Source organism: Novosphingobium soli, assembly GCF_042432915.1.
Classification (GTDB): domain Bacteria; phylum Pseudomonadota; class Alphaproteobacteria; order Sphingomonadales; family Sphingomonadaceae; genus Novosphingobium; species Novosphingobium soli.
Window position 1 is genome coordinate 1 of record NZ_JBHLWK010000015.1, and the last position, 115343, is coordinate 115343.

95 protein-coding genes and 4 pseudogenes (1 of these 99 running past the window's edge) are annotated in these 115343 nt (G+C 67.4%); 59 read left to right on the forward strand and 40 right to left on the reverse strand.

Translation table 11 applies throughout. The annotated features are described in order from the left end of the window. The 3 genes from ACFFJC_RS12285 to ACFFJC_RS12295 all read left to right on the forward strand — a co-directional run. Positions 1 to 822 (forward strand): Tn3 family transposase (locus ACFFJC_RS12285; protein ID WP_379487796.1); only part of this gene is annotated, 822 nt, incomplete at its 5' end. A 142-nt stretch (positions 823 to 964) separates the two neighbouring features. Further along, entirely contained in the window at positions 965 to 1759 is a 795-nt protein-coding gene (locus ACFFJC_RS12290) for a hypothetical protein (protein ID WP_080727004.1), read from the forward strand. Continuing rightward, entirely contained in the window at positions 1756 to 2466 is a 711-nt protein-coding gene (locus tag ACFFJC_RS12295; RefSeq protein WP_240700498.1) for a recombinase family protein, read from the forward strand. Before ACFFJC_RS12290 ends, ACFFJC_RS12295 begins: the two co-directional genes overlap by 4 nt. Before the next feature lie 38 nt (positions 2467 to 2504). Here the strand turns inward: ACFFJC_RS12295 and ACFFJC_RS12300 are convergent, their stop codons facing one another. The 10 genes from ACFFJC_RS12300 to ACFFJC_RS12345 form a co-directional block, all read right to left on the reverse strand. Beyond that, positions 2505 to 2936, reverse strand: a complete 432-nt coding sequence (locus ACFFJC_RS12300) for a BphX family protein (RefSeq protein ID WP_025551201.1) — start codon at positions 2934 to 2936, stop codon at positions 2505 to 2507. Positions 2937 to 2962: 26 nt separating this feature from the next. After that, positions 2963 to 3250: a DUF1330 domain-containing protein gene (locus tag ACFFJC_RS12305; protein WP_013834075.1), complete on the reverse strand. Its 288-nt coding sequence runs from the start codon at positions 3248 to 3250 to the stop codon at positions 2963 to 2965. 54 nt (positions 3251 to 3304) lie between these two features. Further along, a complete protein-coding gene (locus tag ACFFJC_RS12310) occupies positions 3305 to 4669 on the reverse strand; it encodes an LLM class flavin-dependent oxidoreductase (protein ID WP_379487797.1) in 1365 nt (454 codons plus the stop codon). Further along, positions 4666 to 5733 carry a tartrate dehydrogenase gene (locus ACFFJC_RS12315; protein ID WP_037508594.1) on the reverse strand — a complete coding sequence of 356 codons (1068 nt, stop codon included), beginning with the start codon at positions 5731 to 5733 and terminating at the stop codon, positions 4666 to 4668. The genes ACFFJC_RS12310 and ACFFJC_RS12315 overlap by 4 nt, the downstream gene beginning before the upstream one ends. A 22-nt stretch (positions 5734 to 5755) precedes the next feature. Beyond that, positions 5756 to 6763, reverse strand: a complete 1008-nt coding sequence (locus ACFFJC_RS12320) for a ketopantoate reductase family protein (protein WP_037508591.1) — start codon at positions 6761 to 6763, stop codon at positions 5756 to 5758. A 20-nt stretch (positions 6764 to 6783) separates the two neighbouring features. After that, positions 6784 to 7746, reverse strand: coding sequence for a dihydrodipicolinate synthase family protein (locus ACFFJC_RS12325; protein WP_037508588.1), 963 nt, complete (start codon positions 7744 to 7746; stop codon positions 6784 to 6786). 51 nt (positions 7747 to 7797) lie between these two features. Continuing rightward, the gene (gene ppdK / locus ACFFJC_RS12330; protein ID WP_037508587.1) at positions 7798 to 10464 is read right to left on the reverse strand and encodes a pyruvate, phosphate dikinase; all 2667 of its coding nucleotides are present in this window, start codon (positions 10462 to 10464) and stop codon (positions 7798 to 7800) included. A 106-nt stretch (positions 10465 to 10570) separates the two neighbouring features. Then, positions 10571 to 11668 (reverse strand): NAD(P)-dependent alcohol dehydrogenase, encoded by a 1098-nt coding sequence (locus ACFFJC_RS12335; RefSeq protein WP_037508586.1) that lies wholly within the window; start codon positions 11666 to 11668, stop codon positions 10571 to 10573. A gap of 35 nt (positions 11669 to 11703) precedes the next feature. Further along, positions 11704 to 12228, reverse strand: a complete 525-nt coding sequence (locus ACFFJC_RS12340; RefSeq protein WP_283406669.1) for an aromatic-ring-hydroxylating dioxygenase subunit beta — start codon at positions 12226 to 12228, stop codon at positions 11704 to 11706. A gap of 44 nt (positions 12229 to 12272) precedes the next feature. Beyond that, positions 12273 to 13637: an aromatic ring-hydroxylating oxygenase subunit alpha gene (locus ACFFJC_RS12345; protein WP_037508582.1), complete on the reverse strand. Its 1365-nt coding sequence runs from the start codon at positions 13635 to 13637 to the stop codon at positions 12273 to 12275. A 195-nt stretch (positions 13638 to 13832) separates the two neighbouring features. Here ACFFJC_RS12345 and ACFFJC_RS12350 point away from each other — a divergent pair, with 195 nt between their 5' ends. The 4 genes and pseudogenes from ACFFJC_RS12350 (at position 13833) to ACFFJC_RS12365 (ending at position 19106) form a co-directional block, all read left to right on the forward strand. Further along, the gene (locus tag ACFFJC_RS12350) at positions 13833 to 14726 is read left to right on the forward strand and encodes a DMT family transporter (protein ID WP_230588528.1); all 894 of its coding nucleotides are present in this window, start codon (positions 13833 to 13835) and stop codon (positions 14724 to 14726) included. After that, positions 14723 to 16654, forward strand: a complete 1932-nt coding sequence (locus tag ACFFJC_RS12355) for an AMP-binding protein (protein ID WP_052076586.1) — start codon at positions 14723 to 14725, stop codon at positions 16652 to 16654. The genes ACFFJC_RS12350 and ACFFJC_RS12355 overlap by 4 nt, the downstream gene beginning before the upstream one ends. Positions 16655 to 16872: 218 nt before the next feature. Further along, positions 16873 to 17982, forward strand: a pseudogene (locus tag ACFFJC_RS12360) (IS110 family RNA-guided transposase). A gap of 128 nt (positions 17983 to 18110) precedes the next feature. Continuing rightward, a complete protein-coding gene (locus tag ACFFJC_RS12365; RefSeq protein WP_188083124.1) occupies positions 18111 to 19106 on the forward strand; it encodes an IS481 family transposase in 996 nt (331 codons plus the stop codon). A 252-nt stretch (positions 19107 to 19358) separates the two neighbouring features. On the opposite strand, the gene ACFFJC_RS12370 is transcribed toward ACFFJC_RS12365, so the two are convergent. The 3 genes and pseudogenes from ACFFJC_RS12370 to ACFFJC_RS12380 form a co-directional block, all read right to left on the reverse strand. Then, on the reverse strand, positions 19359 to 20366 hold the full coding sequence (locus tag ACFFJC_RS12370; protein ID WP_037508579.1) for an IS110 family RNA-guided transposase: 1008 nt from the start codon (positions 20364 to 20366) through the stop codon (positions 19359 to 19361). Positions 20367 to 20462: 96 nt separating this feature from the next. After that, positions 20463 to 21184: pseudogene (locus tag ACFFJC_RS12375) on the reverse strand (IS5 family transposase); the annotation flags it as partial. After that, a complete protein-coding gene (locus ACFFJC_RS12380; protein ID WP_206046359.1) occupies positions 21181 to 21411 on the reverse strand; it encodes a hypothetical protein in 231 nt (76 codons plus the stop codon). The pseudogene ACFFJC_RS12375 and the gene ACFFJC_RS12380, both read right to left, overlap by 4 nt. Before the next feature lie 840 nt (positions 21412 to 22251). Here ACFFJC_RS12380 and ACFFJC_RS12385 point away from each other — a divergent pair. Then, positions 22252 to 22467 (forward strand): annotated as a pseudogene (locus ACFFJC_RS12385) (transposase); the annotation flags it as partial. A 58-nt stretch (positions 22468 to 22525) separates the two neighbouring features. Here ACFFJC_RS12385 and ACFFJC_RS12390 read toward each other — a convergent pair. Beyond that, positions 22526 to 22828, reverse strand: a pseudogene (locus ACFFJC_RS12390) (transposase); the annotation flags it as partial. Positions 22829 to 22993: 165 nt separating this feature from the next. Here ACFFJC_RS12390 and ACFFJC_RS12395 point away from each other — a divergent pair. The 6 genes from ACFFJC_RS12395 to ACFFJC_RS12420 all read left to right on the forward strand — a co-directional run bounded on the left by ACFFJC_RS12395 (position 22994) and on the right by ACFFJC_RS12420 (position 30295). Then, positions 22994 to 23443, forward strand: coding sequence for an IS110 family transposase (locus ACFFJC_RS12395; protein ID WP_052076585.1), 450 nt, complete (start codon positions 22994 to 22996; stop codon positions 23441 to 23443). Positions 23444 to 23792: 349 nt separating this feature from the next. Continuing rightward, complete coding sequence (locus ACFFJC_RS12400; RefSeq protein ID WP_223178292.1) at positions 23793 to 24131, forward strand: CopG family transcriptional regulator; 339 nt, start codon at positions 23793 to 23795, stop codon at positions 24129 to 24131. Then, positions 24128 to 26221, forward strand: coding sequence for a type IV secretion system DNA-binding domain-containing protein (locus ACFFJC_RS12405; protein WP_037508573.1), 2094 nt, complete (start codon positions 24128 to 24130; stop codon positions 26219 to 26221). Before ACFFJC_RS12400 ends, ACFFJC_RS12405 begins: the two co-directional genes overlap by 4 nt. Beyond that, positions 26218 to 29172, forward strand: a complete 2955-nt coding sequence (mobF, locus tag ACFFJC_RS12410; protein WP_379487798.1) for a MobF family relaxase — start codon at positions 26218 to 26220, stop codon at positions 29170 to 29172. The genes ACFFJC_RS12405 and mobF overlap by 4 nt, the downstream gene beginning before the upstream one ends. An 11-nt stretch (positions 29173 to 29183) precedes the next feature. Further along, positions 29184 to 29771: a restriction endonuclease gene (locus tag ACFFJC_RS12415; RefSeq protein ID WP_052076584.1), complete on the forward strand. Its 588-nt coding sequence runs from the start codon at positions 29184 to 29186 to the stop codon at positions 29769 to 29771. Between the two features lie 68 nt (positions 29772 to 29839). Further along, positions 29840 to 30295, forward strand: coding sequence for a lytic transglycosylase domain-containing protein (locus tag ACFFJC_RS12420; RefSeq protein ID WP_230588527.1), 456 nt, complete (start codon positions 29840 to 29842; stop codon positions 30293 to 30295). Between the two features lie 19 nt (positions 30296 to 30314). On the opposite strand, the gene ACFFJC_RS12425 is transcribed toward ACFFJC_RS12420, so the two are convergent. Together ACFFJC_RS12425 and ACFFJC_RS12430 are read right to left on the reverse strand one after the other, a co-directional pair. Then, entirely contained in the window at positions 30315 to 30629 is a 315-nt protein-coding gene (locus tag ACFFJC_RS12425; protein WP_080726995.1) for a DUF4198 domain-containing protein, read from the reverse strand. A gap of 345 nt (positions 30630 to 30974) precedes the next feature. Beyond that, positions 30975 to 31901 carry a M48 family metalloprotease gene (locus tag ACFFJC_RS12430; protein WP_379487799.1) on the reverse strand — a complete coding sequence of 309 codons (927 nt, stop codon included), beginning with the start codon at positions 31899 to 31901 and terminating at the stop codon, positions 30975 to 30977. 110 nt (positions 31902 to 32011) lie between these two features. Between ACFFJC_RS12430 and ACFFJC_RS12435 the strand changes: the two genes are divergently transcribed. The 4 genes from ACFFJC_RS12435 to ACFFJC_RS12450 all read left to right on the forward strand — a co-directional run bounded on the left by ACFFJC_RS12435 (position 32012) and on the right by ACFFJC_RS12450 (position 39166). Further along, a complete protein-coding gene (locus ACFFJC_RS12435; protein ID WP_379487800.1) occupies positions 32012 to 34690 on the forward strand; it encodes an O-antigen ligase family protein in 2679 nt (892 codons plus the stop codon). A 120-nt stretch (positions 34691 to 34810) separates the two neighbouring features. Then, positions 34811 to 35500 (forward strand): polysaccharide biosynthesis/export family protein, encoded by a 690-nt coding sequence (locus tag ACFFJC_RS12440; RefSeq protein WP_379487801.1) that lies wholly within the window; start codon positions 34811 to 34813, stop codon positions 35498 to 35500. A 14-nt stretch (positions 35501 to 35514) separates the two neighbouring features. After that, entirely contained in the window at positions 35515 to 37710 is a 2196-nt protein-coding gene (locus tag ACFFJC_RS12445; RefSeq protein ID WP_379487802.1) for a GumC family protein, read from the forward strand. A 340-nt stretch (positions 37711 to 38050) separates the two neighbouring features. After that, on the forward strand, positions 38051 to 39166 hold the full coding sequence (locus tag ACFFJC_RS12450) for an acyltransferase family protein (RefSeq protein ID WP_379487803.1): 1116 nt from the start codon (positions 38051 to 38053) through the stop codon (positions 39164 to 39166). A 51-nt stretch (positions 39167 to 39217) separates the two neighbouring features. Here ACFFJC_RS12450 and ACFFJC_RS12455 read toward each other — a convergent pair whose 3' ends face one another. Both ACFFJC_RS12455 and ACFFJC_RS12460 read right to left on the reverse strand, forming a co-directional pair. Then, the gene (locus ACFFJC_RS12455) at positions 39218 to 39499 is read right to left on the reverse strand and encodes a hypothetical protein (RefSeq protein ID WP_379487804.1); all 282 of its coding nucleotides are present in this window, start codon (positions 39497 to 39499) and stop codon (positions 39218 to 39220) included. A 62-nt stretch (positions 39500 to 39561) separates the two neighbouring features. Further along, complete coding sequence (locus tag ACFFJC_RS12460) at positions 39562 to 40611, reverse strand: cell wall hydrolase (protein ID WP_379487805.1); 1050 nt, start codon at positions 40609 to 40611, stop codon at positions 39562 to 39564. 118 nt (positions 40612 to 40729) lie between these two features. On the opposite strand from ACFFJC_RS12460, the gene ACFFJC_RS12465 reads away from it, so the two are divergent. From ACFFJC_RS12465 to ACFFJC_RS12475, 3 genes are all read left to right on the forward strand, one after another. After that, positions 40730 to 41200 carry a Rap1a/Tai family immunity protein gene (locus ACFFJC_RS12465; protein WP_379487806.1) on the forward strand — a complete coding sequence of 157 codons (471 nt, stop codon included), beginning with the start codon at positions 40730 to 40732 and terminating at the stop codon, positions 41198 to 41200. 124 nt (positions 41201 to 41324) lie between these two features. Continuing rightward, positions 41325 to 42446: an acyltransferase family protein gene (locus tag ACFFJC_RS12470; RefSeq protein WP_379487807.1), complete on the forward strand. Its 1122-nt coding sequence runs from the start codon at positions 41325 to 41327 to the stop codon at positions 42444 to 42446. 107 nt (positions 42447 to 42553) lie between these two features. Further along, a complete protein-coding gene (locus tag ACFFJC_RS12475) occupies positions 42554 to 43741 on the forward strand; it encodes an acyltransferase family protein (protein ID WP_379487808.1) in 1188 nt (395 codons plus the stop codon). A 21-nt stretch (positions 43742 to 43762) separates the two neighbouring features. Here ACFFJC_RS12475 and ACFFJC_RS12480 read toward each other — a convergent pair whose 3' ends face one another. From ACFFJC_RS12480 to ACFFJC_RS12490, 3 genes are all read right to left on the reverse strand, one after another. Continuing rightward, a complete protein-coding gene (locus tag ACFFJC_RS12480; protein ID WP_379487809.1) occupies positions 43763 to 44866 on the reverse strand; it encodes an acyltransferase family protein in 1104 nt (367 codons plus the stop codon). Positions 44867 to 45017: 151 nt separating this feature from the next. Beyond that, positions 45018 to 45290: a hypothetical protein gene (locus tag ACFFJC_RS12485; protein WP_379487810.1), complete on the reverse strand. Its 273-nt coding sequence runs from the start codon at positions 45288 to 45290 to the stop codon at positions 45018 to 45020. Positions 45291 to 45396: 106 nt separating this feature from the next. Beyond that, positions 45397 to 46158 (reverse strand): metallophosphoesterase family protein, encoded by a 762-nt coding sequence (locus ACFFJC_RS12490; RefSeq protein WP_379487811.1) that lies wholly within the window; start codon positions 46156 to 46158, stop codon positions 45397 to 45399. A gap of 275 nt (positions 46159 to 46433) precedes the next feature. Between ACFFJC_RS12490 and ACFFJC_RS12495 the strand changes: the two genes are divergently transcribed. From ACFFJC_RS12495 to ACFFJC_RS12505, 3 genes are read left to right on the forward strand one after another with little or no spacing between them, the layout of a single operon-like run. Continuing rightward, on the forward strand, positions 46434 to 46937 hold the full coding sequence (locus tag ACFFJC_RS12495; protein WP_379487812.1) for a glucuronosyltransferase: 504 nt from the start codon (positions 46434 to 46436) through the stop codon (positions 46935 to 46937). Beyond that, positions 46934 to 47476, forward strand: a complete 543-nt coding sequence (locus ACFFJC_RS12500) for a glycosyltransferase (protein ID WP_379487813.1) — start codon at positions 46934 to 46936, stop codon at positions 47474 to 47476. Before ACFFJC_RS12495 ends, ACFFJC_RS12500 begins: the two co-directional genes overlap by 4 nt. Positions 47477 to 47525: 49 nt before the next feature. Continuing rightward, positions 47526 to 49124 carry a hypothetical protein gene (locus ACFFJC_RS12505; RefSeq protein ID WP_379487814.1) on the forward strand — a complete coding sequence of 533 codons (1599 nt, stop codon included), beginning with the start codon at positions 47526 to 47528 and terminating at the stop codon, positions 49122 to 49124. Positions 49125 to 49127: 3 nt separating this feature from the next. Here ACFFJC_RS12505 and ACFFJC_RS12510 read toward each other — a convergent pair whose 3' ends face one another. Next, positions 49128 to 50612 carry a flippase gene (locus ACFFJC_RS12510; RefSeq protein ID WP_379487815.1) on the reverse strand — a complete coding sequence of 495 codons (1485 nt, stop codon included), beginning with the start codon at positions 50610 to 50612 and terminating at the stop codon, positions 49128 to 49130. A gap of 155 nt (positions 50613 to 50767) precedes the next feature. Here ACFFJC_RS12510 and ACFFJC_RS12515 point away from each other — a divergent pair, with 155 nt between their 5' ends. Then, entirely contained in the window at positions 50768 to 52075 is a 1308-nt protein-coding gene (locus tag ACFFJC_RS12515; protein WP_379487816.1) for an O-antigen ligase family protein, read from the forward strand. Here the strand turns inward: ACFFJC_RS12515 and ACFFJC_RS12520 are convergent. Next, the gene (locus tag ACFFJC_RS12520; protein WP_379487817.1) at positions 52072 to 53997 is read right to left on the reverse strand and encodes an acyltransferase family protein; all 1926 of its coding nucleotides are present in this window, start codon (positions 53995 to 53997) and stop codon (positions 52072 to 52074) included. The genes ACFFJC_RS12515 and ACFFJC_RS12520 overlap by 4 nt on opposite strands. Positions 53998 to 54261: 264 nt before the next feature. On the opposite strand from ACFFJC_RS12520, the gene ACFFJC_RS12525 reads away from it, so the two are divergent. The 10 genes from ACFFJC_RS12525 (at position 54262) to ACFFJC_RS12570 (ending at position 68433) form a co-directional block, all read left to right on the forward strand. Next, positions 54262 to 55398 carry a glycosyltransferase family 4 protein gene (locus ACFFJC_RS12525; RefSeq protein WP_379487818.1) on the forward strand — a complete coding sequence of 379 codons (1137 nt, stop codon included), beginning with the start codon at positions 54262 to 54264 and terminating at the stop codon, positions 55396 to 55398. After that, positions 55395 to 56411, forward strand: a complete 1017-nt coding sequence (locus ACFFJC_RS12530; protein ID WP_379487819.1) for a glycosyltransferase family 2 protein — start codon at positions 55395 to 55397, stop codon at positions 56409 to 56411. The genes ACFFJC_RS12525 and ACFFJC_RS12530 overlap by 4 nt, the downstream gene beginning before the upstream one ends. After that, the gene (locus ACFFJC_RS12535; protein ID WP_379487820.1) at positions 56408 to 57580 is read left to right on the forward strand and encodes a glycosyltransferase family 4 protein; all 1173 of its coding nucleotides are present in this window, start codon (positions 56408 to 56410) and stop codon (positions 57578 to 57580) included. The genes ACFFJC_RS12530 and ACFFJC_RS12535 overlap by 4 nt, the downstream gene beginning before the upstream one ends. A gap of 5 nt (positions 57581 to 57585) precedes the next feature. Further along, the gene (locus tag ACFFJC_RS12540; protein WP_379488034.1) at positions 57586 to 58740 is read left to right on the forward strand and encodes a glycosyltransferase; all 1155 of its coding nucleotides are present in this window, start codon (positions 57586 to 57588) and stop codon (positions 58738 to 58740) included. A 109-nt stretch (positions 58741 to 58849) separates the two neighbouring features. Continuing rightward, positions 58850 to 60187, forward strand: a complete 1338-nt coding sequence (locus tag ACFFJC_RS12545; RefSeq protein WP_379487821.1) for an O-antigen ligase family protein — start codon at positions 58850 to 58852, stop codon at positions 60185 to 60187. 238 nt (positions 60188 to 60425) lie between these two features. Beyond that, positions 60426 to 61220 carry a WecB/TagA/CpsF family glycosyltransferase gene (locus ACFFJC_RS12550; protein ID WP_379487822.1) on the forward strand — a complete coding sequence of 265 codons (795 nt, stop codon included), beginning with the start codon at positions 60426 to 60428 and terminating at the stop codon, positions 61218 to 61220. A gap of 69 nt (positions 61221 to 61289) precedes the next feature. Next, the gene (locus tag ACFFJC_RS12555; RefSeq protein ID WP_379487823.1) at positions 61290 to 63716 is read left to right on the forward strand and encodes a WD40/YVTN/BNR-like repeat-containing protein; all 2427 of its coding nucleotides are present in this window, start codon (positions 61290 to 61292) and stop codon (positions 63714 to 63716) included. 564 nt (positions 63717 to 64280) lie between these two features. Continuing rightward, positions 64281 to 64781, forward strand: coding sequence for a polysaccharide biosynthesis/export family protein (locus tag ACFFJC_RS12560; protein ID WP_379488035.1), 501 nt, complete (start codon positions 64281 to 64283; stop codon positions 64779 to 64781). A 115-nt stretch (positions 64782 to 64896) separates the two neighbouring features. After that, a complete protein-coding gene (locus ACFFJC_RS12565) occupies positions 64897 to 66213 on the forward strand; it encodes an outer membrane beta-barrel protein (RefSeq protein WP_379487824.1) in 1317 nt (438 codons plus the stop codon). 90 nt (positions 66214 to 66303) lie between these two features. Beyond that, entirely contained in the window at positions 66304 to 68433 is a 2130-nt protein-coding gene (locus ACFFJC_RS12570) for a GumC family protein (RefSeq protein ID WP_379487825.1), read from the forward strand. 546 nt (positions 68434 to 68979) lie between these two features. Here the strand turns inward: ACFFJC_RS12570 and ACFFJC_RS12575 are convergent. The 5 genes from ACFFJC_RS12575 to ACFFJC_RS12595 all read right to left on the reverse strand — a co-directional run bounded on the left by ACFFJC_RS12575 (position 68980) and on the right by ACFFJC_RS12595 (position 74576). After that, positions 68980 to 69840: an IclR family transcriptional regulator domain-containing protein gene (locus ACFFJC_RS12575; RefSeq protein ID WP_379487826.1), complete on the reverse strand. Its 861-nt coding sequence runs from the start codon at positions 69838 to 69840 to the stop codon at positions 68980 to 68982. 158 nt (positions 69841 to 69998) lie between these two features. Then, positions 69999 to 71372: an FAD-dependent oxidoreductase gene (locus ACFFJC_RS12580; RefSeq protein ID WP_379487827.1), complete on the reverse strand. Its 1374-nt coding sequence runs from the start codon at positions 71370 to 71372 to the stop codon at positions 69999 to 70001. Further along, positions 71369 to 71983, reverse strand: coding sequence for a 3-isopropylmalate dehydratase small subunit (gene leuD, locus ACFFJC_RS12585; RefSeq protein ID WP_379487828.1), 615 nt, complete (start codon positions 71981 to 71983; stop codon positions 71369 to 71371). Before leuD ends, ACFFJC_RS12580 begins: the two co-directional genes overlap by 4 nt. Next, entirely contained in the window at positions 71983 to 73401 is a 1419-nt protein-coding gene (locus tag ACFFJC_RS12590; RefSeq protein WP_379487829.1) for a 3-isopropylmalate dehydratase large subunit, read from the reverse strand. The genes leuD and ACFFJC_RS12590 overlap by 1 nt, the downstream gene beginning before the upstream one ends. A gap of 5 nt (positions 73402 to 73406) precedes the next feature. Beyond that, positions 73407 to 74576, reverse strand: a complete 1170-nt coding sequence (locus ACFFJC_RS12595; protein ID WP_379487830.1) for a CaiB/BaiF CoA transferase family protein — start codon at positions 74574 to 74576, stop codon at positions 73407 to 73409. A 211-nt stretch (positions 74577 to 74787) separates the two neighbouring features. Here ACFFJC_RS12595 and ACFFJC_RS12600 point away from each other — a divergent pair, with 211 nt between their 5' ends. From ACFFJC_RS12600 to ACFFJC_RS12625, 6 genes are all read left to right on the forward strand, one after another. Next, the gene (locus ACFFJC_RS12600) at positions 74788 to 75591 is read left to right on the forward strand and encodes a GntR family transcriptional regulator (RefSeq protein ID WP_379487831.1); all 804 of its coding nucleotides are present in this window, start codon (positions 74788 to 74790) and stop codon (positions 75589 to 75591) included. A gap of 136 nt (positions 75592 to 75727) precedes the next feature. Continuing rightward, positions 75728 to 76681 (forward strand): hydroxymethylglutaryl-CoA lyase, encoded by a 954-nt coding sequence (locus ACFFJC_RS12605; RefSeq protein ID WP_379487832.1) that lies wholly within the window; start codon positions 75728 to 75730, stop codon positions 76679 to 76681. After that, a complete protein-coding gene (locus ACFFJC_RS12610; RefSeq protein ID WP_379487833.1) occupies positions 76678 to 77376 on the forward strand; it encodes an isochorismatase family protein in 699 nt (232 codons plus the stop codon). The genes ACFFJC_RS12605 and ACFFJC_RS12610 overlap by 4 nt, the downstream gene beginning before the upstream one ends. After that, positions 77373 to 78326, forward strand: coding sequence for a polysaccharide deacetylase family protein (locus ACFFJC_RS12615; RefSeq protein WP_379487834.1), 954 nt, complete (start codon positions 77373 to 77375; stop codon positions 78324 to 78326). The genes ACFFJC_RS12610 and ACFFJC_RS12615 overlap by 4 nt, the downstream gene beginning before the upstream one ends. Continuing rightward, complete coding sequence (locus ACFFJC_RS12620; protein ID WP_379487835.1) at positions 78323 to 79252, forward strand: polysaccharide deacetylase family protein; 930 nt, start codon at positions 78323 to 78325, stop codon at positions 79250 to 79252. Before ACFFJC_RS12615 ends, ACFFJC_RS12620 begins: the two co-directional genes overlap by 4 nt. Continuing rightward, positions 79249 to 79731, forward strand: a complete 483-nt coding sequence (locus ACFFJC_RS12625; protein WP_379487836.1) for a nuclear transport factor 2 family protein — start codon at positions 79249 to 79251, stop codon at positions 79729 to 79731. The genes ACFFJC_RS12620 and ACFFJC_RS12625 overlap by 4 nt, the downstream gene beginning before the upstream one ends. A gap of 140 nt (positions 79732 to 79871) precedes the next feature. On the opposite strand, the gene ACFFJC_RS12630 is transcribed toward ACFFJC_RS12625, so the two are convergent. Beyond that, positions 79872 to 81083, reverse strand: coding sequence for an MFS transporter (locus tag ACFFJC_RS12630; RefSeq protein WP_379487837.1), 1212 nt, complete (start codon positions 81081 to 81083; stop codon positions 79872 to 79874). A 134-nt stretch (positions 81084 to 81217) separates the two neighbouring features. Here ACFFJC_RS12630 and ACFFJC_RS12635 point away from each other — a divergent pair, with 134 nt between their 5' ends. The 8 genes from ACFFJC_RS12635 to ACFFJC_RS12670 all read left to right on the forward strand — a co-directional run bounded on the left by ACFFJC_RS12635 (position 81218) and on the right by ACFFJC_RS12670 (position 91037). Beyond that, entirely contained in the window at positions 81218 to 81976 is a 759-nt protein-coding gene (locus ACFFJC_RS12635; protein ID WP_379487838.1) for an SDR family NAD(P)-dependent oxidoreductase, read from the forward strand. 60 nt (positions 81977 to 82036) lie between these two features. Next, positions 82037 to 83398, forward strand: coding sequence for a RidA family protein (locus tag ACFFJC_RS12640; RefSeq protein WP_379487839.1), 1362 nt, complete (start codon positions 82037 to 82039; stop codon positions 83396 to 83398). 181 nt (positions 83399 to 83579) lie between these two features. Then, positions 83580 to 85829, forward strand: coding sequence for a TonB-dependent receptor (locus ACFFJC_RS12645; RefSeq protein ID WP_379487840.1), 2250 nt, complete (start codon positions 83580 to 83582; stop codon positions 85827 to 85829). A 26-nt stretch (positions 85830 to 85855) separates the two neighbouring features. Next, complete coding sequence (locus ACFFJC_RS12650) at positions 85856 to 87028, forward strand: class I SAM-dependent methyltransferase (protein ID WP_379487841.1); 1173 nt, start codon at positions 85856 to 85858, stop codon at positions 87026 to 87028. Continuing rightward, positions 87025 to 87357, forward strand: coding sequence for a hypothetical protein (locus ACFFJC_RS12655; RefSeq protein ID WP_379487842.1), 333 nt, complete (start codon positions 87025 to 87027; stop codon positions 87355 to 87357). The genes ACFFJC_RS12650 and ACFFJC_RS12655 overlap by 4 nt, the downstream gene beginning before the upstream one ends. A 16-nt stretch (positions 87358 to 87373) precedes the next feature. Next, positions 87374 to 88771: an MFS transporter gene (locus ACFFJC_RS12660; protein WP_379487843.1), complete on the forward strand. Its 1398-nt coding sequence runs from the start codon at positions 87374 to 87376 to the stop codon at positions 88769 to 88771. After that, positions 88768 to 90240: an amidohydrolase family protein gene (locus tag ACFFJC_RS12665; protein ID WP_379487844.1), complete on the forward strand. Its 1473-nt coding sequence runs from the start codon at positions 88768 to 88770 to the stop codon at positions 90238 to 90240. Before ACFFJC_RS12660 ends, ACFFJC_RS12665 begins: the two co-directional genes overlap by 4 nt. 23 nt (positions 90241 to 90263) lie before the next feature. Continuing rightward, positions 90264 to 91037: an SDR family NAD(P)-dependent oxidoreductase gene (locus ACFFJC_RS12670; protein ID WP_379487845.1), complete on the forward strand. Its 774-nt coding sequence runs from the start codon at positions 90264 to 90266 to the stop codon at positions 91035 to 91037. A 30-nt stretch (positions 91038 to 91067) separates the two neighbouring features. Here the strand turns inward: ACFFJC_RS12670 and ACFFJC_RS12675 are convergent, their stop codons facing one another. Then, positions 91068 to 92372: a dicarboxylate/amino acid:cation symporter gene (locus ACFFJC_RS12675; protein ID WP_379487846.1), complete on the reverse strand. Its 1305-nt coding sequence runs from the start codon at positions 92370 to 92372 to the stop codon at positions 91068 to 91070. A gap of 103 nt (positions 92373 to 92475) precedes the next feature. Here ACFFJC_RS12675 and glmM point away from each other — a divergent pair, with 103 nt between their 5' ends. From glmM to thiD, 3 genes are read left to right on the forward strand one after another with little or no spacing between them, the layout of a single operon-like run. After that, positions 92476 to 93816 (forward strand): phosphoglucosamine mutase, encoded by a 1341-nt coding sequence (gene glmM / locus ACFFJC_RS12680; protein WP_379487847.1) that lies wholly within the window; start codon positions 92476 to 92478, stop codon positions 93814 to 93816. Between the two features lie 29 nt (positions 93817 to 93845). Beyond that, complete coding sequence (locus tag ACFFJC_RS12685; protein WP_379487848.1) at positions 93846 to 94070, forward strand: DUF1272 domain-containing protein; 225 nt, start codon at positions 93846 to 93848, stop codon at positions 94068 to 94070. A gap of 55 nt (positions 94071 to 94125) precedes the next feature. Then, entirely contained in the window at positions 94126 to 94875 is a 750-nt protein-coding gene (gene thiD / locus ACFFJC_RS12690) for a bifunctional hydroxymethylpyrimidine kinase/phosphomethylpyrimidine kinase (RefSeq protein ID WP_379487849.1), read from the forward strand. Between the two features lie 51 nt (positions 94876 to 94926). On the opposite strand, the gene ACFFJC_RS12695 is transcribed toward thiD, so the two are convergent. The 3 genes from ACFFJC_RS12695 to ACFFJC_RS12705 all read right to left on the reverse strand — a co-directional run bounded on the left by ACFFJC_RS12695 (position 94927) and on the right by ACFFJC_RS12705 (position 96523). After that, on the reverse strand, positions 94927 to 95094 hold the full coding sequence (locus ACFFJC_RS12695; RefSeq protein WP_379487850.1) for a hypothetical protein: 168 nt from the start codon (positions 95092 to 95094) through the stop codon (positions 94927 to 94929). 113 nt (positions 95095 to 95207) lie between these two features. Next, on the reverse strand, positions 95208 to 95618 hold the full coding sequence (locus ACFFJC_RS12700; protein WP_379487851.1) for a barstar family protein: 411 nt from the start codon (positions 95616 to 95618) through the stop codon (positions 95208 to 95210). Between the two features lie 23 nt (positions 95619 to 95641). Continuing rightward, on the reverse strand, positions 95642 to 96523 hold the full coding sequence (locus ACFFJC_RS12705; RefSeq protein WP_379487852.1) for an LOG family protein: 882 nt from the start codon (positions 96521 to 96523) through the stop codon (positions 95642 to 95644). Positions 96524 to 96611: 88 nt separating this feature from the next. Between ACFFJC_RS12705 and ACFFJC_RS12710 the strand changes: the two genes are divergently transcribed. After that, positions 96612 to 97691, forward strand: coding sequence for a S66 peptidase family protein (locus ACFFJC_RS12710; protein ID WP_379487853.1), 1080 nt, complete (start codon positions 96612 to 96614; stop codon positions 97689 to 97691). A 3-nt stretch (positions 97692 to 97694) separates the two neighbouring features. Here the strand turns inward: ACFFJC_RS12710 and ACFFJC_RS12715 are convergent, their stop codons facing one another. Next, complete coding sequence (locus ACFFJC_RS12715; protein WP_379487854.1) at positions 97695 to 98060, reverse strand: hypothetical protein; 366 nt, start codon at positions 98058 to 98060, stop codon at positions 97695 to 97697. Positions 98061 to 98380: 320 nt separating this feature from the next. Between ACFFJC_RS12715 and ACFFJC_RS12720 the strand changes: the two genes are divergently transcribed. From ACFFJC_RS12720 to ACFFJC_RS12745, 6 genes are read left to right on the forward strand one after another with little or no spacing between them, the layout of a single operon-like run. Next, positions 98381 to 98719 (forward strand): hypothetical protein, encoded by a 339-nt coding sequence (locus ACFFJC_RS12720; protein ID WP_379487855.1) that lies wholly within the window; start codon positions 98381 to 98383, stop codon positions 98717 to 98719. Then, positions 98719 to 99471, forward strand: a complete 753-nt coding sequence (locus ACFFJC_RS12725; RefSeq protein WP_379487856.1) for a cellulose synthase operon protein YhjQ/BcsQ — start codon at positions 98719 to 98721, stop codon at positions 99469 to 99471. The genes ACFFJC_RS12720 and ACFFJC_RS12725 overlap by 1 nt, the downstream gene beginning before the upstream one ends. Continuing rightward, positions 99468 to 103940, forward strand: a complete 4473-nt coding sequence (gene bcsA / locus ACFFJC_RS12730) for a UDP-forming cellulose synthase catalytic subunit (RefSeq protein WP_379487857.1) — start codon at positions 99468 to 99470, stop codon at positions 103938 to 103940. The genes ACFFJC_RS12725 and bcsA overlap by 4 nt, the downstream gene beginning before the upstream one ends. After that, on the forward strand, positions 103937 to 107554 hold the full coding sequence (locus ACFFJC_RS12735; RefSeq protein ID WP_379487858.1) for a cellulose biosynthesis protein BcsC: 3618 nt from the start codon (positions 103937 to 103939) through the stop codon (positions 107552 to 107554). The genes bcsA and ACFFJC_RS12735 overlap by 4 nt, the downstream gene beginning before the upstream one ends. Then, the gene (gene bcsD / locus ACFFJC_RS12740; protein WP_379487859.1) at positions 107555 to 108016 is read left to right on the forward strand and encodes a cellulose biosynthesis protein BcsD; all 462 of its coding nucleotides are present in this window, start codon (positions 107555 to 107557) and stop codon (positions 108014 to 108016) included. Further along, positions 108006 to 109037, forward strand: coding sequence for a family 8 glycosyl hydrolase (locus ACFFJC_RS12745; RefSeq protein WP_379487860.1), 1032 nt, complete (start codon positions 108006 to 108008; stop codon positions 109035 to 109037). Before bcsD ends, ACFFJC_RS12745 begins: the two co-directional genes overlap by 11 nt. 7 nt (positions 109038 to 109044) lie before the next feature. On the opposite strand, the gene ACFFJC_RS12750 is transcribed toward ACFFJC_RS12745, so the two are convergent. From ACFFJC_RS12750 to thrS, 6 genes are all read right to left on the reverse strand, one after another. After that, on the reverse strand, positions 109045 to 110295 hold the full coding sequence (locus tag ACFFJC_RS12750; RefSeq protein WP_379487861.1) for an MFS transporter: 1251 nt from the start codon (positions 110293 to 110295) through the stop codon (positions 109045 to 109047). Positions 110296 to 110435: 140 nt separating this feature from the next. Further along, the gene (locus ACFFJC_RS12755) at positions 110436 to 112406 is read right to left on the reverse strand and encodes a TonB-dependent receptor domain-containing protein (protein ID WP_379488036.1); all 1971 of its coding nucleotides are present in this window, start codon (positions 112404 to 112406) and stop codon (positions 110436 to 110438) included. Positions 112407 to 112515: 109 nt separating this feature from the next. Continuing rightward, positions 112516 to 113421, reverse strand: a complete 906-nt coding sequence (locus ACFFJC_RS12760) for a LysR family transcriptional regulator (RefSeq protein WP_379487862.1) — start codon at positions 113419 to 113421, stop codon at positions 112516 to 112518. Positions 113422 to 113556: 135 nt separating this feature from the next. Then, positions 113557 to 114228 (reverse strand): spermine/spermidine synthase domain-containing protein, encoded by a 672-nt coding sequence (locus ACFFJC_RS12765; RefSeq protein WP_379487863.1) that lies wholly within the window; start codon positions 114226 to 114228, stop codon positions 113557 to 113559. Continuing rightward, positions 114225 to 114662, reverse strand: coding sequence for an acetyltransferase (locus ACFFJC_RS12770; protein ID WP_379487864.1), 438 nt, complete (start codon positions 114660 to 114662; stop codon positions 114225 to 114227). Before ACFFJC_RS12770 ends, ACFFJC_RS12765 begins: the two co-directional genes overlap by 4 nt. Next, positions 114659 to 115343: the 3' portion of a threonine--tRNA ligase gene (thrS, locus tag ACFFJC_RS12775; protein WP_379487865.1), read on the reverse strand. It continues 1322 nt past the right edge of the window; the window shows 685 of its 2007 coding nt (coding positions 1323-2007); its start codon lies beyond the right edge, outside the window — the gene reads right to left on this strand; its stop codon occupies positions 114659 to 114661. The genes ACFFJC_RS12770 and thrS overlap by 4 nt, the downstream gene beginning before the upstream one ends.

Sequence of the window (115343 nt, forward strand, 5' to 3'; positions counted from 1 at the left end):
CACATGGAGCGCCAGGCGACCTGCATCTACTCGCAGCTCAAACGCTGTTCTTCCTCCGAGGTCAGCGCGATGATCGAAGGCGTGCTGCGCCATTGCACCGACCAGGAGATCCAGCGTCATTATGTCGACAGTCATGGCCAGAGCGAGGTGGGGTTCGCCTTTTGCCACCTGCTCGGGTTCGAGCTGGCGCCGCGCCTGAAGGCGATCGCCCGCCAGAAGCTTTATGTGCCGGAAACCGCGATGCGCGAAACGCTCGGCAATCTCACGCCGATCCTGGCGCGTGAGATCAACTGGCCACTGATCGAGCGGCAGTATGACGAGATGATCAAATATACCGCGGCGCTCAAACACCGCACCGCCGACCCCGAGGCGATTCTGCGCCGCTTTGCCAGCGCGGCTGTCCAGCACCCGACCTATGCGGCGCTTGCCGAACTCGGCAAGGTCATCAAGACGATCTTCCTGTGCGGCTATATCGGTTCGGAGGATCTGCGCCGCGACATCCATGCCGGGCTCAACGTCGTCGAAAACTGGAACGGCGCGCACAGCTTCATCTTCTTCGGCAAGGGCGGTGAGATTGCCGCCAATCGCCTGGAGGATCAGGAACTGGCGGTGCTGGCGCTCCATCTGTTACAGAACTGCCTGGTCTACGTGAACACGCGGATGCTGCAGCGGGTTCTGACCGAGCCCGCCTGGATGAAGCGGATGACCGCCGAAGACCATCGCGGTCTGACGCCGGCCATCCACGCCCATATCAATCCTTATGGCCGTTTCGAGGCCAATCTGGATCGGCGCATCGACTTCGATCTGCCGCTGACAGCATAATTCGCAAAGGCCTCTGCGATGAAAAAAAGCATCTCCACCTCCCCGGCGTCCAAAGACCAGGAAGACACGGAACAGGCCCATATCGACCCCGGCCAAGCGAGCTTCCGAAGTGTTCCCCGACCGCCGTGCCATGGAAGGTTTCATGGCCGGGCTGTTCGGCCGCGTGGAGGCCGATACGAACGGCGCCGTCGATGATGCGCAGGAAATGATGTACGATGCGTGGGAAGCGAGCGGTGCCGCGCGTGTCGCTCTCGCCAGGGCCGCACTCGACATCTCTCCGCTATGCGCGGACGCCTATGTCCTGCTTGCGGAGGAAGACGCGCGATCCCAACCGGACGCACTAGCCCTTTACCGTCAAGGCGTGGAGGCAGGCGAGCGCGCGCTCGGCAATGAATTCGAGGAACTGTCTGGCCACTTCTGGGGGTTCCTGCAGACCAGACCCTATATGCGGGCGCGAGCAGGACTGGCGATGACATTATGGCGCACGGGCGAGCAGCAGGCGGCGATCGACCATTATCGCGCGATGCTGATCCTCAATCCCAATGACAATCAGGGCATCCGCTACCTGCTGGCAAGCGCCTTGCTCCAGCGCGACGATCTCGCTGGGCTGAAGGTGCTACTGCGCCAGTATGAAGGAGATGGAAGTGCCGCCTGGGCCTACACGCTGGCGCTGATAGCCTATCGCGAACAGGACCCGCGCGGTCCGGCGATTGTCCGGGAAGCCTGGGAGAGCAACTCGCATGTGCCTGCCATGTTGGCCGGCCTCAAACGCCTCGTTCCTTCTCGCGACGGCTACATCAGTATGGGCGGAGAGGATGAGGCGACCGCTTATGTCGAGGAAAACGGCGCCGCCTGGCGTGCCATCCCGGGCGCCATCGACTGGCTGGCCGAAAGAAGCACGGGGCTGAAGCCGCGACATCGCGGATGCCAGTCATGAGGAACGAACGCGCGCAAACGGTCGTTTGCGCAGCATCCAGACCGGTCCAGCAAAAACAACGCGCTATTCGTCGCACAAAGCTGTTGCCAAACGACATGCAAAAGCAACAGATAAATGCAGCATCACCCAAGCTGCTCGGCTATGCTCGCGTGTCCAAGGCCGAAGACCAGGATACCGCCCCGCAGATCGAAGCACTCGAAGCCGCGGGCTGCACCCGGTTCTACGAAGAACATGCCTCGGGCGGCCGCTGGGATCGACCGGAACTCCACCGACTGCTCGACCGTCTCGAGCCCGGTGATGTTCTCGCAGCCTGGAAACTTGACCGGCTGTCGCGGTCGCTGAAAGATCTGCTGCTTATCCTCGACCGCGTCGAAAAGGCCGGCGCCGGATTCCGCTCGCTGACCGAAAATATCGACAGCACAACGGCATCCGGTCGCATGATGATGCAAATGCTGGGCTCGTTCGCCGAGTTCGAGCGCGCCATGGTGCGCGAACGAACGCAGGCTGGCCTGCGCTCGGCGCGTGCCCAGGGGCGCAGTGGCGGCCGACAACCCAAGCTCTCGCCCCACCAACAGACCGAGGTCATCACCATGCTCACCGCTGGCAGATCGACAGCCGATATCGCCCGCCTCTTCCGCGTCCATCGCGCCACCATCAGTCGCATCGTCAACAACTTCGCCGTCAAAGACGCCGCGCGAACTCCATAACGTTCCGCGTCCGTTCTTCGCCTTGGCCGTTTTTCAATCTATGAGGTCACTGCGCCTTGTTGCGCCTTTTCCCGGTGCGCCGCAGTCCAGGTGTACCAGGCTCCGAGTACGATCACAGCATGAGCCGCCAGCGTTGTGAAGACGACCCATTCCGCCTCGCCGCTGCACAACAGGCTGTAGATGTCCCATGCCGCGCCGACCGCTTCGGTTAGCACGATCACCGGGACCAGCGCGATGTATTTCCACGGCTGCCGCGCGCCCCACAGGGCGACGATACCGATCGCGGCCAGCTGTATCCCGACGATCAGCCAGGCATCGAGCAGCAGATCGAACACCGGCTGGCCCTGGCCCAGATCGATTCCCGGATAGATCAGGGACAGGGCCCCTGCATAGACCGGCGGCCAGAGCAGGACCAGATTGCACAGGTACCAGATTCCGCTGGCGATGAAGAAGATGCGCAGGCTTTGCATGGTTCGATCTCCAAAGGCTGCGCCGGTCAGTCGGCGACCGCGAAAATGTCGGACGTTGCGCCGGCGATCCGTGCAACCTTGAACGGCGCATAGTCGGGGCAGGCCATGAACGCTTGGACATCCGCCATCGCAGGGAAGCGGATGATCACCGTATAGTGCGGCGCCGCGCCTTCGCCTTCGAAGCGTTCGAACTGGTTGGAGCGGCAGATCAGTTCGCCGCCGAACCGCGCAACCATCGGCGGAACATTGGCTTGGTAGTCCGCAACCCAGCCATCGTCGTGCGAGGTGACGGAAGCGATGAAATAGGCGGCCATGGTTGTTCCCTCCGTGTCGTTAGCGGTCTGGTCTGCGGCTTTCGGTTCGCCGCGTCAAAAGAATCGATTGCCGGGGCGCGGCAACCCGAAATGATCGCGCAGGGTCGTGCCTTGGTAGTCCTTGCGGAAAATGCCCCGGCGCTGCAATTCGGGCACGACCCGATCGACGAAATCGTCGAGCCCCTCCGGCAGATAGGGGAACATCACGACGAACCCGTCCGAACCGCGCTCCTCCAGCCATTGCTCCATCTCGTCGGCGATCGAAGCCGGAGTGCCGACGAAGGCGAGCCCGGCATAGCTGCCGGCTTTCGCGGCGAGCTGGCGGATGGTGAGGTTGTACTGTCGGGCTTGCGTGACCAGCATTTCACGAGAGGTCTTGCTGGCGTTGGTATCGGGTATTTCGGGGAGGGGGCCATCGGGGTCGAACCCCGAAACATCATGATCGAGCATGCCGCACAGCGAGTGAATCCCGCTTTCATAGTGAACCAGGCTGTCCAGGTGAGCGCGCTTGGCCTTGGCCTGCTCGACCGTGTCACCGACAACGACGAGCGCGGCGGGCAGGATCTTGAGATGATCGGGATTGCGTCCGATCGGGATCATCCGCCCTTTCACATCAGAATAAAAGCTCTTGGCGGCGGCAAGATTCGATCCAGCGGCAAAGACGACTTCGGCGGTTTCGGCGGCAAGCTGGCGTCCAGGGTCCGAGGCCCCCGCCTGGAAGATGACCGGCCAGCCCTGCGGGGGGCGGGCGATGTTGAGCGGCCCGAGGACCGAGAAATGCAGCCCTCTGTGATCGAGGACGTGCATCCGCGCGGGATTGAAATAGATGCCGCTTTCCGCATCGCAGACGAAGGCGTCTTCCGCGAAGCTGTCCCACAGGCCAGTCACGACGTCGTAGAATTCGCGGGCGCGCCCGTAGCGGCCGGAATGATCGGGCTGCACCTCGAACCCGAAATTCTTGGCGCTCTCGGGGTTGGACGTGGTGACGACGTTCCAGCCGGCCCGCCCGCCGCTGAGGTGATCGAGCGAGGCAAAGCGGCGCGCGACGTGAAAGGGTTCGTCGAAGGTGGTGGAGGCAGTGGCGACCAGCCCGATCCGTTCGGTGGCGCCAGCCAGCGCCGACAGCAGGGTGAAGGGTTCGAACGAGGTGACGGTGTGGCTGCGCCGCAGCGCCTCGACCGGCATGTTCAGGACCCCGAGATGATCAGCCATGAAAAAGGCGTCGAACTTGCCTGCTTCCAGCTTGCGCGCGAATTGCCGGATCGCGGCGAAGTTGAAATTCGCATCCGGGATTGCCCCGGGGTAGCGCCAGGCGCCGGTATGGATGCTGACCGGCCGCATGAACGCGCCGAGGTGAAGCTGACGTTGCAGGCTCATGCGTTTCGTTCCTTCAGGCTCGCGAAGACTGCCGGGGATCACCTTCCCTGCAGCTTTTCCAATATTTGGCGGGTCAGGACCGCTGTACTGCCGTTGCCGCCCAGATCGGGGGTCAGGACTGCTTGCGGATCGCGCAGGACCGCTTCGATCGCGGCCAGCACCATCGCTGCGGCTTCCGCTTCTCCCAGATGGTCGAGCATCATCGCCCCCGACCAGATCTGTCCGATCGGATTGGCAATGCCCTGGCCGGCAATGTCCGGAGCCGATCCGTGCACCGGTTCGAACATCGACGGATAGCGCCGCGACGGATTGAGATTGGCCGACGGCGCGACCGCTATCGTCCCGGTTACGCCGGGACCGAGATCGGACAGGATGTCGCCGAACAGATTGGATCCGACCACCACGTCGAACCGTTCGGGTGACATCACGAAGCGGGCGGCCAGAATGTCGATATGGTACTGGTCGGTGGCGATCCCGGGATATTCCGCGCCGATCGCCGCGAAACGCTCGTCCCAGAACGGCATCGAATGGTAGAGCCCGTTCGACTTGGTGGCCGAGGTGACATGCGGCCGGCCAAGCTTGCGCGCGAAATCGAAGGCGTAACGCAGGATCCGGTCGGTGCCGCGGCGGGTGAATACTGCCTGCTGGATGACGATTTCATCCTCGCCGGTGCCGGTGCGGCCGCCGATCTGGGAATATTCGCCTTCCGAATTTTCCCGCACCACCCAGAAGTCGATATCGCCGGTGCTCTTTTCGCGCAGCGGCGAGCGAATGCCGGGCAGCAACCGCACCGGCCGGAGATTGACATATTGATCGAATTCGCGCCGGATCGGCAGCAGCAGGCCCCACAGCGAGACGTGATCGGGCACCCCCGGGTAACCGACCGCGCCAAGGAAGATTGCGTCATGATCGGCAAGCCGGGTGAGCCCGTCATCGGGCATCATTTTCCCGGTGGCGAGATAGGTTTCGCAGCTCCAGTCGAAGTCGCGAAACTCGAGCGCAAAGCCACATCGCTGCGCTACCGCCGACAAGACCTGCACCCCGGCGGGCAGAACCTCGCGGCCGGTGCCGTCGCCGGGAATATTGGCTATGGTATAGCGGTTCAAAAGGGTTTCCCGTGCCGAAAGGTCAAAGGTAGGTGTTCAGGGTCTTGAGGATCCGGTAAGCCCCCAGGAATGTCGGTGCATCGACGCCGAGGCGTTCGGCGGCCTCGGCGAGCGGTCCCAGTATTTCGTCAACCTCCATGCGCCGTCCTGCCACCAGGTCATCGTGCATCGAGGTCCGGACCGGGCGATTCTCCGGCTTGAACCGGCCGACCATGGCCATCACCCCGGCGAGCGCGAAGCTTTCTCCGTTGATCTCGACGAGCCGTGAGACGGGCGCGAAGAAATTTTGCGGTTCGTACCCCAGCGCCTTGTAGATCGCCAGCAGGTCCTTGACGATCAGGATATACTGGGCCGCGCCTTCGCGTACCGCCACACCGTCGATGAAATCGAGCTCTTTGATGCCGCCCAGGGTGCTGGCGCTCCACGATGAAGCACTTCCGACCTGGACCAGTTTTTCCCAATGGACATGGGTGATGTCGGCAGTCGAGCGGGACCCCATCCCGGCTGAGTCCAGCGCCTCGGCCATGGTCCGGGTGCGATCGCTTTCTCCGCCTCCTAGTTCGCCGAAATAGGCGGTTACCGGGACGGCCATGTGGTTGAGCGCCCGGCCGGGTTCGAGCAGGGTTGCGCCGTCCATGATCGACCCGCCAATCACCTCGTCCTTGCCGAACGCGGCCTGCAGCCGGCCTTCCTTGCCAACCCCGTTCTGCAAGGTGAGGGCGCAGGCTGTCCGGTCAACCAGCACCGCCGCATCGGCCAGCGCCTGATCGGTGCCCTTCGCCTTGGTCAGCAGGATGTAATAGTCGATCGCGCCCTCGACCTCGGCCGGGGTCTCGACCGCGAACAGGTTGGCGCGCTGCACGAACTGCGCCCGCACCCCTTCGATTTGCAGACCACCCTGGCGGATGGCCTCGACATGGGGTTTGCGCGCAATCAGCGTTACCTTGTGTCCGCCGCGGGCCAGGAAGCCGCCGATAACGGAACCAAGTCCGCCTGCGCCGTGGATGCAGAAGTGCAGTTGCCTGGTCATTGCCGATGTCCCGCGTCCGATCAGGCGATGCCGAGCTCGATGAGCTTGGCCCTGATCTCTTCCTTCTTCTGCGGGGTCACGTCCGCGACCGGCGGCAGGATCGGGCCGGCCTTGAGGCCGATCGCCTCATACCACGCCTTGATGTTCGCCAGCGCCGAAGCATAGGTCGCGGTGCGCGCGATATCCCAGACAAACTGGTCATGGTAATATTCGCGGACGTCGTGCAGGCCTTCCCACTTGGTGCGGGCCTCTTCCCATTTGCCCTGGTGGGCGAGGTTGATGTAGTCGCGCGCGAGGTGGCGCTTCTTGCCATAGAGCATGAACGACAGTTCGCCCCAGCACACCGTCCCGCCCAGCCGGAGGTCTTCGAGGAAGAAATACTCAAACGGCTCCATGGTGTTGAAGCCTTCGGGCATCAGGCTGCGGATCTTGATCGTCTCGGCGCGATTGAGCGCACCCTGCTTGACCCCGATCACGGTCTCGAGATCGGCCAGGCGGCGCATCAGGTTCCAGCTCAGCACCGTGCCCGAAACCGGCGTGCGGTAGAGGCAGACCGCCATGTTGCTGCGATCGGTCAGATACTTGAACCAGGCGAAAATCTCGTCGTCGGTGCGAAGCTGGACGACGGGATTGATGACCTCGGCGCCGTTGAAACCCAGCTCCTCGACGAACTGCATCTTTTCGAGCGCGAGGTGGACCGACGGGTCGAGGATGATCGTCCAAAGATCGAGCCGCCCGGCGTTGGCCTCGGCGACGATCTCGTGATAGCGCATCCATTCGGACGGAGTGACGTTCCAGCATTCGGCAATGAAGCCGCCGACAACCAGGCCATCAAGGCCCATTTCGACATATTTGTCGATGTTGTAGCGGATCCCGTCGATGTCGAACTTGTGGTCCGCGGTCATCGGGGTGATCGGACACTGGTAAAACCCCCGGACTGTCTCGGTGGCCCATTTCTTGGCGTCCTTGCGATCATAGTCCATGGTTCTTCTCCTCCACCCTTTGACTTGTTAAGCTCTTGGCCGGGTTCCGCGCTAGGTAGCGGCCAGTGCCGATTGGGCAGCGGCGAGGCGCGCTATGGGAACTCGGAACGGGGAAGCGCTGACATAATCGAGGCCGACCCTGTCGCAGAACGCGATCGAGGCCGGATCGCCGCCGTGTTCGCCGCAGATCCCCAGCTTGATGTCGGGGCGGGCCTCGCGGCCCAGACGGGCGGCCATCGCAATCAGCTTGCCGACCCCTTCTACATCGATGCTGACGAATGGGTCGGTGGCAAAGATGCCCTTGTCTATGTAGCTGCCAAGAAACCGTCCGGCATCGTCCCGGCTGATGCCCAGCGTGGTCTGGGTAAGATCGTTGGTGCCGAACGAGAAGAACTCGCCAACCTTGGCGATCTCGTCCGCCACCAGCGCGGCGCGGGGCAATTCGATCATGGTCCCGACGGTGAATTCAACCGTCAATCCCTGCTCCGCGAAGACCGCTTCCGACACCCCGATCACAATCCGCTTGAGCATGTCGAGTTCGCGGGCCGTGCCGACGAGGGGGATCATGATTTCCGGCACGACCGGTTGGCCGGTCTCCCGGCTCACCGCGCAGGCCGCTTCGAAGATTGCGCGGGCCTGCATCTCGTAGATTTCCGGATAGACCACGCCCAGGCGGCAGCCGCGGTGGCCGAGCATCGGATTGGACTCGGCTAATTCCTCGGCCCGGCGTCTGAGCTGATCCACGCCGATGCCGACGGCGGCGGACAGCTCGGTGAATTCCGATTCGGAATGGGGAAGAAACTCATGGAGTGGGGGATCGAGCAGCCGCACCGTGACGGGAAGCCCCTGCATGATCTCGAAAATCCGGGCGAAATCGCTACGCTGTTCGGGCAACAACCGATCGAGCGCGACGAGCCGCTCAGCCACATTCGCGGCCAGGATCATCTGGCGCATGAAGTTGATGCGTTCGCCGTCGAAAAACATGTGTTCGGTGCGGCACAGACCGATGCCTTCCGCTCCGAACTGGCGGGCGACTTCGCAATCGGCCGGGGTTTCGGCATTGGTGCGCACATTCATGCGGCGATGCCGATCGGCCCAGGCCATCACCGTCGCAAATTCGCGGTCAAGCTCAGGCATCACGGTTGGCAGGGCGCCCTGGAAAATCTCGCCGGTGCTGCCATCGATAGTGATCAGGTCACCTTCGGCGATGTGCACGCCACCAATCTCCGCTGATCGCGCCTGGTAATCGATCGACAGGCTGGACGCCCCCGAGACGCAAGGGCGCCCCATGCCCCGCGCGACGACCGCCGCATGGCTGGTCATGCCGCCCTTGGCAGTCAGAATTCCGCGAGCGACATGCATGCCATGGATGTCGTCCGGCGAAGTTTCCTGCCGGACCAGGATGACGTTTTCCCCCAGTTCGGCGCGCACCGCAGCCGTATCGGCGTCGAACACGACCGCGCCCGATGCAGCCCCCGGCGAAGCCGGAAGCCCCGATCCCAGCAGGGTCCGTGGCGCGTCGGGATCGAGCGTGGGATGCAGAAGCTGATCGAGCGAGGCCGGATCGATCCGCCTGATCGCCGCTTCCTCGGCGATCAGGCCTTCCTCGACCATATCGACGGCGATCTTCAGCGCGGCTTTGGCCGTGCGCTTTCCGGAGCGGGTCTGCAGGATATAGAGCTTGCCGCGCTCGACCGTGAATTCGATGTCCTGCATGTCCTGATAGTGCAGCTCGAGCAGCTCGAACAGGCGGGCGAGCTCCGTGAAGACCGCGGGCAGCGCCTCTTCCATCGACGGCAGCTTGGCGCCGGCGGCCGTGCGGGCTGCGAGCGTCAGATATTGCGGCGTCCGGATCCCGGCGACCACATCCTCGCCCTGGGCGTTGACCAGCCATTCTCCGTAATAGGCCTTGTCCCCGGTTGCCGGATTGCGGGTGAAGGCGACGCCCGTCGCGCTGGTTTCGCCGAGATTGCCGAATACCATCGCCTGGACGTTGACCGCCGTTCCCCATTCGCCAGGGATGCCGTTGAGGCGGCGATAGACCTTGGCGCGATCGGATTCCCAGGATTCGAATACAGCAGCGATTGCGGAAGCAAGCTGCTCGTCGACGTCCTGCGGAAAGGGAGCGCCGCGTTCGGCCTCGACGATGCCGAAGAACTCGCCGATCAAGTCACGAAGATCGGTGGCGCTCAGGTCCACGTCCTGCGAGACGCCGCGATCTTCCTTGGCCTTTTCCAGCGCGTCCTCGAACCGCGCGTGATCGATCCCGAGCACAACGCTTGCGTACATCTGGACGAAGCGGCGATAGCTGTCCCAGGCAAACCGCTCGTCGCCAGACGAAGCAGCCAAGCCACGCACCGTTTGGTCGTTGAGGCCCAGGTTGAGGATCGTGTCCATCATGCCCGGCATCGAGACCCGGGCGCCGGAACGAACCGATACCAGCAAGGGATCGTGCCGATCGCCGAACCTCTTGCCCACCGTGCGCTCGATATGGGTCAGCGCCGACCTGACTTCGCCATCGAGGCGCGCGGACTGGCTGTGGCGATCGCGCAGGAAATGAAGGCATTCTTCGGTTGTGATGGTGAAGCCGGGTGGGACAGGCAACCCGATCCGCGCCATCTCGCCGAGATTGGCGCCTTTGCCGCCCACTACCGCCTTGTCGCGGGCGCGCGAGTCATCATGGGCAATGCCGGGGCCGAACGTGTAGACGGTTTTCATTTGCTGCTAGTTTCCCCGGGGAATGTGCCGCTCTTGCCAAACATGTCCCCGGGCATGCCGCGCCTTGCCGCCACACGGGCGGCAAGGCGGCTGGCGAACACGGTCCTTACATCCGGAGGATGGCCTTGATCGCGCTGCCAGTTTTTTCGGTGTCTTCGACAGCCTGGTTGATCTGATCGAAATCGTAGAACGAGCAGAGCTTCTCGAATGGGAACAGGCCGGCCTTCTGCATCGCGATCAGCTGCGGGATGAACACCTGCGGCGTGCTGGAGCCTTCCACTACCCCGCGCAGCTTGCGACCGAACAGGATGTTGTTCATATCAAGCGAAAATTCGGTGCCCAGCTTGGCGCCGCCCACGACTGCGGTTTCCCCCATGTTGTGGGTGCTTTCGACCGCTGAACGCAGCACCTGCGGGATCGCGGTCGTGTCCATCGCAAAATCGGTACCGCCGCCGGTCATCGCGACAATCGCTTCCTGGGCATTGGTGGTCGACGCGTCGATCACATCGGTTGCACCAAGTTCGCGCGCGACTTCGAGCCGAGCCGGGTTGCGATCGACCGCAATGATCTTGAGACAGCCCGATGACTTGGCGGCCATCACTGCGCTGAGACCGACCGAGCCGACGCCGAAGATCGCAATCGAGGCACCTGGAGCCGGCCGCAGCGAATTGAGGATTGCGCCCGCGCCTGTCTGGATACCGCAGCCCAGCGGGCCGAGCAATTCGATCTCGGCATCGTCAGCAACCTTGACGCAATTGTTCTCGCTCGCAATCGAATAGGTCGCGAATGAGGACTGACCGAAGAAGCAGGCGTTCACGTCCTCGCCGTTGCGGGTGATCGGGGTCGATCCGTCGAGCCGGCGGCCCATGAAATTGAGCGGGAAAAGGCTGGGGCAATAGGCCTGATGCCCCTTGAGGCAAGCCGGACAGGTGCCGCAATAGCTGAACGACAGAACCACCTTATCGCCCGGCTTGACAGTGGAAACCCCACGGCCGACCTTTTCGACGACGCCGGAACCTTCATGGCCGAGCACGGCCGGCAGCGGGGTCGGGTAATACTGGTCGCGGACGGTCAGGTCGGTGTGGCATATGCCCGCCGCCGCAACCTTGACGAGCACCTCACCATCGCGGGGGTCTTCGATCGATACGTTATCGAGGACGAATTCTCCGCCTTGGCGTTCAATGATCGCGGCGTAGGCTTCCATGCATATTCTCCCGGGTTTTTGGCAATCGCGCGTTATTAGCAAAAGAAATACAGGTTCTTGTCTTGCGTGACTCTCGCATCGAGGATGAGCTTACGCCGGAAGACCTTGAAGCCGTTACCATCCCGACGCAGCTTGTCCTCGCGCCCCAACGTATGCACCGTCACTTCCGTCTGGCGGCGGTTGCGGTACACAAGGATGTTCGACAGAACGTCCAATTCGCCGTTACCGGCCTCGAATGCTTCAACATTCGAAACGAAGTACCGTATCTTAGACGGCGGATCCTCCATCCATACCTGGCCTGAATAAAGCCGCTCGACGCGCTGCTTGAGCTCTCCGAAATCGTCGTTGTAGATTGCCGCATCGTCAGGCGTCGGGTCGGGGCGCCGGTCCCTGGTGAGCCGTTGTTCATAGATTGGCATCCAGTAATGGATGTCTTCGGCGACCATTCCCTGGAGCCATTCCCGGTACTGCCCGGTTTGAAACATTCTGACCTCAGCGCGATAGTGCGCTTCGATATCATAGTGAACGGCCGGCGTCACCGGAACTTGTTCAGACGACATATTCTCTCCTTATTCTATGATTTTCGAACCACCGCTTGGGGCGCTCATTCGGCCGCGTTAAGCTTCTCGTTCCAGAAATTGCGGTTCGGGAAAACCGAATCCCAAGTGTCGTCATTTGCTTTCACGCTAGCCCAATCGGGTGCATCGATCATTTCCTTCCAGAACCGGTAAAAGCCCCGGTAAGAGGTTTCGCCGATGAAGCTGATCCCGACGATGCCTGGATAGACTGGATGCGGCCCTTCGTAGCCGACCCCCATCGTGGAGTTCATTCTGCCATTGCGCGTGATCACGCCTCGGTTGATGTAGGTTGCCGAAGACATGTTTTCGCCATCGTCGCTTTCCAGCGTCCCGGCGGTGCCGAAGGTGCGGATCGCTTCGCGCTGGATCATGCTCTTGGTAGCTGGATCGGCATCGCGCGGAACTATGGTATAGGTCCACACCTCGATTTCATGCGGTCCGCGTGGATGCCAGATCTTGAAGGTGTTGGTCCCGTAGAGGAACGAGCAGTTTGGGAAGATCGAGCAGTTCCAGTGCCCCAGATAGAGCCGTTCGCGCTCCGGGCCGAACTTGCGGCGCACCTCACCCCTCGTGTCCTCGAGAAATTTGGTCCAGCCCTCCCGCTTGATGTGGAGTCCGGCCGCGGCATTGTCGATCACCCCGAAGCCGTGACCGTGCCGGGTCGTGAACTGCAGGCCGAGATCGTCGAAGGGAATGTCGGCGCGATTGCCCGCCAGGCCAGCCAACTCGCCGCCGATCTGGCTGAGCGCGGCGGCATGGGTCCAGCCGACGTGATAACCATCGCCGATGAAATTCTCGGCCGGTACCTTCCAGTTGCACTGGAGCAGGCTCTTCATCGGGGGGCCAAGCAATTCCATTCCGCCGCCGGCACCCTCCCAGATGGTATCGAGGTAATAGCGGAACTCACCCAGATAGTCCTCCAGGCTGGGCGCTTCGGGATCGTGGCAACCGAAAATGAAACCCTTGTAGGTTTCAACCCGAACGGACTTCGCCGCCAATTTCTGCTTGTCGAGGCTGTTATGATAGCAGCGCGACTCGAGCGGGACATCGACCAGCGATCCATCCTGGCCGAACACCCAGCCATGGTAATTGCAGACGAACGCCTTGGCATTTCCGCTGTCGGCGTGGCAGATCTGGTTGCCGCGATGGCTGCAGGAGTTGATGAAGGCGCGGAATGTCCCGTCGCTTTGGTGCGAGAGGATGACCTTGTCTTCGGCCATATAGGTGGTGATGAAATCGCCCGGCTTGGGCACAAGCGATTCGTGACCGAGCATCAGCCAAGCGCGTGAAAAAATCCTCTCTATTTCAAGAGCGTAAACATCTTCATCCCAAAACACCTGACGGGATTGGCTGGCATTCACGGTGTCTACGAGTGTGGCGTCGCTGCTCATGGCTCTCTCCGGTTTTCACGAACTGCGGTTGTCGTCTGCAGATTCGTACACTAAGGGCAATGCGATGTACGATATGCAAAAAGCCGATGCCACGCAAGTGGGATTGAGAGTGACGGACCGTTCGTTCTGATGGGTACTGGCAATGGTTCTTCTGGATGGCGGCAGGCCCTTCGTTACGTATGGAGCTCACCAGTCTTGTTGCTTTCTCTCGCTTCGCTATTCTGGGCGCTGAACCCCATCGTGGGCCGGGCGGCGCGCGACTTGCTTTCTCCTCTGGCGCTGGCCTTTTGGCGTTGGGTGGTCGCGTTGCTATTCGTTCTGCCCTTTGCCTGGCGGCACGTCGTGGCCGATCGTCGGGTCCTGCGCGATTCCTGGCGCCTGCTGGCGGTGCTGGGCGTGTTCGGCGTGGGGGTGTTCGCCTTCATCGTTTACTGGAGCCTGCAACTCACCACAGCCACCAACAGCCTGCTGCTGCAATCGACCATGCCGATCATGACCTTGGTCATGCCGAGCATTCTGTTCGGGGAGCGGATCAGACCGCTGCTGGTTTCCAGTGCGGCGCTGTCTCTTACCGGAGTCGTCTGGATCGTGACCAGAGGGCAGCCTTTCGCGTTGCATCTTGGCGGACTCAACCATGGCGACTTGCTCGCCCTGACCGGGGTCTTCCTGTACTCGGCCTACGCGACGTTCTTGCGCAAGGTGCCCGCCATACACCACATCACTCTGCTCGCTGTGCTGTTCGCGGTCGGCATGGGAACGCTGGCTGTACCTTACCTGGTGAGCCTGGCCGATGGCGGGGTCGCCAAGCCACAAATTGAAGTGATTGGCGCGGTGCTCTATGTAGGCATCTTTCCTTCGCTGATTGCCTATGCCTTCTTCAACCGTGCGGTAATCCTGATCGGTTCAGTAAGAGTCGGCGTCTACATGAATCTCCCCACGGTGTTCGGTGTTTTCTTGGCGGTGCTGCTGTTGGGAGAGAGACTTGAAACCTATCACATGGTCGGAGCGGCCATTGTCTTGGCCGCGATATTCGTATCGCGCCGAGCAGCAGCAGGCCAGACGGAAAACAGGGGAGAGCGGAAACCATGAGTGATGAGACCGGGGCGATGGCCTACGATGGCGCAGTGCGGTGGGCTGCAAACCGCCCTGACCAATTCTGGCTCGAGGCCGCAAAGGCGATCGACTGGGTCGAAAATCCGCCGCGCGCCCACGACCAAAGCATGGGCTGGTTTCCCGAAGGCATCCTGAACACATGCCACAATTGCCTCGACCGGCATGTCCAGGCCGGACGCGGCGATGCGCTGGCGCTTGCCTATGACAGCCCGGTAACCGGAACCATCCGCCATTACACCTACCGCGAACTGCTGCATGAAACCGAACGTACGGCGGCGATGCTGGCGAGCCTCGGCGCGAAAAAAGGGGATCGGGTAATCCTCTACATGCCGATGATCCCCGAGACGGTTTTCGCGATGCTGGCTTGCGCGCGGCTCGGTGTGATCCATTCCGTTGTGTTCGGCGGGTTCGCCCCACCCGAACTGGCCAAGCGGATCGACGATGCCACCCCCAAACTGGTGCTCACCGCTTCGTGCGGAATCGAGGGCAGCCGCACCATTGCCTACAAGCCGTTGGTCGACGAAGCGCTGGTCCTTGCCGCCCACTCGGTCGAGCATGTCGTCCTGGTCCAGCGCGAACAGCTAACCGCGGACTTGATGCCCGTCCGAGACATTGACTGGCACGATCTGCGGCGGAGGACCGCCGATATGCCGGTGCCTCCATGCGTTCCTCTCGCCTCCGGCGATCCGCTCTACATCCTCTACACTTCGGGCACCACAGGAACTCCCAAGGGTGTGGTGCGCGACAATGGCGGACATGCCGTGGCCCTGTCGTGGTCGATGGCCAACATCTATGGCATCGGGGCAGGGGACACGTTCTGGGCTGCCTCGGACGTCGGTTGGGTGGTGGGGCATAGCTACATCGTCTATGCCCCGCTGCTGGTTGGGGCCACGACCGTCCTGTTCGAAGGCAAGCCTGTCGGCACACCCGATCCCGGCACGTTCTGGCGGACCATAGCGCGCCATAATGTCAAGAGTTTCTTCACTGCGCCGACCGCCATCCGGGCGATCCGCAAGGAAGATCCCGATGCCCGGTTCCTGAAGGAGATTGGCACCGGAGCGTGCCGCGCGGTGTTTCTGGCCGGAGAACGCGCGGACCCGGAAACGATCGCGTGGCTGGAGCGGTTAAGCGGTTTGCCGGTGATCGATCACTGGTGGCAGACCGAGCTTGGCTGGCCGGCCATCGCTTCATGCTTCGCGATGGGGGACCTGCGCCGCAAGCCTGGCAGCGCTGGCTTTCCGGTGCCCGGTTACCAGTTCGCCATCCTCGATGACGATGGACTTGCTCTGCCCGACGGGGCAAGCGGCAATGTCGTTATCGAAACCCCGCTGCCGCCCGGCACCTTCCGTTCGCTGTGGAACAACAACGCCACGTTTGTCCGAAATTTCGAGACGTTCCCTGGGTACTACGAAACCGGTGATGCAGGCTTTCGCGACAGTGAGGGCTTCATGCACATCATGGGACGAACCGACGACATCATCAACATCGCCGGTCATCGGCTGTCGACCGGACAGATGGAAGAGATCGTGTCGCGGCAACCAGGTGTCGCTGAATGCGCCGTCGTCGGTGCGGACGATAACCTCAAAGGTATGGTACCGATTGCTTTCGTCACCCCGCAAGCCGGCTATGCGACGGACAAGAGCCTTGTCGAGCGCTCAGTCCTTTCCGTGCGCAGCGAACTGGGGGCTATCGCGGCGCTGAAGGCAGTTCTGGTCGTTGAGCAATTGCCCAAGACCCGTTCTGGCAAGATCTTGCGTAGCCTGCTCCGTAAGATCGTGAACCGCGAACCCTTCGATATCCCCGCGACAATTGACGAGCCGGAAACGCCAGCCAAGCTTGCGGCGGTTTTTGCGGAAGAAGCGGGACTTAACGACCCTCATTCGCTGAAGCGGGTAAGTGATTGATCCGCATCATGAGCGTTTTGACCGATTAGAGGCAGCGTCAGAACGCTCTCGTAATGGTGTACGATCGGGTTTTGTTATGATCGTAGCCATCCGGTGAGGCTTGCGATTACCCATAAGTATTTGAGACGCTATGTTCGCGGTTGGTAGCTCGTCCCCGGCATGCAGTATCGAGGGTTGACCAAAGATCAGGTCCTATCCTCATGCATGGGAGACGAGCCATGGAATATTCTACGACATATGTAGCGATGGACACGCACAAAAAGACGATAGCGGTATCGGTCGCGGAGGCAGGTCGGCGCGGGGAGGTCCGCTACATCGGTGAGATATCCAGTGATCCTACAGCAGTGGCGAAGATGGTTGCCAAGCTGGCGGCACGTCATGCCCGTTTGTCATTCTGCTACGAGGCGGGGCCGTGCGGCTACGGCCTTCATCGCCAGATCACGCAGCTCGGCCACGAGTGCGTTGTCGTTGCTCCTTCACTCATTCCGACACGTCCCGGCGATCGGGTAAAGACCGATCGTCGCGACGCCACCGCTATTGCCGCGCTGTTTCGTTCCGCCGAACTGACCGCAGTGTAGGTGCTGGACGAAGCTCATGAGGCCATGCGGGACTTGTGCCGGGCCCGCCAGATGGCGATGCAGGGATTGCGCCGGACCCGCCAGCAGGTGCTGGGCTTTTTGCTGCGCCAAAGCCGGATATACAGCGCCGGCAATCACTGGACCGGAAAGCATCGCCGATGGCTGGCAGCCCAAGGCTTCGAACATCCTGCCCGCCAGATTGCTTTCGAGGAGATGGTCCAGGTCGTTGATGAAGCCGAGGCCCGCCGGGATCGGCTTGCCCGGCAGATGGAGGCATTGGTGCCGTCGTGGTCATTGGCGCCGGTCGTGACTGTTATCCAGGCCTTGCGTGGGATTGCCCTGATCGCGGCGATCACCATCGTGGCCGAGATTGGCGATTTCCACCGTTTCGCCAACCCCCGCCAGTTGATGGCCTACCTCGGCCTGGTGCCTTGCGAGCATTCTTCCGGCGCCAAAACCGCGCGTGGAAACATCACCAAGGCCGGGAATACTCGTGCGCGACGCATGCTGGTCGAGAGTGCCTGGACTTACAGACTCCCGGCGCGGATCGGAGAGACCATACTCAAACGCAATCAGGGGCTCGACCAGTCGATCCGCGATATCGCCTGGAAGGCGCAGGTCAGGCTCTGTGCTCGTCATCGCCGTATGACCCGCGCCGGCAAATCGGCAAACGTCGTCAACGTCGCCATCGCCCGCGAACTGGCCGCCTTCGTATGGGCCATAGCGACTAGCCTCAAACAACCAGTCTAATTAACCCGCAGCAGCAAAAGGAGCATCTGCACTAGCTGTCTGGTTGCGACACATCATTGGGACATGGTAAGTAGCGCCATCGCGGATCACGCGTGGCGCTTTGCCGCTTTTGCTGATGAGGTTTCGTGATGGTGCAAATACATCCACAAGCCCGGACCACTCCTGCTGTGAGGGCGGAAATTGCCCGTTCCACCGAGCGGACCAGTGTCGTGGCCAAGCGCTATGGCATCAGCGACGAGACGGTCCGCAAGTGGCGCAGACGCGGCGAGCAGGCGGTCCAGGATCGCTCAAGCCGTCCCACGCGCCTGGCTTGGCGCATGAACGAGGAAGAGCGTGCCATTATCTGCGCTGTGCGCAAGGCGACAGGCTTCGCCCTAGATGATCTCACCTTCGTGCTCCGGCACTTCCTGCCACACCTCAACCGCAACAGCATCTATCGGGTGCTCAAGGCCGAGGGGCTTAATCGACGACCGCCCAAGCCCGCGGCGCAGCCACGCAAAGGGCAAGGCCGCTTCCAGGATTATGACCTGGGCTTTGTCCACATCGACGTGAAACATCTGCCAAAGCTGCGCACTGCGGACGGCGAGATCCGCAAGCGCTTCCTTTATGTGGCCATCGATCGCTGCTCGCGGTTCGTCCATCTCGACGTCTACGACGCCGAAAATGCCGCCAACGCCATCACCTTCCTCAAGGCCGCCAGGAGAGCGTTCCCGTTCCGCATCACCCATGTCCTGACCGACCGGGGATCTTGCTTCACCGCTGACGATTTTGAACAAGCCTGCGCGAAGATGAGGATCAATCATCGCACGACGCGGCCCTATACACCCCAGACCAACGGCATGGTCGAACGCTTCAATGGCCGCATCGCCAGCGAGGTGCTCGGCATCAACGTCGCCGGCCATGCCGATCTCGAAATCCTGCTAACCGGCTTCAACCGTGCCTACAACCGGCGACGACAGCGCGTGCTCCAAGGCAGTTCACCACGCCAGATGGTAGAGAAACGCATCGGCTTGATGCCCTCGCTAGCCAATCCTCTTTACAACCCTAAGGCGCCGGACGATCTTATGGCTAAGGTCGACGACATCTTGTATTATGCCAATGATGTGTCGCAACCAGACAGCTAGGCCGTAGATCTGTAATTGCAGAGCGAGGCGGTGTGATCCCTTGAGGGTTTCATGGATCTGTCCGCACTAACCGGGCCGAGGCCTGGCCGTGCTGTATCGGGTCTCACAGAGCCGAACGTTGCATTGACTCGATGCGGGCTTGTTTACCCACTACGCAGCTTCGCAGATCGCTCGTCCCTGCGTTCCCTCGCGGAACACCGCCCTCGGATCAACTTTGACGCTTCACCGCTGGCAAACAGGTTCTACTCTACCTCATGCTTGGAACAAAGTGCCATCACGCAGCATGGCATGCATGATTACCGCGAGCCGGCGAGCAAGCGCGACACGGGCCTTCTTCAGGCCGCGGCGCTTGGCGATATTCAGAGCCCATGTTTTCAAGGCAAAGGTCTCGCGGCTGCGGGTGAGGATCGAGTTGGCCGCCTCGTAGAGCAGCTTGCGGACGGTCCCGTCGCCTTGCTTGGTGATCCGGCCTGTCCAGTCGAGTTCTCCCGATTGGTGGCGTCTGGGCACCAGGCCGAAGTAGGCGCCGGCATTGCGCGATTGTCGGAAGCGACCCGCTTCATCCACCGCGGCCGCGAATGCGGCGGATGTCTGCACGCCGACGCCGGGGATAGTCATGAGGATCTCGCAGGCCTGTGACTGGCTGGCGATAACACGCAGGCGACGGTCCATTTCCTTGATCTGCTCGACCAGTTCGGCGCGCACCGACAGCAAAGAGGCGATGGCATCGCCAAGGCCGGGGATATGCGCGGCCTGCTTGATCCGTTGGAGGAATGCCTTTCCCTGGCCAGCGCCGGGGCGATAGCCGAACGTGGCGCAAAGACCGCGGATCATGTTATCGAGACGGACACGGGCCTCGACCAGGTGGCCACGCGCGGAAATCACACTGCGGACGCCATGCGCTGCAGGAGATTTGACGTGCACCTCCTTGTAGAACCCCGTTCGAGCCAGTTGCGCGAGCCCGGCGGCATCGTGCGGGTCGGTCTTGTTCGCCTTCATTGCCTTCAGGCTCTGGTGCGCCTGCCGGGCGTCGATGCACACCACCAGGACGCCGAGTTCGCGCAGTCCAAGGCAGATCGCCGGCGACATGCGGCCGGTCTCGATCACCGCGCGTTCGATCGGGCCATTGCGTTCGAGCATCTCAGCCAGGGCCTCTGGCGAACTCTCGACCTTCTCCGACACGAGCTTCCGACCATTTTCATCAACGATGCAGACCTGCGTGGTTTCCATCGACAGGTCCAATCCGGCATAGTGCTTCATGGCTGCTTCCTTCCTTCAGGATTCGACAACCAGAAGTGTGCGCCTCCACCGGGGTCCGAGGAAGCAGCCGCAATTACACGATGACTCATAAGCACGGAGCCAGAGGCGCATTGAAGCGAGTTGCACCATGGCGAGGAAGTTGTCGGCGAGTTTATCATAGCGGGTTGCGACGCGACGGAAGTGCTTCAGCTTCGAGAAGAACCGTTCGATCAGGTTGCGCTCGCGGTAGAGGCGCTTGCTGAAGCAGGGTTTCCATTTTCGATTGGATTTGGCCGGAATATTAGGCGTAGCTCCTTGCTCTTCGATCAGTGCGCGAATGCGGTCGGCATCGTAGGCTTTATCAGCGAGCACGATGGTGCGCGGCCCGAGATGGTCGAGCAGCGTGTCCGCGACCTGCCCGTCATGCGCCTGTCCCGCCGTTAGGCCAAGCCGGATCGGGAGCCCTTGCGCATCGACGACCGCGTGGATTTTGGTCGTAAGCCCGCCTCGGGAGCGACCGAGGCAATGATCTCGATCCCCCTTTTTGCCGTCGCGGCCTGCTGGTGGGCCCGAACAGAGGTGCTGTCGTGCGCAGCGGTGATGGCATCCATCATCCGGTCCCAGACGCCAGCCTTTCGCCATCGCACGAAGCGGTTATAGCAGATGGTGCGCCGCCCATAGCGCTCGGGAAGATCGCGCCACGGAGCACCGGATCGCAGCACCCAGAAAATGCCGTTCAGGACGCGTCGGTCGTCAACACGCGGAACGCCTCTGGGCTTGTTGGGCAGCAGCGGCTCGATCACGCGCCACTCAAAATCGGTTAGGTCATATCGGCTCATGCCGCCGCTGAATCACAAGTCGAAGCGAGACAAAACCCATTATGTGCTATCCGGCGTGTATCCAGGTCAAAGGCAGTGTTGAAATGAGCGAGTGGCGAGATGTTCACGTTGGCTTTGAGGGCGACGGTGTGAAAATCAGCGGCATTGCAGTCTGGCAGCAAAATTGGCGACGCACTGGGGAAGAAGCCATTCAACTCCCTCATCCAAGCTACCAGCATCAGCGCCATCGGTTCGATATTTACGAGGTCGGGCCTACAGATAGCCTAATCCGCTTCGCGGCTGGCGAACTCTCCAACGGTGTATGGGGCTTCTACATCCCAGCCTGAATCGCGTTTATGGGTTCACGACCTAACACACACTCTGCGCTGCTCATCAATGGAAGCGGCGGCACGGTAGGGCATTCCTCGATGTGATTCTGTGGCCGGTCAAAACCGACGCCCGACTTGAGACAGAGGCAGGCCCGAGACGAATACGCGGTCTTGCGGTATCCAACCCGCGCATCACAGTCTGATCAACCGTCGTCCAACGCCGCCGCTTCCTACCATGCGCAGCGCTACAAACCCTCGCCGCCATTGCGAGCGGAAATCGTGTCCCGAGGGGTTCTCTAATCGCCAAGGTCAAGTGTTGATTTCTCAGCGATCCATCCTGCGTGCCGGGCTCTTGGGTTCTCTCCGCGGTCACCGCGTCGGGTGCCGCATGTTTGCGTTCCAGTTCGGGGGATCGAAGTGGTGTGCGCGGTCATTGCCGCTAACCCGGGAGCGATCTCACCCTCGCCGCGCGTCCCGGCTGGACGCATTCCGTTGTGCTGATGAGCAGTGTCGTTTCGGTTGCGATCTATGCCATCGCTGGCTCCCGGAAGGGCGTGTTAGTGCGCCACATCGCATGCAATGTTACAGCAAGTTTCCGCGCCAGAGCCACCTTGGCTTTTCGGGTTCCTGTCCTTTCGGCGATAGCTTTGGACCAGTTGCGTAAGCGTGGGCCACCAAGGTCCCGACAGACGATCGCGTTCGCCGCCTCAAATAGGCATTTCCGCGTGAACCTATCTCCGCGTTTCGAGATGCGACCGTTCCGGCTACACCCACCGTGTCGCTATCGCGAACAGCCGTCTCGTCAGCATGGTCGATGCTACCGTCACCTTCCGTTGGCGCGACTATCGGCATGGCAATGCCCAAAAGCATATGGCTTTGACCGCAGACGAGTTTATCCGCCGGTTCCTGCTCCACACTCTGCCCGACCGCTTCCATCGCATCCGTCATTACGGTTTTCTTGCCAACGGATGTCGTCGTACCCTATAGCGCGACGATCTGGATGAGAGGCCTCTCATCCTGTTTGTCGCGCGGCAACTGCCGCCAAGGCCTTCTCGGCGGTGCGGCGTGGCTCCAGGAGGCTTGGGAAGTAACTGCCTTTTCGAAGCTTCGGGATCGCCAGATCAATCCGGCCAGCTCGCGTATCCCAACCGCGCTCGCGGTAGCCGTTGCGGTGGTTCAGCCGTTCCGGGCTGCGTGATCCGCAAGGCACGCCCGTCTTAGCCTCGATCTCCAGATCCATCATGCGCTCTGCGGCGAATGCCAGCATCTCACCCACCAAATCGCTATCAGCCCCTTGCTCAATCAGCTCGACAAGGGCCATTCTGTCATCGGTCATCGTCTTCTCCAGGTTCGAGTTCGCATCCGAACCCTACCAGAAGATCGACGGTGGCCACCCTCTCAGGGAAACCTTCCTACACCACTTAACGTAATCGCCACACTCGACCTCCGCTTCGTTGCGGTAGGAGGACATTGCCGCTTCGGCGCTCGGCCGGAGTCGAACGTGGAGGACATTGCCGCTCTCGATGGCAAAATTCAGGCCGTAGCCAAACAGCATGGTACGGTACGTCTTTTGATGACAGCACCGGGAGTCGGACCGATCACCGCGATGGCGGTAACTGCAGCGTTCGACGACGCCGAACGCTTCAACCGATCTTCCAGCGCGGGCGCTTATCTCGGTCTGACGCCAAGGCGCTACGAATCTGGCGAAATCAGCCGGAACGGGCGCATCTCGAAAAGCGGTGACAGGTTCGCTCGGAAATGCCTGTACGAAGCGGCGAATGCGATCTTGTCTCGAAAGCTTGGCGGCCCTCGCCTGCGTGAGTGGGCACAGGCGATCGCCGGCCGAACCGGGCCTCGCAAAGCGAAAGTCGCGCTGGCCAGGAAGCTGGCGGTAACATTGCACGCAATGTGGTGTACCAATACGGCCTTCCGGGAGGCCGCTATGGCCTGACCTAAATCCGAAACAATACGCTGAACTCAAGCGCGACAGAACGCGTCCTCCTGGGACGCTTAGCGAGGGTGAAATCGTTCCCGCGAGTGCGGCACGGACCGCGCACACCACTTAGATTCACCCTACTTTGAACGCTAACATGCGGCGTCCAGCGCGACGACCGCGGAGAGAACCCTGGAGCCCACCACGCGCGTGACGAACCGCATAAGAGATCAGCTGTTGACAGTGGCGATTAGGGAACCTCGCGGGACACGACCCACCCTAATCAACGAATAACCACATGATTATGAGTAATGGATACTGGGACGGTTGCGCCTGAGCGAACGTTTTGATAAATCATCAGGGCTTCATGACATCTGCGAAGGTTTCCCGTTGGGAGATTTATCGCGTGCCCAAGGTTAACTTTCGCCTCGACGAGTCGCTGCACTCAACATTGATGCGACGCGCGCGTGGCGCGAACCTCTCTCTGTCAGGATTTATCCGTCAGGCGCTGGAACAGGCGGTCGACGAGCGCAAGCGCTACGTCTTCTCCTCGCAAGATGAAATCCTCGCCACCTCCATCCAGATACTCTCGATCCTGGCGACCTCCGTGGGCCAGCAGTCGCCGAAGGCCCTCGAACAAGGCATGGCCCAGGCGCGATCCATACTTCTGGAGCGCGGCCTCCTCGGGGAGGCGGATCGCCCATGAGCATTTTCCGGAACGATACGCTGGGATCGTGGACGCGGGGCGGGCAAGCGATCGTCCACAATGTCCGCATGACCACTCAGGTCTTCTACCAGACCATGCTGGCCGGGTTGATCATCTGGATCATCGGCACGCTTTGGTATGCCTTCGAAAAATCGACGGAATATGAGCGCTTCGTGCTGGTCAAGCTCGCGGAGGCGATGATCAAGGTCGACGCAGCGGGCGGCCCCAACGATCCGGTCCAGTTTCGCACGCCGACAGGCCAATCCTACTGGACGTCCGCGGACTGGTTGGCCGCTTCGACCCTGGCAAAGAAGACGCTGCACCAGTTCGAGATCTATCTTCTGCACGGCGCTCTTCTATCCGGGCTCTTCACCCTCGCCATGCTCGGATGGGCCTGGTTCTACTTCACGCGGACGGGCAGGGGCCTTGGCTCCAACGAATATCTGCGCGGCGCCCGCTTCGGTACCATCAGGCAAGTGAAGCGCGCACTCTGGCGGCAAGGCAAGGGACCGTTGATCGTAGGCAATGTCCCGGTCCCGGAAGCCTTCGAACCCGAACATATCCTTCTGTGCGGGGCGCCGGGGACAGGCAAGACCAACCTCATCAACGGCATGCTCGATGGCATTCGCAAGTCGGGAAGGCGAGCGATCGTCTATGACACGGCGGGTACTTTCGTCGAGAAATTCTATCGCCAAGGCACGGACATGCTGCTCAATCCGCTCGACCAGCGCACGGCGCGCTGGTCGCCCTGGGTCGATGTGCCGCGCGACTATCATTATGATCAGATCGCCGAGTCGACGATCCCCGACAAGCATGGCGATCCATTCTGGGCCAAGGCCGCGCGAGGCACCCTAGTCGCGGTCATGCGCAAGGTCGCGCGGCAGAAGCACACCTATGTCTCGGTGCTGCTCGACCGGCTGCTACGCTCCAAACTCAAGGATCTCGCCGCTTTCGTGTCCGGGACGGATGCAGCAGCCTTTATCAGCACCGAAGGTGAAAGGACGTCGGCAGGCATTCAAGCGGAACTCGCGTCGGTCATGCGCAGCTTCGGGTATCTCGACGATACCGAAGATGGCTTTTCGATCCGCGACTGGGTGGAGAAGGGGCAGGAAGGGAGCTGGCTCTTCATCACCGTCAAGGCAGATCAGTTGCCGTCGTTGCGGCCCCTGATCACCGTCTGGCTCGATATCGCGATCAGCGCGATCATGAGCCTCACGCCCGACCGCGATCGCCGCCTCTATTGCGTGATCGACGAGCTGCCGACGCTCCAGAAGCTGCCGTCACTGTCCGACTTCCTTGCCCGGGCCCGCAAATATGGCGGCTGCGGCATATTGGGGTTCCAGTCCTATCCCCAGCTTGAAGCCACTTACGGCATTCAGGATGCCGCTGCCATCACCGGCTACTGTTCCACATGGGTAGCGTTACGGGCCAACGATACCGCGACGGCCAAACATGTGTCGGAGAATCTGGGTCAGGTCGAGCAGGTCGAGGCCAATGAGGGCATGTCCTATGGCGTCAACGACATGCGTGATGGCGTCAACCTCTCGCGGATGCAGGTGACGCGGCCGCTGGTGATGCCGACCGAAGTCACCAACCTGCCCAACCTGGTCGGATTTCTGCGCTTCGGCCGCAATCTGCCGGTTGTCCGCTTCGACAGCCGTTTCAACGAAATTCCTTCACTCGGCCCCGCCTTTCTCGAGCGTACGGAGTCCCCCATTCAGATCGATAAGGCGAAGAAGCTCGTCCGGATCGCTCACGCCGAAGCGCGCGTCCGAGAGGTGATCGAGCGGGAAGCGGCGCAAACACCGCCGCCGCCCGCGAAACCGCCGGCCAGTTCCCCAGACGAGCCGCCGAGCGGTGAACAACCGCCGCAATCTCCGCCGCAGCAACGGGACCTGTTCCAGCCGCCTGAGCCGCACGTCGATGCGCAGCGGGTTGAAGACATCCTGTTGAACGAGGAGGACGCTGACCTTCCGGTTCCGCCCCGGCTCGCCTGGACGATCCTGGCGGGCAAGCAGGGCGAAATCCGCTCCGACCTGGTGCAACATGAGCGGGACGATGGTCCGCGCGAACCGTCGCGACCGGCATGATCCAGCCGCAACGTCTCCACGGCAAGCCCGCCAATATCGCCCGATATTATACGGTTGGCGACTATTATACCAAGGGCGGCAACGAGCCGTCCGAATGGGGTGGCAAACTTGCTGCCGACCTCGGCCTTTCCGGTCCCGTCGACGCCAGGCAGTTTCGTGACCTGCTTGCCGGCAAAGTCGGCGATCAGCAACTGGGGCGACACCGCACTGACGGGCAAATTCAGCATCATCCCGGCTGGGACTTTGCCGTCAATGCCCCGAAATCCGTATCCATCATGGCGCTGGTGGCAGGGGATGAGCGAGTGCTCGCCGCGCATGAACATGCTGTCACAGCTGCCATCACCTATCTGGAGGAACAGGCACAACTTCGCCGCCGCGAGGAAGGCAAGATCGTTCATGAGACCACGGGGCGCATTCTCGTCACGCGCTTCACCGAGCATGGCAGCCGGGAACTCGACCCGCACCTCCATACCCATCTGGTCGTTCTCAACATGACCAATCGCCAGGATGGCGACCCGATGGCGAGCCTGGAAAGTCGCGTCATGTATGGTGAGCAGCGCGTCGCCGGGCAGATCTATCGCAATGCGCTCGCCTTCAGCCTCCGCGAGGCTGGTTATGAGGTCGAGTTCGATCCTCGCACTGGCTTATTCGAGATACGGGGCGTGCCCAAGGAGCTCATCGAGCGCTTCTCGCAGCGCGCAGAGGCGATCGAGGAGCATGCCCGGGAACATGGCCTGGTCGGCCAAAAGGCCCAGCGCGCCTCCTTCTATGCCACCCGCAAGGCCAAGGTGAAGATCGGCGCGCAAGAACTTACTGTACAATGGCATGAACGGACTGGCGACCAACTCGACACGCTTGATAAAATCGCTGCCGTTGCACGCGAACGGGAGGGGCAACATTCTCCCCCTACCGAACGCACGGCTTCACGCGCTGCCCTTTTCGGCCTGCGGCAACTCGAAACCGCCGAAGCCGTCAACAATCTCGGCGATATCCTGCGCACGGGGCTCGCAGCCCATGTCGGGGAAATGCGGCTGGAGGATCTGCGTCCTCGGGTCGCGATGCATGAACTCATGCGAAAACTGCTGCCGACCCACGAGCAAACGGGCGACAGGGTACTCACGCATGGACGCACCACCCGCAAGTCATGGCGGCTGGAACTGGCGCTTACCCAACATATTGCACTTGGCCTCGACGACGCCCGGCCGATCGCGTCGGGCGACCGGCTCTTGGCCGTGCTGGAAAAGACGACACTCAATGCGGAGCAGCAGCGGGCCCTGGTCGAGACCGCTATGTCACGGGATCGCGTCACCGGAATCCACGGCGTTGCCGGTTCGGGCAAATCGACACTGGTGCGGGTATTGGGCGAAGCGGCGGAACCAGGAACGACGCTGATAGCATTGGCGCCCACATCATCGGCGGCTGCGGAACTGGGGCAAAAGGCCAGTATCGAGGCGCACACGGTCGCCAGCTTTGTAGCGCGTGGCGGCCATGGCATAACGGATCGCCATGTGCTCGTGCTCGACGAGGCCGGTCAGCTTGGCAACCGTCAGGCTAGAAGGCTGCTCGAGATCAGCCGGATAACCGGAGCAAGGCTCCTGTTCCTTGGTGACGAGAAGCAGACCGGCGCCATCGAACAAGGCAAGCCCTTCTGGCTGATGCGCCGGCTGGGATTGCCGGTGGTGGAACTGACCGAGGCGGTTCGCCAGGAAACCCGTACGATCAAAGAAGCGGTCGCTCAGGCGAGGGCCGGCAATTTCGAGCAGTCGCTCAAGAATCTCGACAGCGTGACGACCGTCACCGACAATGAGGCCATGGCCGCGATGGTGGTCAACGCCTGGGTGAGGCTCAAGCCCGACTCCCGTGCGGGCACCAACATCCTCGTGCTCGACAACGCCACGCGCCTCATCGTCAACAGCAAGATCCGCGAAGCGCTCAGGAACGAGAATGGGTTGGCAGCCGAAGACAGCAGGCTCTCGATCCTTGCCCCGGCAGGCTTCACCGATATCGAAAAACATATGGGCCGCTTCTACGGAGCAGGGCAGGTGGTGCGCTTCGACCGCGACATCGCTGGTCTCGGCGTTGCCCGGCACACGGACTATCGCGTCGTAGGGCTCGGACGGGAGCCCAACGGCCGGCAGGTCGTGCGCCTTGTCGATGAACAGGGTCGCATCATCCGCTGGGATCCGCAGACGACACGGGCCCGGCACATCAATGTCTTCAACCCCGAAGAGCGTGATCTGGCCGAGGGGGATCGTATCCAGTGGCGACTGGTCAATCGCGATCTCGATCTGCGCAACGCCGAGCGCGGCACGGTCGAAAAGCTGGACGGCGACCTCGCCACCATACGATGGGACCGGGACGGCCGTGTACAGCAGGTCAACCTGACAGAGCACAAGACCTGGGACCATGGCTATGCCGAGACGGTATATTCCTCCCAGTCGAAGACCTATCCGCGGGTCTTCCTGCTGGCGCCCGTGGACTCGCCGCTGGTTAGTGCCCAGAACTTCTACACTGCCATTACGCGCGCCAAGTACGGCGTCAGGCTCTGGACGAACAACGTCAAGGAACTTGTCGCCAAGCTGGAGCGACAGTCGGGTGAGAAGACCTCCTCCACCGAGGGCCTTGGACGCATGGACCAGGACCGCGTCGGCCCGTTCACGAACCGGCAGCGCGCGCGCCTGGCAACGCTGAAGGCCGAACAGGAAAAGGACCGGGCGTCGCGTGGAGATCGCGCCCTTGAAAGGCAATTGTCTCACCGGGATCGCGGACCGCAAGGGACAGCAGAGTATATCGCGGAAGGCGCCCGAAGCGTCGCGCAGGTCCTCTACCGGTTTCTCGAGGGTATTCTCGATCGTGCTCGCACCCGGATCGAGCCCCCGGCGACGCATGCTGAACGGCAGTCGCCATCCCCCGCACCTCAACCCGAACCCTCCCACGGTCCCGAACGATAGAGGCTCGTCCCATGCTCCTCATCCTGCTCGCTGTCGCGTTGATGCTCCTGGCCCTTGTCCTGCACCGCTTTCACGTGCCCTTGCGGCATCGCTGGCGTCGCAGGCAGGCAAGGTTCATGGTGCAGCAACTGCGCCGCCGTGATCGCCTGCAACCGCCCCAGCTCCTCTACGCCCGGCTAAGAAGCATGGATCCGCTCGCCTTTGAGGAATTGCTGCTCGAAAGTTTGGAGCGTCGTGGTTTCAGGGTCATCAGAAACCATCGCTACACTGGCGATGGCGGCATTGATGGAAAGGTGATGATCGACGGCGCTCTGTGGCTCATCCAGGCCAAGCGCTATGCAACGGCCATCCGGCCCGAACATGTCAGCGCCTTCAATGCGCTGTGCCGGGCCAGCAACTGTCGCGGCCTTTTCATCCATACCGGCCGAACAGGGCCGCAGAGCCGAGAATCCATCGGTAACAGCAGCCACGTCGAGATCCTATCCGGGCGGAGGCTGCTTGCCCTGGTGACAGGCGGCCCGATAGCAGTGGCTGAAGTACCAGGCCGTGCCGTGCTTCCCGCGAAATCTCATCGAGCCACGCCGTGGCGGGCACGGTGATGTGGCGCCTTCTCTCGAGCACGACATGGGCAGTCACTGCCTTGCTGGCAGCATCGCCGGAACGGGCCATGGCCGCGCCCGAAAAAGTGCAGGAGGAACAGCGTATAGCTACCTGCATCCGTCACGCGTCGATGGGTCATGCGTGGCTGGAGAAGACGCTTTGGGGCCTGCGAGACCAGGAAGCAGGCTGGATCGGAGCTGAAGTCCGCAATAGCAATGGCTCGCATGATCTTGGCCCCTTGCAGATCAACAGCTGGTGGGTGCCGCGCATCGCCGCGCAAGTCGGGCACTCCGAATTGCAGGTACGACATTGGCTGCGCTTCGATCCCTGCTTCAACGCCGAAGCTGCGCGATGGATCTTTCTCTCCGGCCTACGAGCGGCGAAAGATTACTGGGCGGCAATTGGCCTTTATCACAGTCCGACTACTTGGCGGCAGCGCAGATATTCAGGTTCGGTCGCACGTCGGATGAAAATTCGCTTTGGCGAGAGCGTCTTTCACGAGCCGATGCGGACACATAATTAACGCTGGAAACATTGGCCAGCTACATCGCTGCGAGCGTGAAGGAATAGCTATAGTAGTGGGCTGCGGCGCCCGAGGGTGCCATGTCGCGGTGGCGCACGAGCAGAAGATAGCGACCGGCATCCGGCGAGGTAACGGTGAACTTGCCCGACGCATTGGTGTGGAGGTCGGCCGCCACTTTCTTTCCATCATAGAACCCGGCTTCCTGGAACAACCTCACGTCGGCGTTGGCCAGCCCCTTGCCGCTGTACAGGACCTTAATCGTGAAGGGCTGCGCTGTAGTGATCGATGTCGCGTTGCAAAGCGGATCGAATTTTGAACGCTGTGCCCCGCATATTTTAAGGCAGCAGCGCCGGCATCCTCCAGCCGTTCACCCTAGCGCCATGGCCCACTCCGGTTGCGAGGCACAAACAAGGACGGTTAAGCGGACTTCTACAATTTATTCAGATTGCGACTTCTAGAGAATGGCGACGTCGGCAGTTGTAGTTCCCCGCAAACACCGCTGCCGACATTGGAGACGAACTCGAGTATCGGTCCCGGTTTAATCCCTCCCCCGCAACCATACACAAACACACACACACACCAACAGGCCCCGATACCCCGCGGCGGGCCTCTCGCCGCTTGGGGGAGGGTCACCGTTCCGTCTGCGGCGCGACGTCGCGCCGGTCTGCGCGAACGGACTTCAGAGTCCCGTTGGCAACGCCGGTTCGGAAGTGGGGGCGGGGGCTGACAGGCGCGCGATCTCCTCGGTCACGATGGCGATGCGCGCGCGGATCGAAGGGTGCGTCAGGCCGAACCGCAGCATGCCGCCGCGGCGCAGGACCTCGAAGAGTCGCAGGCTCCCGGCCGGATCGTAGCCGGCATCGTGGGCGAGGCCGATCGCAAGCCGGTCCGCATCGGCTTCCTCTCGGCGCGCCGGTCCCGCACCGAAGCCGAACGCGGCGAAAGGGCGCTCGGGCCCGCTCGTATGTCCCAGCACCAGGTGCGCGAGCTCGTGCGCCATGGCGAAGGCGAGGGCATCGTCGTCGGCGCGCTGCGCCAGCGCCTCCGTTACCGCGAGGTAGCGGCCATCGGTCCAGGCGTCGAGCGAGCGCCCCGCCACGAGCGTGAACCCCACGGCGCAGCCCGGCCTCCGTTCTACGATGACGTCGCTCTCGTGGTTCGCCCGCAGGACGCGCAACTGCGCCGGCCGATCCTGAAGCGTCGCCGCGAGCAATGCCGTGAACGCCTCGGTCCTGGCGAAGGTGCCGTCGCCCGTCACGAGGCCCCGGCGGTAGGCGCGCATGTCCTGACCCTCGAGCGCGACGATCTCGTCTCCCGGCCGCAAACCAGCCGCGTCCGCCGGGCTGCCGGCAACGCGGTCGCGCAACCCGAAGCCCCAGCCCAGCCCGCCCAATTCGCCGCGCATGCGCTCGTCGTAAGCGGCGCGGTCGTGCAAGACGAGGCCCGTGAGCATCGTGCGCTCGGGGCAGCGATCGGCGGCGGCGAGCGCGAGGCGGTAGCCGATGGTCGCCACCCGCAGAGTCGCCGACGCCGGCTCCGCCGCGGCCATGGATCGGGGCGTGGGTGCAGCCGGCGAGGCCGGGGTGCCCGACGCACCGGTCGCCACCAAGGCCAGCGCCAGAGCCGCGCCGGCGCGGGCAGCGCGGCCGACGGTGGAAGGTCGCCTTTGCGCAACCCCTTGAAGATCAATCATCGCATGCGGTCTCGCTGCCAGTTGTGGCGCCCGGACTACTTGGCTACGTCGATCCGGACATGGCGGATTTCAGACAAAAGACGGGACGGGGCAAGTCGGCAAAAGGGACGGGTTCGCAGATCCTGGCCCGGTGGACGCGCGGTGACCGGCCGGCGCTGATCTTCGTCGGCGCATCCTTGCTGCTGGGCGGGGCGGGCACGGCCTATCCGCTGCTGTCCTGGATACTCTTCCTCTTGGCGCTGTCGGCGATCGCCCTCGTGCTCTCGCGCCATCCGTGGTCGCGTCTGCCCGGGGTGGCCCGGTCCGGGCTCTGGCTGGCCGGAAGCTTCTGGCTGCTCGTGCTGGCGCAAGCGGTTCCGCTTCCGCAAGGCCTCTGGGCGAACCTGCCCGGCCACGCCGTGGCCGCAAGCGTGGTGCAAGCGGCGGGACTGGCGCCCTGGCGGGCCTGGAGCCTTGCCCCGGGCCGGACGCTCGAGTCGCTCCTCGACGTGCTGCCGTCGCTCGCCGCGCTGCTGCTCCTGGCAGTGGCTTCGTCGCGGCGGCGGATCTCCGTGCTGCGGTTGATCGTGGCCGTGGGAGCGTTCAATGCGCTTCTGGGCGTGACGCAATTCGGTGCCGGTGCCGACACCGCGCCGATCTTCTACGGCACGACGCATCGCGGAGTGGCCGTGGGGCTGTTCGTGAACCGCAATCACACCGCGGTGTTCCTGATGATCGCCATGCTGCTCGCGGTGCTGCCGGGCGTGGTGCGCCTCGCCGGCCGCGACGACGGTGCGGCAGTGCAGGCGGCGCGCGCGTGCCTTGTCGGCCTCATGGCGGTGGGCGTGCTTGCCACGCTGTCGCGCTCGGGCGTGTTCATGCTGCCGATCGCCCTGGTCGGGGCGTTCCTGCTGGCACGGACGCGCCAGCTGCGCGTGCGGGACCTGGTTCTCACCGGCGTGGGCGCGGCAGCGGTCATGACTGTGCTGGCGCAGACCCCCCTCGCAGGGGTCCTGCGGCAGCGCTACGTGTCGGCGGCGGACGACGCCCGTCTCGATTACTGGGCCAACACCTGGCTGGCGGCGCGCGAAGCCCTCCCGCTGGGGACCGGGTTCGGCACCTTCCGCGAGGTCTACCAGACGGTCGAGCCGGTCAACCAGGTCAGCCCGCTCGTCGTCAACCGCGCGCACAACGATTTCCTCGAATGGCTGCTGGTGGGCGGTCTGCCGGCAGCCGTCTTGCTGGTCGCCACCATCGCGCTCGCCGCGTACTGGATCGCCCGGGCCCGCCGGGACGCCACCGACCGGCTTGAGCGGCGCACGCCGCTGGCGGTCGCTCTCGCCGGTGTCCTGATCGCCGGCTCCAGCCTGGTGGACTACCCGCTCCACGGCATGGCGATGAGCATGCTCGCGGGGGCCTTGCTCGGTCTCCTCGGTAGGCAGTCGCATTCCAAGGTGGCGCCCGCGGGGAACGCGGCCCCGACAGTGCCGCCCCGTTGGGTTCGGATGGGACGGATCGTGCTCGTGGCGCTGCTCGCCCTCTGGGCCAGCGCGGTGTGCTGGTCGGAGCATTGGCTGCGAGCCGACCGCCCCGATCTCGCCGTGCGATTCCAGCCCCTCCATGCGCGGGCCTGGTCGGCATGGTCCAGCGCGCTGCAGACCGCAGGCGACCCGGCGGCGGCCTCGCAGGCGGCGCGTCGGGCGCTGTCGCTGAGCCCTCTCGATGCGCGCGCCTTGCGCGTGGAAGGCGTTTCGCGGCTGCAGACGGGCGATGCGCAAGGGGCCGCGACGCTGCTGAGCGTGGGGGCGCAGTTGGGTTGGCGCGACGGAGTCACGCAGCTCTGGCTGGCGGAGCAGGGGCTCGCCGCCGGCGCCACCGGCTTTGCGGTCCAGCGCTTGGACGCCCTGCTGCGACAGCGGGTCGCGTTCGATACCGTCATCGCCGTCCTGCCGCCGCTGATCGCCCAGCCGGAGGGGCGGCATGCGCTGGCGGAACAGCTGGGGTACGATCCCGGCTGGCGGGCGACGTTCTTCAATACCGCCGCCCGCTCGCGGCACTACGCGCTGGGGGACCTCCTTGCGCTGCTGGGCGAGCTGCGCCGCGGGCCCAAGCCGCCGCAGCCGCATGAGACCGCCCTGGTGCGGGCCTACCTCGGCAAGGACGGGAGGTTCGCGGAGGCGCGCGAGGTCTGGCGCGCCAGCGGCGGGCGTGGCGCCATCGCCGACCCTGGCTTCGAGGAGCAGGAGAACTTCACGGTCGCGACCGGCCCCTACGTCTGGCAGGCCACGGGCATGTCCGGCGTCAGCGTTCGTCCCGAGCGCGCTTCGCCGCCGCTCTCGGGCCGGGCGGCCGCGATCTCGTCCAGCGGCGTCGCATCGGGTGCGGTGCTGGTGCAGACGCTGGCGCTGGATCCCGGCATGTACCGAATCGGTTTCTCGGTCCTCGCGCGCGAGCCGCGCGTCGCTCGCGGGATCGGGCTGAGACTGGTCTGCCTCGACCGTGCCGGCGCCGCGGTCGCAGCGCTGGGGGCAGAGGGCCCCCAAGGTGCCCTGCCGCTCGCGTGGCAAGCGGGCGCGGACGACCTGCTCTCGGCCTCGGCGCGGGTGGCGGTACCGCCGGACTGCGCCGGGCAGCGGCTCGAGATCACGATCTCCGCTCAGGACAGTGGCCCCTACTCCCTGTGGATCGACGATGCCACGGTGGCGGCGTTGAATGGATCATGATTTCGAATTTCGGACTTTTTGAGAGACATTGGCAAAGTCACGGGGCATAGGTGGCACCATCGCTCGACGCGTGCTGACGGCGCACGGGCCAGGTTCAAGGGTTCTGGGGAATTGAACACCATGGTTCGTCCAAGTTGGTTGCTGGCTGCGAGCATGGTGGCGCTGACGGGCTGCACTCCGAGCTACGTGGGCCCGCAGGTCCGCACTGGGGAGGCGGCGCAGAACCTCATTCCGGCGGCCACTGCCGAGCAGGCTGCGCGGGAGTACGTGATCGGGCCGCTCGACACGCTGAACATCGCCGTCTTCAACGAGCCCGAGATCTCCGGAACCAGCGTCCCTGTGGACGCCGTGGGCAACGTCGCGCTGCCGCTGATCGGGCGCGTCCACGTCAGCGGGATGACCGCGACGGAGTTTTCCGAGCAGCTGGCGCAGCTCTATGACCGCTACTACGTCAATCCGCAGGTCACCGTCCTCGTCACCAGTTCGGTGTCGCAGCGCGTGACCGTGCAGGGCGACGTCATGGAGCCGGGCGTCTACGAGTTCCGCGGCACCTACACGCTGCTCGACGCGATCGCGCTCGCCAAGGGCGAGAGCCAGAACGCGCGGCTGCGCGAGGTCATCATCATCCGCCAGATCGACGGCAAGCGCATGGCCGCCGCCTTCGACCTGACGCGCATCCGCAGCGGCACCGATCCCGACCCCGCGGTCATGGGTCGCGACATCATCATCGTTGGGCATTCAAACTCCAAGCAGGCGTGGAACGACCTTCTCAAGGCCGCTCCGCTGCTCAACGTCTTCGCTCAGTTCTGATCCGGACAACCACGATGCGCCAAGCCAGCATGCCCAGCGGCCGCCCTTACGAACTCGAACCCGGCGATCTGGCGGACCCTGCGGACGAGCATCGCCTGCTCGTCGCCGACGAGCAGCGCCGGCGCACCTTCGATGTCCGCGTGATCTGGAGCGCGATCTACCGGCACCGCATCGCCGTCAGCATCATCCTGACCATCGCGCTGCTGGCCGGCATCGCCTCGATCGTGTTCATGCCGCGCATCTACCAGGCGACCGCCAGCGTCCAGATCGACCAGCAGACGGCCAAGGTTCTCGGCACCGAGGACATGGAGCCGATCGTGAGCGGGTCGGACGCGGAGCGGTTCCTCCAGACCCAGCTAGACATCCTCGAGAGCCGCGGCATGGCCAAGCAGGTGATCGACCGGCTCGGTCTCGACAAGAGCACGGCCTTCCTGGAAGACATCGGCATCACCAGCGTCGAGGACCTGACGCCTGCGGAGAAGCACGAACTGCTGCTGACCACGGTGCAGAAGAATCTCTCCGCCGACCTGCCGCTGAATTCCCGCGTCCTGAAGATCGCCTTCAGCACCCGCGATGCGGATCTGTCCGCGCGCGTGGCGAATGCCTATGCTGAGCAGTTCATCCAGGCGAACATCCAGCGCAAGTTCTCGACCGGGGACTACTCGCGCGATTTCCTGAAGAACCAGCTCGACAAGGCCAAGCAGCGCCTCGAAGCGTCCGAGCGCGATCTCATCAGCTATTCGCGCGCCGCCCGCCTCATCGACGCGAGCGCCGGAGCGGCCCAGGTGGGATCGCCCGAAGGTCCGCGTTCGCTGGTGACGGCGAACCTCGTCCAGCTCAACCAGGCCTACGCCCAGGCGAACGCGGCGCGGCTTGAGGCGGAGCAGCGCTGGGAGCAGGCCCGCGGGGTGCCCGTCACCAACCTTCCCGAAGTGCTCAGCAACCTGGCGATCCAGCAGCTCCTGCAGAAGCGTGCCGAGCTCAATGCGGACATGAGCCGAATGCAGCAGCACATGCGGTCCGACCATCCGACCGTACTGCAGGCGCAGGCGCAGATCGCGGAACTCGACAAGCGCGCCAATGCGCTGGCGGAGAACATCAGGGCCTCCATCCGCAACCAGTACCTCACCGCGCGCAAGCAGGAGCAGGCGATCGAACGCCAGCTCAACTCGCTCAAGACGGACACGCTGTCGGAGCAGGACCGCAGCGTCCACTACACGATCCTCAAGCGCGAGGTCGACACCAACCGCGAGATGTACGAGGGCCTGCTGGCCCGCTACAAGGAGCTGAGCGCCGAAGCGGGGGTGGCGAACAACAACATCACCATCGTCGATCGCGCCGACCCGCCGCTCAAGCCGTCCTCGCCGCGCAAGAAGCTGAACCTGGCCGCGGCGCTGGGCATCGGCTTCATCCTCGCGTTCCTCTATGTCTATGGACGCGAAAAGCTCGACGATGCCATCCGCGATCCGCGCGACGTGGAAACCAAGCTCCACCTGCCGCTGATCGGTATCGTCCCGGCCGTGGCCGATGGCGACATCCTGGAGGCGCTGCGTTCGCAGAAGTCGGCGATCAGCGAGGCCTACCACTCCATCCGCAGCGCGGTGGAGCTGTCCTCGAACCGCGGATTGCCCCACTCGCTCGTGGTGACCAGCAGTGCCATGGGCGAGGGCAAGTCGACCACCTCCTATGCGCTTGCCCGTGATTTCGCGCAGGTGGGACGGCGGGTGCTGCTCATCGATGCAGACATGCGGCGGCCGTCGCTGACGACCTTCTTCGGTGGCGCCAAGGATGCCCCCGGTCTCTCCAGCGTCCTCGCGCGCATGAACGACCACAACAGCGTGATCGTCCGTAGCGCGGAGCCCAACCTCTCGTACATGCCTGCCGGGCCGCTTCCGCCGGACCCGGCCAGCCTGTTCAGCGGCAACGCCCTGACCGACCTGCTCGACCAGCTTTCGGGCGAGTTCGACCTCGTCATCCTCGACGCGCCGCCGGTGATGGCCCTGGCCGACTCGGTGCAGATCGCCTCGATCGCGCAAGTCACGGTCTTCGTCGTCGAAGCGGGCAGTGCGCACTTCGGCCAGGCCCGCAACGCGGTCACCCGTCTCCTTCGCGCCCGGGCCGAGGTCATCGGCGGCATCGTGACGAAGTACGATCCCCGCGTCGCCGGTTACGACCAGACTTACGAGAGCTACACCACGCAATACGGCTGACGATGCCAGCCCGGGCCTGGCGTCTGGGCCGCGGCGTTCAGCGGCTGTCGGACCACAATCCGATCCGCGAAGCGCGCAGGTTTCGACGGGAGAGCATCGGGCCGTCACTCCTGCACAACCACCTTGGGACGAAAGCCGCTGGTGCGGCCATTCTCCCGGACCGTTAACGAGAAGTCCCGATCCGGCCGAGCTCCCGTCGCAAATAGGCCGAGACTTTCCGGCCTGAAAAAGCAATACTGCGATCAGATCGGTTTTACTTAGGGAGAACTGCATCCGATTTGGATCCAGTTTCCCGCTCGGCTAGGGTCGGGTCGAACGTCGGCTGCGGTGGGGGGCGAAGATGGCTTTGGAGACAAAGCACAATATTCTCTGGGTTCAGCTCTTGAGAGCGATGGCCGCCGAGTCGGTCGTCATCTTCCATACCAAGGTCATCTTGGCCCGCCCCGATTACGGCAGCGTCACGACGATCTCCGGCCTGGGGTCGACGGGGTGGCTGGGCGTCAACCTGTTCTTCGTCATCAGCGGCTTCATCATGATGCATGCGCACTCGCGCGATTTCGGGATGCGCGGACGGGTCCCTCATTACGCCTGGCGCCGCTTCACCCGCGTCTATCCGCTCTACTGGATCCTGCTGACCGCCTTCATCTCGGCGGCCGCGCTCGGCCTCGGGCGGGCCGACTTCAAGTGGGAGGCCATCCACCTCGCCAGCGCCTATTCGCTGCTGAGCCTGACCGACATGCCGGCCATGCCGCTCAAGGTGGCTTGGACGCTGCTGTTCGAGGTCAAGTTCTACATCGTCTTCGCGGCGCTGCTGTTCTCGCGGCGGATCGGATGGACGATCATTGGCGTGTGGGGCGCCGCCATCCTGCTGCGCAACATGTTCACGCCGCTCCCCGATTGGGGATACCTGGCGCCCGACTGGGGCATGCTGAGCATCTGGAACATCAACTTCCTGCTGGGCATGGGGTCCTGGTGGCTGCTGCGCCGCCTCGACGATCGCCATGCGCTGCCGGTCTTCGTAGCCGGCTTGCTGATGCTGGCCGTGACGTTGCAGTTCGTGGATCCGGATATGAACATTACGGTGTTGCGGCCGCCCGTGATGATCGCGCTCGGGGTGTGCTTCGCGCTCGTGATCGCCGGCGGTGCCCTGTGCGAGCGCCGCTTCCGCTGGCGTCCGCCGGCCTTCGCGCTGATGCTGGGGGATGCGTCCTATTCGATCTACCTCGTCCACTCCGCGGCGATCTCGCTGCTCGCCGGGCTGCACCACAAGTTCCTGCTGGGCACGGCGCCCGCGGAGGTCGTCGTCGCTGCCACCTTCCTCTTGGCCTCAGGCGCCGGCATCGCCTGCCACTTCCTGCTGGAGAAGCCTTTGCTGAACATGATCCGCAAGGTCGGGGCGCAGCGGGCCGTCCGCCGCGCACCGCCGGCGGTCCCGGGGGTCGGCCACGCATCTTGACCGAGAACTGATGCGGCCGGATCGGGCGCTCTCAGGTGTGAGGCGCCCGGGTCAGGCCAGCAGATGCCGGACCATCGGCGAGACCCCTTCGAGGTGCCACTTGACCGCGACGATCGCTGCGGTGGCACAGGCCGCATGGATGACGAACCGCGGGCCGAAACGCCGCGTCTCGCCATCCGCCGTGCCGATGTCCAGCGTCAGGGCGATCACCACGAAGGTGGCGATCTGCCAGCGCGTCTCGACCAGTTGGAACACGGCGCGCGCCGCCGCACCTGACAGCGCGAAGATCGCTGCCAGCGACAGAACTCGCCGGCGCTGTCCGATTTGCTGCATCGCAGCATGATAGGGACTTGTGCCGCTGCGCGCAATCTTGCCGCCTGGCCTCCGTCGAAGGATCAGGGGGTGCTGCCGATGATCCAGCGCTCGGCATTCGCGGGGGGGCGTGCGAGCGGCGCCGCGGGAGCGATCGCGGGCGGCTCTGGCGTGGCCGATCCGGACACGGCGGAAACGCTCGGATCGGCGGCGATGATCGGCCGCTCTGTCGCGGCTACGCGCTTCACCTCATCCGGGCTGGAGGGAATCAGGGTATTCGGGGCAGGAGACGGCAGGAGCGCGATCTCGGGCTCGGTGACCTGGACCCGGCTGGTGAAGCTGGCACCTTCCCCCGCCGCCCCGTTCCAGCGGTAGAAGATGTGTCGTCCCACCGTCGTCAGCTTCTGCAGGCCCTGCGCCCAATAGGGTACGACATAATCGGCGTGGTAATGCGTGGACCATCCCACCGGTGCGTAGACGGAACCGGCCAGGGCTGCCGCAGCGACCCCCTGCGCCTGCTGCCATCCTGCCACGCTCGGCTTGCGCTGGAGTGAGCCGTCGCAGGTGAACGAGAACTGGCAGCCCGTCCGGCGCTCCGAACCCTGGAACACCACGCCGCAGACGCTATGCGGGTATTCCGGATGGCGAACGCGGTTGAGCACCACCTGCGCGACGGCCCGCTGGCCGGCGATCGGCTCGTTGGCGGCCTCATAGTACACCGCAGCGGCCAGGCACTCGAGCGACTTCGAGAAGCTGGGAACCTGCGGCGACAGCGCGAATGGCACGGCAGGGCTGGAGGCGAAGGGATTGCCGGCGATCTTGGCGTTCCACATCTCGGCCTCCTGTGCCGAGAGCGCGCGCAGGGACTTGGGCGCGAAGGGTGCGTCGATGACGCGGGCCCGCGGTGCTGCCAGCCGGGTGGGCGAATCGTGCGCCGCGTTCGCGGCAGGCGGCGTGTCCCCGAACTCGATCGCGGCGATCTGGGGCGCTGCCAGCACGGACAAGACCAGCGCAGCACGGCTGTAGAGCACCATTCGCGCCTTGCGCCGCTTGCGGGGCGAAGGCGTGAGCCAGGGGAACTCGGCCAGAGCGCCGGGCCCGCTGGAAAACAGACTGGTCAAGTTGACGCGCACGCCACGCTCTCTAACCCTATCGGGTGGTCGTGACGACCACAAAGTTCGATAGGGCACCGTGCCGCGCCCGGCGCGGTGCGCCCGCCAGACCGAATCGCCCTTGCCGAGGATCCTGCCCGTGCTGCATTTCGCCCTGCTTGCCTCCGCCGCGGCCCTGACCCCCGTTGCGCCGCCGCCTTCCTCTGCGCCGACCGTTCCCGCCGCGCAGTCTACCGAGGCGGGTCCGGCGCTCCCTTCCGTCGACCTGCCGCGTCGCCCCCGCGGGGTGACGACGCCGAGCTTCCTCACGGCCGGAGACCTGCAGGCGAAGTGCCAAGACAAGGCGCTGGCCATGGTGTCGTATTGCTACGCCTATGTCACCGGCGTGCACGACAGCGTGAAGGCCTACGAGGTCTGGCTCAACATGCGCGAGTTCTGCCGCCCGCTGCGGATGTCGCAGTCGGAACTGCGGCAGGCCTTCCTCGAGTACCTGGGCAAGAATCCCGCCGCGATCAGGGGCGAGGCGGCGTCCGTCGTGGTCATCGCGCTGCGCCAGAAGTACGCGTGCGACGCCCCGGTGGCGCCCGCTGCGACGGACCCGGTGCCCTGACAGGTTCGCCCGCGCGCTCGTTCGCACCCGGGCCGCGGGCGCGCTACGCATCGTCTGTGTTGCCGGGGCCCCCAAGCCCAAGTAGTCTCACCCAGGGGCCGTATCAGCGGGTGGTGACAGGACAATGCAAAAGCGGGAGGAGTTGACCGGCATCCAGTTCCTGCGAGGGTTCTGCGCTCTCGGAGTGGTGATCGGTCATTGCGCAGGCATGCTGGCCATGCCGAAATACGGGGAACTCCGTACACTCGGCGGGGTGCTGGAAGATGGCGCGCTCGGCGTCGACATATTCTTCACCATCAGCGGTTTCATCATGGCGGTCGTGGCGCTGGAGGGATCGGCGCTGAAGCCGCGCATGTCGATCGCCGCCTTTGCGCAGCGCCGCTTCGTGCGCATCATTCCCATGATGTGGATCGCGATCCTCTCGTATGCCGTGCTCCAGAAGCTGTTCGCCCGCGACGCCATCGACGTGGCGGCCTATCTGCGCGCGCTGTTCCTGCTCCCGTTCTCGTACGTCAAGCCGGACATCATCTGGACCTTGCGGCAGGAACTGATCTTCTATCTCGTGTTTGCGCTCAGCTTCTTCGGCCGGCCGCGGATGCGCTGGCTGCTGGCAGCCTGGCTGGTGTCGCCGGTTGTTTTCCTGCTCTCGAGAGGCTCGCTATGGGCCTCCACCGGGTACATCGACAACTTCTGGTCGATCCTGTGCAGCACCGTGAACCTGGAGTTCGGAATGGGCCTCGCCCTCGGGGTGCTGTGGACGCGGGCGTCCCCGACTCCACGGAGCGACTGGGCGCTGCCGGTTCACCCCTTCGTCACGCTGGCTGTCCTCGTGGCCGCGATCCTCGGGAGCACCCGGATGCTGGGCCTGGTCAGCCAGACCCTGCCGAGCGTTCTGTTCCTGGGCGTGACGGGAACGATGCTGGTCGGGCTTGCCGCGCGGGCGCGCTGCCCGGCGGGGTGGCTCACCGCCCTGGGAGGGCTGCTGGGAGACGCTTCCTACTCGATCTACCTGTTTCACCTGCACATCCTGGCCGGCCTCCTGGTGGTGCGGGCGAAGCTGCAGGTCCTCAACGACGGTCCCGCCGCCGTGACCGCCATCGTGGTGGCTTCGACGGCCATCTGCATCGGGATTCACCTTCTGGTGGAAAGGCCTCTCACCCGATGGCTGCGCGCGCGCTTCGCGGGCGGCAGGCCCCGCCCGGCGCAACCGGGAATGATGGAGAAGCCGGCCACTCCGCCCGTCTGAGGCGTCGCGGGGTTGTCCGTGGACTTTGAAGAATCGCACCATCTGCACTATACCGCGGCCGGGTCCACGCATCGACCGAGGCGGGCGGCAGGAGGCGAGGAACACGCATGACCGTACACCCGGGCGCCAGGGACGCGCCGCCTGCCGCGCCGGTGGAGACGGGCACGCCGTCCCGGCCGCGCAGCCGGTTCGAGCAGCTGACCGCGATGCGCTTCTTCGCGTCCCTGCTGGTCATGGTCTCGCATGCCGCCATGATGCCGCGCACGGACAATGCCCTGTCCTGGTTCGGCCGCAACGTGATCGACTACGGGCACGGGCGCGTCGGCTTCTTCTTCATGCTCTCGGGTTTCGTGCTGTGCCATGCCTACGAGGCGAAGTTCGCACGCGGGGCGCTGACGTATCGCGCGTTCCTGGTGCGCCGCGTGCTGCGCATATGGCCGCTGCACATGCTGGTGGCCGTGCCGCTGGCAGCCTGGTTCCTCTGGCGCATCGGCACCGAAGGCCTTCCCATCGTCGTGGCCAACCTGTTGCTGCTGCAGAGCTGGATACCGATGTACGATTACTTCGCCTCGCTGAACGCGCCCTCGTGGAGCCTCTCGACCGAGCTTTTCCTCTACACGATGTTCCCGCTTTTGGTGATGCTGTCACGGCGTCGGCTGCAGGTGCTGTGCGCAGGGCTGGTGATCTGGAGCTTCGTGGCGCCCGCAGTTCTGGCCCTGGCCGGCTACGGGCACGTCATGGACGAGAACGGGGCCGTCGGCTTCGGATACTGGTTTACGGCGATCAACCCGGTGATGCGGCTGACCGAATTCACCATCGGCATGGTGATGTGCCGCCTGCTGCGCGACGGCGATGACCGGCACTGGCTTCCGCGATGGGCCGACGGCGCCGCGATCGTCAGCTTCGTGGCGGCCATGGTGGTGTTCTCCTCGCTGCGCGAGCGGATTCCCGACATCTTCTTCAACCAGGCGTTCTACCTTCCCGCGGTGGCGTTCCTGGTCCTGGCCCTTGCCGAAGGCAGGGGGCGGACGTCGCGCTGGCTGGCGGGGCAACGCACCTTGCGTTTCCTCGGCGAGACTTCCTTCGCGCTCTACATCGTCCACAGTCCGATCCTGCGGCGCGGCTTCGACGTGTACTATCGCCTGGACGCACCGATGCCGCTGGTGCCCTTCGCGATACTCCTGATGGGGCTCTGCGTGGCGGTTGGCTGCATCGTGCACAGCTTCATCGAACAGCCGATGCAGCGCGCGATCCGGAGCTGGCTGGACCGTCCGGCCCGGCCCTCACCGGCCTAATCTAGCGACACGCCGCGGGCGTCATGCGCCGGCGGGTCGCGGTGTTTCGACTCGCGCGGTGCGCCGAGCGCGAATCCCCAGGAACGCCCGGCTCACGAGGGGGACGTCCTTGACGGCCATGTGCACGGCGAGCGGGAAGGCGATCCCTGCCAGCAGGCCCACGACGAAGACGACGTCCCAGCGCGTGACGTCCAGCCGTGCGAGAACCGCCCGGGAGCCGGCGGTCCCGAAGATGTGCCACAGGTAGATCGAATAAGAGTGGCTGCCGATCCAGGCCAGCAGCGGGATCGCACTGGTCACGCGCAGAAGAAGGATGGCCGCAGCGATCCCCACCAGCAGTCGCCCTGTGGCCTCGGCGGCGGCGATGCTCGGCAGCATGAGCGCGACTGCGCAGGCTGCGCCCGATACCAGGATCAGGGTGAGGGAGGCGGCGCTGATCTGGTGCACGTCGGCCGAAAAGCGGGCGACATAAAGGCCCGCGAGGAAGAAGGGCAGCAGGTAGGCCGCCTTGTGCAGCGAGAACAGCGGCGTCAGCCAGGCCTCGGGCAGCGCGAAAGGGACGATGCTGAGCAGGAAGGCTGCGCCGGCCCGGGCGGGCGTGGAGAGCAGCTCAAGCCGCTCCAGCAGCATGACCAGGACGAAGACCAGGAACAACGCCTGCAGGAACCAGAAGTGCGCGAAGGCGTACAGCGGCAACAGCAGCAGCGGCTCTAGCGTGGAGGGGCCCAGCTTGCCGTTCAGGGCGTCCTGGACGAGGATGGTGAGGGTGCCGATCGCCATCATCGGGATCAGGAGCCGCTTCACCTTGCCGGTGAGGAACGGCGTCATGCTGCCCCTGCGCACCGGATGGGAGGCGTAGACCACGCCGGAAAGGAACGTGAAGAGCGGCATCCGCACGTAGCCGAGCGTGTCGTTCAGGATGCGCAGCCACGTGCCAACGGGCACTTTCAGCCCGGCATCGGGCGTGTAGCCGATGACGTGATAGGATACGAGGAGCAGGCAGGCGATCGCGCGGACCGTGTCGATACGGTCTCTGTCGTTCCTGGCCGCCACCGGTCGCCCGAGGCGCTCGGCTTCGGTCGATGGCGTCGCGGCGTTAATGGCCTGCGACTCGATCAGAGGCATGGGTTGCGAATCAGGCATTCAGGAAACAAGCGGACCGCAGCTCCAAAGCTGGCCGCATGTCTGATAAGCAGAGACGACGAAACCCCGCCGGTGGCCCGGCGGGGTATTCGATTTCAGCTGGCGCCAACGAACAGACGTTGGGCCCAAGCGCTTACTCCGGGCTGGCGTCGTCGTCGTCGTTGCCGCCGTCGAGCGCGAGCGCGAGGCCGGTGCCGACCGCAGCGACGCCGAGCACGGCCGGGACGACGACTTCAGACTGCAGGCTCTTGCGCTTTGCCACCACCGGGGTGGCAGGAGCGGCCGGAGCGGCGGTCTTGGTCGCACCGGCCTTGAAGGCGATGTAGGCCGGACGCTGATCTGCCGCCTGAGCAGCAGTCGAGAGCAGGACGGCGCCAAGGGCCATCGATACCGCGAACGTCTTCATGAGCTTTGGTTCCTCCGTCATGGCCGAGCCACGCCTATTTGCATCATGGGATGACACCTTACCCGAACAGAGTCAATGTACATAAGTACAAGTAGCGCGAAAATCGTCAGGAAGCCGTGATCTTGCTGCGCTGGGTCGAAACGCGGCCTGCCCGATCGACGGTTATGACTTCCTGTCGGTCATCCTCCAGATAGAGCGCAGTCAGCTTCCCCGAGGCATAGGCACCGGTGTCGATCCCGATTCGGTTGCGGCGCGAGACGACCTCGGGAGCGATCGTGTGACCATGCACGATGACCGCTCCGAAGTCGTCGTCGGCATCGAGGAAGTCCTTGCGGATCCAGAGCAGGTCGTCGCGCGACTGGCGATGCAGCGGAACGCCCGGCCGGATGCCGGCATGGCAGAAGAAGTAGTCGCCGGAGCGCGCGGTGAGCGGCATGGAACGCATCCAGCGGGCATGCTGCGAGGGGATCGATTTCTTCAGGCGGCGCAAGTACCGCCTCATGTCCGCGCCCTCGTCCGGAAGCTCGAGGCCATAGGAGCGGACCGTGTCGGCGCCGCCCACCTGCAGCCACTTGCGCAGGATCATGAGGTCGCCGTCGAGGGCCCGAAGCATCGCCTCCTCGTGGTTGCCCATGAGTGCGATGACCTGGTCAGTGTCGCTTTCCAGCTCGGCGACGAGATCGACGACCCTGGCGCTGTCCGGCCCGCGGTCCACGAGGTCTCCCAGGAACACGATGTGCAGGGCCTCTGGCGTGGCGCGCGCTCCCGAATGCTCGCCGATGGCGTCGAGCAGCAGCTTCAGAAGGTCGTAGCGGCCGTGAACGTCGCCAATGGCATAGATACGTTCACCCGGATCCGTGCTCGGCAATGATGTCTCTTTTCCGTACCGAATGCCGCATGACGGCACAGTGGCTTCATCGTGTCGCACGGCGACTCGAAACGTCTCTATCGTTGATGTGGGGCTTATTCCAGACCTGTCCAGAGGGTCACGGGAATAGCGCCAGGTCCAAGCGTCGTAAATACGGGAAATCTCCGAGCCGATTGCGACTTGGTATTCCGGCGCGAGCGGGATAGGTAGTGCATCAGCCCTGCGGATCGGGGCCGATGTTAGGTGCCGTATGTCAGGGGAATGCACCGGCGGTCATGAAACAAGCCATCGAACTGGCCCTTGATAACACGGTGATCCCTTTTCGGGCGCGCCGGCGCGTCCTGCTCGTCGCCTCCGGTGGCGGGCACTGGATCGAGCTCACGCGCCTCGGTCCCGCGTTCGAGAATTGCGACTGCGACTTCGTGAGCACCGTACCCAACCTGGCGCCCCCCGTGGGCGAGCGGCCGGTACGCACGATCACCGACAGTTCGCGCGACAGCCGATTGAACGTGCTCCACTCCTTTTCGCAGCTCTGGCGGATCATCCGCGACATCAGGCCCGACCTGGTGGTCTCCACCGGCGCCGCGCCCGGCGCGCTGGCGATCGCCATCGCCCGGCTGCGCGGCATACAGACGATCTGGATCGACAGTATCGCCAACAGCGAGGAGCTGTCGCTGTCGTGCAAGGCGGTCCGGCCCTTCGCCCATCTTCGCCTGACCCAGTGGCCCCATCTGGCGCAGACCCATTCGGGCATCCACTACTTCGGGCGCATCCTGTGATACTGGCGTCGGTCGGTACGCAGCTTCCGTTCGATCGGCTCATCCGTGCGATCGATCAGTGGGCGGAGGAGAACGGACGGACGGACGTCGTCGGCCAGATCGGTCCCGCGCGCTATGCGCCGCGGGCGATGCGCTGCTTTCCCTTCATCGAGCATCGGCAGTTCCACGAACTGCAACTCCAGTGCTCGCTGATGGTCAGCCATGCCGGCATGGGCTCGCTGATCGGGGCGATGGAGCTGGGCAAGCCGATCATCATCCTGGCGCGCGACCACCGGCGGGGCGAGCACCGCAACGGGCATCAACTCGCCACCTTGGGCCAGTTCCGCAATTTCCCCGGCATCTATGCCGCGAACGACGAAGACCACGTGAAGCGGCTCCTCGATCGGAGCGACCAGCTGACGGCACCTCCGCCGCTGGATACCCAGGCGCCCTCCGAGTTCATCGAGCGCCTGGCCGCCTACGTCCATGACACGGCGCCCTCGGGCATCCGTGCCAGGCTGCAGTGGATGAAGCGGCGCAGCGCCGGGGGCCAGTCGTGAACAGCGCGGGCTGGCGACGCCGGAGCCGCGAACGTTGACGGCGCGGGGATTGCTGCGAAGCCCGCTGCTGCTGGTCCTGGCATCGGCGCTGCCCATACTGCTGTACCGCCATCCCCCGCTGATGGACGTGCCCAATCACCTCGCCCGCATCTGGCTGGAAGCGCAGCCGGGCCTCACCGGCATCCTCGGGCAGGCCTATGCGATCGAATGGTCGCGCGCCTCCTCGAACATCCTGGTCGACCTGGTCGGCATGCAGGTCACGCGGCTCTTCGGCCTGGACGCCTTCTGGCTCCTGGTCACTGTGCTGATGGTCCTGGGGCCCCCCCTCGCTGCCATCCTCATCTCCCGCCGGCTGAACGGCCGCGACAATCCGTGGCAGGCGCTCGCCCTCAGCGCGGCCTGGGGCCAGTCGACGATCTCGGGGTTCATGAACTACAGCCTGTCGCTGGCGCTGGCCCTGTTCTTCTGCCTGCTGAATCTCGGCCCGGCACGCACGCTCGGGTTCAAGGCGCGAAGCCTGCTCAAGTCGGTCGAGGTCCTGGCGGTCTACCTCACGCACCCGTTTGGCGTCGGGCTTTTCTTCGCCTTCGAGTTCGCCATGCTGCTAGGCCCCGACGTCGACGGCATCAGGAGGCTGACGGCGCGCAGGATCGCGGCCGCCCTTGCCGAATACGCGCTCGTGGTCGCGTTGACGCTCGTCTACATCGCGGTGAACAGGGGGAACAGCCCGCTCGAGATCGATCCGGTCGACTACCGCGGCTTCATGTCGCACATCGTCTCGCTCGTCTCACCGTTCTTCGCCTACGACGGCGCCGTCGAACTTCCCCTCTTCGCAGTCATCGCGCTGTGCGTGGCGATCGCAGCGCTGCGCGGTGCCGTCGCTTTCCACGCCGGGCTGTTCGTCTCGGTCGTCATCCTCGGCGTCCTGTCGCTGCTCATACCCGACGGGATCGGCAACGCCTCGCTGCTGACGCGTCGCCTGCCGCTGATGGCCGCGCTGCTCATCTGCATCGCGGTCCGGCCTCGAGGGACGGGGTCGTTCGGGACAGGGTCCGTCGGGACAGGGCCCGTCGGGACAGGGCCCGTCAGGATAGGGCACCGCCTGGCCATGGTCTGCGGCCTGGCGATCCTGGCCCATGCCGTCTGGATCCTCCACGTGTGGAGGGCGCGCGAGCACGACTATGCCGACCTCCAGCAGGCGGCCCGGCTCATCCCGGCGAACAGCAAAGTGCTCTCCGTCGTGCGCCAGCCCGACGCCGCCCCGAACCGGTGGTCGGAGCCGGGGCAGTGGGTACACGGCTTCTTCATCCGCAGCCATCTCCCGACCATGCTGGTCCCGCTCTCGCGCAGCTACGTGCCTTCGCTGTTCGCCATCCCGGGCCAGCAGCCCCTGGTCTTCACCGAGGCGTTCGGGCCCCTCCAGGCGCAGATCGCGAACATACCCACCGACCGGGACCTGGCCGCCCGGACACCGCCGTTCCCGCCCGACCGGTACCTCGACGCGTGGGAATGCGATTTCGACTACGTGCTGATGCTCAGGCCCAGTCGCAGGGACCGGCACGTGCCCGTGCACGGCACCCGGCTTGTCCTGGAATCGGACTTCGTGGACCTGATGAAGGTGGACCGGCCGCCGCGCTGCCGGTCCTGAGCGTCATCCCACCTGCAAGCCGCTGCGCCGGGCCAGGCGCCGGGCAGTCTTCCAGGCCTCCAGCACCATCATTCGGATGGTGTCGTCGAGCATGAAGCCGAGCGCCAGCGTCAGCGCGCCGCCTACCGAGGCGGCGATGACGGATGCCGCCAGACCGAGCGGGATCGAGCGGGTGACGAGGACCACCGCCGCGAGGATCAGCGCCATCGGCACCAGCCGCAGCAAGGCGCCGCCTGCGTGGCGGCTGACGAGGAAGAACAGCAGGCTGTCCAGGGCCATCCTCAAGGCCCAGGCCAACGCCGCGCCGGTCAGGCCGAACCGGTGCGTGAGGAACCACAGCAGGGCGAAGAAGGGTCCGAGTTCGAGCAGGTAGAGCAAGGCGGGGAGATGCGGCCGGCCCTGCGCCTGCACGAGCTCGAACGGGATGAACGACAGGCCGTTGAACCACGCGCCCACCAGCAGGATCTGCGCGAGCGGAGCCGCGACGCGGGCGAAATCGGGTCCCATCCAGAAGCTGATGAACGGGTGCATCATGAGGATGGCAGCGACGCAGATGGCGCCGTAGCCGTAGCTCAGCCCGCCGACCGCGGCGCGGGCGAGGCGTTGCGCTTCGGGTTCCGAGACGCGGGACATGCGGGGGAACAACGTGCGCGAGGCCGCCGCCGCGAAGATCTGGCTTTTCATGACCAGGCTGAACGGGACCGCATAGTAGGTGACCGATGCCACGCCCATCACGGCCCCCAGGACCATCTGGTCGAGCGAGGTCAGGAGCGGGTTGAGCGTGTTGCCGATGCTGACCCAGCCTCCGTAGCGAAGCATCTCCTTCGCGCGGCCGCCGTTCAGCCGGGGCAGCGACCCGCTGCGCTCGGATCGCCAGGCGAAGGCGATGACGAGCACGACCGAGGCGCCCCGCGCGCAGACGGCCGCGGGAATGACGACCTCAAGGCGGGGAGCGATGAACACGGCGCACAGGAGCGGCACAGTCTGGATCGCCACCGTGCCGGTCAGTTGCAGCAGGTTGGCGGTCAGGAAGTGATCGCGCGATTCCAGGCTGCCGATGCCGGCCCCGTTCATCAGCGCCAGGGGCAGCAGCCCGGCGACCCATGGCAGCGCCCAGCGGACTTCCGGCAGCAGTTGCGGCGGGACCGTCATGACGTGCGAGAACAGGGCGATGCCCCCCGTGACCAGGACGATGCCGCCGAGAAGGCCCATCACGCCATTGAGCCCGAGCGCCGTGACGAAGATGCTCTCGCGCTCGCGCTTGTCGGAGGGATCGATGCGCGCCAGGGCATTGGTGGCCGCCCGCGAGAGGCCAAGGTCGAGGAATCCCATGGTGCCCAGCAGGATCCAGATGATCGACATGACGCCGTAGCGTGCGGGACCGATCTCGCCCACGAACAGCGGCACCGTCACGAGCATGACGACCAGCGTCGCTATGGCACCGCCCACGTTGACGATGAAATGTGCGCGAAACCCTTTGCGTTGCATGGAAGGTCCATTATCCGACAAGTATCGTCGATCAAACCTCCAATCACCGGTACTGCGGGCGGGCGCCCGGCGAGGCATCCCGGGGGTGGCGTGATCGTCCGCCTTTCATGCGCGAACGGCTGGCACATGGCGCAAATTGATCTATAGAAAAGGGCATGACCTCCAGATCAGGCACTATGACCTCGCGCATCCTGATGTTTTCAGGGCTCGCGTTCTTCGCACTCGTCCTGATCGGTCCGGTGCTCACGAACATCGACGGCCAGAACGGCACCGAGACGGGCAGTATCTTCCGCCAGATCGGCTACCTGATCACCTTCGGGCTGCTCGTCTATTCGGTGTTCCGCGAAGGGAAGGGCTCGTGGGCTTTGCGCATGCCGCTTCCGATCGTCGTGGCCCTGGGCTGGTGCTGGCTCAGCCTCGTCTGGGCGATCAATGTGGACATCGCCTTCCAGCGCCTGGTGCTGACCACCATCTCGACCTGGTTCGCCTTCATCCTCGTCCGGGGCGCAGGGTACGAGCGGTCGCTGGACGTGCTGCGGATCATCCTCGTGACCGGGCTTGTCGGCAACTACGTGATGGTGTGGCTCGATCCTGCTTTCGGCATCCACCTCGCGCACGACACGACGGCGCTGTATGGCAACTGGCGCGGCCTGATGGGCCACAAGAACTTCGCAGGCGCGGCCGCGGCCATCACGATCCTGATCTTCGTGTTCGCTCCCGGCAAGATCCACCCGCTCGCGCGGCTGGCGATCCTCGCGGCGGCGGCCTACTTCCTGTTCCGCAGCCAGTCGAAGACCTCTGGCGGCATGGTCGTGATCGCGGCGGTGGCGGGATGGATCTTCGTGAAGTTCGACACCTCGATCCGGCGCTTCGCGATACCCCTGCTGATGGCGCTTTCGGCGGCGGTGTTCTTCGCCGGCAGCTTCTTCCAGGTGAAGAGCGTTCACGACATCCTCGATCCCCAGCTGTTCACCGGGCGCGGGCACATCTGGTTCTCGATGCTGCGCTACATCGAAACGAACTGGCTGCTGGGCACCGGGTTCGGCTCGTTCTGGAACATCGGCTTCGAGAGCCCGATCTACAGCTACGGCACCACCGGCTTCGTCCGGGGCCTCTCGGTCGGGCACAACGGCTATCTGGACCTGCTGGCGACGATCGGGGCCCCCGGGCTGGCCCTTGCGGTGTTCGCCGCGATCGTCGCTCCGACGGTGAAGCTGCTGACCACCAACATCTCGGCCCGGCGCGGCGCCCTGGCGGTCGCGCTGCTGGTGTTCTGCGTCGGGCACAACTTCACCGAGAGCAGCCTGTTCGAACGCGACAGCTTCATCGGCGTGATCATGGTGATCTCCGTCGCCTACTCCTACAGCTGGTACAGGGACGAGAAACGCCAGGGCAGCGTCGGAAGCGGCCAGGACGTCTTCGCCGTGCTCCGCCGGCGCGCGAAGGCGGCGTCCGAGATCTAGTCCTTGGCGATGGCGTCCCGGATCCGGGCGGCCATTTCGGCCGCTAGTTCGGGAGACACGTGCGTCCGGTCGATGTGCAAGGGACCTTGGGAGGCGCTGAACAGGCGGCAGCGCCCGCGCGGGCATTCCAGCGCGAACCACGAGACGTATGCGGCACCTGCAGATGTGATGAGGGGCGCCATGCGGCGGTCCAGCGGTTCGCGGTCCGCGATCCGGAACGCGTAGACGCGGTGGGGGTCGCCTGCCATCATGGCACGGGCAAGCATGTCGGGAACATCGACGTCGTACTCGACGACGGGGCCGACCACCACCACCCGGGCACCCTTTGCGCGCAGGAACCGCACCGTATCGAGCAGGGCGGGAAGGTCTTCGCTGTACCAGCGACCGGCGAGGACCACCGTCTGCACCTTGCTGTAGTCGACCGTGTGGAAGGCTGCCTCCGCGACGGCGCGACAGGCGCGCAGGCCCTGGCCATGGAGCAGCGGCCGGCAGCCGGCGGCGGTCGCCTGCATCAGGTGGGCCGGGCCGAGCGCGGCGCGCAGGGCGTGCGAGATCTGGGCCGCATGGCTGTCGCCCATCAGCAGGACGTTGGCCTGGCCGGGATCGGGGACCAGGCAGGCCGGATCGAACGGGGCGCTGGTGGGGATATGGAAGCAGCGTCCCGTGTCGAACTGCGCCAGGCCCGCGGGCGTGCCATCGAACCCCTGGTAGCGGGCGACGCGCGCGACGGGCGGAGGCAGCGCGCGGATCTGCCAGGCCTGCGACGATATCGCCACGCCCATGGCGGCGAACACCGCCAGGCCGGCCAGGCCCGCGCCGATCACGGCGGCGGACGGCGCGGCGGGCCCGCCCGCCTTCGCGGCGCCGCGCCAGCGACGGAGTGCCGGCTGCTCGACAAAGCGGTACGACAGGACCGCCGCCGCGAAGGAGGCGGACAGCAGGATCGCGCTGTCTCCGAGCGTCAGCGCGCTCGGCCGGGCGAGCATGTAGAACGCCACGATCGGGCGGTGCCACAGGTACAGCGAGTACGAGATCCGCCCGATCGCGCGCAGCGGGGCGGCCTCCAGGAGCCGCGCGGTGGTGGTGCCTGGCATGTAGGCCAGCAGGAAGGCGGTCCCCGCAACCGGAGGCAGCGCCGTGGGGACGGGGAAGGGCCAGTAGGGGCTCGTCCCCAAGGCGCACGCCGCGATGCCGAGGAGGGCCAGCCCGCACAGGGCGGAGCGCAGGGCGCCCGGGGCGAGGCGAGGGTAGGCGCCGAGCGCGACCAGGCCGCCCAGCAGCAGCTCCCATGCGCGCGCCGGCAGCAGGAAGTAGCCGGCACTCGCGTCCACCGCAGCGAACCAGCCGCCCACCGCGAACGAGAGGATGCCGATGCCGGCGAGGACGCGGACGAGCGCCTTCCGGCGCAGGCCCCGCAGGGCGAGGAGAAGGAGCGGATAGAAGAGGTAGAACTGTTCCTCCACTGCCAGCGACCAGGTGTGGATCAGCGGCTGGAGCTCCGCCTTCTGCGCGAAGTAGCCGCTGGTCGCATAGAAATAGAAGTTGGAGCTGAACAGGCTGGTGGCCACGGCGCTCAGCCCCAGGTCCTTGAGCGAGAGCGGCAGCAGCAGCCGGCATCCCACGACCAGGGCGATGGCCGTCATCGCTCCCAGGGCGGGAAGGATGCGCACGATGCGGCGGCGGTAGAACTCCAGGAGCGAGAAGCGCTCCTCCTCCAGTTCGCGGGTGATGATGCCGGTGATCAGGAAGCCGGAGATCACGAAGAACACGTCGACCCCGATGAAACCGCCACGGAAGGCAGTGAGACCGCAATGGAGCAGCAGGATCGGCAGGATCGCGATGGCACGCAGGCCGTCGATGTCGGCCCGGTAGCGAAGGGCGTGCCTTGCTTCGGAACCGGCGGCGTCGGGCGTGTCCAGCATCTCAGTCCTTGGCTACGAAGGTAGCCCCACCGAAGCAGGCGGACCTGCCGGGAGGCGCGGCGGAGCAGAGTGCTCTTCCTGGGTTGCGACGGATCCGGGCCGATCCCGCTCGACGCCAAGTAGCCACCCTGATAGACGCTTGACAGTGCCGATGGGGGGCCGTCAAGCGTGACCGGAATTGCATAGCAGGCCATGACTTCAGCGGACACAGCCAGGAAGGCTCTGCCGGGGCCGGAGCGACGTGCGAGCGCGCGGCGCCCGCGCGTGCTTCAGGTCATCACCAAGCTCGACATGGGCGGTGCGGAGGTGGTCGCGCTCGACCTCGTCTCGGCGCTGCGCAGGGATGTCGATTTCGCCGTGGCCAGCGTGCTCGACGTCGATCCCAGCCCGGTGGGCGTGGCCATGGCGCGCCAGCTTTCGGACATGGCCATCCCCTTATTCCCCGGTGCGCGGGGCCATTTCAAGAAGGGCGGCGCGCTGCAGTCGGCCTGGCGCCTGGCGCAGGCGGTGCGACGCTTCCAGCCGGACCTCGTCCACCTCCACACCGAGATGCCCGAGCTGACCTGGGCCATCGCAGGGCTGCTCGCCCCCGGCTTGCGCAAGGTTCCGGTCCTGCGCACGGTGCACAACTGCGAGCTGTGGATCGCCTGGGGCCGGATCGGCCGCTGGGTGACCGGGCGGCTGGCCGGAGCGCAGGTGCTTGCCGTCTCCCGGGCGGCCGCCGAGGCCGACGCCGCCATCCCGACTCGGCGCACCCGGCCAGTGGCGGAGGTCGTCTACAATGGCGTCACCGCGCCCGTGGCGGCCGGTCCGGATGACAGCTACGATGGGGGCGGCGATGACCGGACCGGCGTCCACGTGCTGTTCGCGGGCCGCCTGATCGAGCAGAAGGCGCCCGATCTGCTCCCCGAGATTCTCCGCCGGGCGCATGCCGCGACGCCGCGCCGGGACGTGTGCGTGCGCATCGCCGGCGCCGGGCCGCTCGAAGCCGCCCTGCGCGACGCGCTCCACGGCATCGCGCCGGGCTGGACGGTCACCATGACCCCGCCCATCGCCAATCTCTCGTCGAAGCTCTCGCGCTTCGATGTCGTGCTCATGCCCTCCCGCTACGAAGGGTTCAGCATCCTGGCGATGGAGACGCTCCTGTCGGGCGTGCCGCTCGTCGCCACCCGGGCGCCCGGGCTGCGCGAGGCGTTCCCCGACGATTATCCCTTCTGCGCCGAGGTCGACGACGCCGCGGGGCTCGGCGCGATCCTCGCCGGCGTCATCGCCGATCCGGAGGCCGCCCGTCAGAGGATCGCCGTTCTGGTGCCGGCGCTGGCGCAGCAATTCGCACCCGACGCGATGATCGCGCGCCATGCGCAGATCTACGCGGCCGCAGCCCGGAGCCCGGCGGCATGACCGGAACGACGCCGCCGCTCGTGACCATCGGCATCAAGGCGCTGAACGAGGAGGAGCACATCGCCGCCGCGCTGCGCAGCGCCTGCGCCGCGGTGGAGGGCCTCGACGGCGAAGTCGTGCTGGCCGACAGCGGATCGACCGACCGCACCGTCGCCATCGCGCTGGAGTTCGCGGCCGACGGCGCGCCGGTCCACGTCTGGCGCCTGCGCGACACGCATCTGCGCTGCTGCGGGATCGGCGCCCAGCTCGCCTTCCAGCAGGCGCGCGGCGAGTACTTCTATCTGCTCGACGGAGACATGACGCTCGACCCCGAGTTCATCCGCCAGGGCCTCGCCTTCCTTCAGGCGAACCCGGATTACGCGGCTGTCGGCGGCCGGGTGGTCGAAGTGCAGACCCAGAGCATCGAGTTCGAACTGCGGGCCCGCTCGGACCTGGAGAAGGGCTCCGCGATCTCGGGCGAGGTGGACCGGCTCGATTGCGGCGGTCTCTACCGCACCTCCGCAATCCGCGCGGTAGGATACTTCGCCGACCGCAACCTGCACGCGTTCGAGGAATTCGAGCTGGGCGCGCGCCTGCGCGCACAGGGCTGGAAGCTGGCGCGCATCGCGGCGCCCGCGGTCCGCCACTTCGGCCATGCCGTGGGGGGCTACCGCCTCATGCTCAAGCGGCTGCGCAGCGGCTACGCGGGCGGCCCGGGAGAGGTCGTCCGCGGCGCGCTGGGCGCACCGCACTTCCGGCAGGTGCTGCGCGACTTCTCCCAACTGCGCAACGGCATCGCGGTCTGGGGCTGGTGGATCGCCCTTGTCGCCGCCGCCATCGCCGGTCTCTGGATCCCGCTGGCGGTCCTCGTGCTCGTGCCGATCGCGTTCCTGTCCTGGCGCCGGGGAGGGCTGCGTCTCGGGCTCTATTCGCTGGCGACGTGGAACGTGAACGCGATCGGGCTGATCCAGGGCCTGGCGAGGACGCGCACCGCCCCGCGCACGCCGATCGAGGCGCAGGCGATGAAGCCATGACCCGGCGCCTGCTGATCGTCCATTCGGCCGGCGACTTCCGCGAGGCCTGGCGCCTGCGCGAGCAATCGGGCGGCGAGGTCTACTACGGACACAGCTATATCCTCGACGAACTGGCGCGCATGGCCGCGACCTTCGACGAGGCGGGCTATCTGGCCGGTTCGGCTCCCGTCTACGACGAACGGCTTCCTTCGGGCGCCCGGGTCCTTGGCGCCGGGGCCGATCCCTATGCCGATCCCGCGCCGACGCTGGCGGCCATGGCCCGCTTCGCCCCGACCCACCTGATCGTCCACGGACCCATCGCGCCGCTGCTCCGATGGGGGCTCCAGAACCAGCTGGAGGTCGGCTGCGTGCTCGCGGATTCGTTCCACATCGACCCCGTCCGGCGCTGGCTGCGCCATCGCGGCTTGCCACGGCTGCTCAACGATCCGGGAATCACGCTGGTCGGCAACCACGGCGTCAATGCGGCCAGGGGGCTCGTCGATCTCGGCGTGAGGCCCGACAAGGTCATCGCCTGGGACTTCCCCCATGCTCGCTCCCCCGCCGACTTCGCACCGCGCCAGCTCGGTCCCGCAGGGCCGCGGCGGCTGTTCTATGCCGGTCTGATCGTGCGGTCGAAAGGCGTGGGCGAGCTGATCCGCGCCGTCGCGCGGCTGAAGCCCACCCGCGACGTGCGCGTCTCCATCGCCGGGGCCGGGCGGGTGGACGCCTATCGCAACCTCGCCCGGCGGCTGGGCGTGGCGGACCGGGTCGAGTTCCTGGGCCTCGTCCCCAACACGCAGGTACTCGAGCATATGCGGCAGGCGGACGCGGTGGTCGTGCCCAGTCGCCACGCCTTTCCCGAGGGCCTGCCGCTCACGCTCTACGAAGCGCTGACCTCGCGCACGCCGCTGATCGCGTCCGACCACCCGATGTTCCGCGGCCACCTGCGCGACGGGGAAAGCGCGCTCGTCTTCCCGGCGGGCAACGCCAGGGCGCTGGCCGCTGCGATCGAGCGGCTGTTCGACGATGCCGCGCTCTACGAACGGCTGTCGCGCCACGCCGCAGACGCCTGGCAGCGCATGCAGTGCCCGGTGAAATGGGGCACCATGATCGAGCGGTGGACGCGCGGCGATCCGTCCGACCTTGCCTGGCTGCGCAGCCACGCGCTCGACGCGGGAGAGCCGCAGTGACCGGCATGCCCGAGCCCGGCGCATGGCACTTCGCCATGACCCACAGCGCGCCCGGCGGCCTGATCGAGATCTGGAACGACGTTGCCGCCGGCTTGGAGGCGCGGGGGCACCGTACGGGTCGCTTCGTCCTCTATCCCGACCACCTGCTCGGCGGTGAGCAGGACGCCCGTCGCGCCGGCTGGCATCACCTGCTGGACGCCCGCCCTCGCGGGCCGGGCGGGGCGGTTCGCCTGATGGCCGCCCTCGTGCGATGGCTGCGCCTGACGCGGCCGAGCGTGGTGGTCACCGCGATGCCCCTGGCCAACGTGGTCGTCGCGGTGGCGGCCACGCTCGCACGCACGGGCACCCGTGTCGTGGCGACGCACCATTCGCCCATCGACACCCACAGCGCCGCGATCGTCCGCCTCGACACGCAGACCGGTCGGCTTCCCGCCGTGGCTGCGGTGGTGGCGGTGTCGCATGCCGTGGCCACGTCGCTCTTCGCCAAGCCGGCGGGCTACCGCGCGAAGGTCAGGGTCATCCACAATGCGCTGCCCCACGCGGTGGAGGACCTGATCGAGATGCTGCGCGGGGACGAGACAGGCAAGGGCGAAGCCGGCGAGGGCGAATCAGGCAAGGCGGTGCCGGGCCGCTGCATCGCGGTCGGCCGGTTGTCGCACCAGAAGAACTATCCGCTTCTGCTGCGCGCCTTCGCCCGCATGGACGCCGGCACGCTCGACATCGTCGGCGGCGGCGAGGACGAGGCGATGCTGCGCACCATGGCGCGCGAACTCGGGCTCGAAGGGCGGGTCCGCTTCCTCGGCCAGATGAGCCGAAAGGACACGCTCGCCCATTGCTCCACCGCCCAGGTCTTCGTGCAGGTCAGCCACTACGAGGGGCACAGCCTCGCCCTGATCGAAGCGGCCCGGCTTGGCCTGCCGCTGGTGGTCTCGCATGTGCCGGTGCAGCTGGAAGGCATCACCAATGCCGCCGGGGAACTGTGCGGCCAGTCGGTGCCGCTGACCGATGCCCCCGCCCTGGCGCGCGTCCTGAGCGCGCTCCTGGGCGACGGCGCCGCGCGCGCCGCGTGGGCGGCGCGTTCGCGCGCCTTGGGCCTGGAGGCCTCCAGCGCCCTCATGGTGGACCGCTACGAGGCTCTGCTGCGGGACGTGCAGGCATGAATATCGCTCGACACGTTCCCGCCGAATTGGCAGGGTCGCGCCCCATGGTTGCCCTGACGTGCGATGCCCGACCGATCCGCGAACGTCGCCGCACCCGAGGGCCGGCGCGATGAACCGGGCCGCCACCGGCGCGCAGCGGCTGTTCCTGATCGAACGGCGCAAGGCCGAGATGGAGAACCGGCGCCTGCTCGTCTCCATCGGCCTCGTCATGCTGTTCCTGCTCTCGGTCGTGGGCACGAACCTGTTCTTCACCTCCGCGATCGGGACCAACGCGACGGGCGGCGACGCCTTCCGCCAGATCGGCATCATCGCCGCATGCGTGCTGCTGGTGATCGCCCAGGTCGAATATCCCGGAACCCGGCCGCCCATGGCCATACCGATCTCGCTGGCGATCGTTCTGGGCTACTGCGTGCTCTCGCTCAGCTGGTCGCTGGCGCCGCTGATCTCCGCCCGGCGCCTGATCCTGTTCGGCCTGACGGTGTGGATCGTCGTCCGCGCGGTCGGAGACCTTGGTGCCGTACGCACCTTCAACATCCTGCGCTGGACGCTGGTGCTGCTGCTGCTGGCGAATTTCGTCGCCGTCTACACCACCCCGCTGGCCGTACACAGCTCGTCGCTGGGCGAGACCGGGACGACCGCAGGCGACTGGCGCGGCGTGTTCACGCACAAGAACTCCGCGGGGCCGGTGCTCGCGATCACGATCATGCTGTTCCTGTTCGATCGCAAGGCGGTGCCGTGGCTCCTGTGCATCCCGGTGATCCTGCTGAGCGCCTATTTCCTCTACAAGAGCAATTCCAAGACCTCGATGCTGGTGCTGCCGCCCGCCATCCTCGTCGGCTGCGCGATGCTGTACTATGATCCGCGCCAGCGCTTCCTGGTCTGGGCGGCGATCCTGGGCGCGCTGGCGGCGGCGGCGGCGGCGATGCTCTATTCCCCCACGGTCGCGCAGATCATCGACGATCCGCAGGCCTTCACCGGACGCGGGCGGATCTGGCACGTCCTGTTGCTCTATGTGCGAGAAAACCCGTGGTTCGGCGCAGGATACGGCGCATTCTGGCAAATCGGCCCGGCAAGCCCGGTCTACCGGCTGGACAACAGCTGGGTCGCGCACAACACCGGCCACGGTCACAACGGCTATCTCGACCTGATCGTCACCCTCGGTATTCCGGGCATGGTCCTGACGGTGCTGGTGATGCTGTTCTGGCCGACCGCGAAGCTGCTCTCGGCATGGCAGATCGGCCGCCAACGCCGCGCCCTCCTGGCAGCGATCATCTTCTATTGCGCCCTGCACAATCTCAGTGAATCCTCGCTGCTCGGCAGTACGCCCGTCCAGATCCTGCTGCTCATCGCGGTGGTCCTGACGCATCATCTGGCCGCGCAAAGCGAAGGCTGGCACCGCGATCTGCGCTTGCGGATCGAGGATCGCTGGAAACGACTGGCGACCTGACCGCATGTCTTTTCGCCCGATTGCGCCGATTGGCTGATATCCCCTTCTGTATTCCTTGCGTGCCGCTACAATGCTATGCGGCATGGAAAGAGAAGGGGGCGGGACCGCCCGCCACCTGCGCCTTCCTTGTTGCAATGCGGCAATTTGATTGCGAAGACAGTTTCAACTGCAGCCGTTCAGGGCTCTGAGGTGCATGCGCTTGATCGAAAAATCGAACGATTCAGGATTGAGCGTAGAGGTGGCCCGCGTTTTGGAGACGGCTGAGTTCTACACCCAGCCCGGCACCTTGTACGTGGGCGGTCTGCCGATCGTGCGGCTGACCAGCGAGCAGATGTGCCAGGTCATGGTGCACGACACGGCAAGGGCCCGCACCGGCCTGCTGAAGCGACCCCGCGTCATCACCTCCGCGAACGGCAACACCATCGCGATGTATCACTCGCAGTCCGCCTTCCGCGCCCTGATCGACCAGATGGACGTCATCAACGCCGACGGCATGCCCCTGGTCGTCGCCAGCCGCCTGTTCTGCACACATCCCCTGCCCGAGCGGCTCGCGACCACCGACTTCATCCTCGATGCCTCGCGCACGGCCGCCCGGTCGGACCTGCGCTTCTACTTCCTGGGCGCCCGGCCCGGAGTGGCGGCGCGCGCCGCCGACCATTTGCGTGCGCAGTTCCCCGGCCTGCAGGTGGTGGGCACCCGCCACGGCTATTTCGAGCACGGCGAACTGGCGGGGATCTGCGCGGAGGTCCGCGAATCCGGTGCCGACGTACTCTGGCTGGGGCTCGGCTGCGGCTTGCAGGAAGCGATTGCCCTGGAGTGCCGCGACCAGCTGCCCGGCCTCGGCTGGATCCACACCTGCGGCGGTCTCTTCGACTACTACGGCGCCGGCGTCTCGCGCGCTCCGGTGTGGATGCGCAAGGCCGCGCTGGAATGGGCCTATCGGGGGGCGCGGGAACCGCTTCGGCTGGGCTGGCGGTACCTCACCACCAACCCGAGCGCATTCTGGCACCTTGCGACGAAAACCCATGACTGAGGGCGGTGCGATGGCCTACGCGACAGTCCTCGGGCAAGATCTCCGTCCGGGAACATCAAGGATAGACCGATGGCTCGCGATCGCCAGAACATCCGCTTCGACCAGTTCGTCAAGCCCAAGCGCCGGTGGCCCAAGGTGATGGCCTGGGGCGGCGCTGCGCTGGCGGTGATCGCGGTGGCGACCGGGTCGCTGGCCTACCTGAACCGTGACCAGCCGGAGCCGCTGTCCACCGCCGTGCCGCGCGCGCTGTCGCAGGCGGGAGGCCCCGTCGCCAAGGAGACGTACCAGTGGGCCCCGGTCGCCGTCGGCGGCGGAGGGTTCATCACCGGCATCACCATGGATCCCGCCGGGCGGACGTTCCTGGCGCGGGCGGACGTCTACGGTGCTTACGTGTGGGATGCGAAGGCGGACCGCTGGCAACAGCTGGCGACTGCCGCGACCATGCCGCAGGTCAACCGCACCCAGGACGGCATCGCGACCGGCGCCTTCGAGGTCGCGGTCGCTCCCTCGCGGCCCGATCGCCTGTACATGGCGATCAAGGGCCAGGTCTATCGTTCGGATGACCGGGGCAGGACCTGGACGCTGGCCGCGGCCGGCAATCCCTTCCCGCTGACCTGGGATGCGAACAGTGAATGGCGCCTCTACGGCCCCTTCCTGGCGGTCGATCCGGGCAATCCCGATATCGTGCTGCTGGGCACGCCCGGCAGCGGCGTCTGGCGCAGCGCCGACGCGGGCGCATCGTGGCACCGCGTCGCCAGCCTTCCAGTCAACGTCGACAAGGCCCCGAACGCGGAAGGCATGCAGAGCCCGGGCACGCAGGTCTGGTTCGAGACCGCCGGCAAGCGCGCGACCGGCCGCGTCTTCAGCTTCGTGGCCGGCCGCGGGATGTACGTGTCGAAGGACGCAGGTGCCACGTTCGCGCCGCTGCCCGCCGCCGGCGTCGCGCCGACCACGCTCAGCCGTGGCGCGTTCGATCGCAAGGGCGTCTTCACCGGCGTCGATGCCTCGGCCAAGACGATCTGGCAGTACCGCGACGGCGCCTGGCACGATCTCGTCAAGGAAAAGAACCTGCGATCCGCGGCCTATGCCGCGGTCGCCACCGATCCGCGCAGCGACCGCATCGTCGTCTCCGCTATCTCGGGTGCCGGCTACATCAGCGAGGACGGCGGTGCGAGCTGGGCGACGCTCTCGGCCACCGCACGGGCGGGCGAAGGCGATCCGCCGTGGCTGCGGATGGCCGACGGCCCCTTCTTCTCGACCGGCGACCTCATGTTCGACGCGGTCAAGCCCAACCGGCTGTGGGTGGCGCAAGGCATGGGCGTGTTCTATGCCGACGTCGAGCCCGGCACCACCAGCCTGGAATGGGTCAGCCAGACGCGCGGCATCGAGGAACTCGTCACCAACGACATCACCCAGTCGCCGGGTCACGCGCCGATCTTCTCCGCCGCCGACTTCGGCGCGCACATCAAGTCGGACCTGACCGCCTACTCGACGCGCTTCGTGCCCAAGCGCGCGTTCATCGCCGTGCAGCAGATGGACTGGACCCCGGCCGACCCGAACTTCCTCGTCACCAACGCCTCCGACACGCGCCCATGCTGCGCCGAGGACGGCAACGCGGTGATGGCCGGCTACAGCACCGACGGCGGCAACACCTGGACCAAGTTCGCCTCGCTCCCGACCCCGCCGGGGACCAAGGAGGAGGACCCCTGGCGCATGGGCTACGGGACGATCGCGGTTTCCGCGGACAGCACCGACAACATCGTGTGGCAGCCCGGCCTCAACCGCATGCCCTACTACACCACCGACCGCGGGCGGACCTGGCAGCCGGTGCGTCTGGAGGGGGCCATCGGGGACAATCCCGGTTCGTTCAGCACGATCTGGAACCAGCGCAAGACCTTGGCGGCCGACCGCGTCAGGGCGGGCACGTTCTATCTCGTCCATAGCGGCGACTCCCCGAACGAGCGCCTCGCCGGCGTGTGGCGCACGACCAATGGCGGTGCCTCCTGGACGCAGGTGTTCACCGGCGAGATCGCGCCGATGAGCGCCTTCTCCGCGAAGCTGCGGGCGGTCCCCGGCAAGGCGGGGCATCTCTTCTTTACCTCCGCCTTCGCCTACACCACCGACACCGTCCTGCGGCGCAGCACCGATGGCGGGGCGCACTGGAGCGTCGTGCCCGACGTCACGCGCGTGGACGACGTGGCGCTGGGCAAGGCGGCGAAGGGAGCCGACTATCCGGCGATCTACATCTCGGGCCGGGTTGCCGGCGAATACGGGATCTGGCGGTCGACGGACAACGCGCGCAGCTGGCAGCGCCTGGTCGACTTCCCGATGGGTTCGCTCGACATGGTGACCGTCCTCGGCGCGGATCCCGACGTCTTTGGCCGCGTCTACATCGGCTACAAGGGGTCGGGCTGGGTCTGGGGTGAGCCCGCAAGCTGCCAGTCGGCGCCGCTGAAGCCGTTCGACGCGACGCAGTGCAGCTCGGTGCAGCGCTAGACACGCCTGCAGAACCGTCGCTTCGTCGCGACTCAGCCACGATCCGTCCTTCGGCGTCCTTCGCAACCACGCGTTGCGCAACCCCGTGCCGCCGCACCGCACGGGCGAAAGCGGGCGGATGTGAGAGCAGCATATTGCAATTGCGAAGAATCTTGAAGATTCTCAATCCGGAGGCCTCATTCCCGAGGAATACGCAACAGTTACCCGGATGATCTCTCAGGGGACAAGAGTGGAAGTCTCCAGCCCTCAACATGAGGTTACCGCAAAAGCTTAACGTCGAATCACAGTAATTCACACAGGTGTGAACGTTTGATCTTAAGTGAACTTAGATCTTTTTGCTTCGTATGCTGATGGTAAAGGAAATGTTGTCGCGCCAAGGTCTCCGTGATTTCGGCAAGCGCAGGCTAAACCGGGAACCAAGGGCTTGAACATGACCCCAGAGCCGATTACACCCGCGGGCATATATCTTCTAAGGAAGGGTGGGATTTCGTGAGATTGGGTAGGCTGCTGACATTCATAGCTCTGGCCGCTCTCGCGGGGTGCGCCGGATCGAACAATTTGCGCGTGTCATCCGGCGAGCGCTACGATCTGTCGTCGGACCTGAACGAGACGTATCTCCTCGGCCCGGGCGACAAGGTCCGCGCCACCGTCTTCAACGAACCCAATCTCTCCGGCGACTTCTCGGTCGGCGCCGACGGCATGGTCTCGCTGCCTCTCGTGGGCGACGTTCCCGCCACCGGCAAGACCACCAAGCTGGTGGCGGACGACTTCGCCCGCCGGCTTGCGAACGGCTATCTGCTCAATCCCAGCGTCGCCATGGAAGTCACGGCCTACCGGCCTTTCTTCATCCTCGGCGAAGTGGAGAAGCCCGGTCAATACCCGTATGTCAACAACATGACCGCGCTCAATGCGATCGCCACCGCCGGCGGTTACACGCCGCGTGCGAAGCGCACCATCGTCTACATCCGCAAGTTCGGCGAGGCCGCAGAGACCGAGTACGAACTGACGTCCTCGCTGCGCATCATGCCCGGCGACACGATCCGCCTCGGCGAGCGCTACTTCTGAGCTCGTCCCCGGCATCGGTGTCGAAGGTGGCGCAGTCGCCTTCGGGCATGCTGCTGCGGGGCACAAAGAACGCCGTGTACGGGGCCTCCCCGTGCTTCGTGCATGAAGGTCCATAATGACGTCTCGCGCGAACCGCTATCTGCTGCGAAGCCTGCCGCTGGCGACGTGTTTGACGTGGGCAGGCGCCGCGCATGCGCAGACGGTTTCCACGATCATCGATCCGGTGGTTCCCGTCGATTTCGACCGCGGTCGAAACACCAGCGTGGCCCGAGAAGTCGATCCCCATTTCCGGCCCGTGGGCGTCCGGATGGGCGGCTTTCAGGTCTATCCTTCCATCATGTTGACCTCCGGGGCCACCGACAACGTCTACGTCAACAATTCGGTCAAGGTCAGCGACGCGTTCTTCGCCTTGCAGCCGCAGGTCCAGGCGCGGTCCAACTGGTCACGCCACAGCCTCTCGATCGACGCTAGCGCCGACATCTACCGCTATGCGCACCAGACGCTGCGCAACCGCGAGGAGTACGGGGTGGTCGCGATCGGCATCGCCGAAGTCTCGAGCGAGATCGACATCAAGGGGCGGATCAACTTCGACCGGCGCGCCGAGTCGCCGTTCCTCAACGATCTGTCGGCAGATGTCTCCGTGCTGTCCCAGTATTCTCGGTTCAACCCGAGCCTGTCGGTCATATACACCGGAGGGCATACGCGCCTGACGGCGACGGCCGAGCGCTACACGTTCCGCTTCAGTTCCGCCAGCAATCCGGACGGGTCGATCCGCGACCAGGCGGAGCGAGATCGAGACATCAATCGCGCAGGTGTCCAGGCTGACTACGCCTTCACGCCGAGTGTGGCCGCTTACGTCCAGGTCAATGGCGAGCACACCAACTATCTGTCTCCGCGCGCGGACGGCAGCGCCAACCGCGACGGTGACACGTTCCGCGTCATGGGTGGGCTTTCGCTCGACCTGGCGGGATTGCTGCGCGGAAACGTCGCTGCGGGCTACACACGGAAGAAGTACGACGCTCAGCGGTACAGCGACGTCGGCGGCCTGACTATCGATTCCAGTCTCGAACTGTTCGTAACGCCGCTGACGACGGTCGCGCTCGTGGCGAAGAGCACGTTGCAGGACATCAACAACAACGTGGTCAACGGGGCATACCGCGACATCACGTTCTCCGCCGATGTCAGCCATGCCCTGCTTCGGAATCTGCTGATCAAGGGGCGGGTCGCCCACATCCGGCGCAGCCCGGTGGAAAGCGGCGACCGTATCGGGCAGGCCATCGTACAGACGACGCTGGGCGCCGCCTACCAGGCGGATCGCTACACCATCCTGTCCGTGAACCTCGGCTACGGCCGCGGCCGCCCGAGGGACAACTCCGGCAGCGTATCCTTCGATGAATTTCGAGGGCTGCTATCGATTCAATTGAGGCTGTAAGTTAATGCAGGCCATCAATCCCACCCACATGCGCAGTGTGTCACGAGGCAGCAGAGTGTCACGACAAGGGGCGACGCAACGATGAAAGTCATGAACGACACGGCGAACTACGAAGCGCGGTTGGCGGACGTCATCCGTACGGCTCGTGACGTCGTCAAGCGCAGGATCCTGATGCTGGGCCTGGTGGCTGCCGTCATCACCATCCTCGGCGTCGTCGGGACGCTGATGATGACCCCCGTCTACGAAGGCGTGACGCGGCTGCAGATCGATCCCTCCCGCAACCCGCTCGCCCGCAGCGCTTCGGACGCGCAGGCGCAGCTGGCGAGCGAGGCGATCGAAACCGAGGTGTCGGTCATCAACTCGATCGATCTCGCCCGCACCGTCGTCAAGCGGCTGAACCTCACCAAGGATCCCGTCTACGTCGAACAGTTCGCCGAGGCCGCGAAGAAGCAGGGGCCGCTCACCGACAGCGACAAGCTCGACGCGGTCGCGCGCCAGCTGCTCGCGCACCTTTCGGTGAGCCGCGAGAAGCTGACGTACATCATCGGCATCCGCTTCCGCGACGAGGACGCATCCAAGTCCGCCAAGATCGCGAACGCCTTCGCCGCCGCCTACCTCGATACGCGCGTGGGCAACAACATCGGCACCGCGGCCCGCCAGTTCGAGTTCTTCGAGAAGCGCCTGCAGGAACTGGCCACCGAGGCCCGCGAAGCCGACAACAGGGTCGCCGCGTTCCAGGCCGAGCACAGCATCGTCAAGAGCGGCAACAACGCCCAGACCACCATTCTCGACCAGCAGGTCGGACCGCTGGCGACCCAGCTGAGCGTCGCCCAGGCCTCGGCAGAGGAGGCGCGGGCGCAGCTTGCCATGGCCAACGCCCAGGTCCGCGCCGGCCGCATCGACGCCGTCGCCGACGTGCTCGATTCGCAGACCATCATCGACTTGCGTCGCCAGCGCGCCGAGATCAGCCGTGACCTGGGCCTGATCGAGAACCGCTACGGCCCGCGCCATCCCGACGCCATCCGCGTCAAGGACCAGCTGGCGCAGATCGACTCGCAGATGCGCGACGAGGCGAACCGCATCATCCGGGCCCTCCAGGCGAAGGCCGCGGCCGGCGATGCCCAGGTTCGTGGGCTGCGCGACGAGATGGCGCGCCTCGAAGGCCAGCAGGCGCAGGACGTCCGCGCCCGCGTCACGGCGGACAGCCTGCAGCGCGAAGCCGATTCGAAGCACACCGCCTACGACAAGATGGCCGACCTTGCGATGGAGAGCCGCCAGGCCTCGCAGAACTCGATCGCCCAGGCCCGCATCATCGACGCCGCCGAGACCCCGGTCGCCCCGGCCGCTCCCAACAAGCCGCTCCTGTTCCTGGTTTCGCTGCTGCTCGGCATCGGTGCCGGCGTGGCCGTCATCACCGTGCAGGAACTCATGGTCTCGGGCGTCCGCAGCGTCGAGGACGTCGAGGGCAGCCTGGGGATCCCGCTGATCGGCGCGATCCCCGCCCTCAAGAAGGTCCAGCGTCCTGCGGACAACCTCCTGGAGAAGCCGACCTCGCAGTTCGCCGAAGCGCTCCGGAACGTCCGCGCCTCGATCGTCGGCGTGAAGGGCGGTGCCGAGCGCCCCAAGATCATCGCGCTGACGTCCGCGATGCCGGCGGAAGGCAAGACCACCACGGCGCTGGCTCTGGCCCGCACCATGGCGCTCAGCGGAAGCCGGACCGTCCTGTTCGACGTCGACGTCCGGCGCGCGCAGATGCGGCAGATCGCCAGCAACGTCACCGGAACCGGCGGCACCGTCGAATTGCTCCAGGGCAGCATCTCGCTGCGCGAGGCGATCCAGCCGTCGGGCCTGGAAGGCATGGACCAGATCCTGGTCAAGGAGCCGTACTTCAGCTCCGAGAACCTGTTCGGCAACCAGGCCATCCACGACGTGCTGGGCGAACTGTCCCGGGAGTACGACGCGGTGATCCTCGACCTTCCGCCGCTTCTGGGCCTGGCGGACGGCCGCTTCATCGCGGCGCTGTCCGACGCTGTCGTGCTGATCGTGAAGTGGGACGAGACGCCGCAGCACGTCGTCGAATCGGCGGTGAACGCGCTCAAGTCGGACGGCTCGAACCTTGTCGGCGCAGTGCTGTCGATGGTCGACCCGGGCGCCCGCTCGGTGGGCAGCTACTACTACGACGAGAAGTACTCGCACTACTACACGCCCAAGGAATCGTAAGCGACACATCGCCGACGAGCAAAGGGTCGCCCTGGCGGGCGGCCCTTTTTGCTGCCCAGCTTCTGCTGGCCGGCTTTTGCTGTCCGACGGGCGCTTGGCACCAGCGAGCGGGGGCGAACGGGCGCGAGCGCGATGCCGGCACGAGCGCGAGGTTGTCGCGCTGGGGAATTCGCGCCAGGGGCCCAGGGCCTTCGACAAGCTCAGACTGAGCCGGTGGGGGCGGTCAGGTCCCGCCGAAGGGCTATCCGCCCTGCTGGGCCGAAGAGGCCGGGTTGGCGACCCAAGCGACGTCTGCGCCGCGCCTCCGGGCCTTCGACAGGCTCAGGCTGAGCGGGTGGGGCGGTCCCGCCCCGCTGGGCCGAAGAGGTCGCGCTGGCGACCCCAGCGAGGCCTGCGCGGCGCCTCCAGGCCTTCGACAGGCTCAGGTCGAGCGGATGAGGGGAGGCGAGGTCCGGTCAGGCCCTTTCGGCCATCCAACCCGCTCAGGCTGCGCTGGTCGCAGCATCCGGGCCGCACCGCATGGCCCGAACGCGCAGCGGGAGGGGCTTACTGGCCGCCCATCTGCATCGCGATCTCGCGCGCGCAGGCCTTGAGGCGGGGGAGCAGTTCGCGCACGCCTTCGCGGATCTCCAGGGTGCTGGCGAAGAAGGCCACCGTCAGGCAGCCGTGGACGTCGTCCTTGCCGCCGATCGGGACGGCGATCGAGGAGGTCTTGCCCGGGTTGAGCGTGAAGCGGTTGTAGCCGCGCGCGGCATAGCCGCTGACGCGCACCGCCTCCACCAGCCCGCCTTCGCGCAGCAGGCCCAGCATGTGGCGGATCTCGTCGTCGCCGAAGCGCGAGAGGTTCCCCAGGATCGTCTGCCGCTCGTCGTCGGGGCAGAACGCCAGGTGGACCAGCCCGGCGGCGCAGTCGAGGATCGGCATCGCGTAGCCGGGATGGTATTCGTTGAACGTGAGCGAGGTCAGCGAATGGGTGGAATCGCGCAGCACCATCGAACTGCCGACCCGGGTCGAGAGCGTGATCGGCCAGCCGATCTCGCGCGTCAGCGCGGCGATGTGCGGGCGCGCCACGTGCACCAGCTCGCCATGCCCCTCGAACCCCTGCGACAGCGTCTGCACGAGGGCGGTGGGGCGGTAGTGCTTGCGGCCTTCCTCGCGCTCGATGAGGCCTTCGTGGAGCAGCGTCTGGACGATCCGGCAGGCAGTGGGATAAGGCACCTGCGAGGCCTGCGAGATGTCCATCATGTTCAGCGAGCCGGCCTGGTTGATCGCCTGGAGCACGCTGATCGCCCGGCTGATCGCGCGAATCGGGATGCCCCGGCCGGCCGAATCGTCCTCGACGTCGTTGGCGACGTCCGGACCCTTGGGGTTCCGACCGTCCAGGGGAATGACCGCGCGTGAAGCCATGGCTTGCGTACCCTTTGCTCGCGAATCCGAAAAGAGACGGGCCTTTCCGGAGTTCATTTGTCCCAAACATAATACATATTACGCGGGCAGGGACAAGCGGATGATCGCAGGTCGGTCACTTCGTCAGGCAGGTCTCCAACAGGAACGATCCAGCCGGCCTATCCGGACGCCTGGGCCGCGGCGCTGCGGCCCGCGATCTTGCCCAGCGTGGTGGCGGTGAGCAGGCCGTTGCCGGCGAGGTAGCCGTAGCAGCCGTCGCCCGAAACCCCGCGCGCGGCGCCGCCGCCGGCATAGAGGTTGGGTAGCGTCGTCCCGTCGGCGCGCAGCACGCGGGCCGCATCGTCGACCACCAGGCCGCCCTGGGTGTGGAACAGCGCCCCGGTCACCTTGGCGGCGTACCAGGGGCCGGCCAGCTCGGGCTTGCCGGTGAAGTCGCGCCCGAAGGGGTCCTGCGCCTCGCCGCGGGTGCAGGCGGCGACCTGCGCCACGGTGCGCGCCAGCGCCTCGGCCGGAAGGCGGGTGGCGAAGGCCAGCGTGTCGAGGTCCTCGGCGGTGACGATCGCCTGCGCCGAGAGCGCGTCGCGATAGTCCTCGAACTCGCACATCAGCGCGTGCAGCCGCGCATCGAAGATCGACCAGGCCACATGGCCGGGCTGGGCGTTCACCTTGGCAGCCTGCTCGGAATAGCCTGCCGCCTCGTTGCTGAAGCGCTCGCCGTCCTGGTTCACCTGGAAGCCGCCCTGCATGATGAGCGGCCACAGGATCGGGATGCCGTGGCCGGCGGCCAGCCCGCCGTGGCCCTGGTAGGCCGTGAGGTCGGCCATCGCCGCGCCGAGCTGCTCGCCCCAGCGCAGCGCGTCGCCCTTGTTGCCGGGGTGGCCGTGGAAGGTGGCCTCGGCCATCTCGGGGATGTGGCGGGCGACCAGGGCGGCGTTGCCGGCGAAGCCCGAGCAGGCGAGGATCACCGCGTCGCAGGCAACATCCTCGGCGCTCCCGTCGGGCCGGGTGAAGCGGACCAGGGAGACGCGGCCCTCGCCGTCGGCGACGAGCTCGGTGACGGTGGCGCTGGTCAGCAGCATGACGCCGGCGTCCTCGGCCGCGCTCTGGAGGCAGCCCATCAGCTCGCCGCCCGAACGCTTGGGCGTCCCGAACATGCGGCGGGCGCTGTGGCCGGGGTAGACGAAGCCGTCGAGCAGGTCGAGCGGCACGCGATGGCGCTCGCGCAGCCAGGCCACGGTCTCCGCCGACTGGCGAGCGAGGTTGAGCGCCATGCCGGGATCGGCGCGGCCCTTGGTCTTGCGCGAGATGTCCTCGGCGAAGATCTCGGGCGAATCGATGACGCCCTGTTCGGCCTGCTCGGGCGTGCCGGCGGCCGGGATCAGGCCGGTCGACATCGCGGTGGAGCCCAGCGGGGTCTCGTCGCGCTCGATCACCAGCACCTCGACGCCGGCGTCGGCCGCGGCGAGCGCGGCGCACAGGCCGGTCGCGCCGGCGCCGATCACCACCACCGGGACATGCATCGTCTCGCTCATGCGTGTTCTCCTTCGGGAAGCACCGACCAGGCCCAGGGCCGCTGCCCCCGGTCGGCATGCTCGTGCGCGTCGATGGCGGCGCGGTCGAGCAGGGTCAGGGCGATGGGATCCAGCCCCTCGGTCAGCATCAGCTTGGCTTCCTCGTCTATGGCGAAGCGCCAGGTCTCGCCCCCGGCGCGGATCTGCTGCGCAGGCAGGTCGATCTCCAGCACGAGGCCGGCCTGCGCGAAGGGTTCGGGCGGCAGCACCACCGGCAGGATGCCGTTGCGGATGCAGTTGCCGCGGAAGATCGGGCTGAAACCGGCGGCGATCACCGCGCGGAAGCCATACTCGGCGAGCGCCCAGACGGCGTGCTCCCGGCTCGACCCGCTGCCGAAGTTGGCGCCGCCCAGCAGGATGCGCGCGCCCTGGTACTCGGGCCGGTTGAGCACGAACTCGGGGTTCGGCACGCGCGCGTCGACGTCGGTGTAGCGCCAGCCGGCGAACAGCCCTTCGGCGAGGCCGCTCTTGGACACCGACTTCATCTCGCGCGAGGGGATGATGGCGTCGGTGTCGACGTTGTCGCGGATCAGCGGCGCCGCGATCGAGGTGAGCGTCAGGAACGGCTGCATCAGCGGGCCTCCACCAGGCGGGGATCGGCGATGACCCCGGCGATGGCCGAGGCGGCGACCGTGGCGGGGGAGGCGATGTGGGTGCGCGTGCGCGGGCCCTGGCGGCTCTCGAAGTTGCGGTTGGTGGTGCTGATGACGCGCTGCTGCGGGCCGAAGCTCTCGCCGCCCGCGAAGAAGCACATCGAGCACCCGGCCTCGCGCCATTCGAACCCGGCTGCGAGGAAGACCTTGTCGAGCCCCTCGGCCTCGGCCTCGGCCTTCACCCGGGTCGAACCGGGCACGCAGATCGCGCGCACGCCCGGCGCCACCTTTCGGCCGGCGAGCACTTCGGCGGCGGTGCGCAGGTCGGACAGGCGGGCATTGGTGCAAGAGCCGATGAAGGCGGCGTCGATCGGCAACCCGGCGAGGGCGCCCTGCTCGGCCAGGCCCATGTAGTCGAGCGCGCGGGCATGGGCCTCGGGCGTGGTCGGGGCGGCGTCGGGCGCGGGCGCGTCGAGCTGCGGGACGGTGCCGGCCAGGGCGACCGACTGCTGCGGGCTGGTGCCCCAGCTCACCATCGGCACGACGTCGGCGGCGTCGATCCGCACCTCGCGGTCGAAGTGCGCGCCCGCGTCGCTGTGCAGGCCGGCCCAGTGGGCCTGCGCGGCGTCCCAGTCCGCCCCGCGCGGCGCGTAAGTGCGGCCCTCGAGCCAGGCGATGGTGGCGGCGTCGGGGGCGATGACCGCGGTGAAGGCGGCGAGCTCGGTCGCCATGTTGCACAGCGTCATGCGCGCCTCGACCGACAGGGCGGCGATCGCCGGGCCGGCGTACTCGACCGCGTGCGCGCGCGCCCCGCCCGAGCCGAGCCGGGCGATGACGTGGAGCGCGAGGTCCTTGGCGGTGACCCCGGGGGCGAGCGCGCCCTCGACGGTGATGCGCATCTGCGCCGGGCGGGTGACGCGCAGGGTGCCGGTGGCGAGCGCGTGCTCGGCCTCGCTCGAGCCGATGCCCCAGGCCAGCGCGCCGAGCGCGCCCTGGGTGCAGGTGTGGCTGTCGGGGCAGACCAGCGTCAGGCCGGGCAGGACGATGGCGTTCTCGGGCGAGATGACGTGGACGATGCCCTGGCGGGGGTCGCCGATGTCGAACAGCGTCGCGCCGGCGCGCCGGGCGGCCTCGCGGGTGGCGAGGATGAAGTCGGTGCCGGTGGGCATGATGGTGCGGTCGGTGCGCCCGGGCAGGGTGTCGACCACGTGGTCCATCGTCACGAACACGCGCGAAGGATCGCGGACCGGACGGCCGCTCTCCTCCAGCGCCATCAGCGCGATGCCGCCGGTGCGCTCGTGCAGCAGGATGCGGTCGATGGCGACGAGGCCGGTGCCGCCGCCGAGGTCGCGCACGAGGTGCGCGTCCCACAGCTTGTCGAAGAGAGTGCGCGCCACGGTGGTCAGTCCCCCGTCGCGGCGAGGCGCTCGCGCAGCTCGGCGCCGTGCTCGTCGGGGCGCGGCAGGTCGCGGAACAGGCCGGGGCGGCGGCCGTCGATCTCGAGCGGCAGCGCCGGCAGGCGCGCGACGGTGCCGTCGGACAGCGTCACGTCGAGCAGGCCGCCGCCGGCGTTGAGGTGGGCGTCGTCGACCAGCTCCTCGGGGCGGACGATCGGCGCGAAGGGCAGGCCGCTCTTCTCCAGCCGCGCGACGAGGTCCTCGCGGTTCATCGAGCGGAACAGCGCCGAGACGCGCGGGATGATCGCATCGCGCGCCTTCACGCGCTCGTTGTTGGTCTCCCACTCGCTTCGCGCCGCGAGGTCGTCGAGCCCGAAGTCGGCGCAGAAGGTCTTCCACTGCCCGTCGCTGACGACGCCGACGAACAGCTGCTCGCCCTCGCGCGCGGTCTCGAACACGTCGTAGATCGCCCAGGCGGAGATGCGCACCGGCATCGGCCGCGCCGCCGCGCCGGTGACCGCCATCTGCGCGATGTGCTGGCCGACGAGGAAGGCGGTGGTCTCGTAGAGGCTGCACTTGATCTCGGCACCGCGGCCGGTGCGGTGGCGCTGCTCGAGCGCGGCGAGGATGCCGATCACGCCGAACATGCCGCCGGTGATGTCGATCACCGAGGAGCCGGCGCGCAGCGGGCGACCCGGAGGGCCGGTCATGTAGGCGAGCCCGCCCATCATCTGCGTCACTTCGTCCAGCGCGGTGCGGTCCTCGTAGGGGCCCTTGAGGAAGCCCTTGGCGGAGCAGTAGATCAGGCCGGGATTGGCCTCGGACAGCTTCTCGTAGCCTAGCCCGAGCCGCGCGAGGGTGCCGGGCCGGAAGTTCTCGATCACCACGTCGGCCTCGGCGCAGAGGCGCTCCGCCACCGCGACGTCCTCGGGCTCCTTGAGGTCGAGGCAGATGCTGCGCTTGTTGCGGTTGAACATCGGGAAATAGCCGGAGCCCGAGCCGAGCAGCGTGCGCGTGCGGTCGCCCTCGGGCGGCTCGACCTTGATGACGTCGGCCCCGAGGTCCGCGAGGATCACGCCGACCGAGGGACCCATCACCATGTGGGTGAATTCCACGACGGTGATTCCCTGGAGCGGTGCCGGTCCGTTGTCCGCGGTCTGCTGCGCTGTACTCAAGATCTTGCCCCCTTGCGCCCCGGGGCGGCTGCGATTGGTCGACCCGGCGAAATTGCTATATTAGTAATACAATTGACGCTGTGGTAGCAAGGGTGCGCCGCGCCGCACCGCAGCCCATCGCCGGAGTGCTCGCATGGTGAACAGTGGCGCTGCGCTATTGGCGAAGCCCACCGCGAGGGAGTAGGAGGGCGCTCAACATGGGAATCCGGGCATGATGATGGTCAGAGGGGCGGCATCCGGCGCGCGTCGTGCGGCGCAGGGGCAGCTCGCCCGGGATGCGGCGATTCCGCTCTACCACCAGATCTACCTGACGCTGCGCGACGAGATCACGCGGGGCGACCGTCCCTTCGGCACCCCGGTGCCCACCGAGATGGAGCTGGCGGAGAACTACCACGTCTCGCGCATCACCGCGCGGCGGGCGCTGGACGAACTGGCGATGGGCGGCTTCGTCGAGCGGCGCCGCCGGCTGGGCACCCACGTGATCTTCCGGTCGAGCGCCAAGCCGATCGAGGCCAACATCGACCAGGCGGTGGAATCGCTGATCGCCTTCGGCCAGAACACCGCGGTCAAGGTGCTGGAAGTGACCACCGAGCCCGCGGTCGGCCCGATCGCGCAGAAGCTCGGGCTGGTCGAGGGCGAGCCGGCGATCCGCGCGGTGCGCCTGCGCTCGGGGCGCAGCGGGCCGCTGGGCCTGATCGTCAGCCACATGCGCGCCGGGCTGGGCGTCTCGGTCACGCCCGAACGGCTGACCGACCAGCCGATCCTCTCGCTCCTGCGCGAGGCGGGGGTGAAGATCGGCGGTGCGGTGCAGACGATCGAGGCCATGGTGGCCGATCCCGACATGGCCGAGCAGCTCCAGTGCGAGCCGCGCGCGGCGGTGCTCCACGTCGAGCGGCTGGTCGAGGATGCGGGCGGCGACACGGTGCTGGTCACCAATGCCTATTACCGCGCCGACCGCTATCGCATCACGCTCGACATGCACGAGCAGGGACAGTTCTCGCCCACTTACGGGTGAGGGCGGGTGAGGGCGGGTGAGGGGGTGACCCTGTTCGCCTGGCGGTCACCGACCGCCCGCGAACTCTTGCGTCCCGGGCTAATTGGTATACGTCTAGGACAAATATCCGGACGAGTTCCCGAGGGTCACGAAAACAATGGACATCCTGGTTAGCGAAGTGGGGCCGCGCGACGGGCTGCAGAACGTCAAGCGGACCATGCCGACAGCGGCCAAGAAGGCGTGGATCGACGCCCTCGTCGCGGCCGGGGTGCGGGAGATCGAGGTCGGCAGCTTCGTCCCGGCCAAGCTGATCCCGCAGCTGGCCGACACGGCCGAGATCGTCGCCCACGCGCGCGGGCACGAGGGGCTCACCGTCGCCGTGCTGGTGCCCAACCGCCGCGGCGCCGCCGACGCCATCGCCGCGGGCGCCCACAAGCTGACGCTGCCGCTCTCCGTCTCCGAGACGCACAGCCTGGCGAACCTGCGCAAGACCCACGCGCAGGTGCTGGAGGAAGTACACGCCATCACCGCGCTGCTGGCCGCGCTGCCGCAAGCCGAGCGCCCGCACTTCGAGGGCAGCCTTTCGACCGTGTTCGGCTGCACCCTGGAAGGCGCGATCCCCGACGCCACCGTGCTGCGCCTCGCCTCCGAGCTGATGGCGGCGGGCTGCGACGAGGTCGGCCTCTCGGACACCACCGGCTACGCCACGCCCGGCGAGGTCACGCGCCTCGTCCGGATGGTGCGCGGCGAGGTCGGAGAGGCGGCGGTGACCGGCCTGCACCTGCACAACACGCGCGGGCTCGGCCTTGCCAACGTGCTGGCCGGGCTGGAAGCGGGGATCACCACCTTCGATGCCTCCATCGGCGGCCTCGGCGGCTGCCCCTTCGCGCCGGGTGCCAGCGGCAACATCGTCACCGAGGACCTCGTCTTCATGCTGGAGGCGATGGGCTGCCGCACCGGCATCGACATCGCGCGCCTGCAGGATTCGCGCCGCATCGTGGCCGAGGCGCTGCCCGGCGAGCCGCTCTACGGCTTCATCCCCGACGCCGGCCTGCCGAAGGGCTGGGCTCCGGCCGCACCCTCTCCCGAAACCGTGAGGACTTTCGCATGAGCACCGCTGAAACTCTCGTCGGAACGCGCATGGTGCGCGAGGACAAGACCGCCCGCCAGATCTTCGAGGCGGTGATGGCGAACCCGGGGCGCGCGAAGTTCGGTTTCGGCGAGAAGCTGGCGATCGTGAACGTCGACTTCCAGAACGCCTATACCCGCATCGACCGCTACAAGACGGCCTACGAGACCGACCCGCGCCAGATCGAGCACACCAACACCATTTCGCGCCTGGCGCGCGAGGCGGGGATGCCGGTGATCTGGACCCACGTCGCTTACATGGACAGCGCCGCCGACGCGGGCGTCTGGGGCACGCGCACCGATACGCCGGACTCGCTCCAGAACATCAAGTTCGACAGCGACCGCCACGCCTTCGACGCGCGCTGCGCGATCGACCGGAGCGTGGACGCGATCTACACCAAGCGGATGCCCTCGGCCTTCTTCGAGACGCCGCTGCAGAGCCTGCTGGTGTGGCACAAGGTCGATACCGTGGTCGTCACCGGCGGCTCCACCTCGGGCTGCATCCGGGCCACCGCGGTCGACAGCCTGAGCCGCGGCTATCGCACCATCGTGCCGATCGAGACCTGCGCCGACAAGCACGAGTCCTACCACTTCGCCAACCTCACCGACCTGCAGCTCAAGTACGCCGACGTCGTGCCGGTGCAGGAGGTGGTGGACTGGTTCGGAGCGCGCGCGTGACCGGCGGCCCGGTCCCGGCCGCGGGCATGCGCGAGGGCGAGCGCGACCCCGGCCTCTACGGCTTTCGTCCCTGGCGCGACCGCCCGGAGATCGCGTGGCCGGACGGCAAGAAAGTGGCCGTCTGGGTCTCTCCGAACCTCGAGTTCTACGAGATCGACCCGCCCAGGAACCCGCACCGCAGCTCGTGGCCGCGCGTCCACCCCGACGTCGTCGGCTACGGCCACCGCGACTACGGCAACCGCGTCGCTCACTGGCGCATGGCCGAGGTGATGAGCAAGCACGGCTTCCCCGGCTCGGTCAGCCTCTCGGTCGCGATGTGCCAGCACATGCCCGAGATCGTCGCCGACGCCGACGCCCGGGGCTGGGAGTTCTTCAGCCACGGCATCTACAACACCCGCTATTCCTACGGCATGGACGAGGCGCAGGAGCGCGCGATCATCGAGGATTCGATCCGCACCGTGCGCGAGGCCACCGGGCAGACGATCAAGGGCTGGCTGGCTCCGGCGCTGACGCATACCCCGCGCACGCTGGACCTGATCGCCGAGTACGGGCTGACCTATACCTGCGACCTCTACCACGACGACCGGCCCAACCCGGTGAACGTGAAGAGCGGCCGGCTGATCTCGATGCCCTACAGCCTGGAGGTCAACGACCACTACGGCTTCTTCGTCTACAACATGAGCCCGCGCGAGTACGCCGACACCCTGATCCGCCAGTACGACCGGCTCGCGGACGAGGGCGGCACCGTGATGTGCATCCCGCTTCACGCCTACCTGATCGGCCAGCCGCACCGCATCGGCCCGTTCGAGGAGGTGCTGCGCCACATCGCCGCCGACGGCCGCGCCTGGATCACCCGCAGCGGCGACATCGCCGACCACTTCCTGGCCAGCGGCGGCTACGCGGCGGCCGAGGCGGACTGCGCGCGCTACGCCGGGGAGGTCCGGGCATGACACTCGATCCCAGCTACCTCGAATACCCCATGCGCCGCCGGGGCATGGACCATGACCTCTACCCCTGGTCGAACATCGCCGAGCGGCCGCCGCTGGCGCTGCCCGGCGGGGCGCGCATGGCCGTGGCCCCGCTCGTCAGCCTCGAGTGGTTCCCCATCGTGCCGGGCCCGGCGCCGTTCCGCGCGCCCGGCCACATGCAGACCGCCTATCCCGACTTCCGCCACTACACCGCGCGCGAATACGGGACGCGGGTGGGCTTCTACCGCCTGCTCGACGCCTTCGCCAAAGTGGGGGCAAAGGCCACGGTGGCGGTCAACGCCGCCATCGCCGAGCGCTATCCCTCGATCGTCGCCGACATCCTCGCGGCTGGGCACGAGATCGTGGCGCACGGGATCGACATGGACTCGACCGTCGACAGCACGGTGCCCGAGGACGCGGAGCGGGCGATGATCGTCGCCGCGCGCGACACGCTGGCGGCCGCGATGGGCACCGCGCCCAAGGGCTGGATGTCGCTGGCGCGCCAGCAGAGCTGGAACACCCCGCGCCTGCTGGTGGAGGAGGGCTTCGGCTACTGCCTCGACTGGGTCAACGACGACCTGCCCTACGTGCAGGCGACGCGCGCGGGGCCGCTGGTCTCGGTGCCCTACAACCACGAGCTGTCGGACCGGCAGGTCATCGTCGTGCAGCAGCATTCGGCCGAAAGCTACGTCGAGCAGATGAAGGACGCCTTCGCCTGGCTCTCCGGCGAGGTCGAGCGCGGGGGCGCGCCGCGCGTGCTGCCCCTGCACCTCACCCCCTACGTGATGGGCCTGCCCTTCCGCATGGGCGCGTTCGAGGGGCTGCTGGAGTGGCTCGCGGGCCAGCCCGGCACCGTGTTCGCGACCGCCGGCGAGCTGGCCGCGGCGCTGCCCGGAGAGGCCGCGTGAAGGCCGTGCTCGGATGGGCCGCGGCCCTCGCCTCCCTGGCCACCCTGTCGCTTCCCGGCGCGCTCCAGGCCCGGACCCCCGGCGAAGACCCCCTGTGGGACGCCGCCCGCGCGGAGATCTGGACCAAGGAGCTGGCGATCTACGAAGGGCGCGGGCGGGGCGACCTCTCGCTCTACCTCGGCAACACCGCGCGCGACTATCTCGCCTGGCCGCCCTTCAACGAGGTGCCCAAGGGCAACGAGGGGCTGCAGGCGACCGGGGCGCAGATGGCCGGGAAAACGCAGGAACGGCTGGAGATGACGTTCCTCGACATGGCGCTCAACGGCGATACGGCGGTGGTCTACTACAAGACCCATCGCACCATGCGCGCCGACGGCACCCCGGCCGACGAGCACTTCGAGGTGACGCATACCTGGGTGCGGCAGGACGGCACCTGGAAGGTGCTGGGCGGCATGGCCCGCGCCCGGCCCCTGCGCTGATGGCGCGCTGATGGCGCGCTGATGGCGCGCTAATGCGGCGCTAAGTGCGCGCTAAAGTTCCTCACCGGGCCGGCCGGAACACGCCGACCTGAACCTGAGGCCGTCCGTGCCCCGGCGCGGGCGGCCTCCGTCTGCCGGCGTCAGCGCCGCCGCTCGGTCGCGAACGCCAGCAAGGCCGCCACGCCCAGCCCCGCTCCCGCCACCGCGCAGGCGCTCCACCCGCCCCGCACGAACAGCAGCGGCGCCAGCGCCGATCCCAGCGCCCCGCCCACGAACATCAGCGACATGTAGATCGCATTGATCCTCCCCCGCGCCCCCGGCCGCAGCGCGTAGACCACGTTCTGGCTCAGGACCTGGTTGCCCTGCGTGCCCGCATCCAGCGTGATCGCCAAGATGGCCAGCAGCAGCACCGAGCCGGTCCACAGCGCCGGCACCGTCAGCGCGAAGCTGGCCGCGAGCGTCACCATGGCGAGCGCCGAGCCCAGGCGGGTGAGCCCGCGGTCCGCCATCCGGCCGGCGAGAGGCGCGGCCAGGGCGCCGCCCGCACCGGCCAGGGCGAACAGCGCGATCTGCTCGTGCCCCATCCCGAAACGCCGCTCCAGCATCAGCGGCGCGGCGGTCCAGAACAGGTTGAACGCGCAGAACAGGCAGGCCTGGTAGAAGGCCCGGCGGCGCAGCAGCGGCTCCTCCCGGACGAGCGCCGCCATCGAGCGCAGGATGCCGGCGTACCCGCTCGCGTGCGTGCCGCGGTGCTGCGGGAGCATGAACCAGAGCAGGACCGCCAGAAGCGCCAGCAACCCCGCCGGGAGGAGGAACGCCAGGCGCCAGTCGCCCACCGCCGCGAGCGCGCTCGCTGCAGGCCGCGCCAGCATGATGCCGGTCAGCAGCCCGGCCATCACGGTGCCGATCACGCGGCCCTGCCGGCCCTCGGGCGCGAGGTGCGCGGCCAGCGGGACGAGCACCTGCGCGCCGACCGAGGCCACGCCCGCGACGGCCACCGCGGCCATGAAGCCGCCCGCGCTGTGGGAAAGGCCGGCACAGGCCATCGCCGCGGCCGCGGTCGCCACCATGGCGCAGACCAGCGCACGGTTCTCCAGGCGGTCGGCCAGCGGGACGATGAAGAGGAGGCCCAGGCAGTAGCCGATCTGGGTCACCGTGACGATCAGGCCCAGCGTCGCGTCGGCCACCCGCAGGTCCGCGCCGATGGCGGAAACCAGAGGCTGGGCGTAGTACAGATTCGCCGCCAGGAGGCCGCAGGCGAAAGCGATGATGAGGGTCGAAAGCGACCCGTTGTTCGCAGTGCGAACAGTCTGCGGTTGCGTCCGGGAACCTGTTGGATCGAACTTTTTCAAGGGTTTGCCTTCAAATCTGGACGACGGGGGAGCGTAGCTGCGGCGGTGCTGGTCAGCTGTCGGAGAATTGCGATCTGGACGCTCCCGGTTATGTATTATAGCTATATCAAAAGATCAAATGAGCGGGGACTTCCATGGCATCTCAGACCCCATCCTCGACCGGCTCTCCCGCAGGCGCCGCCCTGGTCACCGGCGCGTCCGGCGGCATCGGCAGCGCCATCGCTCGCTCGCTGGCTGGCAAGGGACTGAGCGTGGCGGTCCATGCCAATGGCAACCTCAAGGCCGCCCAGGCGCTCGCCGCGGAGATCCGTGACGACGGCGGGGAGGCTCTGGCCGTCCAGGCCGACGTCACCGACGCCGCTGCGGTGGACGCCATGGTCGCGCAGGTGGTGGATCGCTTCGGCGCCATCCGGGTCCTCGTCAACAATGCCGGCATCTCCACCTCGGCGCCCGTGGGCGGCATGGACGCGGACATGATCGACCGCGAACTGGCGGTGAACGTGAAGTCGGTGGTGCTGGTCACCCAGGCCTGCCTGCCGCACATGGCGGCGGGCGCGGCGGTGGTCAACCTGAGCTCCAACCTGGCGTACACGCCGCTGCCGGGGATGACGCTCTACTGCGCCGCTAAGGCGGCAGTGGCCTGCCTGACCCAGGGTTTCGCGCGCGAGCTGGGCGGCCGCGGCATCCGCGTCAACGCGGTGGCGCCGGGTGCCACCCGCACCGCGATGACGGCCTGGATCGACGATGCCACCCTGGCGGCGATCTGCGGCCAGACCCCGCTGGGCCGGATCGGCGAGCCGATGGACGTCGCCGGCGCGGTCGCATTCCTCGCCTCGCCAGAGGCGTCGTGGATCACCGGGCGCACCCTGGTCATCGACGGAGGCCTGGCCTGAGGGACCGGACCTGAGCCGGACCGGACCTGACGCAGCAACAACCAAGGAACGAAGACGACCATGAGCGATCCCAAGGCCCCGCAGGCGATCTGGCCGGACATTCCCCAGCCCCTGATGCCCTATTCCCCGGCGGTGAAGGCGGCGGACTGGATCTTCGTCTCGGGCCAGCTCGCCAGCGACTTCAAGACCGGTATCGCGGCCGAGGCGCGGCCGGTGAACCCCAACCTGGAATCCGACCAGGCCCTGCAGTCGCGCTTCGTCATGGAGACGCTCAAGCGCACGCTGGCGGCTGGCGGTGCCGACCTGTCGAAGGACGTGGCGCGGATCTGGCAGTGGCTGCCCTGGGAAACCCCGTCGATGGCCGATTTCGCCAAGGGGGACTGCTATCCCGAGGGCCTGCGGATCACGCCCTATCTCGACGTGCGCAACGACTACATCTTCGAACCCCGCCCCGCCTCGACCGCGGTGAGCATCCGCGGGCTGCCGGTGCGCGACGCGCGCATCGAGATCGACGTGATCGCAATCGTCGACGGCTCCGAGCCGCAGGGCTTCGCGGCGCCCGAGGGCGTTCCGGCGCCGCTCGCCGGCTACTCCCCGGCGCTGCGCCGCGGCGACTGGATCTTCCTTGCGGGTGAAGTCCCGACCGACTGGCAGGGCGACTACGGCGAGCACCGCAGCATGGGCGCGCCCGGCGCGCTCGCCCGCGAGGCGCGCACCAACCCGCACGTCTGGTACGGCTCCGACATCGAGGCGCAGACCGACTACACGCTCTCCAAGCTGGAGCGCATCGCCGAGGCCGCCGGCGGCTCGCTGAAGAACGTGGTGAAGGCCGACGTCTACATCGGCGACCCGTCCGACTACGCCGGCATGGACCGTGCCTGGAAGCGCTGGTTCAAGGACAGCCCGCCCGCGCGCTGCGTCATTCCCTACATGGGCCTGGGCACGCGCGGCAGCCGCATCGAGATCGCGCTGACGCTGCTGGCCGACAACGCCACGCTGAAGATCGAGCGGATCGAGACCTCCGACGCGCCCGAGCCGTTCAGCCACGAGCCGCAGGCGGTCAAGGTCGGCAACTTCCTGTTCCTGTCGCAGCAGATGGCCTGCGATTCCCGCGGCGTGCTGGCCGAGGGCATGCTGCGCCACGAGAACTTCCCGTGGTACGGCCTGCCGGGCAAGAACCAGATGCGCTACATGCTCAAGAACGTGGCGGCCATCTGCGAGGCGGGCGGCACCAGCGTCGAGAACGTCGTGCGCCGCGCCTGCTTCCACGACGAGGGTACCCACTTCGCCGATTCCATCGAGGAATGGGCAAGCTGGTTCCCGAAGGTGAAGCCCGCTTCCACCACCATGAAGATCGGCGGCCCGCTCGTCGTGCCGGGAGCCAACGCGCTCCTCGATCTGATTGCCTACGTACCGGACTGACAACCCAAGTACCGGTCCCGTGCCACGTCCCAGGGCACGGCGCGGGACCCCAGAAGACGACGTAAAATCCAGGGAGGTGCCCGGGTCGGGCGCCGTGAACAGAAGCCAGATGGGGGTTTGCATGAAGTTCCAGTTCGCATCTCGGGCCCAGGCCCTTCGCACCGTCCTTCTCTGCGGCGCCATGGCTGCCGCGATCGGCGCCACGCCTGCCTTCGCGCAGCCGGCCGGTCCGGCCGCCGAAGCCGAGGAGGGCAACGTCATCGTCGTGACGAGCCGCAAGCGCGAGGAGCGCCTGCAGGACGTGCCGCTGTCGATCACCGCCTACTCGGGCGAAGAGATGCGCGCCAAGGGCATCGCCTCGCTGTCCGACCTGGCCGCCCAGACCCCGGGCCTGGCGTTCCAGGACGTGAACGGCGCCTACGCGGCGCCGGTGCTGCGCGGCGTCGCGCAGATCGACCAGACCGGGCCGCAGGGCAACGTCGGCATCTTCATCGACGGCGTGTACCTGAACAACCGTTCGGCGCTGGCGTTCGACCAGTACGACCTCGAGCGCATCGAGGTGGTCAAGGGTCCGCAGAGCGCGCTCTACGGCCGCAACACCTTCGCGGGCGCCATCAATTACATCACCGCCGCGCCCAAGCCTGACGAGTTCTCCGGCCGCGCCACCTTCACCCTCGGCACCTTCGATCGCCACGAGGCGAAGGGCTCGATCAACATCCCGCTGATGAAGGGCGTGGCGCTGCGCGTGTTCGGCGGCTATTCCGAGTTCGACGGCACGATCAAGAACGACCTCAGCGGCAAGTACCTCGACGGCTGGAAGGACCGCTGGAGTGCCGGCGGTGCGCTGACCGCGGAGATCACCGACACGCTGACCCTCGACCTGTTCGGCGTGCGCTCGGAGACCGCGAACGACCACCCGGCGCTCTACTCGATGCCGACGACGCTCAACAACTGCGGCGCCACCACCGTCGTGCGCGGCCAGCAGCTGAACACCTACTTCTGCGGCAAGCTGCCCTACCCCACCAACTTCCAGCTCGACGACAAGACCGGCTACGGCCTGACCGGCTCGAACGAGGTCTACTACGGCAAGCTCAACTACTCGGGCGACGCGCTCGATCTCACCGCGGTGGTCAGCTACACCACGGCCGAGTTCGGCCTGCTCGTCGACACCACCGGCGATCCGAATGCGGTCAACGTGCCCAACTTCGGCGGCCTCTCGCGTCAGCTCTACACCAACGCCGCGACCGACCGCAGCACCGACTGGAACTACGACGTGCGCGCCAGCTCCAAGCCGGGCGAGCGGCTGTCGTGGATGCTCGGCATGAACTACTACGACTCGCTGGTGTCCGACATCCTCGAGCTCAACTTCCAGCGCGTCGGCGTGGAACCCGGCACCACGCCGCCGCCGGCGTTCTCGACCCGCGGCGGGACGCTCAAGACCAAGGGTCACGCGCTCTACGGCATGCTGGGCTATGAGCTGACGCCGCAGTTCAACGTGCAGGCCGAGCTGCGCTACACCATCGACGACCAGGACTTCATCGGCGGCGGCTCCGCGGCCGGCGCCACCGGGCGCCAGACCTTCAAGTACCTGACCCCGCGCTTCTCGGTGAACTGGAAGCCGGTGGACGAAGTGCTCGTCTACGCCACCGTGGCGCGCGGCGTGAAGACCGGCGGCTTCAACGCCAACGCCGTCAACACCGACTACTTCACTTATGGCTCCGAATCGAACTGGACCTACGAGGCGGGCGTGAAGACCACCTGGCTCGGCGGTGCGCTGGTGGCCAACGCCGGCGTGTTCTACGTCGACTGGAAGGACATCAACGCGCAGCAGCAGCTGCCCTTCTCGACGCTCGCGGTGGTCGGCAACAACGGCGATGCCGAGGTCAAGGGCATCGAGGCGCAGATCGCCTTCAACCCCACCCGCACGCTGTCGCTCACCGCGGGCGGCGCGCTGCTCGATCCCAAGTACAAGTCGGGCGTGATGGATGGCGAGGTCTCGTACATCTGCGGCGAGCTGGTGAACTCCACCGTCACCAGCAGCAACTGCACGTCCAACGTCGGCGGCAACCAGATCGCCCGCACCTCGGACAAGCAGTTCGCGCTGGGTGCGGCCTGGACCGTGCCCGACATCGTCGACGGGCTGGACGGCTACGTGCGCACCGACTACTCGTGGCAGGCGGGCAAGTACTCGACCGGCCTCAACCTGCAGGACCAGGGCTCGATCTCGCTGCTGAACGCACGCGCGGGCCTCAAGTTCGGCAACTACGAACTGGCGATCTGGGCGAAGAACCTGCTGCAGGACGAGTACATCTCGCGCGCGACCGTGGTGTCGTCGACCGCCGACCTCGGCCCCACCTCGGGCGTGAGCTATACCCGCATCTACCCGGGCGAGCGCCGCACCATCGGCGCCGATCTCTCGGTCAGGTTCTGAGTGCGAAGGAACAGGAGCAGACTCCCATGACATTCCTCACCAATCTTGACGACAAGACGCTGAAGGCGGGCACCGTGCCCACCTTCGCCCTGTCCCAACGCGGACGCGCGGGCATGCAGGTCCTGGGCGCCGTGCAGAAGTACTCCTCGGGCGTGCTGCGCTCGATCGCCGCGGAGAACTTCGACGCCAGCCCGCGCGGGCGCGAGCTGGCCGCGGAGCACGAGGCGGCCGAGCCGGGTGCGGGCACCCGTGAGCGCATCGCCGAGGCTCGCAAGGTCTGCGAGAGCGACAACGTCTACCGCCTCGAGCGCTTCTTTCAGCGCTGGGTGGCCGAGGAGAACTTCAACCGCGGCATCCCCGCGATCGAGGAACGCCGCGAGAAGTTCGAGGCGTTCAACGCCGCGCAGGGCGAGGGCGAGCTGCTCGGCACGCTCGACCTGGCCGGCGAAGTCTCGGTGCCGAAGTACTACGACCGGGTCGAGTGGCACCTCGAGCCCGGCGGCTGGGACGGCTACGACCTCTACGGGGCGCTGTTCGCCTTCGGTGTCGGGCCCTACGTGTTCAGCCATGGCGGCTATGCCGCGGTGGGTGTGGGCGACGACATCACCAAGCAGCGCGTCAACACCATCAAGCAGTTCCCCAAGGCCTCGTACGCGCGCATCTACGAGCCGGGCTGCGGCGGGGTGTCGACGCTGAAGGCGGTTAACTCGGTGTTCCCCGAGGCGGAGCTGCACGGATCGGACCTCTCGCCGCTGCTGCTGAGGAACGGGCAGAAGATGGCCTCGCGCTTCGGCTTCCCGGTTCACCTCAAGCTTGCCGACGCGGCCCACGACACCGGCGAGGCGGACGAGAGCTTCGACGGCGTCATCACCTACGCGCTGCACCATGAGCTGCCGCCCAAGGCCAATCGCGAGATGTTCAAGGAGCTGTTCCGGATCATGAAGCCGGGCGCGGACATCGTCATCTCCGACCCGCCGCCGTTCCGTGCCGTGCCGATGTTCCATGCCGTCATCCTCGACTGGGACACCGAGCACCGCGAGGAGCCGTTCTTCACCGCCGTGCTGCTCGACAGCCTCGACGCGATGCTGGAGGAAGCCGGCTTCGTGAACGTGGAATCCTACGCCATCGGGCGGGATCAGTACCCGTGGATCACGCGGGCGATGAAGCCCGAGGCGACCACCCAGGCGGAGGCAGCGTGATGGAAGCGACCGGCAAGGACTACCTCGGCCCCGAGAGCGTGACCGACGTCGCGCGCATGCTCATGGCGCTGGTTTCCGAAGTGTGGATCATGCGCGATCGCCAGATCGTCACCGAGCACTTGCTCGAGACCAAGGGATCGGTCACGCGCGAGGAGCTCGACGAGTTCGTGCCTTCGGGCGAGCTGGCCGAGCGCCTCACCTTCGAGCGTGAGCGTTTCGCCCGGCTGATCGCCGGCGCGCCGGTCGCGGCCGTGCGCCGCTCGGTGCCCGAGATTCTCGAACGCGCGGGGCTCAAGGCGCCCGCATCCGCACAAGCTGCGGCAAACTGACAAGGTACTGACGACAATGAGCGTGATCGGATCGACCGCCCCGGGCAATGGGGCAAGCGGCAGCGGCGAGCGGGCCGCTGCCCCGGGCGCCAGCCTGCCGGTGCGGACCTGCCTGGCCTGGGGCCTCGGCACCGTGGCGGTGGCGGCGCTGTTCAATTCGATCAACGTGCTGCTGCTGCGCTACGTCGTCGACTATGCCGGCATCAGCGCGGCGCTGGCGGGAACGCTGATCGCCGCGTCGAAGCTCTACGACGCGGTGATCGACCCGCTGGTCGGCGCTGCCAGCGACCGGACGCGCTCGCGCATGGGCCGCCGCCGGCCGTTCCTGCTGGCGGGAGGCATCCTGCTCGCGCTTGCCGCGCTGATGGTGTTCAACGTGCCCGCGGGCGGGGGCGCGCTCTCGGTCTGCTTCTTCGTGCTGGCGCTGCTGGTCTACGCGACCGGTTACGCCATGTTCTCGGTTCCCTACATGGCGATGCCGGCCGAGATGACCTCCTCGATCCACGAGCGCTCGCGGCTGATTTCGTTCCGTGTCTCGGCGGTGGCGGTGGCGTCGCTGCTGGCGGTCTTCGTCGGGCCGCAGATCATGACGATCGCGGGCGGCGGGCGCACCGGCCACACCGCGCTGTCGATCTTCCTCGCCATCGTCGTGGTCGCAGCCGCGCTCGCCTGCTTCCGCGGCACCCGTGACGCCCCGTTCCACTACAACCCGGCGGTCAAGGCGACCTGGAGCCAGAAGTTGCGCTCGCTGGCAGGCAACAAGCCCTTCGTCGTGCTGCTGGTGGTGAAGCTGCTGCAGCTGATGGCCCTGGCCGTCACCCAGGCGGCGATGCCGTTCCTGTTCCAGCGCGTGCTGCGGCTCGGCGATTCGCGGATGGGCATCTACTTCCTGGTCTTCTACGGCACCATGATCCTGATCCAGCCGGTCTGGGTGCGGCTCGCCAAGATGGGCGGCAAGCGCAGCATCTACATGCTCGGCACGCTGCTCTACGGCGCCATCTACCTGAGCTGGTACTTCGTGGGGCCGGACGAGCCGCTGGCGCTGGTCTACTTGCGCGCGGTGGCGCTGGGCGCCATGGGCGGCGCGGTGCTGCTGTTCGGCCAATCGCTGCTGCCCGACACGATGGAGTGGGACTACCGCCGCACCGGCATGCGCCGCGAGGGCATGCTCTCGGCCGTCTACACGCTGGTGGAGAAGCTCGCCTATGCCCTGGGCGCCGCGCTGACCGGGATCATCCTGGGCCAGACCGGCTACATCCAGAACGCCGCGCACCAGGAGCAGCCCGCCTCGGCGATCGCGGCGATCTACTGGCTCGCCTCGTTCATCCCCTTCGCCTTCCTCGTCGCCAGCATCGTCGCGCTGTGCTTCTACGACCTCGACGAGAAGAAGTTCGCCGAAGCCGAACGCGCGTGACCCAGGCGGCCGGGACCGTCGCGGACACGCTGGTCCGCGACGCCTACATCCTCACGCTCGATGCCGAGCGTCGGGTGCTCACCCGCGGCTTCATCGCCTTCACCGCGGGGCGGATCACCGCGCTGGGCACGATGCAGGAGCCGCTGCCCGCCGCGACGACGGTGATCGACGCGGGCGGGATGGTGGTCATGCCGGGCATGGCCAACGGCCACAACCACCTCGTCCAGAACGCCTGGCGCGGCTACAACGACGATCGCTGGCCGGTGCTCGACATCCCGGCGGCGGTCCTCGGCCTGCTCCAGCAGCTCTTCGCCGCCTGCAGCCGCATGGATGCGGAGCGCACTTATGCCATCGTCCGGCTGCACGTGCTGGAGATGCTCAAGGCGGGCTACACGGCGACGCACGACGAGCACTTCACCAACGTGCGCAAGGACAGCGTCGACGGCAGCTGGCAGGCCCTGGCCGACAGCGGCATGCGCGGCTTCCTGTGCCGCTGCATCGTCGACGATCGCATACCCGAGCAGGGCCGCGAGACCGTCGACGAGGGGCTCGCCGAGCTGGAGCGCCTGCGCGCCTTCGCCAGCGACCGGCTGGCCGTGGCAGGCAGCTTCGTCAACTACAGCTTCCGCGCCGACCCGGAGGACATGCGCCGCATCCACGAGGGCACCCGCGCGCTGGGACTGCCGTTCGGCGTGGACATGACCGACAACAGCCGTGGCGCGCTGCTCAGGGCGCGCGGGTTCGAGGGCGGCCAGGCGGACTACTACCGCAGCTTCGGCCTGCTCGATCGAGGCGCGATCTACGCGGGCAAGGGCGTCAACCTGCTGGCGCACGAGTATCCGCTGCTGGCGGCGCACGATGCCCGCCTGGCGGTGGTGCCGACGCTGCGCTTCTTCGACGGGCAGGGCGTGCCGGTGCACGACATGCTTGCGGCGGGGATGCTGCCGGGGCTCGGCACCGACGCGCCGCTGGTCAGCGACAGCCAGGACCCGTTCGAGAACATGCGCCACGCGATCTTCGGCCAGAATCTGGCAGTCAAGGCGCAGCTGGCCGCGGGCGGCGCGCGGCCGCCGGCGGAGCTCTGGCTCAACGCCGAGCGGACGCTGGAGATGGCGACGCTGGGCAGTGCCCGCGCATTGCTGATGGAGGAGCGCTGCGGCTCGCTGGAAGTCGGCAAGGCCGCCGACCTCGTGATGATCGACGTGGCCCGTGCCGAGATCGCCCCGACGTGGGACGAGCGCAGGCTGCTCGGCGCGCTGGTGTGGGGCGGCAAGGGGGCGCAGGTCCACTCGGTCTTCGTCGCCGGCGAGCGGCTGATCGAAAACGGTCGCTCGACCCGCTGGGACGAGGACGAGGTGATCCGCGAGGCCGACCGCGCGCTGGCCGACATCGCCCGCGAGGCCGAGCTCGACCGCTTCCTGCCGACGCGGCAGCCGGGCGCGACATACCGCGGCTGGACCTATCACTAGACCTTTGCGGAACGGGATCCGACATGACGAACGATGAGCGCCGGGTGGCGGTGGTGACGGGTGCGGGGCAGGGTCTCGGCCGTGCGCTCGCGCACGAGCTGGCAGCGGCCGGGCACACCGTCTACGGTTGCAGTCCGCGCGCGGAGGGCGATGCCGGGGGTCTTCGCATGATCGCCTGCGACATCACCGACGAGGCGCAGGTCCAGGCGCTGTGGGACCGCGTCACGTCCGACGCCGGTCGGGTCGACTGGTGGATCAACAACGCCGGCCTCGCGCTCACCGGCCGGCCGCTGGCGCAGATGGAGGGCAGCGCGTTCGCGCGGATGGTGAAAGTCAACCTCCTCGGCACGATGACCGCCTGCCGGGTCGCGATCGCGGGGATGGCGGCGCAGGGCTCGGGCGCGGTGTGGAACATGCTCGGCGCCGGCTGGGATGGCCAGCCGGTGCCCGGCATGAACGGCTATGCCACCACCAAGGCCGCGCTCACCTTCCTGACCCGCGCCCTCGCGATGGAAGCGGAAGGTCAGCCCTACCAGGTCGGCGGGCTGAGCCCCGGTCTTGTAATGACGGAAGGCTTCTTTCGCGAGCACGCCCGCGTTCCGCAGGCGGAGCGGGCCGCGCGCGAGGCGGTCGTCAACCTCATCGGCGACCACCCGGAGACGCTGGCGCAGTGGATCCGCGAGGCGCTGGAGGCGGGGCATCCCAACGGCGCGATCCTGTCCTGGCTGACGCCCGAGAAGATCGCGGCGCGCCAGGCCGAGCAGCCGCCGCGCGACATCCTCTCCGCCTACCGCTGAGCCCCTGCGGAAGGCGCGGTCCCCGGGCGATCAGTGGATCGTCTCGGCGGGCTGCGGTTCCGCCACCCCGGCATCGACCGCGCTGGTGATGGCGACGTCCATCGTCACGTTGCCGAGCGTGCGCATGAGGTCCGGCAGCACCTCCACCGCCACCAGCACGCCCAGCGGCCAGAGGGGCACGCCCATGGCCGCCGCGATCGGGCCGATGGACGAGACGAAGCTGATCGTCCCGGGCAGCGACACCGCGCCGAAGGTGGTGGCGAAGGCCACGAAGGCGCCGGCGGCGAGGGCGCCGGGGCCGAGATCCAGCCCGGCGAGCTTCGCCGCGTAGACCGCGACCGCCATGTTCATCGCCGGGCCGGTGGCGCGGAAGAGGGTGACGGCTAGCGGCAGCACGAATTCCGAGGTGGTCGGCGCGGTCCCCAGCCGGCGGCTGGCGACCAGCATCGAGGGCAGCGTGGCGAGCGAGGACTGGGTGGAGATCGCCACCACCTGCGCGGGCAGCAGGGCGGCGGCGAAGGCAGGCAGCTTGCGCCGCCCTGCGCTGATCGCGATCAGGTAGCCGGCGACCATCACCACCGTGCCCACCGCGGTGACAAGCACGATGTAGTGCGCCAGCGCACCCAGCGCCGCGGCGCCGCTTCGCACCCCCAGCGTCAGCCCCAGGGCGAAGACGCCGATCGGGGCGAGCGCGAGGACCCAGCCGATCACCACCATCATCGCCCCCGCCAGTCCTTCGAACAGCACCGCGAGCAGCCGGCGCGGTTCCTCCGCGAGGCGGGTCGAGGCGAAGGCGAACAGGCCGACGAAGACGATCACCGGCAGCATGGCGCTCTCCGCCGCCGCCGAGACGACGTTGGTGGGGAGCAGCGAGGCCAGGAAATCCGCCAGTCCGGGCACCTGGCCGGGATCGGCGCCGCGGGCCAGGGTGACGCCGGTCGGGATCGGGAACAGGTCCAGCAGCAGGGGCATGGCGACGGCGCCGAGGATGGCGCTGAAGGCAAGGAACGAGACGATGATGCCGAGCGTGCGCCGCGCCATCGCGCCGGCCTTGGCGGCGGCGACGGTGGCGACGATGCCCGAGAACAGCAGGCCGGCGACGAGCGGGAGGATCGTCATCTGCAGGCCCTGCAGCCACAGCGAACCGACCGGCGCGGCCAGCTTCTGCGCGGTTTGGGCGGCCGGGTGACCGGCGAGGAGCAGGCCCAGGACCAGGCCCGCGACGAGGCCGGCGAGGGTCAGCATGCCGGGCACGCGAATCTCGGGAAAGCGAGAGGCGGCGGTGGACGGTGGGATCGGGGCCGGGGTGGGGGCCGGGGTGGAGGGCGGGGTCATCGCGCCCAGAGATAGGCGCGGGCGGGTGCGATGGCAATTTCGATAGCGCGGCGCTAAGAGCGGGTTAAGGCGGCCATAACGGCGCGCCGGCGAAGAGTAGGGAATGGCCAAGCAGTTCTTCGGCACCGACGGCATCCGGGGCCGCACCAACCAGGGCGCGATGACCGCCGCCACCGCCATGAAGGTCGGCCAGGCGGCCGGAACCCGCTTCCTGCGCGGCACGCACCGGCACCGGGTGGTGATCGGCAAGGACACCCGCCTCTCCGGCTACATGCTGGAGAACGCGATGGTGGCGGGCTTCACCAGCGTGGGCATGGACGTGGTGCTGCTGGGCCCCATGCCCACCCCTGCGGTGGCCCTGCTGACCCGCGAACTGCGAGCAGACGTGGGGGTCATGATCTCCGCCAGCCACAACCCCTACGAGGACAACGGCATCAAGCTGTTCGGGCCCGACGGCTTCAAGCTCTCCGACGAGGACGAGCTCGCGATTGAGGCCATGCTGGCCACCGACCTCGCGCTCGCCGCCGCGCCGGAGATCGGCCGCGCCCGCCGGATCGACGATGCGCGCGGCCGGTACATCCACGCGGTCAAGGGCTCGCTGCCCTCCACCGTCCGGCTCGACGGGCTCAAGATCGCGGTCGACTGCGCCAACGGGGCCGCCTACCAGGTCGCGCCCTCGGCGTTCTGGGAGCTCGGCGCCGAGATCGTCGCGGTGGGCGTCGCTCCCAACGGCAAGAACATCAACGAACGCTGCGGCTCCACCCATGTCGAGCTGCTGCAGGAGACGGTGGTCTCCTCCGGCTCGGACATCGGCATCGCGCTCGACGGGGACGCGGACCGCCTGATCGTGGTCGACGAGAAGGGCCAGACCGTGGACGGCGACCAGATCATGGCGCTGATCGGCAGCCACCTCGCAGCGCGCGGCGCGCTGCGCGGCGGCGGCGTGGTCGCCACGGTGATGTCGAACCTGGGCCTGGAACGCTACCTCGGCGGTCTCGGCCTCAACCTGGAGCGCACCGCCGTGGGCGACCGCCACGTGCTGGAGCGCATGCGCAGCGGCGGCTACAACGTGGGCGGCGAGCAGTCGGGCCACATGATCCTGCTCGACCATGCGACCACCGGCGACGGCACCGTCGCGGCGCTGCAGGTGCTCGCCGCGCTGATCGAGTCCGGCAAGCGCGCGAGCGAGCTGCTGCACCTCTTCGATCCGGTGCCGCAGCTGCTGCGCAACGTGCGCTTCGCCGGGGGGCGGCCGCTGGAGGCCCATGGCGTCCGGGCGGCGATCGCCGATGCCGAGGCCGCGCTCGACGGACGCGGGCGCCTGGTGATCCGCGCCTCCGGCACCGAGCCGGTGATCCGGGTCATGGCCGAAGGCGACGATGCCGACGAGGTCGAGGCCGCCGTCGCCGCGATCTGCCATGCGGTCGCGCAGGCCGCCGCCTGACCTGCCGCCCTTTCGAACGGAGACCGACAATGCTGGAAATGCGCCCCGACTGCGAACGCTGCGGCACCGACCTGCCGGCGGAGGCGCCCGGCGCCTTCATCTGTTCCTTCGAGTGCACCTACTGCGCCGAATGCTCCGAGGCGCTGGACGACCAGTGCCCCAACTGCGGGGGCGAGCTCGTCGACCGGCCGACCCGGGCCAAGAGCCAGCAGGATTCCGCCCCGCCGTCGCGCGTGCGCCGCTTCAAGGGCTGAGGAGGGGCGCGCAGGCGTCTCGACTCGATGCCCGTGCTGCGGCTAGGGGCAGGCGATGACCAGCCCTCCGCGCATTCTCTCCATCGCAGGTTCCGACAGCTCGGGCGGCGCCGGCATCCAGGCCGATATCAAGACGATCACGATGCTCGGCGGCTACGCCATGACCGCGATCACTGCGATCACCGCGCAGAATTCGCGCGGAGTGACGGCGGTGGAGGTGCTGTCCCCGGCGATGGTGGCGGCACAGGTCGATGCCTGCGTGGCGGACATGGGCGTCGATGCCGTGAAGATCGGCATGCTGGGCAGCCCGGCCATCGCCGATGCCGTGGCGGAGCGGCTGGCGGACCTGGCGGTGCCGGTGATCTTCGATCCGGTGATGGTCTCCACCGCCGGCTCGGTGCTGGCCGACGCCGCCACCGTCGCGGCGTTCGAGCGACTGATGGCGATTGCCACGCTCACCACTCCCAACGTCGACGAACTCGCGGCGCTGGGCGGCGATGCGGCGCTGGCCGCGCGCGGCATCGCCTATCTCGCCAAGGGGGGCGATGCGCCGGGCGACACGGTCGAGGACCGGCTGGTGCTGCCGGGGGGCGAGGGGCAGGCCTGGACCGCCCCGCGCATAGCCACGCGCCACACCCACGGCACCGGCTGCACCCTGTCGAGCGCCATCGCCACCTTCCTCGGCCAGGGCGTGCCGCTCAGCGAGGCCATCGAGGACGCCCGCGACTTCGTACGCGCCGCGCTCCTTGCCGCACCCGGCTTCGGCGAGGGCCATGGCCCCATGGGCCACCACGCGGTGCGCTGAGCGGCGTTCGCCCGGCACCTGACCTCGTCCCTGACGTCGACCTCGCCAACCTCAGCCGAGCCGTGCCCGGCCCAGCCGCAGCGCGCTGTCGGCCAGCAGGCCCATCGCGGCCATGGCGCCGCCGGTCAGCCCGGCCGTGCCCGCCGCGACGATCACCGGCTGGGCATAGTCGGCGACGAGACGGGTGCGGCGGCTGAAGGGTGCGATGAAGCGGGTCATGGGCGTCGTCCTGGTAAAGCGGGTGTGCCCTTCAGATGCGTCTGTCTGGAGTTTCGGGGAACTGGGATAAACTGCGTCGTTCCGTTCGAAGGAATCGAACAAGCGACCGGTGGCTATCCCGGGACAACGGTGATCGCGGGATGGTCGGCCACGATCGCCATCACGACGTCGAAGTAGGTCGTGCCGCGGCCCGCCTCGAGCTCGGCGATCTGGTCGCTAATCTTCGCGCCGTTGAACTGGGTCCGCTCGGGCAGTCGGGCGCGCAGCAGCGCCAGCGTGGCGGCCCGGCCCAGCGCCGCCCGGCTGGCGTCCATGTCCTTCCAGACGATGGTGGCAGGCCGGCCGGCGGGAAGGGCGCCGAAGCCGCCGTGGAGGAGGTCGTCGAAGGCGTCCAGGCTCTCTCCCAGCCGCCAGTCCTCCCCCGCCATGAACACGCGGTTGATCTCGTCATAGAAGGCCGCGATCCCGGTGATGGCGCTGCCTTCGATGACGAAGCGGGGCGGCGGGAGGTCGCGGTCTGTCATCGGCCTGCCCCGGCGCCCGGGCGTCAGCTGCAATCGAGGTCGTAGAAGCGCTGGATGTGCTGCCAGCCTTCCTCGGCCGTCTCGCACCAGTGGAACAGGTCGAGGTCGCCGGGGTTGATCGTGCCTTCCTCGGCCAGCGCCTCGAAGTTGATGACGCGCTCCCAGAACTCGCGGCCGTAGAGCAGGATCGGGATCGGCTTCATCTTGCCGGTCTGGATCAGCGTCAGCAGCTCGAAGAACTCGTCGAAGGTGCCGAAGCCGCCCGGGAACACCGCCACGGCGCGGGCGCGCAGCAGGAAGTGCATCTTGCGCAGCGCGAAGTAGTGGAACTGGAACGAGAGCCGCGGCGTGACGTAGGCGTTGGGCGCCTGCTCGTGCGGCAGGACGATGTTGAGCCCGAGCGATTCCGCGCCCACTTCCGCCGCGCCGCGGTTGGCCGCCTCCATGATCGAGGGGCCGCCGCCCGAGCACACGACGAACTGTCGCATCCCCTTCTCGACGATGGCGCACTGGCTGGCGAGCCGGGCGAGCCTGCGCGCCTCCTCGTAGTACTTGGCCTTGGCGGCGAGACGCTCGGCCACCGTCTTCTGGTAGTCGGTGGCGGCGGCGGCGATGATTGCGTCGGCCTTGTCGGGCGAAGGGATGCGGGCGGAGCCGTACATCACCAGCGTCGAGCCGATGTTGGCCTCTTCCAGCAGCATTTCCGGCTTCAGCAGTTCTAGCTGGAAGCGCACCGGCCGCAGCTCGTCGCGCAGGAGGAAGTCGGTGTCGCGGAAGGCGAGGCGGTAGGCCGGGTTCTGGGTCTGGACGGTGCCTTCCTGGCGGTCGGCGAAGTCTGCTTCCTGCTCCGCCTTGTAGAAACGGCGTTCGGTGAGGTCCTGGTCCTGGTCTTCGATATCGTTCATTCTTGCTCCATGGCCCGAGGCGCGGCGCGCGTCGAGCTTAGATCGGCGGCCCCTTGCGCCGACCCGCGCAGGCCCTAGGCTCGGGGCGATGACGATCCGGCGAATCCTGACGCGGCGGGGCGCGCTGCTAGAAGTGGGCGGCGGGCTTTGCGCGCTGTCGGGCCTGGGAGCCCTCGCGCGCGCCGCGCCGGCGCCGGCCGGCGGGAACGCGGCCGATCGTCATATGGTTCGGCCGCCCCGCCTTCGCAATGGCGACGTGCTCGGCCTGGTGGCGCCCGCGGGCTTCGTCGCCGATCGCTTCGGGATCGAGGAGATCGCGCAGACCGTGCGCGCCATGGGCCTGGTGCCGCGCTTCGCGCCCAACGTGCTGTCGCGCGAGGGCTATCTCGCCGGCTCGGACGCGGAGCGCGCGCGGGAGCTGATGGCGATGTTCGCGGACGGGGAGGTGCGCGGCCTGATGGCGGTGCGCGGCGGCTGGGGTTCGGCGCGGCTGCTGCCCCACCTCGACTTCGCGGCGATCGCCCGCAGGCCCAAGATCTTCGCCGGCTTCAGCGACAACACCGCGCTCCACCTCGCCCTGGCACGCGCCGGGGTGGTCTCGATCCACGGGCCCAACGCGGCGGGATCGTGGCAGCCGGCCTCGTGGGACTCGTTCCGGCAGGTGGCGATGGAGGGCGCGATGCCGCTCTACTCCGCCCCCGCCTATGCCGGAGCGAACCTGGGCGGGCGCGGCCCGGCGCGGCGCACCTTCCGCGGCGGCACGGCGCGCGGGCGGCTGCTGGGGGGCAACCTGGCAGTGCTCAGCGCCCTGGCCGGGACGCCGTACCTGCCGGACTTTCGCGGCGCGATCCTGTTCCTGGAGGAGACCAACGAGGCCGAGTACCGCATCGACCGCATGCTCACCCAGCTGGCGCTGTCGGGCATCCTCGACGGCATCGCAGGGATCGTCTTCGGGCAATGCACGCATTGCGAGAACCCCGACGGCGGCTTCTCCAACTTCACCGTCTACGAGGTGCTGGACCGGCGGCTGGGCGGGCTGGGCGTGCCGGCCTTCCAGGGCGCGATGATCGGGCATGTCGCCGGGCAGGTGAGCATCCCGGTCGGGGTCATGGCCGAGATCGACGCCGATGCGGGCACCATCCGCCTGCTGGAGCCCGCGGTGGCCTGACCGCTAGACGATCCGCAGCGGCGGAGCGCCCTCCTCATCGCCCAGCCCGTACTTCGCCACGATGTCCGCGAACAGCGCCGGCGCCAGCGGCTCCAGGAACTGCAGCCCGGCGCAATGGGCGTTGGCCCAGACCACGAAGGCGAGGCACGGGCGGCAGGCGGGCAGCGCAAGCGTGACGACCTCGTCCACGCAGAGCGCGCCCACGCCTTCCACGCGGGCGCCGTCGGGGGTGAGGTCCTTGAGGACGACGGTGGTGCTCGTCAGGTCGCGGCGGAAGTGGGCGAGCATCTCCACCCGGGTGCGGGGGTGCCCGCGTCGAGGCTCCGCCCCCGGCGTGGTCGTCTGCCGGTCAGGAACGGCTTCAGGCATGGGCACGAGTCCTCGGCACGGAACGGAAGGGCTTGGCCGAACGTCCTAGCGACGAATGCTTGCTGCACGGGTTGCAATCGACATGCGTATTTCTGCGAATCACCTCTTGGCCGCTTCGATAGCCGGGTTATACAGGCATGGTTAACCTGCAAAGGATTGCACGTCTTGCAACCGCAACGACTCTTTTGCTGCCCTGTTTACGGCCGAAACGGCCGTTTCTCTTCCGTTCGAGCGCGGGCCGGGCTGCGAAAGCCGCAACCCCCGAAACCCTTTCTTAACCATTCTTTGCGCAGAAAACATGCACTCATCCGGGGGTTTGTATGCGCATTGATGCCCGAAATCTGCTCGACCGCCTTGGCAAGAACGACTTCGCCTATCGCGAGTTCGAGGACCGCTTCTCCGAACTCGAGCTCTGGCCGATCCTGGAGGCGCTCCTGAGGGATCCGCGACTCCAGGCGATCGACCAGGCGGAAGCCGCGCTGCCGGCACCGCACGAAGATGCGCCCAAGGTGGCCGAGCCGGCCGGCGGCATGTTCAGCCGCTATGGCCGCGGCGAGCGCGCGGCCGACCGCGCCGGCGAGCGCCGCGCCGCACCTGCGCAGGACGTCAGGGCCATGCTGCGCCATTTGTCCGAACTCGGCTCGCGGGGGGAAATCTGATGCCGGTCATCGTCTGCCACAGCGTCAAGGGCGGCGCCGGGACCACCTTCATGGCCGCGCACATGGCGATGAGCCTGTCCGAAGCGGGCGCCAACGTCACCGTGCTCAGCGTCGCCCCGCGCGACACCCTGCCGATGCACTTCGGCCTCCAGCCCGCGCTGACGCTGCCCTCACTGTTCGCGCCGGCGGAGGACGCGGTGCTGGTCTCGGGCATCGACCTGCGCAGCTTCGTGCGCGCGCCGGAGGATCCCGACTTCATCCCCACCCTGCGCGACATGGGCTACCTCGACGCCGGTCCGGACCGGGTCCTGGTGATCGACATCCCGGCCGCCGACTACACCTTCGCCCGCCGCGTCATCCCGCACGCCAGCGGGCTGGTGGCGGTGCTCAACGCCGCGCCGGACACCCTGGCGCTGATGCCCCAGGTGCTGGGCGAGGCGAGCCCCGAGAACATCGCGGCGACCACCTTCGTCATCAACGCCCTGGACGAGACCCGTCGCCTCTCGCGCCATGCCGCCGCATTCATCCGCGAGCTGGTCGGACCGCGCCTGCTCGGCCGCGTGCGCCTCGACGAGGCGGTGCCCGAGGCGATCGCGATGCTGCAGCCGCTGGCCCGCTACGCGCCGTCCAGCGCCGCGCTGGCCGACGTGCGCGCCATCGGCGCCGCGCTGCTCCCCCTCCTGGAGAATCCCGGCCGTCCGTGGATGGCGCGGGACTCGCAGGCGCCGACATCCGCAAGCAGGGCCGCATGATCGCAGACCTCGCGGCGAGCAAGGCGGTGCGCTACGCCGCTGTCGTGCCGATCGTCCTGATCGCCGCACTGGTCATCGGCGTGCCGCTCGATGGCCCGGCGCAGTGGGTCTGCGCCGCCGTCACGATGATCGGGGCGCTCGTGCTCAAGCGCTGGCAGGGTCGCAAGGGCGCCCTGGCGCTGGGCCTGCTCGCGGTGATGGTCTCCACCCGCTACCTGTTCTGGCGCACGACGCAGACGCTCTCGTTCAGCACGCTGCCCGAGTTCTTCTTCGGCGGCGTGCTCTACCTTGCCGAGCTCTACGCCTGGGTCATCCTGATGCTGGGCTTCCTGCAGACGAGCTGGCCGCTCGACCGCCCGGTGATCGAGCCCGAGGGCGAGCCCGAGGAATGGCCGACCGTCGACATCTACATCCCGACCTACAACGAGAGCCTCGACATCGTGCGCAACACGGTGTTCGCGGCGATGGACCTCGACTACCCGGTCGATCGCTACCGCGTGTTCATCCTCGACGACGGCAAGCGACCCGAGTTCCGCGCCTTCGCCAAGGAGGCGGGCTGCGGCTACATCACCCGCGACAACAACCTGCACGCCAAGGCGGGCAACCTCAACGCGGCGATGAAGAAGACCGACGGCACCCTGATCGCCATCTTCGACTGCGACCACGTGCCGACGCGCGCCTTCCTGCAGCTGACCGTCGGCTGGTTCCAGAAGGACCGGCGCCTGGCGCTGATCCAGACCCCGCACCACATGTATTCGCCCGACCCGGTGCAGCGCAACCTGGCCTCGGTGATGGGCGACATGCCCGGCGAGGGCGACCTGTTCTACGGCCCGGTCCAGGGCGGCAACGACCTGTGGAACGCCACCTTCTTCTGCGGCTCCTGCGCGATCATCCGGCGCGAGGCGCTGATGCAGACCAATGGCTTCGCCGGCGAGACGGTGACCGAGGACGCGCACACCGCGCTCAAGCTGCAGCGCATGGGCTGGAACACCGCCTACATCAGCGCCCGCCTTTCGGCCGGCCTCGCGACCGAGCGCCTGGTCCTCCACGTCGGCCAGCGCATCCGCTGGGCCCGCGGCATGACGCAGATCCTGCGCATCGACTGCCCGCTGTTCGGCCGCGGCCTGACCTGGCAGCAGCGCCTCTGCTACCTGAACGCGATGCTGCACTTCCAGTATCCGCTGCCGCGCATCGTGTTCCTGACCAGCCCGCTGGCGTACCTCATCTTCGGGCAGAACATCATCCAGGCCTCCGCCTCGCTGATTTTTGCCTACGCCATGCCGCACCTGTTCTGCTCCTCGGTCGCCAACGAGCGCACGCAGGGCGGAGAGCGCCGGCCCTACTGGGGCGAGGTCTACGAGACGATCCTGGCCTTCCACCTGGTCAAGCCCACGGTGATGACCTGGCTGCAGCCGCGCAAGGGCAAGTTCAACGTGACCGACAAGGGTTCGCTGCTGGACCAGACCTATTTCGACTGGGCCATCGTCAAGCCGCACCTGATCTGCATCGGCCTGGTCGTCCTCGGCATCGTCATGGCCGTCGTGAAATGGGCCTTCTTCCCCTACATGTTCAACATCCAGACCGACACGCTGGTGCTGAACGTGGCCTGGGCGCTGTTCAGCCTGGCGATCCTGATCGCCGCCATCTCCGTGGCGCGCGAGACGCGGCAGGCGCGCGTCGACATCCGCATCCCCGTCGCGCTGCCGGTCACCGCCTATCTCGCCAGCGGCCACACCGTCCCGGCGGAGACGATCGACATCTCGATGGGCGGCGCCGCGCTCTGCCTGCCGGCCGAGCTGCCGTCCAAGGACCGCACCGTTCGCCACATCACGATGGCGATGGGCGACGAGGTGCTCTCGATCCCGGTGGAGACGGTGCGCAGCGATGCGCAGAACGCCTATGTCCGGTTCGAGAAGCTCGACCTGCTCGCCGGGCGGCACCTGGTGCGCGCGGTGATGGGCCGCGCCGACGCCTGGCAGCCCACGGGCCCGCACAAGCAGGTTGGCAGCCTGCGCTCCTTCGCCGACATCATCAGGGTGGACATGGTCACGCTCAAGCGCATGCTGGGACTCAATCGCGCCGAGCGGCGTCGCATGCGCGGCTCGGCCGCGGCGCAGAAGGCCGCCGCCAAGGACTCCGGCAAGGATTCGGGCAAGAACTCCGGCAAGGAAGGCGGCGGGTCCCGGTCCTGGGTCCCCTTCGCCAAGGCCGCGGCGCTGGCCGGTGCCGTCGTGCTCGGCGCGGCCGGGCTCCTGCTCGGCACCACCGAAGTGCATGCCCAGGCCGCCGGGCCCCGCGCCGCGGCGGCCGCGCCTGCCGGTGCCGAGGCTCCCGCTCCCGCCGCCGACGCCCTGCGCGAACGCCTGACGCTCAAGGAACTGCGCGTCACCCGCCCGATCCGCCTCCAGGGCACGCGCGGCGAGATCGGCGTGCCTTTCGGCATGCGCCAGGACCGCGTGGTCACCAGCGCCGTGCTGCGCCTGCAGCTCGCCTGGTCGCCCTCGATGCTGGACGATCTCAGCCAGCTGGTGGTGATCGTCAACGGCGAGGTCGTGCAGACCCTGGCGCTGACGCGCGCGCAGGCGAGCGGCCAGGTGATCGAGGTGCCGGTGAACCCGGCGCTGTTCCTGCCCGGCGACAACCAGCTCAACCTGCGGCTCCTGGGCCACTACGCGCGCGACTGCGAGGACCCGTTCCACTCCTCCCTCTGGGCCAACGTGAGCAACACCCGCTCCTGGTTCGATTTCAGCTACCAGCCGCTGCCCTACGGGCCAGACCTGGCGCGCCTGCCGCTGCCGTTCTTCGACAAGGGCCAGAACGTGCCGCTGCGCATGCCCTTCGTGTTCGCCGCGCAGCCGCGCGGCGGCGAGCTCGAGGCCGCCGCCGCGACCGCCAGCTGGCTCGGCGCCCAGGCGAGCTACCGCGGCTTCGCGTTCCAGCCGATGGTGGGCTCGCTGCCGCGCGGCAACGCCATCGTCTTCCTCAAGGGCGACCAGGGAATTCCCGGCCTTGCCGTCGCGCCCGCGGGCGGACCTGCGGCCGCGGCCGTGCGCAACCCGGTCGATCCTAACGGCACCCTGCTGGTGATCCTGGGCCGCAACGACGAGGACCTGCGGATCGCCGCTTCCGCGATCGCGCTCGGGCGCGGGGTCTTCGGCGGGCAGCGCATGAGCTTCGACGGGGTGCGCATCCCCGCCTGGCCGCGCTACGGCGCGCTGCGCTGGCTCACCACCGACAAGGAAGTGCAGCTCGGCTCGATCATGGAGCCCTATGCGCTCCAGGGCTTGGGCATCCCGCCCGGGCCGCTCTTGACCCGCTTCCGCGTCGCGCCCGATCTGTTCTTCTGGCCGCGCGAAGGCGGCAAGCTGAACCTGGGCTACCGCTACCCGGTGGCGCAGTGGCTCGACAAGCGCGCGTCCCGCCTCGACGTCTCGATCAACGGGCAATACCTCAAGACGCTGCCGCTGGGTGCCGCCTGGTGGAGCGAGCTGTTCGGCTCCAAGGGCGCCAAGAGCCAGGATTCGAGCGCCTCGGTGGTCCTGCCGCGCTACAACCTGTTCGGCCAGAACGAGCTGACCTTCGACTACAACCTCATCATCGCCGACAAGAAGAAGTGCACCGGCACGCTGCCGGACAACGTGCGCGTCGCGCTCGACCCGACCAGCACGATCGACCTGACCAGCGCCTACCACGCGATCATGATGCCCGACCTGGCGACCTTCGCGGGCGCCGGCTTCCCCTTCACCGCCAGCCCGGACCTGTCGCAGACCACGGTGATCGTGGCGCCCAATCCCTCCCTCGCCTCGGTGGAGGCGTTCCTGACGATGATGGGCCGCTTCGGCGATTCGACCGGCGTGCCGGTGACGGCGGTGACGGTGACCTCCACGATCGACCCGGACCAGCTCTCGACCCAGGACGTGCTGGTGATCGGCGGGACCGGCCTGGCCGAGGCGGAGATGTTCGCCGACGCCCCGGTGCGCTACGAAGGCGGGCGCCTGCGCGTGGCGGAGCGCTCGCCGCTGCAATATGCGACCGCGCTGTTCGGCGGCACCGCGAGCGACGACCCGATGAAGGCCGCGCCGCTGGTCTACGACGCGCGGGGCTTCTCGGGCATCGTCAGCTTCCGCTCGCCCTACGCCTCGGACCGCACGGTGGTGGCGCTGCTCGCCGATGACGGCGCCGCGCTCCCGGCGCTGGTCGAGGGCATGACCGACGTGAAGATCAACGCGGCTATCCAGGGCGATCTCGCGGTCACCCGCGGCGACGGCATGACCAGCTTCGCGCTCAGCGAGCGATACTGGGTCGGCTCTCTTCCGATCTGGATGAAACTGGCGTACTGGACGAGCCAGCGCCCGTGGCTGCTGGGACTGTTCACGCTCGCCCTCGCGGTGGTCCTTGCCGGCCCGGTCTACCTCTACTTCCGCCGACACGCGCAGCGTCGCCTCGGCCGCCAGGACGACCACGGATGACCGATTTCACGATCTCGACGCGTCTGCGGGCCCGGCCGGCGCGGCTGAGCCTGGCGCTGCTGCTCTCCACCGCCGCGGCGGGGCTGGTGCTGCCGGCCCCGGCGCAGGCGCAGAGCGCGGGCGTGGAGGCGCTGGTCAAGCAGGCGCAGTACTGGCGCTCCAAGGGCCGCGAGGACCTGGCCCAGCAGGCGCTGCGCCGCGCCCGTGCGCTCGATCCCAATCACCCCGCGCTCAAGAGCGCCGCCGCGGCCAGGCCCGCCCCGAAGCCGGCGCCCAAGCCCGCTCCGCGTCCCGCGGCCCAGCCCGCGGCCCGCCCGGCTGCTCGACCGGCGGCGCAGGCGGCGAAATCCGCCCCGGCTCCTGCTCCTGCGCCCACGCCCGCCCGCGCGGCGGCCGCGCCCAAGCCGGCGCCGGCCCCGGTCTCCGCCGCGGACCGCGCCGGACGCGCGCGCGTCTCGGGCTTCGATGCGCTGGAGGACGGCAACCTCGCCTCCGCCGCGGCACAGTTCCAGCGGGCGCTGGCGGTCAACCGCCGCGATCCCGACGCGCTCGGCGGCCTCGGCCTCGTGCGCCTGCGCGAGGGCAGCTTCGCCGAGGCGGCCAGCCTGCTCGAACAGGCCTCGCAGTCCGGCAAGGCCAGCCAGTGGGCGGAAGGCCTCGCCTCGGCCCGCTTCTTCGCGGGGGTCGAGGAGACCCGCGGCCTGGTCGGCCAGGGCCGCCTGGCCGATGCCCAGGCCAAGGCGGAAGCGCTCGTCCGCTCCGGCTACAAGGAACCCGGCCCGGCGCTGGAGCTGCTGGCCGACGTCTACGAGCGGCAGGGGCGCTATGCCGACGCCGCGGACCTCTACCGCCAGGCCGCGCAGGGTGGCGACGCGGCGGACGACAAGCGGCTGCAGCTGCGCGCCGCGCGCGGTCGGGCGCTGGCCGCGGCCGAGCGCGGCGACGACTTCGGCGCGGTGCGCGAATTCCAGCAGGGGCTGGTGCTCGATCCCAACGATCCGTGGATCCGCTACGAATTCGCCCAGTTCCAGATCAAGCGCGGGCGGGTGCCGGAAGCGGAATCGCTGCTGCGCTCGCTGGCCGGCAGCGGTCAGCCCGATTCGCTCTACGCCGCGGCGCTGCTCAACAACGACCTCGGCCGCTCCGCCGAGGCCGACCGCCTGATCTCGATGATCCCCGAGGCGCAGCGCACCGCGCCCATGCGCAACCTGGCGATCAGCGTGAAGACCGACGCCGCGATCGCCCGCGCCCGGTCGCTGGCGGCCGCCGGGCAGACCCAGCAGGCGGTGACCGCGATGCGCCAGCTCGGCAGCATGGCCTCGATCCCCGCCGGCAAGCAGGCAGCGGTGGCCAACGCGCTGTTCGACCTCGGCGACACGCAAGGCGCGGCGCAAGTCGCGGAGCAGGCGCTCAACGGACAGATCGAGACGGTGGACGATTACGAGGGCCTGATCGGCGTGCTCGCGCGATCGGGCCGCGACGACCTGGCCCAGCTGGCGCTGCAGCGCGCGGGGCAGCTCGCCGGCTCGGGGCCGGACGGCCAGCGCGCCTATGCCCGCATCAGCGCCGGCCTGATGGTCAGTCAGGCCGATGCGGCGCGCCTTTCCGGCCGCTATGCCGAAAGCTTCGACATCCTCCAGCAGGCCTACGCGGGCGCGCCGGAGAACCCGGAGATCCTCGCCGGGCTGGCACGGCTCTACCAGACCGGCGGCATGCCCGCGAAGGCGGCGCAGACCTACCAGCTCGTCCTCGCGCGCAAGCCGAACGACAAGGACGCGCTGGTCGGGCTGGCCGACACCGCGCAGGCGGCCGGCGACAAGGGCCTGTCCGAGCAGGCACAGCGGCAGGCGCTGCGCGCCTACGGTCAGGACTACCGCGTGCGCATGTCGCTCGCCAACGTCGAGCGCGCCCGGGGCGACGAGCGCGCCGCGGTGCGCCTGCTCAAGGAAGCGCGCGAGCTCTACACGCGCCAGAGCGGCGGCATGGCGATGGGCGGCAATCCCTTCGCGGGAATGGACGCGAGCGCGGGGGCCAACCCGTTCCGCAACCAGGTCCAGGCGGCGCCGCAGCAGGTCAATCCCTTCGCGCTCGGCGGTGGAACCCGCCTGCCGGCAGCCTACCCGCAGCCGGCGACGAGCGGCTTCGCACCGGGGCAGGGCGCCTACGCGGCGGCCCCCTCGGGCTTCGGAGCGGCCCCTTCCGGCTTTGTGAGTGCGCCGTCGGGCTTCTCGGGGGCGCCGTCCGGGTTCGTGGCAGGGCCGGGCGGGCAGAGCGGCTTCGGCGGCTATGCGGCGCCGCAGGCGGCCTATGCAGCGCCCGATCGCTACGCCTCGCCCACCGGCACCACCGCGCCCGAATCGGCCTGGGCCGCACCCCCGGCGAGCGGCGCGTCCCCCTTCGGGGCCGCCGCGGGCTACGGCGGCCCGCAGGTCCCCGTCGCCTATGCCGGCGACCCGGTGATGACGCAGATCCAGTCCGAGATCGACCAGCTCGCCGCCGACTCGGGCCCGCAGGTGGACGTCCAGACCGCCTACCGCGCCCGCTCCGGCGAGACCGGGCTGTCGCAGCTCGACGAGATCAAGGGCTTGGCCCGCATCTCCACGGGCGCGCTCGACGGACGGGTCTTCGCCAAGGCCGAGGCCTCCGTGATCGACGCCGGGCGGCCGACCGGATCGGGCCTCGCCCGGTTCGGTCGCAACGCCACGCCCGAAGCGCAGGCGATCGTCGCTGCGGTGCCCTCGCCGCTGGTGCAGGCCGAGAGCCAGCAGGATTCGGGCGTGGCCTTCTCGGTCGGCTACGAGAGCGACGCGATCCAGCTCGAGGCGGGCACGACGCCGGTGGGCATGGGCAAGACCAAGTTCGCCGGCCGCGCCGCCGTGTCGCCCAAGGTGGGCGAGAACGTGCGCGTCAGCGCCTTCGCCGAGCACAAGCCGGTGACCGATTCGATCGTCTCCTTCGCCGGCACGCGCGATCCGGTCACGGGCGAGCGCTGGGGCCGGGTCATGCGCACGGCGGGCGGCATCGGCCTCAGCTACGACGAGGACGGCAGCGGCGTCTACGGCGAGGCCCGTTACTACCGCTTCCGCGGCACCAACACGCCGCGCAACTCCGGCTTCGAAGGGAACGTCGGCGGTTACCTGCGGGCCTGGCGCGATGCACACTCGACCGTCACCGTCGGGCTCAACGTCAACTACCAGGGCTACGATCGCAGCCAGAACTACTTCACCTTCGGCAACGGCGGCTATTTCAGCCCGCAGAGCTTCATCTCGGTGGGCTTCCCGGTGAACTACACCATGCAGGACGAGCGCTTCGACGCGCGGGCCTCGGTCACCCCCGGGTTCCAGAGCTACAAGGAAGAGCAGAGCCCGATCTACCCGACCGACCTGATCGCCCAGGCCGAGCTCGACAACCTGAAGGCGCTCAACACCGACGTGCGCTCGTACTACGACAGCCTGAGCAAGACCGGCTTCGCCCTCTCGGCGCAGGGCTCGCTCTACTACAAGCTCACGCCCGGCACGCGCATCGGGGGCGATCTGAGCTACAACACCTTCGGCAGCTACGATGAGTTCCGCAGCATGCTCGGCGTCCGGCAGAGCTTCGGGAGTACACGGTAAATGAAGATGCAGGCCTTCCCCCAGGCACGCAGCGGTCCCGACCAGGTCGGCGTCGGCGGACTCGCCCTGATGGCCATCTCAATGGCGAGCGAAGTGGCCGAAGGCGTGCCCGAGGAGCAGGCGCACGGGTTCTTCGTGGCGATCGGGCGCCGCATGGCTGCGCTCGAGCCGCTCGACGGCGTCAGCGACGCCTCGGTGCTCAGCGCGCGGATCAACGCGTTCTGGCAAGCGCTCGACTGGGGCGAGATCGAGCTCGCGGTGGGCCAGGAGGCGATCGTCGTGCGTCACAGGGACCTGCCGACCCGCATCGCGCCGGACCCGCAGGGGAACTGGGCGCGCATGCTGCTGGGGGTGCTGGAGGGCGCCTACGACAGCTGGTTCCGCGTGCTGGGCAGCGGCCCGGCGCTGCGGACGAGCGCCGAATGGAAAGAGGACATGCTCGAGCTGCGTCATGGTCGATGACAAGCGGGCCGGCTGGCCGGGCGTGGATCGCCGCACTTTCTCGCTGGGCATGCTGATGGCCTTCACCGCCGCCTGCAACACCGGGGGGAGCCAGGGCCGGGCCCAGCCCGCCGACAGCTTCTGGACGCTCTGGCGCGACCGGTTCGTGGCACCCGAGGGCCGCGTGGTGGATACCGGCAACGGCCGCATCAGCCATTCCGAGGGCCAGAGCTACGGCATGATCCTGGCGCTGCGCGCCGACGACCGCGAGGCGTTCGAGCGGATCGCCAAGTGGACGCAGGACACGCTGGGCCGCAGCGACATGGCGCTCCACTCCTGGCGCTACGATCCGCGCCAGGCGGTGCCGGTGTCCGACCCGAACAACGCCACCGACGGCGACATCGTCATAGCCTGGGCGCTGGCGCTTGCCGGCAAGCGGTGGAAGCGCGCCGACTGGATCGAGCGCGCGGGCGCGGTGCGGGCGGCGATCCGCAAGCAGTGCGTCGTCTCGCGCTTCGAGCGCAACCTGCTGCTGCCGGGAATCGTCGGCTTCGTCGAGCCCGCGCAGGTCACGCTCAACCCCTCGTACTTCGTCTGGCCGGCGCTCGACCAGTTCGCCAAGGCAGACGGCGCAGCCGTGTGGGGCCCGGTGATCCGCGACTGCGAGGAGATCACGCGGCTGGCCCGCTTCGGCTCCAGCCAGCTGCCGACCGACTGGGTGGCGATCACCGGCCGCAACGACGTGGCGCCCGCGGTCGGCAAGCCGCCCCGGTTCGGCTACGACGCGATACGCATCCCGCTCTACGCGGCGGTCTCCGGGCGCTCGGCACTGGTGCAGCCGGTGGCGGACTGGTGGCGCGCGCGCCTCGCCCAGCATCGGCCGCTGCCCGCCTGGACCGACGTGGTGACGGGCGAGGAGGCGAACTACGCGCTGTCGAGCGGCGGTGCGGCGATCGCCGGGCGCCTCATCGGCTCGCCGGCGACCGCCGCGCTCGACACCGACTACTTCTCGGCCTCGCTGCAGATGCTCGCGCGGCTCTGAGCCGGGATCAGGCGGGGCGGCGTATCGACATCAGCCCGAACAGGCTGAGCAGCGCCGCGCCCGAGATGTAGAGGCCCACGAACAGCAGCCCGCCGCTGTCGGCCAGGCCCTGCGCCACGACCGGCGCGAAGCCGCCGCCGATGATGCCGCCGACGTTGAAGGCGATCGAGGCGCCGGTATAGCGCACCCGCGCGGCGAAGAGCCTCGGCAGCAGCTCGGCGATGGGGCCGTAGACCAGCCCCATGGTGAACAGCGCCATGCACAGGAACAGGCCGATCACCACCAGCGACCCGGCGGAGAACATCAGCCCCATGATCGTGCCCAGCAGCACGGCGCAGAAGCACCCGAACATCAGCACCGAGCGCGAACTGCGGCGATCCGCGGCATAGCCGGCCACCACGATCCCCACCGCCATGAACAGGATGGCGAACAGCTGCAGGCCCAGGAACGTCTGCCGGTCGTAGCCCAGCGTCGCGGTGCCGAAGCCCAGCGCGAACGTGGTCGCCAGGTAGTAGAGCGCGAAGCAGGCGATCACCGCGAAGGTGCCGGCCAGGGTCTCGCGCAAGTGGGTGCGGAACAGCTCGACCAGCGGGATCATGCGATGGTGCTCGTCTTCGGCGGAGAAGACGGGGCTCTCGCTCAGGCGGAAGCGGATCCACAGCCCCAGGCCGACCAGCACGGAGCTCAGCAGGAAGGGGATGCGCCAGCCCCAGGCGGCGAAGTCCTCCTCGCTCAGCACCGCGCCGATGACCAGGAACAGCCCGTTGGCGGCGAAGAAGCCGACCGGTGCGCCCAGCTGCGGGAACATGCCGAAGCGCGCCTCGTAGCCCTTGGGCGCATTCTCCACCGCCAGCAGCGCGGCGCCGCCCCACTCGCCGCCAAGGCCCAGCCCTTGCGCGAAGCGCATCAGGCACAGCAGCGCCGGCGCCAGCCAGCCGATCGTCTGGTAGGTCGGCAGAAAGCCGATCAGGACCGTCGCGCCGCCCATCAGCAGCAGCGAGGCGACCAGCGTCGACTTGCGCCCGACGCGGTCGCCGAAGTGCCCGAACAGCGTCGCGCCGACGGGGCGGGCGATGAAGGCGATGGCGAAGCTGGCGTACGTCGCGAGCCGCTCGACCGTGGCGGACTCGGCCGGGAAGAACAGCGGCCCGAACACGAGCGCGGCGGCGGTGGCGTAGATGTAGAAGTCGTAGAACTCGACCGCGGTGCCGACGAGGCTCGCCGTGAGGACACGGGCATTCTGGCGATAGACGTTCATGTGGCGGTGTCCCCTCCCTCGATCGGCGTTCCTCCCTAACGGCAGCGGAGGCGGATGACGAGAGGGGCCGTCGCCCCGGCTCTCACCGGGGCGACGGCTGCCCGCAGGACCGCTGGCGGGCGGCCTTGCGGGCGAAGCGATCAGAAGCGCGCGGTCGCGCCCATCCACACGCGCGCCGGGTCGATGAGGTAGCCGGCCTCGTCATAGTCGAGCCGCTTGTCGAACAGGTTCTGCACGCCGGCGTGGAAGGTGAAGGAGGGCGAGACCTTGTAGGAGCCGCCCACGTCGACGGTGGTGTAGGATTCCACGACGAGGTTGTTGCCGCTGATCTGGGCCTCGGTGACCGCCTCCTCGCCGCGGAACACCGCGCGGGCATAGGCGCTGAAGCGGCGGCCGGGGCGCCAGTTGAGCGAGGCGCTGGCCTGCTGCTTGGGCGTGTCGTTGAGCGCGGCGCCGGCATTGGCGCCGGTCAGCTGCTCGGAATCGGTCAGCGTGCCGGTGGCGTTGAGCCGCAGGGTCTGGGTCAGGCGGATGTCCACCGTGGCCTCGATGCCGCGCACCTTGGCCTTGTCGACGTTGACGTAGGTCGTCGGCGGGCGGCCGATGGAGCTGAGCGGCTCGTCCACGCACCACGCGCCGGCCTCCGCGCACGTGACCCGGGTGATCTTGTCGTTGAAGCGGGTATCGTAGGCGGTGAGGCTGGCCTGGAAGCCCTCGCCTTCGTACATCGCCACCGCCTCGATCGTGCGCGAGGTCTCCGCCTCGAGGTCCGGGTTGCCGTAGATGGTGCCGCCGCGGCTGGTCTGGCCCCAGTCCGACAGCGTCTGGCGCAGGTTCGGGGCGCGGAAGCCCTGCGAGTAGCCGCCCTTGAGAGTGAAGGCGGAGGTCGCGTTCCACACCAGGTAGACGCGCGGGATCCAGTGCGAGCCGTACTGCTCGTCGTCGTCGAGGCGGATGCCGCCCGTCAGGCGCAGGCCGTCGAGCAGGCGCAGCTCGTCCTCGGCGAAGAGCGCCCAGTTGGTGCGCGAGGCGCCGGTGCGGGTGGAGCCCGAGAGGCGGTTGCTGGTGAGGTCGGTCATGTCCTCGTTGCGGTAGAACCCGCCCAGGCTCAGCGTGTTGGAGGGCAGCGGCACGGTCCAGATCGACTGGGCGACGGTGTTCTTGATGCGCTTCTCGCCCTCGACGTGCTCGGCGTCCTCGTACTGCACGTAGCTGTCGGAGGAGGCGAAGCCCCAGCGGCCCTGGTGGCTGGCGGAGGCGACGGTGCGGTTCTGGGTCATCGTCGACTGCGTGCCCTCGGGCGCGGTCGCGGTGACTTCCACGGTCTTGCCCGCGGTGGAGAGCGTCTTCTGGCGATAGTAGCCGGCCTCGACGAGGAGGTCGTGGTCGGCGCCGGCGGAGAAGCCGATCTTGCCGGCGATGCTTTCGTCCTGGCGCTCGGGGGTGCCGCCGACCACGTCATCCTCGCTGCGCCGGTTGACCGAGCCCTGCAGCTGCAGGCCGATGCCGCCGGTCACCGGGCCGGAGAGGTAGAAGTTGGCGTCGCCGAAGTTGCCGTACTGGTCGGAGAGCTGCATCGTGCCGTTGGCGCGGACGCTGCCGCGCCAGCGGTCGGCGATGCGGCGGGTGATGACGTTGACGACGCCGCCCATCGCGTCCGACCCGTAGAGCGAGGACATCGGCCCGCGCACCACCTCGATGCGTTCGATCGCCTCCAGCGGCGGCAGCAGCCCGCCTTCCGAGATCGAGCCGCCGTTGGTGCGCGATTCGCGGCTGTTGAGGCGCTTCCCGTCGACCAGGATGAGCGTGTACTGCGGCGCCATGCCGCGGATCGAGATGTCGCGGCTGTTGCCCTCGCCCGGGGTGACGGTGACGCCGGGGATCTCGAGCAGGGCATCGGTGACTTCGCGATAGGGCAGCCGTTCCAGGTCCTCGCGGGTGATGACGCTGATGGAGGCGGGCGCGTCCTTCACCTCCTGCGCGCGGCTGGTCGCGGTGACGACGATGGTCGAGGCATTGGTGGTCTCCTGCGCCTCGTCCGCCAGGGCCGCCGGGCCCTGGAATGCGGTGGCGAGACCCAGCACGGCCACGCCCGCGCGCAGCCCGATCATCTTGGACACGGTATTCCCCCTTATGTCGTAACGCTAATGCAAATAGATCGCATTAGCGCCTTGGCGAGCGGAGGCGGCCACGCCAACAATCAATAGCGGATAACGATTATCAACCGGACCTTGCGGCCGCCTCGCGGAACTGCTGGCGCAGCCAGACGGAGGCGGGATCACGGTGGCTGCGCTCGTGCCAGAGCAGCCAGTAATCGAGTTCTCCCAGGGCTTCGGGCGCGGCGCGCGCGGCAAGTTCGGAGGCGCGGGCCAGGCGGTCCATCGCGCGCGAAGGCACCACCATCACCAGGTCGCCTTCGAGCAGCAGGTCCGGAGCCAGGCCGAAGTAGGGCACGCTCGCCGCCACCCGCCGGCCTACCCCGTCGCTGCCGAGCGCGGTGGCGACGCGGTCCAGTTCGGCGTCGCTGACGGTGAGGCCGAGGTGCGGGTGCGCGAGGAAGGCGTCCAGCGGGACCGGCTCCGCGGGCCCGGCCAGGGGATGGCCCGGCCGCGTCACGCAGACGAAGCGGTCGCGGAAGAGATGCAGCCGGTGGAGCTGCGAGGGGTCGTGGTCGAGACCGGATATGGCGATGTCGATGTCGCCCTGTGCCAGCGAGCGGTGCGTCGCATGGTTGAGCGGGAGCACGTCGATGGCGATCCCGGGCGCGCTCTCGCGCAGCGCGGCGAGCGCGGGCAAGACCACCGACATCACGCCGAAGTCGGTGGACGCCACGCGGAAGCGGCGCTCGACGCCGGCGGGATCGAAGGTCTTCTCCACCAGCAGCGCCGAGGTGGCGGCGACCCAGTCGGCCAGCCGCCCGACGAGCTCGTCGCCGCGCCGGGTGCGGATCATGCCGCCGCCCGAGCGCACCAGAAGCGGGTCGTTCAGCGCCTCGCGCAGCTTGGCGAGCGCGCGGCTGACGCTCGGCTGGCTGACACCGAGCATCACCGCCGAGATGCTCACGCTCTTGGTCTTCAGCAGCACCGCCAGGGTGAGCAGGAGGTTGGGAGCGAGCGGCGGGATCATGGAGGACCAGTTGTTGCGACAGCTTTGCATTAGCGCCGCCACCGCGCGGCGACCACCCGTCGCGCGCGTTTCGCAACACTTTGCAACATCGCAGGGACGGGGGCAGGGGCGCTGCCGCGACCCGTGGCGCGGTCGCTAGGCCGGACGGGCGAACCAGATCACGTGCTTGGGGCCCTTGCCGTTGCTGCGCGCGGCGACCTTGACCTCCTCGACCGAGAAGCGCGCCTTCTCCAGCCGGCGGGTGAACGCCGGGTCGGCGCCGGCGGACCAGATCGCGAGAACGCCGTCAGGCGTCAGCGCGCGCCGCGCGGCGCGCAGGCCGGCGGCGGAATAGAGGACGTTGTTGTCCTCGCGCACGAGGCCATCGGGCCCGTTGTCGACGTCGAGCAGGATCGCGTCGTAGTCGCTCTGGCCGGCGGCGATCACCGTCGCGACATCGCCCATCATCAGGTGGACGCGCGGGTCGTCGAGGCAGCCTTGCTGGACATGCGCCATGGGCCCGCGGGCCCACTCGATGATCTCGGGCACCAGCTCGACCACGGTGGCCTGCCCGTTCTCGGGCAGGACCTGGAGCGCGGCCCGCAGCGTGAAGCCCATGCCGTAGCCGCCGATCAGCATGTGCGGCCGCTTGGCGCGGCTGATGCGCTCCCAGGCTATCGTCGCCAGCGCTTCCTCCGAGCCCCACTTGCGCGTGCTCATCAGCTCGTTGTGGCCGAGCACGATCATGAAGTCGCGGTCGTGCCGGTAGAGCTCCAGCTTCTCGCCGCCAGGCACCCACGCGGTGTCGAGGAGTTCGCGCTGGATCATGATGGCTTTCCGTACTGCAGGTGGACGATGGGATAGGGGCGGCCCTCCGGGTCGCGGGCCGAGCGGCCGGTGCGCCGGAAGCCGCGCGCCTCGTAGAAGGGCAGGGCGTTGTCGGCCTGCTCGTTGGCATCGACCCGGGGACAGGAATCGAGCGTGAGTGCATGCGCGAGGAGGGCGGAGCCGAAGCCTTGGCCGTGCGCCGCGGGATCGACGAAGAGCGCCTCGATCATGCCCTCCTCGAAGATCATGAAGCCCTGCGCCGTGCCTGAGGCGTCGGTGGCGATCCAGAGCGGCGCGGCGGGCAGCATCGCCTCCACCGCGGCGGCAATGGCCGCCTTGTCGGCCGGCGCGAGGAAGCCGTGGGTGGCGTCCACCGCCGCGCGCCAGATGGCGAAGGCGCGCGCGGCGTCGGCAGGGCCACCCCGGCGGATCACTTCAGGTCCGGGGCGGCGGCCTCGTCCTTGAGAAGGGCGATGGCTTCGTCCAGCGTCATCACCTTCTGGTGCTCGGCGCCCAGCGTGCGCAGCGCGACGGAGCCTTCCTCGGCCTCGCGCTTGCCGACGACCAGCAGGTGCGGGACCTTCTTCAGCGAATGCTCGCGCACCTTGTAGTTGATCTTCTCGTTGCGCAGGTCGGTGTCGACGCGCACGCCGGCCGCCTTCAGCTTCGCCGCGACTTCGGCGGCATAGCCGTCCGCGTCCGAGACGATCGTCGCCACCACCGCCTGCACCGGCGCCAGCCACACCGGCAGCTTGCCGGCGAAGTGCTCGATCAGGATGCCGATGAAGCGCTCGTAGGAGCCGAAGATCGCGCGGTGCAGCATGACCGGGCGGTGCTTCTCGCCATCCTCGCCGATGTAGCTGGCATCGAGGCGCTCGGGCAGCACGCGGTCGGACTGGATCGTGCCGACCTGCCAGGTGCGGCCGATCGCGTCGGTCAGGTGCCACTCCAGCTTGGGCGCGTAGAAGGCGCCTTCGCCGGGCAGCTCCTCCCAGCCGTATTCCGCGGTGGCGAGGCCGGCACGCACCACCGCGTCGCGCAGCTCGTCCTCGGCCTTGTCCCACATCTCCTCGGAGCCGAAGCGCTTGTCCGGGCGCAGCGCCAGCTTGATCGAA

Coding starts and splice junctions, on each gene's coding strand:
- ACFFJC_RS12290 (WP_080727004.1), top strand. CDS start 965: ATGGCCGGGCTGTTCGGCCGCGTGGAGGCCGATACGAACGGCGCCGTC.
- ACFFJC_RS12295 (WP_240700498.1), top strand. CDS start 1,756: ATGAGGAACGAACGCGCGCAAACGGTCGTTTGCGCAGCATCCAGACCG.
- ACFFJC_RS12300 (WP_025551201.1), bottom strand. CDS start 2,936: ATGCAAAGCCTGCGCATCTTCTTCATCGCCAGCGGAATCTGGTACCTG.
- ACFFJC_RS12305 (WP_013834075.1), bottom strand. CDS start 3,250: ATGGCCGCCTATTTCATCGCTTCCGTCACCTCGCACGACGATGGCTGG.
- ACFFJC_RS12320 (WP_037508591.1), bottom strand. CDS start 6,763: ATGACCAGGCAACTGCACTTCTGCATCCACGGCGCAGGCGGACTTGGT.
- ACFFJC_RS12325 (WP_037508588.1), bottom strand. CDS start 7,746: ATGGACTATGATCGCAAGGACGCCAAGAAATGGGCCACCGAGACAGTC.
- ppdK (WP_037508587.1), bottom strand. CDS start 10,464: ATGAAAACCGTCTACACGTTCGGCCCCGGCATTGCCCATGATGACTCG.
- ACFFJC_RS12335 (WP_037508586.1), bottom strand. CDS start 11,668: ATGGAAGCCTACGCCGCGATCATTGAACGCCAAGGCGGAGAATTCGTC.
- ACFFJC_RS12340 (WP_283406669.1), bottom strand. CDS start 12,228: ATGTCGTCTGAACAAGTTCCGGTGACGCCGGCCGTTCACTATGATATC.
- ACFFJC_RS12345 (WP_037508582.1), bottom strand. CDS start 13,637: ATGAGCAGCGACGCCACACTCGTAGACACCGTGAATGCCAGCCAATCC.
- ACFFJC_RS12355 (WP_052076586.1), top strand. CDS start 14,723: ATGAGTGATGAGACCGGGGCGATGGCCTACGATGGCGCAGTGCGGTGG.
- ACFFJC_RS12365 (WP_188083124.1), top strand. CDS start 18,111: ATGGTGCAAATACATCCACAAGCCCGGACCACTCCTGCTGTGAGGGCG.
- ACFFJC_RS12370 (WP_037508579.1), bottom strand. CDS start 20,366: ATGAAGCACTATGCCGGATTGGACCTGTCGATGGAAACCACGCAGGTC.
- ACFFJC_RS12380 (WP_206046359.1), bottom strand. CDS start 21,411: ATGGCGCTGATGCTGGTAGCTTGGATGAGGGAGTTGAATGGCTTCTTC.
- ACFFJC_RS12400 (WP_223178292.1), top strand. CDS start 23,793: ATGACATCTGCGAAGGTTTCCCGTTGGGAGATTTATCGCGTGCCCAAG.
- ACFFJC_RS12405 (WP_037508573.1), top strand. CDS start 24,128: ATGAGCATTTTCCGGAACGATACGCTGGGATCGTGGACGCGGGGCGGG.
- mobF (WP_379487798.1), top strand. CDS start 26,218: ATGATCCAGCCGCAACGTCTCCACGGCAAGCCCGCCAATATCGCCCGA.
- ACFFJC_RS12415 (WP_052076584.1), top strand. CDS start 29,184: ATGCTCCTCATCCTGCTCGCTGTCGCGTTGATGCTCCTGGCCCTTGTC.
- ACFFJC_RS12420 (WP_230588527.1), top strand. CDS start 29,840: ATGGCCGCGCCCGAAAAAGTGCAGGAGGAACAGCGTATAGCTACCTGC.
- ACFFJC_RS12440 (WP_379487801.1), top strand. CDS start 34,811: ATGGTTCGTCCAAGTTGGTTGCTGGCTGCGAGCATGGTGGCGCTGACG.
- ACFFJC_RS12445 (WP_379487802.1), top strand. CDS start 35,515: ATGCGCCAAGCCAGCATGCCCAGCGGCCGCCCTTACGAACTCGAACCC.
- ACFFJC_RS12450 (WP_379487803.1), top strand. CDS start 38,051: ATGGCTTTGGAGACAAAGCACAATATTCTCTGGGTTCAGCTCTTGAGA.
- ACFFJC_RS12455 (WP_379487804.1), bottom strand. CDS start 39,499: ATGCAGCAAATCGGACAGCGCCGGCGAGTTCTGTCGCTGGCAGCGATC.
- ACFFJC_RS12470 (WP_379487807.1), top strand. CDS start 41,325: ATGCAAAAGCGGGAGGAGTTGACCGGCATCCAGTTCCTGCGAGGGTTC.
- ACFFJC_RS12475 (WP_379487808.1), top strand. CDS start 42,554: ATGACCGTACACCCGGGCGCCAGGGACGCGCCGCCTGCCGCGCCGGTG.
- ACFFJC_RS12480 (WP_379487809.1), bottom strand. CDS start 44,866: ATGCCTCTGATCGAGTCGCAGGCCATTAACGCCGCGACGCCATCGACC.
- ACFFJC_RS12485 (WP_379487810.1), bottom strand. CDS start 45,290: ATGAAGACGTTCGCGGTATCGATGGCCCTTGGCGCCGTCCTGCTCTCG.
- ACFFJC_RS12495 (WP_379487812.1), top strand. CDS start 46,434: ATGAAACAAGCCATCGAACTGGCCCTTGATAACACGGTGATCCCTTTT.
- ACFFJC_RS12510 (WP_379487815.1), bottom strand. CDS start 50,612: ATGCAACGCAAAGGGTTTCGCGCACATTTCATCGTCAACGTGGGCGGT.
- ACFFJC_RS12515 (WP_379487816.1), top strand. CDS start 50,768: ATGACCTCCAGATCAGGCACTATGACCTCGCGCATCCTGATGTTTTCA.
- ACFFJC_RS12520 (WP_379487817.1), bottom strand. CDS start 53,997: ATGCTGGACACGCCCGACGCCGCCGGTTCCGAAGCAAGGCACGCCCTT.
- ACFFJC_RS12530 (WP_379487819.1), top strand. CDS start 55,395: ATGACCGGAACGACGCCGCCGCTCGTGACCATCGGCATCAAGGCGCTG.
- ACFFJC_RS12535 (WP_379487820.1), top strand. CDS start 56,408: ATGACCCGGCGCCTGCTGATCGTCCATTCGGCCGGCGACTTCCGCGAG.
- ACFFJC_RS12540 (WP_379488034.1), top strand. CDS start 57,586: ATGCCCGAGCCCGGCGCATGGCACTTCGCCATGACCCACAGCGCGCCC.
- ACFFJC_RS12545 (WP_379487821.1), top strand. CDS start 58,850: ATGAACCGGGCCGCCACCGGCGCGCAGCGGCTGTTCCTGATCGAACGG.
- ACFFJC_RS12555 (WP_379487823.1), top strand. CDS start 61,290: ATGGCTCGCGATCGCCAGAACATCCGCTTCGACCAGTTCGTCAAGCCC.
- ACFFJC_RS12565 (WP_379487824.1), top strand. CDS start 64,897: ATGACGTCTCGCGCGAACCGCTATCTGCTGCGAAGCCTGCCGCTGGCG.
- ACFFJC_RS12570 (WP_379487825.1), top strand. CDS start 66,304: ATGAACGACACGGCGAACTACGAAGCGCGGTTGGCGGACGTCATCCGT.
- ACFFJC_RS12575 (WP_379487826.1), bottom strand. CDS start 69,840: ATGGCTTCACGCGCGGTCATTCCCCTGGACGGTCGGAACCCCAAGGGT.
- ACFFJC_RS12580 (WP_379487827.1), bottom strand. CDS start 71,372: ATGAGCGAGACGATGCATGTCCCGGTGGTGGTGATCGGCGCCGGCGCG.
- leuD (WP_379487828.1), bottom strand. CDS start 71,983: ATGCAGCCGTTCCTGACGCTCACCTCGATCGCGGCGCCGCTGATCCGC.
- ACFFJC_RS12600 (WP_379487831.1), top strand. CDS start 74,788: ATGATGATGGTCAGAGGGGCGGCATCCGGCGCGCGTCGTGCGGCGCAG.
- ACFFJC_RS12605 (WP_379487832.1), top strand. CDS start 75,728: ATGGACATCCTGGTTAGCGAAGTGGGGCCGCGCGACGGGCTGCAGAAC.
- ACFFJC_RS12610 (WP_379487833.1), top strand. CDS start 76,678: ATGAGCACCGCTGAAACTCTCGTCGGAACGCGCATGGTGCGCGAGGAC.
- ACFFJC_RS12620 (WP_379487835.1), top strand. CDS start 78,323: ATGACACTCGATCCCAGCTACCTCGAATACCCCATGCGCCGCCGGGGC.
- ACFFJC_RS12635 (WP_379487838.1), top strand. CDS start 81,218: ATGGCATCTCAGACCCCATCCTCGACCGGCTCTCCCGCAGGCGCCGCC.
- ACFFJC_RS12640 (WP_379487839.1), top strand. CDS start 82,037: ATGAGCGATCCCAAGGCCCCGCAGGCGATCTGGCCGGACATTCCCCAG.
- ACFFJC_RS12645 (WP_379487840.1), top strand. CDS start 83,580: ATGGCTGCCGCGATCGGCGCCACGCCTGCCTTCGCGCAGCCGGCCGGT.
- ACFFJC_RS12650 (WP_379487841.1), top strand. CDS start 85,856: ATGACATTCCTCACCAATCTTGACGACAAGACGCTGAAGGCGGGCACC.
- ACFFJC_RS12660 (WP_379487843.1), top strand. CDS start 87,374: ATGAGCGTGATCGGATCGACCGCCCCGGGCAATGGGGCAAGCGGCAGC.
- ACFFJC_RS12670 (WP_379487845.1), top strand. CDS start 90,264: ATGACGAACGATGAGCGCCGGGTGGCGGTGGTGACGGGTGCGGGGCAG.
- ACFFJC_RS12675 (WP_379487846.1), bottom strand. CDS start 92,372: ATGACCCCGCCCTCCACCCCGGCCCCCACCCCGGCCCCGATCCCACCG.
- glmM (WP_379487847.1), top strand. CDS start 92,476: ATGGCCAAGCAGTTCTTCGGCACCGACGGCATCCGGGGCCGCACCAAC.
- ACFFJC_RS12685 (WP_379487848.1), top strand. CDS start 93,846: ATGCTGGAAATGCGCCCCGACTGCGAACGCTGCGGCACCGACCTGCCG.
- thiD (WP_379487849.1), top strand. CDS start 94,126: ATGACCAGCCCTCCGCGCATTCTCTCCATCGCAGGTTCCGACAGCTCG.
- ACFFJC_RS12695 (WP_379487850.1), bottom strand. CDS start 95,094: ATGACCCGCTTCATCGCACCCTTCAGCCGCCGCACCCGTCTCGTCGCC.
- ACFFJC_RS12700 (WP_379487851.1), bottom strand. CDS start 95,618: ATGACAGACCGCGACCTCCCGCCGCCCCGCTTCGTCATCGAAGGCAGC.
- ACFFJC_RS12705 (WP_379487852.1), bottom strand. CDS start 96,523: ATGAACGATATCGAAGACCAGGACCAGGACCTCACCGAACGCCGTTTC.
- ACFFJC_RS12710 (WP_379487853.1), top strand. CDS start 96,612: ATGACGATCCGGCGAATCCTGACGCGGCGGGGCGCGCTGCTAGAAGTG.
- ACFFJC_RS12715 (WP_379487854.1), bottom strand. CDS start 98,060: ATGCCTGAAGCCGTTCCTGACCGGCAGACGACCACGCCGGGGGCGGAG.
- ACFFJC_RS12720 (WP_379487855.1), top strand. CDS start 98,381: ATGCGCATTGATGCCCGAAATCTGCTCGACCGCCTTGGCAAGAACGAC.
- ACFFJC_RS12725 (WP_379487856.1), top strand. CDS start 98,719: ATGCCGGTCATCGTCTGCCACAGCGTCAAGGGCGGCGCCGGGACCACC.
- bcsA (WP_379487857.1), top strand. CDS start 99,468: ATGATCGCAGACCTCGCGGCGAGCAAGGCGGTGCGCTACGCCGCTGTC.
- ACFFJC_RS12735 (WP_379487858.1), top strand. CDS start 103,937: ATGACCGATTTCACGATCTCGACGCGTCTGCGGGCCCGGCCGGCGCGG.
- bcsD (WP_379487859.1), top strand. CDS start 107,555: ATGAAGATGCAGGCCTTCCCCCAGGCACGCAGCGGTCCCGACCAGGTC.
- ACFFJC_RS12745 (WP_379487860.1), top strand. CDS start 108,006: ATGGTCGATGACAAGCGGGCCGGCTGGCCGGGCGTGGATCGCCGCACT.
- ACFFJC_RS12750 (WP_379487861.1), bottom strand. CDS start 110,295: ATGAACGTCTATCGCCAGAATGCCCGTGTCCTCACGGCGAGCCTCGTC.
- ACFFJC_RS12755 (WP_379488036.1), bottom strand. CDS start 112,406: ATGATCGGGCTGCGCGCGGGCGTGGCCGTGCTGGGTCTCGCCACCGCA.
- ACFFJC_RS12760 (WP_379487862.1), bottom strand. CDS start 113,421: ATGATCCCGCCGCTCGCTCCCAACCTCCTGCTCACCCTGGCGGTGCTG.
- ACFFJC_RS12765 (WP_379487863.1), bottom strand. CDS start 114,228: ATGATCCAGCGCGAACTCCTCGACACCGCGTGGGTGCCTGGCGGCGAG.